Source organism: Mycobacterium timonense (assembly GCF_025821985.1).
GTDB classification, from domain to species: Bacteria; Actinomycetota; Actinomycetes; order Mycobacteriales; family Mycobacteriaceae; genus Mycobacterium; species Mycobacterium avium.
Map to the genome: position 1 here is coordinate 112,529 of NZ_JACKSY010000104.1, position 114,037 is coordinate 226,565.

At 70.5% G+C, this 114,037-nt stretch carries 105 protein-coding genes, 4 tRNA genes and 4 pseudogenes (2 of these 113 cut by a window edge); 48 read left to right on the plus strand and 65 right to left on the minus strand.

Features of this window, described 5'->3' with window-relative positions; genetic code table 11:
- The 12 genes from rplA to H7I87_RS23090 form a co-directional block, all read right to left on the minus strand.
- Window positions 1-625: the 5' portion of a 50S ribosomal protein L1 gene (gene rplA, locus H7I87_RS23035; RefSeq protein ID WP_003873568.1), read on the minus strand. Its footprint begins 83 nt before the window's first position; 625 of the gene's 708 nt are visible here — the first part of the coding sequence; the start codon lies at window positions 623-625; its stop codon lies beyond the left edge, outside the window.
- A gap of 237 nt (window positions 626-862) precedes the next feature.
- Window positions 863-1,291 carry a 50S ribosomal protein L11 gene (gene rplK / locus H7I87_RS23040; protein ID WP_003873569.1) on the minus strand — a complete coding sequence of 143 codons (429 nt, stop codon included), beginning with the start codon at window positions 1,289-1,291 and terminating at the stop codon, window positions 863-865.
- A 46-nt stretch (window positions 1,292-1,337) separates the two neighbouring features.
- Window positions 1,338-2,108: a transcription termination/antitermination protein NusG gene (nusG, locus tag H7I87_RS23045; protein WP_003873570.1), complete on the minus strand. Its 771-nt coding sequence runs from the start codon at window positions 2,106-2,108 to the stop codon at window positions 1,338-1,340.
- A gap of 42 nt (window positions 2,109-2,150) precedes the next feature.
- The gene (secE, locus tag H7I87_RS23050) at window positions 2,151-2,594 is read right to left on the minus strand and encodes a preprotein translocase subunit SecE (RefSeq protein WP_003873571.1); all 444 of its coding nucleotides are present in this window, start codon (window positions 2,592-2,594) and stop codon (window positions 2,151-2,153) included.
- A 92-nt stretch (window positions 2,595-2,686) separates the two neighbouring features.
- A tRNA-Trp gene (locus H7I87_RS23055) sits at window positions 2,687-2,759 on the minus strand.
- A 144-nt stretch (window positions 2,760-2,903) separates the two neighbouring features.
- Entirely contained in the window at window positions 2,904-3,407 is a 504-nt protein-coding gene (gene hadC / locus H7I87_RS23060) for a (3R)-hydroxyacyl-ACP dehydratase subunit HadC (protein WP_003879407.1), read from the minus strand.
- A gap of 3 nt (window positions 3,408-3,410) precedes the next feature.
- On the minus strand, window positions 3,411-3,839 hold the full coding sequence (gene hadB, locus H7I87_RS23065) for a (3R)-hydroxyacyl-ACP dehydratase subunit HadB (protein ID WP_003879406.1): 429 nt from the start codon (window positions 3,837-3,839) through the stop codon (window positions 3,411-3,413).
- Window positions 3,826-4,278 carry a (3R)-hydroxyacyl-ACP dehydratase subunit HadA gene (gene hadA / locus H7I87_RS23070; RefSeq protein ID WP_003873574.1) on the minus strand — a complete coding sequence of 151 codons (453 nt, stop codon included), beginning with the start codon at window positions 4,276-4,278 and terminating at the stop codon, window positions 3,826-3,828. Before hadA ends, hadB begins: the two co-directional genes overlap by 14 nt.
- A 75-nt stretch (window positions 4,279-4,353) precedes the next feature.
- On the minus strand, window positions 4,354-4,521 hold the full coding sequence (gene rpmG / locus H7I87_RS23075) for a 50S ribosomal protein L33 (RefSeq protein WP_003873575.1): 168 nt from the start codon (window positions 4,519-4,521) through the stop codon (window positions 4,354-4,356).
- A gap of 45 nt (window positions 4,522-4,566) precedes the next feature.
- Window positions 4,567-4,640: transfer RNA gene (locus H7I87_RS23080), tRNA-Met, on the minus strand.
- 52 nt (window positions 4,641-4,692) lie between these two features.
- Window positions 4,693-4,765 (minus strand) — tRNA-Thr (locus tag H7I87_RS23085).
- Window positions 4,766-4,849: 84 nt separating this feature from the next.
- Complete coding sequence (locus H7I87_RS23090) at window positions 4,850-5,056, minus strand: type II toxin-antitoxin system VapB family antitoxin (protein WP_003873576.1); 207 nt, start codon at window positions 5,054-5,056, stop codon at window positions 4,850-4,852.
- A 124-nt stretch (window positions 5,057-5,180) separates the two neighbouring features.
- On the opposite strand from H7I87_RS23090, the gene H7I87_RS23095 reads away from it, so the two are divergent.
- The 5 genes from H7I87_RS23095 (at window position 5,181) to H7I87_RS23115 (ending at window position 10,405) form a co-directional block, all read left to right on the plus strand.
- Complete coding sequence (locus tag H7I87_RS23095) at window positions 5,181-5,894, plus strand: MBL fold metallo-hydrolase (protein ID WP_009979155.1); 714 nt, start codon at window positions 5,181-5,183, stop codon at window positions 5,892-5,894.
- A 70-nt stretch (window positions 5,895-5,964) separates the two neighbouring features.
- Window positions 5,965-6,798, plus strand: a complete 834-nt coding sequence (locus tag H7I87_RS23100; protein ID WP_003873578.1) for a DUF8453 domain-containing protein — start codon at window positions 5,965-5,967, stop codon at window positions 6,796-6,798.
- A 16-nt stretch (window positions 6,799-6,814) separates the two neighbouring features.
- The gene (locus H7I87_RS23105; protein WP_019732798.1) at window positions 6,815-7,510 is read left to right on the plus strand and encodes a crotonase/enoyl-CoA hydratase family protein; all 696 of its coding nucleotides are present in this window, start codon (window positions 6,815-6,817) and stop codon (window positions 7,508-7,510) included.
- Window positions 7,511-7,562: 52 nt separating this feature from the next.
- On the plus strand, window positions 7,563-9,929 hold the full coding sequence (locus tag H7I87_RS23110; RefSeq protein ID WP_023862218.1) for a molybdopterin oxidoreductase family protein: 2,367 nt from the start codon (window positions 7,563-7,565) through the stop codon (window positions 9,927-9,929).
- Window positions 9,926-10,405 (plus strand): hypothetical protein, encoded by a 480-nt coding sequence (locus H7I87_RS23115; RefSeq protein ID WP_009979159.1) that lies wholly within the window; start codon window positions 9,926-9,928, stop codon window positions 10,403-10,405. The genes H7I87_RS23110 and H7I87_RS23115 overlap by 4 nt, the downstream gene beginning before the upstream one ends.
- Before the next feature lie 87 nt (window positions 10,406-10,492).
- On the opposite strand, the gene H7I87_RS23120 is transcribed toward H7I87_RS23115, so the two are convergent.
- The 4 genes from H7I87_RS23120 to H7I87_RS23135 all read right to left on the minus strand — a co-directional run bounded on the left by H7I87_RS23120 (window position 10,493) and on the right by H7I87_RS23135 (window position 13,368).
- Window positions 10,493-11,515, minus strand: a complete 1,023-nt coding sequence (locus tag H7I87_RS23120; RefSeq protein WP_019732801.1) for a patatin-like phospholipase family protein — start codon at window positions 11,513-11,515, stop codon at window positions 10,493-10,495.
- A complete protein-coding gene (gene cynS, locus H7I87_RS23125) occupies window positions 11,516-11,971 on the minus strand; it encodes a cyanase (protein WP_003879402.1) in 456 nt (151 codons plus the stop codon).
- Window positions 11,972-12,051: 80 nt separating this feature from the next.
- On the minus strand, window positions 12,052-12,801 hold the full coding sequence (locus H7I87_RS23130) for a class I SAM-dependent methyltransferase (RefSeq protein ID WP_031348248.1): 750 nt from the start codon (window positions 12,799-12,801) through the stop codon (window positions 12,052-12,054).
- Window positions 12,802-12,852: 51 nt separating this feature from the next.
- Window positions 12,853-13,368, minus strand: a complete 516-nt coding sequence (locus H7I87_RS23135) for a nitroreductase family protein (protein WP_023862216.1) — start codon at window positions 13,366-13,368, stop codon at window positions 12,853-12,855.
- Between the two features lie 262 nt (window positions 13,369-13,630).
- Between H7I87_RS23135 and H7I87_RS23140 the strand changes: the two genes are divergently transcribed.
- The 5 genes from H7I87_RS23140 to H7I87_RS23160 are packed head-to-tail and all read left to right on the plus strand — an operon-like array spanning window position 13,631 to window position 23,560.
- Window positions 13,631-14,497, plus strand: coding sequence for a cyclopropane mycolic acid synthase family methyltransferase (locus H7I87_RS23140; protein WP_003879399.1), 867 nt, complete (start codon window positions 13,631-13,633; stop codon window positions 14,495-14,497).
- Window positions 14,498-14,536: 39 nt separating this feature from the next.
- Window positions 14,537-17,827 carry an exodeoxyribonuclease V subunit gamma gene (gene recC, locus H7I87_RS23145; protein WP_023862215.1) on the plus strand — a complete coding sequence of 1,097 codons (3,291 nt, stop codon included), beginning with the start codon at window positions 14,537-14,539 and terminating at the stop codon, window positions 17,825-17,827.
- Window positions 17,827-21,129, plus strand: coding sequence for an exodeoxyribonuclease V subunit beta (gene recB / locus H7I87_RS23150; RefSeq protein WP_011726111.1), 3,303 nt, complete (start codon window positions 17,827-17,829; stop codon window positions 21,127-21,129). Before recC ends, recB begins: the two co-directional genes overlap by 1 nt.
- Window positions 21,130-21,152: 23 nt before the next feature.
- Window positions 21,153-22,850 (plus strand): exodeoxyribonuclease V subunit alpha, encoded by a 1,698-nt coding sequence (recD, locus tag H7I87_RS23155; protein ID WP_371265802.1) that lies wholly within the window; start codon window positions 21,153-21,155, stop codon window positions 22,848-22,850.
- An 8-nt stretch (window positions 22,851-22,858) separates the two neighbouring features.
- Window positions 22,859-23,560 carry a TVP38/TMEM64 family protein gene (locus H7I87_RS23160; protein ID WP_009979169.1) on the plus strand — a complete coding sequence of 234 codons (702 nt, stop codon included), beginning with the start codon at window positions 22,859-22,861 and terminating at the stop codon, window positions 23,558-23,560.
- A gap of 9 nt (window positions 23,561-23,569) precedes the next feature.
- On the opposite strand, the gene H7I87_RS23165 is transcribed toward H7I87_RS23160, so the two are convergent.
- Genes H7I87_RS23165 through H7I87_RS23205 form a run of 9 tightly spaced genes read right to left on the minus strand, consistent with a single transcriptional unit; the run spans window position 23,570 to window position 33,817 of the window.
- Complete coding sequence (locus H7I87_RS23165; protein ID WP_019732813.1) at window positions 23,570-25,108, minus strand: MCE family protein; 1,539 nt, start codon at window positions 25,106-25,108, stop codon at window positions 23,570-23,572.
- A gap of 3 nt (window positions 25,109-25,111) precedes the next feature.
- Window positions 25,112-26,251 carry a virulence factor Mce family protein gene (locus tag H7I87_RS23170; RefSeq protein ID WP_042791545.1) on the minus strand — a complete coding sequence of 380 codons (1,140 nt, stop codon included), beginning with the start codon at window positions 26,249-26,251 and terminating at the stop codon, window positions 25,112-25,114.
- A complete protein-coding gene (locus tag H7I87_RS23175; RefSeq protein WP_011726116.1) occupies window positions 26,251-27,750 on the minus strand; it encodes a virulence factor Mce family protein in 1,500 nt (499 codons plus the stop codon). Before H7I87_RS23175 ends, H7I87_RS23170 begins: the two co-directional genes overlap by 1 nt.
- On the minus strand, window positions 27,747-29,189 hold the full coding sequence (locus H7I87_RS23180) for a virulence factor Mce family protein (RefSeq protein ID WP_009979172.1): 1,443 nt from the start codon (window positions 29,187-29,189) through the stop codon (window positions 27,747-27,749). The genes H7I87_RS23175 and H7I87_RS23180 overlap by 4 nt, the downstream gene beginning before the upstream one ends.
- Complete coding sequence (locus tag H7I87_RS23185; RefSeq protein WP_011726117.1) at window positions 29,186-30,217, minus strand: MCE family protein; 1,032 nt, start codon at window positions 30,215-30,217, stop codon at window positions 29,186-29,188. The genes H7I87_RS23180 and H7I87_RS23185 overlap by 4 nt, the downstream gene beginning before the upstream one ends.
- A complete protein-coding gene (locus H7I87_RS23190) occupies window positions 30,214-31,428 on the minus strand; it encodes an MCE family protein (RefSeq protein WP_031344841.1) in 1,215 nt (404 codons plus the stop codon). Before H7I87_RS23190 ends, H7I87_RS23185 begins: the two co-directional genes overlap by 4 nt.
- Before the next feature lie 5 nt (window positions 31,429-31,433).
- Window positions 31,434-32,312 (minus strand): ABC transporter permease, encoded by an 879-nt coding sequence (locus tag H7I87_RS23195; protein ID WP_011726119.1) that lies wholly within the window; start codon window positions 32,310-32,312, stop codon window positions 31,434-31,436.
- 1 nt (window position 32,313) lies between these two features.
- Complete coding sequence (locus H7I87_RS23200; protein ID WP_003873599.1) at window positions 32,314-33,111, minus strand: MlaE family ABC transporter permease; 798 nt, start codon at window positions 33,109-33,111, stop codon at window positions 32,314-32,316.
- 19 nt (window positions 33,112-33,130) lie between these two features.
- A complete protein-coding gene (locus H7I87_RS23205; RefSeq protein ID WP_327334966.1) occupies window positions 33,131-33,817 on the minus strand; it encodes a FadR/GntR family transcriptional regulator in 687 nt (228 codons plus the stop codon).
- A gap of 122 nt (window positions 33,818-33,939) precedes the next feature.
- Between H7I87_RS23205 and H7I87_RS23210 the strand changes: the two are divergent.
- Both H7I87_RS23210 and H7I87_RS23215 read left to right on the plus strand, forming a co-directional pair.
- Window positions 33,940-34,194 (plus strand): annotated as a pseudogene (locus tag H7I87_RS23210) (type II toxin-antitoxin system ParD family antitoxin).
- A 93-nt stretch (window positions 34,195-34,287) separates the two neighbouring features.
- Window positions 34,288-34,545, plus strand: a pseudogene (locus H7I87_RS23215) (FAD-dependent oxidoreductase); the annotation flags it as partial.
- A gap of 31 nt (window positions 34,546-34,576) precedes the next feature.
- Here the strand turns inward: H7I87_RS23215 and H7I87_RS23220 are convergent.
- On the minus strand, window positions 34,577-35,524 hold the full coding sequence (locus H7I87_RS23220) for a class I SAM-dependent methyltransferase (protein WP_003873603.1): 948 nt from the start codon (window positions 35,522-35,524) through the stop codon (window positions 34,577-34,579).
- The gene (locus tag H7I87_RS23225; RefSeq protein WP_009979181.1) at window positions 35,521-36,483 is read right to left on the minus strand and encodes a class I SAM-dependent methyltransferase; all 963 of its coding nucleotides are present in this window, start codon (window positions 36,481-36,483) and stop codon (window positions 35,521-35,523) included. The genes H7I87_RS23220 and H7I87_RS23225 overlap by 4 nt, the downstream gene beginning before the upstream one ends.
- Window positions 36,484-36,652: 169 nt before the next feature.
- Here H7I87_RS23225 and H7I87_RS23230 point away from each other — a divergent pair, with 169 nt between their 5' ends.
- On the plus strand, window positions 36,653-39,028 hold the full coding sequence (locus H7I87_RS23230; protein WP_011726125.1) for a lysylphosphatidylglycerol synthetase family protein: 2,376 nt from the start codon (window positions 36,653-36,655) through the stop codon (window positions 39,026-39,028).
- A 3-nt stretch (window positions 39,029-39,031) separates the two neighbouring features.
- Here H7I87_RS23230 and H7I87_RS23235 read toward each other — a convergent pair whose 3' ends face one another.
- Window positions 39,032-41,668: a GH92 family glycosyl hydrolase gene (locus tag H7I87_RS23235; protein ID WP_023862211.1), complete on the minus strand. Its 2,637-nt coding sequence runs from the start codon at window positions 41,666-41,668 to the stop codon at window positions 39,032-39,034.
- 211 nt (window positions 41,669-41,879) lie between these two features.
- On the opposite strand from H7I87_RS23235, the gene lpqN reads away from it, so the two are divergent.
- Window positions 41,880-42,557 carry an envelope biogenesis lipoprotein LpqN gene (lpqN, locus tag H7I87_RS23240; protein ID WP_019733785.1) on the plus strand — a complete coding sequence of 226 codons (678 nt, stop codon included), beginning with the start codon at window positions 41,880-41,882 and terminating at the stop codon, window positions 42,555-42,557.
- Between the two features lie 12 nt (window positions 42,558-42,569).
- On the opposite strand, the gene H7I87_RS23245 is transcribed toward lpqN, so the two are convergent.
- The 4 genes from H7I87_RS23245 to galT form a co-directional block, all read right to left on the minus strand.
- On the minus strand, window positions 42,570-43,271 hold the full coding sequence (locus H7I87_RS23245; RefSeq protein WP_003873608.1) for a PAS and ANTAR domain-containing protein: 702 nt from the start codon (window positions 43,269-43,271) through the stop codon (window positions 42,570-42,572).
- Window positions 43,272-43,448: 177 nt separating this feature from the next.
- Entirely contained in the window at window positions 43,449-44,204 is a 756-nt protein-coding gene (locus tag H7I87_RS23250) for a Mut7-C RNAse domain-containing protein (RefSeq protein ID WP_011726129.1), read from the minus strand.
- Window positions 44,201-45,292, minus strand: a complete 1,092-nt coding sequence (locus H7I87_RS23255) for a galactokinase (RefSeq protein ID WP_009979187.1) — start codon at window positions 45,290-45,292, stop codon at window positions 44,201-44,203. The genes H7I87_RS23250 and H7I87_RS23255 overlap by 4 nt, the downstream gene beginning before the upstream one ends.
- The gene (galT, locus tag H7I87_RS23260) at window positions 45,289-46,398 is read right to left on the minus strand and encodes a galactose-1-phosphate uridylyltransferase (protein WP_009979189.1); all 1,110 of its coding nucleotides are present in this window, start codon (window positions 46,396-46,398) and stop codon (window positions 45,289-45,291) included. The genes H7I87_RS23255 and galT overlap by 4 nt, the downstream gene beginning before the upstream one ends.
- Window positions 46,399-46,498: 100 nt before the next feature.
- Here galT and H7I87_RS23265 point away from each other — a divergent pair, with 100 nt between their 5' ends.
- Window positions 46,499-48,682, plus strand: coding sequence for an FUSC family protein (locus H7I87_RS23265; RefSeq protein WP_011726130.1), 2,184 nt, complete (start codon window positions 46,499-46,501; stop codon window positions 48,680-48,682).
- Window positions 48,683-48,721: 39 nt separating this feature from the next.
- Here H7I87_RS23265 and H7I87_RS23270 read toward each other — a convergent pair whose 3' ends face one another.
- On the minus strand, window positions 48,722-49,591 hold the full coding sequence (locus tag H7I87_RS23270; protein WP_009979190.1) for an alpha/beta fold hydrolase: 870 nt from the start codon (window positions 49,589-49,591) through the stop codon (window positions 48,722-48,724).
- Window positions 49,592-49,629: 38 nt separating this feature from the next.
- On the opposite strand from H7I87_RS23270, the gene H7I87_RS23275 reads away from it, so the two are divergent.
- The 3 genes from H7I87_RS23275 (at window position 49,630) to H7I87_RS23285 (ending at window position 53,361) form a co-directional block, all read left to right on the plus strand.
- Complete coding sequence (locus H7I87_RS23275) at window positions 49,630-50,520, plus strand: NYN domain-containing protein (protein WP_009979192.1); 891 nt, start codon at window positions 49,630-49,632, stop codon at window positions 50,518-50,520.
- Window positions 50,521-50,716: 196 nt separating this feature from the next.
- Complete coding sequence (locus tag H7I87_RS23280) at window positions 50,717-51,946, plus strand: cytochrome P450 (protein ID WP_011726132.1); 1,230 nt, start codon at window positions 50,717-50,719, stop codon at window positions 51,944-51,946.
- A gap of 80 nt (window positions 51,947-52,026) precedes the next feature.
- Window positions 52,027-53,361 carry a hypothetical protein gene (locus H7I87_RS23285; RefSeq protein ID WP_023862210.1) on the plus strand — a complete coding sequence of 445 codons (1,335 nt, stop codon included), beginning with the start codon at window positions 52,027-52,029 and terminating at the stop codon, window positions 53,359-53,361.
- Window positions 53,362-53,363: 2 nt separating this feature from the next.
- Here the strand turns inward: H7I87_RS23285 and H7I87_RS23290 are convergent, their stop codons facing one another.
- Window positions 53,364-54,662: an NRAMP family divalent metal transporter gene (locus H7I87_RS23290; protein ID WP_003873617.1), complete on the minus strand. Its 1,299-nt coding sequence runs from the start codon at window positions 54,660-54,662 to the stop codon at window positions 53,364-53,366.
- Between the two features lie 340 nt (window positions 54,663-55,002).
- Between H7I87_RS23290 and H7I87_RS23295 the strand changes: the two genes are divergently transcribed.
- Entirely contained in the window at window positions 55,003-55,944 is a 942-nt protein-coding gene (locus tag H7I87_RS23295; protein ID WP_023862209.1) for an SAM-dependent methyltransferase, read from the plus strand.
- A 40-nt stretch (window positions 55,945-55,984) separates the two neighbouring features.
- A pseudogene (locus H7I87_RS23300) lies at window positions 55,985-56,207 on the plus strand (hypothetical protein); the annotation flags it as partial.
- A gap of 207 nt (window positions 56,208-56,414) precedes the next feature.
- Here H7I87_RS23300 and H7I87_RS23305 read toward each other — a convergent pair.
- A tRNA-Tyr gene (locus H7I87_RS23305) sits at window positions 56,415-56,498 on the minus strand.
- A gap of 69 nt (window positions 56,499-56,567) precedes the next feature.
- Here H7I87_RS23305 and H7I87_RS23310 point away from each other — a divergent pair.
- The 4 genes from H7I87_RS23310 (at window position 56,568) to H7I87_RS23325 (ending at window position 61,552) form a co-directional block, all read left to right on the plus strand.
- On the plus strand, window positions 56,568-57,059 hold the full coding sequence (locus H7I87_RS23310) for a YajQ family cyclic di-GMP-binding protein (RefSeq protein WP_003873619.1): 492 nt from the start codon (window positions 56,568-56,570) through the stop codon (window positions 57,057-57,059).
- A gap of 98 nt (window positions 57,060-57,157) precedes the next feature.
- Window positions 57,158-58,678, plus strand: coding sequence for a flavin-containing monooxygenase (locus tag H7I87_RS23315; RefSeq protein ID WP_003873620.1), 1,521 nt, complete (start codon window positions 57,158-57,160; stop codon window positions 58,676-58,678).
- Between the two features lie 68 nt (window positions 58,679-58,746).
- Window positions 58,747-59,772 (plus strand): NAD(P)H-dependent glycerol-3-phosphate dehydrogenase, encoded by a 1,026-nt coding sequence (locus H7I87_RS23320; RefSeq protein WP_011726136.1) that lies wholly within the window; start codon window positions 58,747-58,749, stop codon window positions 59,770-59,772.
- Between the two features lie 244 nt (window positions 59,773-60,016).
- Window positions 60,017-61,552 (plus strand): SulP family inorganic anion transporter, encoded by a 1,536-nt coding sequence (locus tag H7I87_RS23325; protein WP_003873622.1) that lies wholly within the window; start codon window positions 60,017-60,019, stop codon window positions 61,550-61,552.
- 17 nt (window positions 61,553-61,569) lie between these two features.
- Here the strand turns inward: H7I87_RS23325 and H7I87_RS23330 are convergent, their stop codons facing one another.
- The 3 genes from H7I87_RS23330 to grcC1 form a co-directional block, all read right to left on the minus strand.
- A complete protein-coding gene (locus tag H7I87_RS23330; protein ID WP_003873623.1) occupies window positions 61,570-61,830 on the minus strand; it encodes a helix-turn-helix transcriptional regulator in 261 nt (86 codons plus the stop codon).
- A 103-nt stretch (window positions 61,831-61,933) separates the two neighbouring features.
- A complete protein-coding gene (gene htpX, locus H7I87_RS23335; RefSeq protein ID WP_003879358.1) occupies window positions 61,934-62,797 on the minus strand; it encodes a zinc metalloprotease HtpX in 864 nt (287 codons plus the stop codon).
- Window positions 62,798-62,890: 93 nt separating this feature from the next.
- On the minus strand, window positions 62,891-63,898 hold the full coding sequence (grcC1, locus tag H7I87_RS23340; protein WP_009979212.1) for a nonaprenyl/(2E,6E)-farnesyl/geranylgeranyl diphosphat synthase: 1,008 nt from the start codon (window positions 63,896-63,898) through the stop codon (window positions 62,891-62,893).
- A gap of 22 nt (window positions 63,899-63,920) precedes the next feature.
- On the opposite strand from grcC1, the gene menJ reads away from it, so the two are divergent.
- Window positions 63,921-65,159 carry a menaquinone reductase MenJ gene (gene menJ, locus H7I87_RS23345; RefSeq protein WP_031348247.1) on the plus strand — a complete coding sequence of 413 codons (1,239 nt, stop codon included), beginning with the start codon at window positions 63,921-63,923 and terminating at the stop codon, window positions 65,157-65,159.
- Between the two features lie 32 nt (window positions 65,160-65,191).
- Complete coding sequence (locus tag H7I87_RS23350) at window positions 65,192-65,596, plus strand: DUF732 domain-containing protein (protein WP_003879355.1); 405 nt, start codon at window positions 65,192-65,194, stop codon at window positions 65,594-65,596.
- Window positions 65,597-65,603: 7 nt separating this feature from the next.
- Here H7I87_RS23350 and H7I87_RS23355 read toward each other — a convergent pair whose 3' ends face one another.
- Entirely contained in the window at window positions 65,604-66,296 is a 693-nt protein-coding gene (locus tag H7I87_RS23355; RefSeq protein ID WP_003879353.1) for a demethylmenaquinone methyltransferase, read from the minus strand.
- A gap of 64 nt (window positions 66,297-66,360) precedes the next feature.
- Here H7I87_RS23355 and H7I87_RS23360 point away from each other — a divergent pair.
- Window positions 66,361-66,564 (plus strand): annotated as a pseudogene (locus H7I87_RS23360) (short-chain dehydrogenase); the annotation flags it as partial.
- 16 nt (window positions 66,565-66,580) lie between these two features.
- On the opposite strand, the gene H7I87_RS23365 reads toward H7I87_RS23360, so the two are convergent.
- The 6 genes from H7I87_RS23365 to H7I87_RS23390 all read right to left on the minus strand — a co-directional run bounded on the left by H7I87_RS23365 (window position 66,581) and on the right by H7I87_RS23390 (window position 73,404).
- Complete coding sequence (locus H7I87_RS23365; protein ID WP_011726140.1) at window positions 66,581-67,735, minus strand: glycosyltransferase family 4 protein; 1,155 nt, start codon at window positions 67,733-67,735, stop codon at window positions 66,581-66,583.
- A gap of 51 nt (window positions 67,736-67,786) precedes the next feature.
- The gene (locus tag H7I87_RS23370; RefSeq protein WP_023862207.1) at window positions 67,787-68,311 is read right to left on the minus strand and encodes a DUF3592 domain-containing protein; all 525 of its coding nucleotides are present in this window, start codon (window positions 68,309-68,311) and stop codon (window positions 67,787-67,789) included.
- Complete coding sequence (gene menD, locus H7I87_RS23375; RefSeq protein WP_003879350.1) at window positions 68,308-69,945, minus strand: 2-succinyl-5-enolpyruvyl-6-hydroxy-3-cyclohexene-1-carboxylic-acid synthase; 1,638 nt, start codon at window positions 69,943-69,945, stop codon at window positions 68,308-68,310. Before menD ends, H7I87_RS23370 begins: the two co-directional genes overlap by 4 nt.
- 95 nt (window positions 69,946-70,040) lie before the next feature.
- The gene (locus H7I87_RS23380) at window positions 70,041-70,826 is read right to left on the minus strand and encodes an alpha/beta fold hydrolase (protein ID WP_009979225.1); all 786 of its coding nucleotides are present in this window, start codon (window positions 70,824-70,826) and stop codon (window positions 70,041-70,043) included.
- Window positions 70,823-71,803, minus strand: coding sequence for an o-succinylbenzoate synthase (locus H7I87_RS23385; RefSeq protein ID WP_009979226.1), 981 nt, complete (start codon window positions 71,801-71,803; stop codon window positions 70,823-70,825). The genes H7I87_RS23380 and H7I87_RS23385 overlap by 4 nt, the downstream gene beginning before the upstream one ends.
- The gene (locus H7I87_RS23390; protein ID WP_024637604.1) at window positions 71,800-73,404 is read right to left on the minus strand and encodes an amidohydrolase; all 1,605 of its coding nucleotides are present in this window, start codon (window positions 73,402-73,404) and stop codon (window positions 71,800-71,802) included. Before H7I87_RS23390 ends, H7I87_RS23385 begins: the two co-directional genes overlap by 4 nt.
- An 85-nt stretch (window positions 73,405-73,489) precedes the next feature.
- On the opposite strand from H7I87_RS23390, the gene fadD8 reads away from it, so the two are divergent.
- Window positions 73,490-75,124: a fatty-acid--CoA ligase FadD8 gene (gene fadD8 / locus H7I87_RS23395; RefSeq protein WP_370445536.1), complete on the plus strand. Its 1,635-nt coding sequence runs from the start codon at window positions 73,490-73,492 to the stop codon at window positions 75,122-75,124.
- A gap of 169 nt (window positions 75,125-75,293) precedes the next feature.
- Here fadD8 and H7I87_RS23400 read toward each other — a convergent pair whose 3' ends face one another.
- Window positions 75,294-75,833 carry a TetR/AcrR family transcriptional regulator gene (locus tag H7I87_RS23400; protein ID WP_031348246.1) on the minus strand — a complete coding sequence of 180 codons (540 nt, stop codon included), beginning with the start codon at window positions 75,831-75,833 and terminating at the stop codon, window positions 75,294-75,296.
- An 88-nt stretch (window positions 75,834-75,921) separates the two neighbouring features.
- On the opposite strand from H7I87_RS23400, the gene H7I87_RS23405 reads away from it, so the two are divergent.
- From H7I87_RS23405 to H7I87_RS23450, 10 genes are all read left to right on the plus strand, one after another.
- Entirely contained in the window at window positions 75,922-76,842 is a 921-nt protein-coding gene (locus H7I87_RS23405; RefSeq protein ID WP_011726144.1) for an aldo/keto reductase, read from the plus strand.
- Window positions 76,829-77,284 carry a nitroreductase family deazaflavin-dependent oxidoreductase gene (locus H7I87_RS23410; RefSeq protein WP_003879345.1) on the plus strand — a complete coding sequence of 152 codons (456 nt, stop codon included), beginning with the start codon at window positions 76,829-76,831 and terminating at the stop codon, window positions 77,282-77,284. Before H7I87_RS23405 ends, H7I87_RS23410 begins: the two co-directional genes overlap by 14 nt.
- Window positions 77,285-77,288: 4 nt before the next feature.
- Window positions 77,289-78,191, plus strand: a complete 903-nt coding sequence (locus H7I87_RS23415; protein ID WP_023862203.1) for a 1,4-dihydroxy-2-naphthoyl-CoA synthase — start codon at window positions 77,289-77,291, stop codon at window positions 78,189-78,191.
- Window positions 78,192-78,347: 156 nt separating this feature from the next.
- Window positions 78,348-79,244, plus strand: coding sequence for an SDR family oxidoreductase (locus H7I87_RS23420; RefSeq protein WP_023862202.1), 897 nt, complete (start codon window positions 78,348-78,350; stop codon window positions 79,242-79,244).
- A 27-nt stretch (window positions 79,245-79,271) separates the two neighbouring features.
- Window positions 79,272-79,679, plus strand: a complete 408-nt coding sequence (locus H7I87_RS23425) for a VOC family protein (protein ID WP_003873642.1) — start codon at window positions 79,272-79,274, stop codon at window positions 79,677-79,679.
- A gap of 97 nt (window positions 79,680-79,776) precedes the next feature.
- A complete protein-coding gene (locus H7I87_RS23430; protein ID WP_031348245.1) occupies window positions 79,777-81,018 on the plus strand; it encodes an inorganic phosphate transporter in 1,242 nt (413 codons plus the stop codon).
- Window positions 81,015-81,323, plus strand: a complete 309-nt coding sequence (locus H7I87_RS23435; protein WP_023862200.1) for a hypothetical protein — start codon at window positions 81,015-81,017, stop codon at window positions 81,321-81,323. The genes H7I87_RS23430 and H7I87_RS23435 overlap by 4 nt, the downstream gene beginning before the upstream one ends.
- A gap of 56 nt (window positions 81,324-81,379) precedes the next feature.
- Complete coding sequence (locus tag H7I87_RS23440) at window positions 81,380-81,682, plus strand: DUF3349 domain-containing protein (RefSeq protein WP_003873645.1); 303 nt, start codon at window positions 81,380-81,382, stop codon at window positions 81,680-81,682.
- Between the two features lie 68 nt (window positions 81,683-81,750).
- Complete coding sequence (gene menE / locus H7I87_RS23445) at window positions 81,751-82,842, plus strand: o-succinylbenzoate--CoA ligase (protein ID WP_023862199.1); 1,092 nt, start codon at window positions 81,751-81,753, stop codon at window positions 82,840-82,842.
- Window positions 82,843-82,853: 11 nt separating this feature from the next.
- Window positions 82,854-84,230, plus strand: coding sequence for a hypothetical protein (locus H7I87_RS23450; protein WP_029248618.1), 1,377 nt, complete (start codon window positions 82,854-82,856; stop codon window positions 84,228-84,230).
- Window positions 84,231-84,238: 8 nt separating this feature from the next.
- On the opposite strand, the gene H7I87_RS23455 is transcribed toward H7I87_RS23450, so the two are convergent.
- Genes H7I87_RS23455 through H7I87_RS23465 form a run of 3 tightly spaced genes read right to left on the minus strand, consistent with a single transcriptional unit; the run spans window position 84,239 to window position 87,228 of the window.
- Entirely contained in the window at window positions 84,239-84,895 is a 657-nt protein-coding gene (locus H7I87_RS23455; protein WP_023862198.1) for a TIGR04282 family arsenosugar biosynthesis glycosyltransferase, read from the minus strand.
- Window positions 84,892-85,554, minus strand: coding sequence for a glycosyltransferase family 2 protein (locus H7I87_RS23460; RefSeq protein WP_011726151.1), 663 nt, complete (start codon window positions 85,552-85,554; stop codon window positions 84,892-84,894). The genes H7I87_RS23455 and H7I87_RS23460 overlap by 4 nt, the downstream gene beginning before the upstream one ends.
- A gap of 3 nt (window positions 85,555-85,557) precedes the next feature.
- Window positions 85,558-87,228: a DUF7159 family protein gene (locus tag H7I87_RS23465; protein WP_011726152.1), complete on the minus strand. Its 1,671-nt coding sequence runs from the start codon at window positions 87,226-87,228 to the stop codon at window positions 85,558-85,560.
- Window positions 87,229-87,537: 309 nt separating this feature from the next.
- Between H7I87_RS23465 and H7I87_RS23470 the strand changes: the two genes are divergently transcribed.
- Window positions 87,538-89,265: a DUF7937 domain-containing protein gene (locus tag H7I87_RS23470; protein WP_011726154.1), complete on the plus strand. Its 1,728-nt coding sequence runs from the start codon at window positions 87,538-87,540 to the stop codon at window positions 89,263-89,265.
- A gap of 3 nt (window positions 89,266-89,268) precedes the next feature.
- On the opposite strand, the gene H7I87_RS23475 is transcribed toward H7I87_RS23470, so the two are convergent.
- Both H7I87_RS23475 and H7I87_RS23480 read right to left on the minus strand, forming a co-directional pair.
- Complete coding sequence (locus H7I87_RS23475; RefSeq protein ID WP_003873653.1) at window positions 89,269-90,297, minus strand: NAD-dependent epimerase/dehydratase family protein; 1,029 nt, start codon at window positions 90,295-90,297, stop codon at window positions 89,269-89,271.
- The gene (locus tag H7I87_RS23480; protein WP_009979257.1) at window positions 90,294-91,070 is read right to left on the minus strand and encodes an S-methyl-5'-thioadenosine phosphorylase; all 777 of its coding nucleotides are present in this window, start codon (window positions 91,068-91,070) and stop codon (window positions 90,294-90,296) included. The genes H7I87_RS23475 and H7I87_RS23480 overlap by 4 nt, the downstream gene beginning before the upstream one ends.
- Window positions 91,071-91,139: 69 nt before the next feature.
- Between H7I87_RS23480 and H7I87_RS23485 the strand changes: the two genes are divergently transcribed.
- Both H7I87_RS23485 and H7I87_RS23490 read left to right on the plus strand, forming a co-directional pair.
- Window positions 91,140-92,012: a 1,4-dihydroxy-2-naphthoate polyprenyltransferase gene (locus H7I87_RS23485; protein WP_011726157.1), complete on the plus strand. Its 873-nt coding sequence runs from the start codon at window positions 91,140-91,142 to the stop codon at window positions 92,010-92,012.
- Between the two features lie 83 nt (window positions 92,013-92,095).
- A complete protein-coding gene (locus tag H7I87_RS23490; protein ID WP_019734332.1) occupies window positions 92,096-93,103 on the plus strand; it encodes a beta-ketoacyl-ACP synthase III in 1,008 nt (335 codons plus the stop codon).
- A gap of 4 nt (window positions 93,104-93,107) precedes the next feature.
- Here H7I87_RS23490 and H7I87_RS23495 read toward each other — a convergent pair whose 3' ends face one another.
- Window positions 93,108-93,434 carry a DUF4229 domain-containing protein gene (locus H7I87_RS23495; protein ID WP_003873657.1) on the minus strand — a complete coding sequence of 109 codons (327 nt, stop codon included), beginning with the start codon at window positions 93,432-93,434 and terminating at the stop codon, window positions 93,108-93,110.
- Window positions 93,435-93,489: 55 nt separating this feature from the next.
- Between H7I87_RS23495 and H7I87_RS23500 the strand changes: the two genes are divergently transcribed.
- Entirely contained in the window at window positions 93,490-93,651 is a 162-nt protein-coding gene (locus H7I87_RS23500; RefSeq protein ID WP_003873658.1) for a hypothetical protein, read from the plus strand.
- Window positions 93,652-93,685: 34 nt separating this feature from the next.
- Here the strand turns inward: H7I87_RS23500 and H7I87_RS23505 are convergent, their stop codons facing one another.
- From H7I87_RS23505 to H7I87_RS23540, 8 genes are read right to left on the minus strand one after another with little or no spacing between them, the layout of a single operon-like run.
- On the minus strand, window positions 93,686-94,984 hold the full coding sequence (locus H7I87_RS23505; RefSeq protein WP_011726159.1) for a MinD/ParA family ATP-binding protein: 1,299 nt from the start codon (window positions 94,982-94,984) through the stop codon (window positions 93,686-93,688).
- A gap of 44 nt (window positions 94,985-95,028) precedes the next feature.
- The gene (gene ccsB / locus H7I87_RS23510; RefSeq protein ID WP_009979267.1) at window positions 95,029-96,006 is read right to left on the minus strand and encodes a c-type cytochrome biogenesis protein CcsB; all 978 of its coding nucleotides are present in this window, start codon (window positions 96,004-96,006) and stop codon (window positions 95,029-95,031) included.
- Complete coding sequence (gene resB, locus H7I87_RS23515; protein WP_009979268.1) at window positions 96,003-97,643, minus strand: cytochrome c biogenesis protein ResB; 1,641 nt, start codon at window positions 97,641-97,643, stop codon at window positions 96,003-96,005. The genes ccsB and resB overlap by 4 nt, the downstream gene beginning before the upstream one ends.
- A complete protein-coding gene (locus tag H7I87_RS23520; protein WP_003873662.1) occupies window positions 97,643-98,422 on the minus strand; it encodes a cytochrome c biogenesis CcdA family protein in 780 nt (259 codons plus the stop codon). The genes resB and H7I87_RS23520 overlap by 1 nt, the downstream gene beginning before the upstream one ends.
- Window positions 98,419-98,991: a TlpA disulfide reductase family protein gene (locus H7I87_RS23525; protein WP_003873663.1), complete on the minus strand. Its 573-nt coding sequence runs from the start codon at window positions 98,989-98,991 to the stop codon at window positions 98,419-98,421. Before H7I87_RS23525 ends, H7I87_RS23520 begins: the two co-directional genes overlap by 4 nt.
- 17 nt (window positions 98,992-99,008) lie before the next feature.
- Window positions 99,009-99,617: a histidine phosphatase family protein gene (locus H7I87_RS23530; RefSeq protein WP_003873664.1), complete on the minus strand. Its 609-nt coding sequence runs from the start codon at window positions 99,615-99,617 to the stop codon at window positions 99,009-99,011.
- A complete protein-coding gene (hemL, locus tag H7I87_RS23535; RefSeq protein ID WP_009979274.1) occupies window positions 99,617-100,954 on the minus strand; it encodes a glutamate-1-semialdehyde 2,1-aminomutase in 1,338 nt (445 codons plus the stop codon). The genes H7I87_RS23530 and hemL overlap by 1 nt, the downstream gene beginning before the upstream one ends.
- 58 nt (window positions 100,955-101,012) lie before the next feature.
- Window positions 101,013-101,357, minus strand: a complete 345-nt coding sequence (locus tag H7I87_RS23540; protein ID WP_009979275.1) for a hypothetical protein — start codon at window positions 101,355-101,357, stop codon at window positions 101,013-101,015.
- Between the two features lie 74 nt (window positions 101,358-101,431).
- On the opposite strand from H7I87_RS23540, the gene H7I87_RS23545 reads away from it, so the two are divergent.
- The 3 genes from H7I87_RS23545 to H7I87_RS23555 are packed head-to-tail and all read left to right on the plus strand — an operon-like array spanning window position 101,432 to window position 103,933.
- Window positions 101,432-101,827, plus strand: coding sequence for a nitroreductase family deazaflavin-dependent oxidoreductase (locus H7I87_RS23545; protein ID WP_003873669.1), 396 nt, complete (start codon window positions 101,432-101,434; stop codon window positions 101,825-101,827).
- Between the two features lie 7 nt (window positions 101,828-101,834).
- Window positions 101,835-103,019, plus strand: a complete 1,185-nt coding sequence (locus H7I87_RS23550) for a mandelate racemase/muconate lactonizing enzyme family protein (RefSeq protein WP_019732645.1) — start codon at window positions 101,835-101,837, stop codon at window positions 103,017-103,019.
- A complete protein-coding gene (locus H7I87_RS23555; RefSeq protein ID WP_011726161.1) occupies window positions 103,016-103,933 on the plus strand; it encodes a ketopantoate reductase family protein in 918 nt (305 codons plus the stop codon). The genes H7I87_RS23550 and H7I87_RS23555 overlap by 4 nt, the downstream gene beginning before the upstream one ends.
- A 70-nt stretch (window positions 103,934-104,003) precedes the next feature.
- On the opposite strand, the gene H7I87_RS23560 is transcribed toward H7I87_RS23555, so the two are convergent.
- Genes H7I87_RS23560 through H7I87_RS23570 form a run of 3 tightly spaced genes read right to left on the minus strand, consistent with a single transcriptional unit; the run spans window position 104,004 to window position 107,914 of the window.
- Entirely contained in the window at window positions 104,004-105,353 is a 1,350-nt protein-coding gene (locus H7I87_RS23560) for an amino acid permease (protein ID WP_011726162.1), read from the minus strand.
- A gap of 60 nt (window positions 105,354-105,413) precedes the next feature.
- Window positions 105,414-106,763: an MFS transporter gene (locus tag H7I87_RS23565; protein ID WP_011726163.1), complete on the minus strand. Its 1,350-nt coding sequence runs from the start codon at window positions 106,761-106,763 to the stop codon at window positions 105,414-105,416.
- 5 nt (window positions 106,764-106,768) lie between these two features.
- Entirely contained in the window at window positions 106,769-107,914 is a 1,146-nt protein-coding gene (locus H7I87_RS23570; RefSeq protein ID WP_011726164.1) for an LLM class flavin-dependent oxidoreductase, read from the minus strand.
- Between the two features lie 471 nt (window positions 107,915-108,385).
- Here H7I87_RS23570 and H7I87_RS23575 point away from each other — a divergent pair, with 471 nt between their 5' ends.
- Together H7I87_RS23575 and H7I87_RS23580 are read left to right on the plus strand one after the other, a co-directional pair.
- Window positions 108,386-109,249, plus strand: a complete 864-nt coding sequence (locus tag H7I87_RS23575) for an alpha/beta hydrolase (RefSeq protein ID WP_269195201.1) — start codon at window positions 108,386-108,388, stop codon at window positions 109,247-109,249.
- 51 nt (window positions 109,250-109,300) lie between these two features.
- Window positions 109,301-111,421, plus strand: coding sequence for an acyltransferase family protein (locus tag H7I87_RS23580; RefSeq protein WP_019732687.1), 2,121 nt, complete (start codon window positions 109,301-109,303; stop codon window positions 111,419-111,421).
- 190 nt (window positions 111,422-111,611) lie between these two features.
- Here H7I87_RS23580 and H7I87_RS23585 read toward each other — a convergent pair whose 3' ends face one another.
- Both H7I87_RS23585 and H7I87_RS23590 read right to left on the minus strand, forming a co-directional pair.
- The gene (locus tag H7I87_RS23585; RefSeq protein WP_003873686.1) at window positions 111,612-112,301 is read right to left on the minus strand and encodes an Rv0518 family GDSL lipase; all 690 of its coding nucleotides are present in this window, start codon (window positions 112,299-112,301) and stop codon (window positions 111,612-111,614) included.
- Between the two features lie 90 nt (window positions 112,302-112,391).
- Entirely contained in the window at window positions 112,392-113,630 is a 1,239-nt protein-coding gene (locus tag H7I87_RS23590) for an acyltransferase family protein (protein WP_009979286.1), read from the minus strand.
- A gap of 365 nt (window positions 113,631-113,995) precedes the next feature.
- On the opposite strand from H7I87_RS23590, the gene H7I87_RS23595 reads away from it, so the two are divergent.
- Window positions 113,996-114,037, plus strand: partial view of an STAS domain-containing protein gene (locus H7I87_RS23595; RefSeq protein WP_009979287.1) — the start only. Its footprint extends 399 nt past the window's final position; 42 of the gene's 441 nt are visible here — the first part of the coding sequence; the start codon lies at window positions 113,996-113,998; the stop codon falls past the right edge of the window.

Here is a 114,037-nt window from a genome sequence, read left to right on the forward strand (position 1 = left end):
GGTACCGGCCCTTGGACGCCGACGGCTTGAGCCGCAGCACTTCGTCCAGCGCGGCACCGTAGTTCTCCGCGAGGGCCTTCTCGTCGAACGACGCCTTGCCGATGACGAAGTGCAGGTTGGCCTGCTTGTCCACCCGGAAGTTGATCTTGCCGCCCTTGATGTCGGCGACGGCCTTGGCGACGTCGGGGGTGACGGTGCCGGTCTTGGGGTTGGGCATCAGGCCGCGCGGGCCGAGCACCCGGGCGATGCGGCCCACCTTGGCCATCTGGTCGGGCGTGGCGATGGCCGCGTCGAAGTCCAGGAAGCCGCCTTGGATCTTTTCGATCAGGTCGTCGCTGCCGACGATGTCGGCGCCGGCGGCCTGCGCCTGCTCGGCCTTCTCGCCGACGGCGAACACCGCGACCCGGGCGGTCTTGCCGGTGCCGTGCGGCAGGTTGACCGTGCCGCGCACCATCTGGTCCGCCTTGCGCGGGTCGACGCCGAGCCGGATCGCCACCTCGACGGTCGCGTCCTGCTTGGTCGACGACGTCTCCTTGGCCAGCTTGGCCGCCTGCAACGGGGTGTAGAGGTTGTCGCGGTCCACCTTCTCGGCGGCCGCGCGATATGCCTTGCTGCGCTTGCTCATTGACTCATCCAATCTGGTGTTGGGTCGTGGTTGGCGGGCCGAAGCTGGCCCTCCCACGGTGTTGTTTCTCGTCGAATAAGCCCTTCGCACTCCTACGCTGGGCCTCGTTCCTCGGCCCGCTCCGTCGTGCTCAGGTTTATTCGACGAGGGGTCCTACTCGACGGTATCTTTGCGTCGATTCGTCCTTCGCACTCCTACGCTGGGCCTCGTTCCTCGCCCCGCTCCGTCATGCTCGGACTACTCGACGGTGATACCCATCGACCGGGCGGTGCCGGCGATGATCTTGGCCGCGGCGTCGATGTCGTTGGCGTTCAGGTCGGCCTTCTTGGTCTCGGCGATCTCCTTGACCTGGTCCCAGCTGACCTTGGCGACCTTGTTCTTGTGCGGCTCGGCCGAGCCCTTACCCACACCGGCGGCCTTGAGCAACAGCTTGGCCGCGGGCGGGGTCTTGAGCGCGAACGTGAAGCTGCGGTCCTCGTAGACGGTGATCTCGACGGGGATGACCTGGCCGCGCTGGTTTTCGGTGGCGGCGTTGTAGGCCTTGCAGAACTCCATGATGTTGACGCCGTGCTGACCGAGCGCGGGCCCGACCGGCGGCGCCGGGTTGGCCTGCCCCGCCTGGATCTGGAGCTTGATCAGCCCGACGACTTTCTTCTTCGGGGCCATGAGATGTTGTTGTCCTTCCTGGTTTGTGCCCGGCGCCGGCGCCGGTTCAGAGCTTGGAGACTTGGCTGAAGGTCAGTTCCACCGGCGTTTCGCGGCCGAAGATGGACACCAGCACCTTGAGCTTCTGCTGCTCGCCGTTGACCTCGCTGATGGTGGCCGGCAGGGTGGCGAACGGTCCGTCCATCACCGTCACCGACTCGCCCACCTCGTAGTCGACCTCGATGGCCGGACGCTCCAGGCCGCCCGCCTCGGCGGCGGCCGCGGTGCTGGCCGCACCCTTGGCGACCTTCTTCGTCGCGCCGCGCGGCAGCAGGAACTTCACCACGTCGTCGAGCGACAGCGCCGACGGGCGCGACGTCGCGCCGACGAACCCGGTGACCCCGGGCGTGTTGCGCACCGCGGCCCACGAGTCGTCGGTCAGATCCATCCGCACCAGGATGTAGCCGGGCAGCACCTTGCGGTTGACCTGCTTGCGCTGGCCGTTCTTGATCTCGGTGACCTCTTCAGTGGGCACCTCGACCTGGAAGATGTAGTCCCCGACGTCGAGGTTCTGCACCCGCGTTTCCAGGTTGGCTTTGACCTTGTTCTCGTATCCCGCGTAGGAGTGGATGACGTACCAGTCGCCGGGCTTGCTGCGCAGTTCGGCCTTGAGCGCGGCGGCCGGGTCAACCTCTTCCGCCGGTTCGCCCTGCGTCTCGGCCGACTCGGCGGCGTCCTCGGTGGTCTCGGCGGCCTCGTCGGCGGCCTCGGTGGCCTCGTCGGTCTCCCTCAGGTCGACCGCGTCACCCGCGGACGGGTCACCGTCGAAGGTAGTCACGGGTTGAGTCCTCTCTGTCACTTTCAAAGCGGCGTCACTCGCTCAGCCGAACACCAGCAGCACCAGCTTGGTCAGGCCGAAATCCGCCAGGCCGACCAGCGCCACCATGAAGGCCAGGAAGGCCAGCACGACGGAGGTGTAGGTGAGCATCTGCTTGCGGTTGGGCCAGATGACCTTCCGCATCTCTGCAACGACCTGCTTGAGGTAGTTGTAGACGAACACAAACGGGTTCGCCCGGGTGTCCGCGGATTTCTTCGGCTTCGCGGCCTTCTTGCGCTTGGCTTTCTCGGCTTTCTCCGGCGCGGAGACCTCGGCCTCGTCCGACGGCTCCGCGTCGGCGTCCCCCGCCGCCCGCTGCCGTGACCGCTTGCCGGTAGGGCGCTGCGGCCGCGTCACCACCGCGGTCCGGCCACCGCCGGCGCGGTCGTCCGTCGTGTCAGCGCCGTCGCTTGCGGCGTCGTTGGCAACGTCGCCTTCGTCGCTCACCGCATGCTCCTTTGTTTGCTAGTACCCCAAGAGCCGTCCCATCAGTGGCGGCATGTCTTCCAGTGTCCACCATGACACGGATCCCTGTTCAGCAGGGGCGACAGGACTTGAACCTGCAACCTGCGGTTTTGGAGACCGCTGCTCTGCCAGTTGAGCTACGCCCCTTCGCGGTTGGCAGGCCAACCTGCGCTTACCTACCGGGGCTTACATGACACGCGCGCCTCCCGATTGCTCGACTCACGGAAAGCGCGCTGATGCTGGGAAAACCCCGAGGCCCGAGTGTACATCGGAGCGGGAGTCAGATACCAATTACGCCGTTCTGACGACCTGGCCGGACTCGGAGTCCCAGCGCAGCTTCGCCGACTGGTCGCCGTTGAACTGACTCATCAGCGTGGTGTAGGCCTCCAGCACCAGCTCACCGTCGTCGTTGGTGCAGATGTTCTTGGTGACCACGATGTCGGCGCCGAACCGCTCGTCCACCGACACGATGTCCATCCGCGCCCACAGCTTGTCGCCGGCCTTGATCGGCTTGGAGAACACGAACCGCTGGTCGACCTGCACGATCACCAGCGTCTCCATGCCGATGTCGACGTGCCGGAAGAAATCCAGCTGGACCAGCTTGGCGAAAATGGTCGCGAAGGTCAGCGGCGCGATGATCGCGTCGTGGCCGAGTTCGGCGGCGGCGTCCTCGGAGAAGTGGGCCGGGTGGCGGTTCTTGACGGACAGGGCGAACTGACGCAGCTGTTCGCGCCCCACAACGAAGTAGTCGGGATAGCGCCAGATCATTCCCCGGATGTCTGTTTTGAGCGCCATGGCCTACGCAAGGATCGCGGACGCGATGGCCCTACCGAAGATCTTCTTGCCGCCCGTGGTGGCCGTCAGCGCGATGGTGACCGACTTGGTCTCCGGGTCCGCCGACTTCACCCGGCCGTTGAACACCAGCTCGGCGCCCTTGCCGTCGTTGGGCACCGGCACCACGGCGGTGAACCGCACGTTGTATTCGGTGACCGCGCCCGGGTCGCCGATCCACGCGGTGACGTAGCCCCCGCCGATGCCCATGGTCAGCATGCCGTGCGCGATCGCGGTGTCCAGGCCGACGACCTTGGCCATCTCGTCGTCCCAGTGGATCGGGTTCAGGTCGCCGGACACCCCCGCGTAATTCACCAGATCCTGACGGGTCAGCGGGTAGACCTTCTCCGGAAGCAGGTCACCCACCTTCACGGAGCTGAACTCACGCAGTGGCATCAGTAAATCCCTCTTCTCCATCCTCGCCGGCACGGCCCGCCAGGGTCGTGTAGGTCTCTTGCACGACGTCACCGGCCTCGTTGGTGATGACATTCTTGGTGACGATGATCTGGGTGCCGTGCGACACCCGCACCGAGTCCACGTAGACGTCGCAGTAGAGCTTGTCGCCCGCCACCAGCGGGGCGTAGAACTTCAACACCTGGTCCACCTGGACGATCTGGGCGTCCTTCACCGCGATGTTGGCGTGCTTGAAAAACGACGACTGCGCCATGTAGCCGAAGACGCAGACAAACGTGAGCGGGGCCAGCAGGCCCTTGTAGCCGAGCTCGGAGGCCGCCTTCTCCTCGAAGTACCACGCGTCGTCGTTCTGCACGGCGACCGCGTACTCGCGGATCTTCTCCCGCTCCACCTCGTAATGGTCGGGGTAGCGGTAGTGCATCCCGACGAGGTTTGTGGTTAACGGCACGGTTCTTAAACTACCTAGTCAATCGGAGTGAACGCGCGCGGCCGGCCGCTAGCGTGTCTCCCGATGCGCCTGGTGCTTACCGCAGTTGGGGCAGTACTTCTTCAGCTCCAGTCGGTCCGGGTCGTTCCGGCGGTTTTTCTTGGTGATGTAGTTGCGGTGCTTGCACACCTCGCACGCCAAGGTGATTTTCGGCCGTACGTCGGTACTGGAAGCCATGACGGTTCTGCCTCGATTCGTGAAAAAATCCGTGCTGTTGGGTTGTAGCGATGGCCGGACTCGAACCGGCGACCTAACGATTATGAGTCGTTCGCTCTAACCGACTGAGCTACATCGCCTCTGGCCACCCCTTTTGGGGTCGGGGCCGCCACGCCTGCTCGGCGTCCGCCGAGCCCCCTAACGGAATCGAACCGTTGACCTTTTCCTTACCATGGAAACGCTCTACCGACTGAGCTAAGGGGGCCGTACACCCGAAGCGACCAGTCGCGCGGGCCTAGAAGAGGGTACAGCCTGGTTCGCAGCGGCACCAAACCACGCCGGATGCCGATCAGCCGCTTTCGGCGTTCCGCCGAGGCTGCCAGGCGCTGAGGTCGCTGAACTCGTCGTACTCGTCTTCGGATGCGACGGAATCGCCCTCGTGCAGCAGGGTCCGCAACGCGAGATTGACGGCCTCGCGGGCGTCGGCGAGATGGAAGCGGCGGATCGCCTCATCGACCAATTCGAGGTCGACCTCGATTTCAACCTTCTTCCTCATGCGACAACAATACCCACTGACCACCCGCCGAAGCCGTTGCTGGCAGGCCGTGTGCGGCAAAGTCCGGCCGGCCGAATCCGCAAGGGGTGGCGGGCCACCCGCGGCCGCGTCATAGTCTGGTCAGGTGTCCGACGACCGGCTGTACTTTCGCCAACTGCTCTCCGGTCGCGACTTCGCCGCCGGCGACATGTTCGCGACGCAGATGCGCAACTTCGCCTACCTGATCGGTGACCGGCAGACCGGGGACTGCGTGGTGGTCGACCCCGCCTACGCCGCCTCCGACCTGCTCGACACGCTCGAGGCCGACGGCATGCACCTGTCCGGCGTGCTGGTGACCCATCACCACCCCGACCACGTGGGCGGCTCGATGATGGGGTTCACGCTGGCGGGCCTGGCCGAACTGCTGGAGCGGGCGCCGGTGCCGGTGCACGTCAATAGCCATGAGGCGCTGTGGGTTTCGCGGGTCACCGGGATCAGCGCAAGCGACCTGACCGCCCACGAGAACCACGACAAGGTCAGCGTCGGCGACATCGAGATCGAGTTGCTGCACACCCCCGGTCACACGCCGGGCAGCCAGTGCTTCCTGCTGGACGGCCGGCTGGTCGCCGGGGACACGCTGTTCCTGGAGGGCTGCGGGCGCACCGACTTTCCCGGCGGCGACTCCGACGAGATGTACCGCAGCCTGCAGCGGCTGGCGAAGCTTCCCGGGGACCCGACGGTGTTTCCCGGGCACTGGTACTCGGCCGAGCCGAGCGCCTCGCTGTCGGAGGTGAAGCGGTCCAACTACGTCTACCGGGCCTCCGACCTTGACCAATGGCGGATGCTGATGGGCGGCTGAGCCGTCCGGTGATCGCTCGATCGTGATCACCCCGCGGCCGGCCCTGTGATATAAGCGGAGGGTGGATTCCATGGGTTGGATCCAGGACAGCTGGCATGGGGTCACGCACGTCGGGTCCAGCACCTGGATCGCGTGGGCAGCATGGGCGGCGATCGCGCTCGCCGTCATCACGCTGATCTTCACCAACAGCCAGATCGCCCGCAATCGCCGGGCGGCCGCCGAGCAGACCCGCCCGCACGTCGCGATGTTCATGGAGCCGCACCCGGCCGACTGGCACGTCATCGAACTGGTGGTCCGCAACTTCGGCCAGACCGCTGCCTACGACATCGAATTCTCCTTCGACAATCCGCCCACCGTGGCCGAATACGAGAGCGCCACCGACGGCTACGCCGACGTCGTCGAACTGCGGCTGCCCCGCCAGCTGCCGGTGCTGGCGCCCGGCCAGGAGTGGCGCACGGTGTGGGACTCCGCGCTGGACCGCGCCGAGATCGGCAGCGGCATCGAATCCCGCTTCACCGGCACGGTCACCTACTACGACCGGCCCGCGCCGGCCGGCGGCCGGCGGTTCTGGCAGCGGGAACGCACGCCGCTGCACACCGACGTCGTGCTGGACTGGGACGCCCTGCCGCCCGTGCAGCGCATCGAGTTGATGACCACCCACGACCTGGCCAAGCGGGAGAAGGAGAAGCTGGAGCTGCTGCGCGGGCTGCTCACCTACTTCCACTACGCCAGCAAGGAAACCCGTCCCGAGGTGTTCCGCAGCGAGATCGAACGGATCAACGCCGCGGTCCGGGAAACCCAAGACAGGTGGCGCAGCCGCCAACTCGACGAACCCACCGATGTCAGCCTGCGCTGGAGCAACGCCGAAGACGACCTGGGCAAGCACCACAGCCAGCCGGCGTGACGGCAAGGAGCAACTCATGAGCGGCCCGGTCCACTACAGCACCAAGGGCCCCGTCGCCGTCATCAGGATGGACGACGGCAAGGTCAACGCGCTGGGCCCGACCATGCAGCAGGCCCTGGGCGAGGCCATCGACCGGGCCGAGGCGGACAACGCCGGGGCGCTGGTGATCACCGGCAACGAGCGGGTGTTCAGCGGCGGCTTCGACCTGAAGATCCTCACGTCCGGCGAGGTGCAGCCCGCGGTCGACATGCTGCGCGGCGGGTTCGAGCTGGCCTATCGCCTGCTGTCGTATCCCAAGCCGGTGGTGATGGCCTGCACCGGGCACGCCATCGCGATGGGTGCGTTCCTGTTGTCGTCGGGCGATCACCGGGTGGCCGCGCACGCCTACAACATCCAGGCCAACGAGGTCGCGATCGGCATGGTCATCCCGTATGCCGCGATGGAGATCATGAAGCTGCGGCTCACGCCATCGGCCTACCAGCAGGCCAGCGGGCTGGCCAAAACGTTCTTCGGCGAAACCGCTTTGGCCGCAGGCTTTGTCGACGAGATCGTGCTGCCCGAGGTGGTGGTTGACCGCGCCGAGGAGGCCGCCGCCGAATTCGCCGAGCTGAACCAGCGCGCCCACGCCGCCACCAAGTTGCGGGCCCGCGCCGACGCGCTGGCGGCCATCCGCGCCGGGATCGACGGCATCGAAGCCGAATTCGGTCTGTAGGCCCGGAGCGTATTTCGGCGTTTCGGCCGCAACGACCGGGGAAGTCACCGGTGTGGCAACAGATCGCATCGCGAACCCGTGGGGGACGCGCACACCCTATGCGCCCGGCACCCGATGGCCGGAACGCGTCGACACCTATCTGGCCGACGGGGTCACCGCCGAGTCGGTGGACCGCTGGGTGCAATCGGCGGCGGTATTGCATTCCAACGGCGACGGTTTGGACATCGCCGTCAAGGACGGACGGATCGTGGGGGTGCGCGGGCGCGCCGTCGACCGGGTCAACCACGGCCGGCTCGATCCCAAGGATCTGTTCGGCTGGCAGGCCAACGCCTCCGCCGACCGGCTCACCACGCCGCTGCTCCGGGTGCGCGGCGCGTTGCGGCCGTGCGACTGGGACACCGCGATGGAGCGGATCGTCGCGCGCAGCCGCGAACTGCTGGACCGCCACGGCCCCAGCTCGATCGGCTTCTACACCTCCGGGCAGTTGTTCGCCGAGGAGTACTACACCCAGGCGGCCATCGCGCACGGGGCGATCGGCACCAACCACGTCGACGGCAACACCCGGCTGTGCACCGCGACGGCCGCCGAGGCGTTGAAGGAATCGTTCGGCTGCGACGGCCAGCCCGGGTCCTACACCGACGTGGACCACGCCGACGTCATCGCGCTGTTCGGGCACAACGTCGCCGAGACGCAGACCGTGCTGTGGGCGCGGATGCTGGACCGGCTGGCCGGCAGCGACCCGCCGGCCATCGTCTGCGTCGACCCCCGGCTGACGCCGGTCGCCCGGCACGCCACCGTGCACCTGGCGCCGCTGCCGGGCACCAACGTGGCGCTGATGAACGGCCTGCTGCACGAGATCATCGGCAACGGCTGGATCGATCGGGACTACATCGACGCGCACAGCGTGGGTTTCGACGAATTACAATGCAGGGTAAGCGAATTCACGCCCGAGTGGGTGGCCGAGATCTGCGGTGTGGCCGCCACGGACCTTCGGCGGGCCGCCCGGCTGATCGGCACCGCGCAGCGGCTACTGTCCACCGTGCTGCAGGGTTTCTACCAGTCGCACCAGGCCACCGCGGCGGCCGTGCAGGTCAACAACATTCACCTGGTGCGCGGCATGCTGGGCAGGCCCGGCTGCGGGGTGCTGCAGATGAACGGACAGCCGACCGCGGAGAATACCCGCGAGTGCGGCGCCGACGGCGACCTGGCCGGTTTCCGCAACTGGTCCAACGACTCCCACGTCGCCGAGTTGGCGGACCTGTGGAACCTCGAGCCGCTGCAGATCCCGCACTACGGTCCGCCCACGCACGCCATGCAGATGTTCCGCTTCGCCGAGGAGGGGACGCTGCGCATGCTGTGGGTGACCGCCACCAACCCCGCGGTGTCGCTGCCGGAGTTGCCGCGCATCCGCGACATCCTGTCGCAGCAGCGGCTGTTCCTCGTCGTCCAGGACATCTTCTTGACCGAGACCGCCGCGCTGGCCGACGTGGTGTTGCCGGCCGCGGCGTGGGCGGAGAAGACGGGCACCTTCACCAACGCCGACCGCACGGTGCACCTGTCCGAAAAGGCCGTGGAGCCACCGGGTTCCGCGCGTTCGGACTTGGAGATCTTCCTGGACTTCGCGCGCCGGATGGATTTCCGCGACAAGGACGGCCGTCCGTTTCCGCCGTGGACCGATCCGGAGTCGGCGTTCGAGGCGTGGAAGAAATGCAGCGCGGGCCGGCCGTGCGACTACACCGGCTTGAGCTACGCGAAGCTGCGGGGCGGCAGCGGCATCCAATGGCCGTGCAACACAGATCATCCCGACGGTACCGAGCGGCTGTATGAGGATGGGAGATTTCCGGCCGCGCCCGACTACTGCGAGGCGTACGGCAAGGACCTGATCACGGGCGCCCCGCTGCAGCCCGACGAGTACCGCTCGCTGAACCCGTCCGGCAAGGCCATCATCAAGGCGGCGCAATACCTGCCCCCGCACGAGCGGCCCGGCCCGGATTACCCGTTCGCGCTGATCACCGGCCGCACCGTCTACCACTTTCACACCCGCACGAAAACGGCTCGGGCCCAACAGCTTCAGGATGCCGCGCCCGAGGTGTGGGTGGAGGTCTCCGAACGCGACGCGCGCCGCCTGGGCATCGAGGCCGGCGATCTGGTGCACGTGAGCACTCCGCGCGGCCGAATCACCTGCGCCGCGCGCGTCGGCGGCATCCGCGACGGGGTGCTGTTCGTGCCCTTCCACTACGGCTACTGGGACCGGGATGGCGGGGATCATCAACGGGCCGGCAACGAACTCACGGTGACCGACTGGGACCCGGCGTCCAAGCAGCCGAGCTTCAAAACGGCCGCCGCCCGGCTCGACATGGCCCCGACCCACACGGCGGCGCCGGTGAGCGAGGCCGTCGCGGCCGGGAGCCCGTCATGAAACTGAGGCTGGCGATCCGCGAACTGCACCGCTCCGAACGCAAGCTGGCCCACCAACTGACCGTGATGGCCGCCCGGCACCACAGCGACCAGGACATCTGCCACCTGGCCCGCGACCTGGCCGGCTGGTCGCACCGGCACCTCGGCGAGCTCGCGCGGCACGGCCGCCACTACGGTCTGCGGCTGTCCGCCGATCCGCACACCGCTGCGCGCACCGGTGTCGTGCAGCAGCGGATCAGCGGTCTGCTGCGGCACCGGCCGGAACCCGGGCTGGTGCTGCTGGCCGACCTGCGCCGGATCCACCGGCTGGCCGCCGGCGTGTCGCTGGACTGGGAGCTGCTGGCCCAAGGTGCGCAGGCGGCCAAAGATGCCGAGCTGCTGGGCCTGGCGTCGCGCTGTCACCCCGAGACGCTGCGCCAGATGCGTTGGGCCAACGCGATGCTCAAGGAGCTTTCGCCGCAGGTGTTGATGAACTGAGAGGCGAACGCGGTGGCCGCTGCTCGCCGCCACCGCGTTGCTCGCCTCCTCGCCGCCAGTGTGGCACGTGCGCGCCGGGCCGTCACTTCACCCGCGCCCGCCCGGATACCGGAACCGGTCCAGGTAGGCCTGCCAATCCCAGGTCGACAGGAACGCCTGGGCGGCCGCGTAGCCGCTGTCGTACAGCTCCTCCAGGCGAGACCGGGGGACGTCGAAGTCGAGCACGCCGACGTTCGTCGATTCCACCGCGATGGCGCGGGCCGCGACCCACGGCTGGCTGAGATGGGTCTGGTCGTGGCCGGCCAGCATGGTGATCAGCAGGCTTTCCAACAGCGCCGTCTGCGGCAAGAAGCGCAGCGGTTTCAGGGCCGGCATCACCGCACCGATGCCCTCGGTGGGGCTTGGCATGACCGTGATCCCGAAGGTGGGCCAGCGCGGCGCCCGGCCGTCGGGACGGTCGAAGGTGTCGATCGGGAAATTCGACAACACCCCGCCGTCGACCAGGGTGCAGGCGGTCCCGTCGGCTCTGGCCAGCTTGACCGGCCGGTAGAAGAACGGGATGGCCATCGAGGCGCGCACCGCGTCGGCCACCGGCTGCTCGTCGGGGTCCAAGCCGTAGAGCCGCCGGTAGTCCCACGGCAGCCGCACCAGCTGGGCCGCGGTGACGTCGGCCACGGTGACCACCAGCCGGCGGCGGCGCTCGTCGGGCAGATCGTCGCCGTCGAAGACAAGGTCGCCGAAGGTGCTGACCCCGAAGTTCTTCAGCTCGCTGCGAATCCAGTCGTGCGCGACGTCGCCGCGGTACATGCTGGTGTCCCGCGCCAGCCCCCACGCCGCACCCAGATAGGGCACCGGCCCGGCGTCGCGCCATTTGTGCAGCGGGACGGAGAAGGCGAGTTCCTTGACCTGCGCGCCGGTCAGCTCGCCGGCGTGGCAGCCGGCCGCCAGGATCGCCGCCACCACCGAGCCGGCCGAGACCCCGGAGACCCTTTTGATCGAATAGCCGGCATCCATCAGCGCCACGATGGCACCCACCAGACCGATGAACTTGACGCCGCCGCCGGAGAGCACCAGGTCCACCGGCTTCGCCGGCTCCGTCTTGGGCGTCACCTACTGCTCCGATGAAACCCATTGGTAGGGAAGGAATTTCCCGTCGAAGGTGACCACCACCCGGTCTCCGGACGGGTGTGGTTTCTTCTGCAGATCGACACTGAAGTTGATCGCGCTCATGATGCCGTCGCCGAACTGCTCGGCGATCACCTCTTTGAGGGCGCCGCCGTAGACCTGCAGGGCTTCGTAGAAGCGGTAGATGGTGGGGTCGGTCGGCACGGCGGTGGGCAGGCCGCCGCGCATCGGCGGCGCCGCCAGCACCGGCACCGCCGACTCGTCGAGGCCCAGCTTGTCGACGAGGATCCGGCCCAGCTCGGCCGGTATCGGGTGCTGTCCGAGCAGCGCCGAGGTGGTCCACAGCAGCGGGCGGCCGATGGCGTCGGCCAGCTCCTGCCAGGTCAGCCCCTTGGCCAGCCGCGCGACGACGATCTGTTCGGTGAGTTGGTTTCTCGTCATGCGTCCCAGCATGCACGCCGCGTCGGGGGGTAGCCATCATCCGTTCCATGGCCGAGCCGGTTGACCCGCTGCTGTTCTGACTATTCGGGTTTCGTGGCGGTGACGATCCGCGTCGAAAACCAGGGGCCGCCGTACCACATCCGCCAGCCGAGGTTGCGCCGCCGCACGTTGCGCCAGCCCAGCTCACGCAGCCGGGCGGCGTGCTGACGCGTCTCCCACAGATCCGCGATGGCCAGCCGGCCACCCGGCCGCAGCACCCGCACCGCTTCGTCGAGCGCCTGGCGCCGGCCGGCGCGCGTCGGAATGTTGTGGATCGCGAGGTTGCTCACCACCACGTCGACGCTCTCGTCGGCCAGGGGCAGCGCGGTCATGTCGGCGGTGTGCAGCTCGACGCGGTCGGCGACGCCCTCGGCCGCCGCGTTGGCCAGCGTGGCCTGCTCGGAGTTGTCCGTCTGGTCCGCCTGCCACAGGTCGACGCCGATCGCCCGGCCCCGCGGCAACCGCTTGGCCGCGGCCAGCAACACCGCACCCCGACCGCAGCCCAGATCGAGCAGGGTTTCGTCGCCGGCGAGCCGCAGATCGCTCAGAATCCGGTCCCACACAACGAATTTCCCGGCCCGCGTCGCGTAGATGTACAACGCGGTGTTGGCCGCGATGCCGGCGCTCGACAGCGCGGCCAGCGCGGCCCTGCGCCGCTTGCCGCGCGCCCAGCTGATCCCGGCCCACACCGCCAGGCCGGCGGCCTGGGCGCCGATGCCTATCGCCTGCGCGCGTGCCGAGACCGTGTGAAAGGACCCGTCGACTCCGTATTCGCCCCGGTGGTCATGCACGCCTATCAGCTTACGACTCGACAAGGCGCCGAACGTTTTTCGGCTGCGCGCTCACCAACGGCCGCGGTGCACGACCTCGGTGAACGGCCGGCGGTTCGGCTTGCGGATCGGGGTGAGCGGGCGATCGGCGGGATAGCCCACCCCGAGTAGGAACGCCACCAGATGACCGTCGGGCACGCCGAGGATGGCGCGCGCCTTGTCCTGATCCCCCACCGACGAATGCCCGGTCCCGATGCCCAGGTCTGTGGCCGCAATCATCATCGCCATGGTGGCCTGGCCGACGTCGTAGTTGTCGGTGACCAGCCGGCGCTCGTCGGGCGGCTCGGGCACCACGATCGCGATCGCCGCCGGCGCCCCGGCGATGTGGCCGGCGCCCCGCCACACCGTGGACAGCTCCTGCAGCTGGGTCCGGTCGGTGACGATGACGAAGTCCCACGGCTGCCGGTTCTTCGCCGACGGCGCGCGCCAGCCGGCCTCCACGATGCGGTCCAGATCCTCCTCGGCAATCGCCCGCGGCTGGTACTCCCGCACATTGCGTCGCGCACAGATCGCGTCCCAAGCTTCCATGAAGCGTCCTTCCAGTGACTGTTCTCCCTGCTCAACCCGCGTAGGATGGCGTGAATTCCCGGATGGCGATGGCGCGGTCGCCCGCCGTCCGGCGCGACAAACGTGGGTAGACGGGTGCGGGCGCAGCCAAACACCCTGGCCCACAAATCAACACTCATCGCCCGGTTAGACGATGTGGAACCGGGGAAGCCGAGGTGAACCGACTCACCGGCCCGTTCGTGACAACCCCAATGGCCCCGAGTCAGAAAGGCGAGTAGCCGCCGTGGCAGAGAATCTGACACCGCACTTCGAAGAGGTACAGGCCCACTACGACTTGTCCGACGACTTCTTCCGGCTGTTCCTCGACCCCACCATGACCTACAGCTGCGCCTATTGGGATCGCAACCGCGACATCTCGCTGGAGGAGGCGCAGCTACGCAAGATCGACCTGTCACTGGGCAAGCTGGGGCTGCGGCCCGGGATGACGCTGCTCGACGTGGGCTGCGGCTGGGGCGCCACCATGCGCCGCGCCGTCGAGAACTACGACGTCAACGTCATCGGCCTGACCCTGTCCCGGCACCAGGCCGCCCACGTGCAGCAGCTGCTCGACGCGATGGACACCCCGCGCAGCAGGCGGGTGCTGCTGCACGGCTGGGAGGAGTTCGACGAGCCGGTCGACCGAATCGTCTCCATCGGCGCGTTCGAGCATTTCGGCTACGACCGCTACGACGACTTCTTCGCGACCGCCTACCGGGTACTGCCCGACGACGGGGTGATGCTGCTGCACACCATCACCATGCTGACCCCGGAGCAGATCGTGGAGCGCGGCCTGCCGCTCACCGAGGAGCAGACCAGCTTCAACGAATTCATCGCCACCGAGATCTTCCCCGGCGGGCAGCTGCCGGCCATCGAGGTCGTGGAGTTCCACTCCTCGAAGATGGGGTTCACCCTCAAACGCCGGCAGTCCCTGCAGCTGCACTACGCCCGCACGCTCGACCACTGGGCCGATGCGTTGCGCGCGCACCACAGCGAGGCCGTCGCGATCCAGTCCGAAGAGGTCTACCAGCGCTACATGAGGTATCTGACCGGCTGCGCCGACGCGTTCCGGGCCGGCTACATCGACGTCAACCAGTTCACGCTGGCCAAGTAACCCCCGCCCGTCGGTGCCCGGGTTTATCGTGACAGCGCAATGCCGCTTCACCTGCACCGTGCCGAGCGCACCGATCTGCTGGCCGACGGTCTCGGCGCGCTGTTGGCCAATCCACCGGCCGACCCGTTCGCCCTCGAGCTCGTCGTGGTGCCCGCGCGTGGGGTGGAGCGCTGGCTGAGTCAACGGCTGTCGCATGTGCTGGGCCGCGCCCGCGACGGGGACGGGGTCTGCGCCGGCGTGCAATTCCGCAGTCCCGGCTCGCTGATCGCCGAGATCACCGGCACGGCCGAGGACGATCCCTGGTCGCCGGACGCTCTGGCCTGGCCGCTGCTGGAGGCGATCGACTGTTCGCTGGACGAGCCGTGGTGCCGCACGCTGGCGACGCACCTGGGCCACTTCCACAGCGGCGCCGAGGCCGAGCCGCGCCGCACCCGCCGCTACGAGGCGGCGCGCCGGCTGGCCGGGCTGTTCGCCGGCTACGCCCGGCAACGGCCGCGGCTGCTGGTCGACTGGCTCGACGGCGACCCGGGCGATCTGGACGAGGACCTGCGCTGGCAACCGCCGCTGTGGCGGGCGCTGGTGGCCCGGGTGGCCGCCGATCCACCGCACGTTCGGCACGCCGAAACCATCGCCCGGCTGCGGCGGGCGCCCAGCGACCTGCCGCAGCGGCTGTCGCTGTTCGGGCACACCCGGTTGGCGTGCACCGACGTGGAGCTCCTGGACGCGCTGGCCACCCACCACGACCTGCACCTGTGGCTGCCGCACCCGAGCGACCGGTTGTGGCGCGCGCTGGCCGGCACGAACGGCGTGATCCCCCGGCGCGACGACACCAGCCACCGCGCCGTCGCCCACCCGCTGCTGGCCACGCTGGGACGGGATCTGCGCGAACTGCAGCGCGGCCTGCCGGCGGATCCGCGGACCGACGAGTACCTCGCCGGCGACGCCCGCCCCGACACGCTGCTGGGCTGGCTGCAGTCCGACATCGCCGCCAATGCCATTCGCCCGGTTGGCCGCTCGCTGGCCGCCGGGGACCGCTCGGTGCAGATCCACAACTGCCACGGGCCGGCCCGCCAGGTCGACGTGCTGCGCGAGGTGCTGCTGGGCCTGCTCGCCGACGACCCGACGCTGCAGCCGCGCGACATCCTGGTGATGTGCCCCGACATCGAAAGCTACGCGCCGCTGATCATGGCCGACTTCGGCCTCGGCGACGTGGTGCACGGCGCGCACCCCGCCCACCAGCTGCGGGTGCGGCTGGCGGACCGTTCCCTGATCCAGACCAACCCGCTGCTTGGGGTGGCCGCGCAGCTGCTGGCCCTGGCCGGCGGCCGGGTGCGGGCCAGCGAGGTGCTCAACCTGGCCCAGACGCCGGCGGTGCGCGCCCGGTTCGGCTTCACCGACGACGATCTGGAGGCCATCACCGGATGGGTCCGCCAGGCCAACATCCGCTGGGGGCTGGACCGGCAGCATCGGCGGCCCTACCACGTCGATTTCGTGCACAACACCTGGCGTTTCGGCATCGACCGGATACTGGCCGGCGTCGCGATGTCCGACGACTCGAACGCATGGATCGACGCGACGCTGCCGCTCGACGACGTCAGCAGCAATCGTGTCCAATTGGCCGGCCAGCTCGCGGAATTCGTCGCCCGGCTGCAGCACGTCCTGGACTCGCTCACCGGTGCCCGGCCGCTGACCGAATGGCTCACCGCCGTCGCCGACGGCATCGCCCTGCTGACCCGGGTGCGCGATGCCGACGAATGGCAGAGCGGTCAGCTGCAGCGCGAGTTCGCCGCGGTGTCCGCGCAGGCCGGATCCCGCGCCGACACCGTGCTGCGGCTGCCCGACGTCCGCGCGCTGCTGACCCGGCACCTGTCCGGACGCCCGACCCGCGCGAATTTCCGCACCGGCACGCTGACGGTGTGCACCATGGTGCCGATGCGTTCGGTACCGCACCGGGTGGTGTGCCTGGTCGGTCTGGACGACGGGCTGTTCCCGCGGCTCGGTGTCGTCGACGGTGACGACGCACTGTCGCGCTGCCCGATGACCGGGGAGCGCGACATCCGTTCCGAGGACCGGCAATTGCTGCTCGACGCGATCGGCGCGGCCACCGAGAAGCTGGTGATCACCTACACCGGCGCCAACGAGTATTCGGGTCAGCCGCGCCCGCCGGCGGTGCCGCTGGCCGAACTGCTGGACACCCTCGACATAACCACCGCCGAGCCGGTGCGCGACCGCATCGTCGTGCGACATCCGTTGCAGCCGTTCGACATTCGCAACGTCATCCCCGACGAGCTGGTGCCCGGGGTGCCGTTCAGTTTCGACCCCACCGTGCTGCGCGCGGCGCGCGCGGCCACCGGCGAACACTGCGAGCCACCGAAGTTCATCTCCGCGCCGCTGCCGCCCCCGCCGCCCGCTGACGTAATCCTGGCCGATTTGGTCGGCTTCTTCAAAGACCCGGTGCAGGGGTTCTTCCGGGCCCTGCAGTTCACGCTGCCCCACGACGTCGACGGAGTGCAGGACGCGATGCCGGTGGACATCGACGCCCTGCAGGAGTGGACGGTCGGCGATCGGATGCTGCGCGACATGCTGCGCGGGATGACCCCGGAGGACGCGCGGCAGGCCGAGTGGCGCCGCGGCACCCTGCCGCCGGGACAGCTGGGCTGGCGCAGGGTGACCGAGATCCGCGACCAGGCAGCCCGATTGGCGCGGGAGGCGCACCAGCACCGGGCCGAGCAGCCGGGCGGCGCCCACGACGTCGACATCGATCTGGGCCGCGGGCGCCGGCTCACCGGCACGGTGACCCCGGTCTACGGCAACCGCCTGGTCGCGGTGACCTATTCGCGGCTGGACGGCAGGCATCTGCTCGAGTCGTGGATTCCGTTGCTGGCGTTGGCCGCTCACGATCGCGGCCGCGACTGGTCGGCGGTGTGCATCGGGCGGATGCGCCGGGGCACCGGCATCCGGGTGCAGCGGCTCGGGTCGCCGGACGACGATCCCGTCGAGCTGCTGCACGAGCTGGTGAGCATTTACGACGCCGGGCGGCGCGAGCCGATTCCGTTGCCGCTCAAGACCTCCTACGCGTGGGCGGCCGCCCGCTACGGCGGCGACGACCCGGTGGCCGAGGCCCGCTACCGGTGGAAGTCCAGCGACCGCTACCCAGGGGAGGACCAGGCGCCGGCGCATGTGCGGGCCTGGGGACGCGGTGCGCCGCTGGACGACCTGATGCAGCCGGTACGCCCGGGCGAGGAGTGCGACGGCGAGGACAACCGGCTCGGCGCCTACGCGGCCCGGCTGTGGCTGCCGATGTTGCGGGCCGAGCGGACGACGGCGTGATGGAACGCTTCGACCTGTTGGGCGCATTGCCGGCCGCGCGCTCCACCACGGTGCTCGAGGCCAGCGCGGGCACCGGAAAGACGTTCGCGTTGGCCGGGCTGGTGACCCGCTATCTCGCCGACGGCGCCGCGACCCTGGACCAGATGTTGCTGATCACCTTCGGCCGGGCCGCCAGCCAGGAGCTGCGGGAACGGGTGCGCTGTCAAATCGTCGACGCGGTAGCCGCTTTCGCCGACCCGTCGCGGGCGGGCGACAACGAGCTGGTGGCCTACCTGTTGGACGGCACCGAGGACCGGCTCGCCGCGCGGCGGCAACGCCTGCGCGACGGGCTGGCCGGCTTCGACGCGGCGACGATCGCCACCACGCATCAGTTCTGCCAGCTGGTGTTGCGCTCGCTCGGGGTGGCCGGCGACACCGCCGCCGGGGTGACCTTGCTGGACAGCCTCGACGAGCTGGTGGCCGAGATCGTCGATGACCTGTATCTGGCGCATTTCGGGCAGGACCACGACGACCCGGTGCTGCACTATCGGGAGGCGCTGCGGTTGGCCCGCGACGTGGTCAACAACCCGTCAGCGCAGCTGCGGCCGCTGCACCCCGAGCCCGGTTCGCGAGCGGCGGTCAGCCTGCGCTTCGCCAATGACGTTCTGGCCGAACTGGATACGCGCAAACGCCGGCTCGGCGTGCTGGGCTACGACGATCTGCTGACCCGGCTGGCCGACGCGCTGGCCACCGAGCACTCCCCCGCCCGGCTGCGCATGCACCAGCGTTGGCCGATCGTGATGGTCGACGAGTTCCAGGACACCGACCCGGTGCAGTGGCAGGTGATCGACCGCGCGTTCAGCGGCCGTTCGACGCTGATTCTCATCGGCGACCCCAAGCAGGCGATCTACGCGTTTCGCGGCGGTGACATCGTCACCTACCTGCGGGCGGCCGAGACCGCGGGGCAGAAAAAGACGCTGGACACCAACTGGCGCAGCGATTCCGCGCTGCTGCAGCGGCTGCAGGTGGTGCTGCGCGGCGCGCAGCTCGGTGACCCCGCGATCGTGGTGAACGACGTCGCGGCGCACCACCGGGGTCACCGGCTGTCCGGGGCACCGCGCAACGACCCGTTCCGGCTGCGGGTGGTGTCACGAAACACGTTGGGACGTCGCGGTATTGCCAATCTTCCCATCGACGAGCTGCGACAGCACATCGGCGCCGATCTCGCCGCCGACATCCGTGCGCTGCTGGCCGCCGGCGCCACCTTCGACGGGAAACCGGTGCGGGCGGGCGACATCGCGGTCATCGTGGAACGGCACCGGGACGCCCAGGCCTGTTTCACCGCGCTGTGCGACGCCGGCGTTCCCGCCGTCTACACCGGCAACTCCGACGTGTTCACCTCGCAGGCGGCCGAGGATTGGCTGTGCCTGCTGGAGGCGTTCGATCAGCCGCACCGGCCCGGCGTGGTGCGCGCGGCGGCGGCGACGATGTTCTTCGGCGAGACCGCCGAGACGTTGGCGGCCGGCGGTGACGCGCTGACCGACCGGATCGCCCAGACCTTGCGGGAGTGGGCCGGTCACGCCCGCGAACGCGGCGTCGCCGCCATCTTCGAGGCCGCCCAGCTGCTGGGGATGGGCAATCGGGTGCTCGGCTGGCAGGGCGGGGCGCGGCACATGACGGACCTGGCGCATCTCACCCAGCTGCTTGGCGAGGTGGCCCATTGCGAACACCACAACCTGCCCGCGCTGCGCGACTGGCTGCGCCGGCAGCGCGACGAGCGAAGCGGCGCGCCGGAACGCAACCGCCGGTTGGACAGCGACGCCGCCGCCGTCCAGATCATGACCGTCTTCGTCAGCAAGGGGCTGCAGTACCCGATCGTGTACCTGCCGTTCGCCTTCCACCGCAACACCACCGACAGCGACGTGGTGCTGTTCCACGACGAGGACGGCACCCGCTGCCTGCACGTCGGCGGCAAGGACAGCCCCGACTTCAAAACCGTTGAGCGGCTTGGCCGTAAGGAGGATGCCAGCGACGACAGCCGGCTGACGTACGTCGCGTTGACCCGAGCGCAGGCCCAGGTGGTGGCGTGGTGGTCACCGGCCTACCACGAGCCCAACGGCGGCCTGTCCCGGCTGCTGCGGGGCCGCCGGCCCGGCGAGCCGGTGGTGCCGGACCGCTGCGAGCCGGCGAAGATCTCCGACGAGGATGCCCTGGCTCGGCTGCGCGAGTGGGAGGCGGCCGGCGGCCCGGTCATCGAGGAGGCGGTGCCGGCGCCGGCGCCGCCGCTGCCCGGTGTGCCGGTGCCGGCACGGCTGGAGAACCGCCACTTCCACCGCGGCATCGACACCGGTTGGCGGCGCACCTCCTATTCCGGCCTGATCCGGCAGGCCCAGCCCAGCGGGGTGGGCAGCGAACCCGAGGCCGCCGGGCTCGACGACGAGGTCGGCGACATTCTTCTGGCCCCGGCGACATCCGTCGGCGATGTTGCCTCGCCGATGGCGGACCTTCCGGCGGGCGCCACCTTCGGCACCCTGGTGCACGCCGTGCTGCAGACGGCCGACCCGTTCGCCCCCGACCTGGCCGCCGAGCTGACCGCCCGGATCCGGGAGCACTCGGTGTGGTGGCCGGTGGCCGCGACCCCCGAAGACATGGCCGCGGCGATGGTGCCGATGCACGACACACCGCTGGGCCCGCTGGCCGGCGGCCTGACGCTGCGCCGGATCGGGTTGTCGGATCGCCTGTGCGAGCTGGACTTCGAGCTGCCGCTGGCTGGCGGCGATCGGCGCTCGGCCCCGCCGGAGGTTCGGCTGGCCGATCTGGCGCCGCTGTTGCGCGCGCATCTGCCGGCCGACGATGTGCTGGCCTGCTACGCCGACCGGCTGACGGACCGCTCCCTCGGCGCGGAGTCGCTGCGCGGATACCTGACCGGCTCGATCGACGCCGTGCTGCGGATCCCGGACGGGGCCGGGCACCGCTACCTGGTGGTGGACTACAAGACCAACCGGCTCGGTGATGCGCAGCACCCGCTGACCGCCGCCGATTACGACCGGCCCCGGATGGTGGAGGCGATGTTGCACTCGGATTATCCGCTGCAGGCGCTGCTGTACAGCGCTGTGCTGCACCGGTTCCTGCGCTGGCGGCTGGCCGGCTACGATCCGGACCGCCATCTCGGCGGCATCCTCTATTTGTTCGTGCGGGGCATGTGCGGCCCCGACACGCCGGTGCGCGACGGTCACCCGTCGGGCGTCTTCGATTGGCGACCGCCGTCGTCGTTGATCGCGGCGCTGTCCGACCTGCTGGATGCCCAGGGGGTGGCGGTGTGACGGCGGACGTGTTGCCGGAGCGGGTGTTTGACGCCGGGCCGCTGCGCCCGTTCGCCGACGCCGGCATCTTCGAAGCAGCGGATATCCATGTGGCGCAACGGCTTACCGCGCTCACCGGCGAGTCCGACGATCGGGTGGCGCTGGCCGTCGCCCTGCTGGTGCGCGCGCTGCGGGGCGGTTCGGTGTGCGTCGATCTGCGGGCGGTGCCGGCACAGGTCGGCGCGGCGGACCTGCCCTGGCCCGCCGCCGGCGACTGGCTGGCCGCGGTGCGGGCCAGCCCGCTGCTCGGGCCGCCGCCGGTGCTGCGGTTCTTCGGCGATCTGCTCTACTTCGACCGGTACTGGCTGGAGGAAGAGCAGGTGTGCACCGATCTGCTGGCCCTGTCGGCGCCGGCGGGCGATGTCGAATCCTCTTGCTACGAAAGGCTTTTCCCGCCCGGCTACGAAGAACAGCGGGCGGCCGCCCGGATCGCGGTGTCCCAGGCGCTCACCGTGCTGACCGGCGGGCCGGGCACCGGCAAGACCACCACGGTCGCGCGGCTGCTCGCCCTGCTGGTCGAGCAGGCCGAGCGCGCCGGTGAGCCGCGGCCGAGGATCGCGCTGGCCGCCCCGACCGGCAAGGCGGCCGCGCGGCTGGCTGAGGCGGTGGCCGCCGAGATCGAGCACCTCGACCCGGCCGACCGGGCGCGGCTGGCCGGGCTGACCGGCACCACGCTGCACCGGCTGCTGGGGCCGCGCCCCGATACGTCGGTGCGGTTCAAGCACAATCGCGGCAACCGGCTGCCGCACGACATCATCGTGGTCGACGAGACGTCGATGGTGTCGTTGACCATGATGGCCCGGCTGGCCGAAGCCGTCCGGCCGGACACCCGGCTGATCCTGGTCGGCGATCCCGACCAGTTGGCCTCGGTGGAGGCGGGCGCCGTGCTGGCCGATCTGGTCGACGGGCTGGCCGGCCGCGCCGGGGTGCGGGTCGCCGCGCTGGCCACCCCGCACCGGTTCGGCAGCGCGATCGGCGCGCTGGCCGCGGCGATCCGGGCCGGCGACGCCGACCGGGTGGTGGAGTTGTTGGCGGCCGGCGGTGAGCACATCGAGTGGGTGGATTCCGAACGCCCGGCCGACCGGCTGCGCGAGGTGCTGGTGTCGCACGCGCTGCGGTTGCGCTCGGCGGCGCTGCTGGGCGCGGCTCAGGCCGCGCTGGCCACGCTGGACGAGCACCGGCTGCTGTGTGCGCACCGCGACGGGCCGCACGGGGCGGTGCGGTGGAACACGTTGGTGCACAACTGGATTGCCGAAGAAACCGGTCAGCCGGCCTGGTCGCAATGGTATGCCGGGCGTCCGCTGCTGGTGACGGCGAACGACTACGGGCTGCGTCTGTACAACGGCGACACCGGCGTGACGGTGGCCGGTGCGGACGGGCTGCGGGCCGTCATCGCCGGTGCGGCCGGCCCGCTGGACTTCGCCACCAGCCGGCTCGGCGAGGTGGAGACGATGCACGCCATGACCATCCACAAGAGTCAGGGCAGCCAGGCCGACGAGGTGACGGTGCTGATACCGCCGGAGGATTCGCGGCTGCTGACCCGGGAACTGTTCTACACGGCGGTGACCCGGGCCAAGAGCAGGGTGCGGGTGGTGGGGCCCGAGGCGTCGGTGCGGGCCGCGATCGAGCGCCGGGCGATCCGGGCCACCGGATTGCGGCAGCGGCTGCGGGCGGTCGGGTGACGGCCGGTATGGACGACCAGGACGCTTCCGACGCCCCGGCATCGCGGCGGGCTCACATCCTGCGCCTCGCCGTGTTCGCCGGCTTTCTGGCCGTGGTGTTCTATCTGGTGGCGGTGGCGCGGGTGATCGACGTCGGCGAGATCCGGGCCGTGGTGTCGGCCACCGGCCCGGCCGCGCCGCTGACCTACGTGGTGGCCTCGGCGCTCGCCGGCGCGTTGTTCGTGCCGGGCTCGATACTGGCCGCCGGCAGTGGGCTGCTGTTCGGTCCGCTGCTGGGCGTCTTCGTGACGCTGGGCGCGACGGTGGGCACCGCGACCGCCGCGAGTTTCGTCGGCCGGCGGGCCGGCCGCGACAGCGCCCGGGCGCTGCTGGGCCCGGCGCGGGCCGATCGCGTCGACGCCCTGATCGGGCGCGGCGGCCTGTGGGCGGTCGTCGGGCAGCGCTTCGTCCCCGGCATCTCGGATGCGCTGGCCTCCTACGCCTTCGGGGCGTTCGGAGTTCCGTTGTGGCAGATGGCCGTTGGCGCGTTCATCGGTTCGGCCCCGCGCGCCTTTGCCTACACCGCGCTGGGTGCCTCGATCGGGAATCGGTCCTCGCTGCTGGCTTATGCCGCGGTCGCGGTGTGGTGCGTGAGCGCGATCGTCGGCGCGTTCGCCGCGCATCGCGGCTACCGACAGTGGCGCGACCGACCCAGGGACGAGGGCGCCTGACCGGCGTTGTCAGCGGGCCTGTCCCAGCATCGTCTTCCACCCCTCGTCGCCGATGGTCGCCGAATTGGCCACCGAATACACCACCCCGTCGGGGCCCACCACCGTGCCGCTGCGCACGTCGTAGAGCGCGCTGGGGGTGTACGTGCACGGGTTGGGCTGCTGCCCGTTGCACACCACGGTGCCCGATCCCGGCCGCTGCAGCGGGTCGCTGATCGGCGGTGGGGTGCCCGGCAGCCGGTCGGCGGGCAGCGGATTGAGGCCGTTGTCGACCGAGGGTGCGGGGATCACCAGGCCCGGCTTCACCGGTTGGTCGCACCGCGCGCCCGGCGCCGGACAGGTCAGTATCTGGTCGGGGTCGCCGTACCAGGGGTTGGTGCCCTGCGGCACATAGGGCTCGGTGCTGCGGCACTCCCGCGGTGTGGCCGCCCGCTTGCCCGGCACGTCCACGCACGGGTAATTGCGGGCTCCCCGAACGACATTGGTGGCGTCCATCGGGATCTTGCAGTAGGTGCCGGCCGGCAGCGGCGCCGTGCTGGTGTCCGCCGGGGCGCGCCACTGCGATGCCGGCAGGAAACCGGTCAGGCAAGGCGGCGGCTGGTTGAGCGAGATGGCGCCGACGCCCAGTGCGGCCTGGCCCGGCGATTGCGCGGTCACCGACTGGGCGATCGCGCCGGACTGCGGCAGGAACACCAACGCCTGCTCGACGCCGTTGTGATAGCGCTTGAGCATGTCGATCACGACCTCGAGATTGGCCAGCGTCTGCGGCAGCGACTCCCGCACACCGCCGAACGTGGCCCGCACCTGCTCGGCCGTCGGCGCCGCGTTGGCCAGGATGCTGCGCAGCGCCGGGTCCTGCCGCGCGGTCTGGGCGGCCAACGTGTTCAGGTTGGCGGCCCAACGCCCAAGCGTGTCAGCGGAATCGGCCTGGCTGTCGATGATCGGTGCCGAGCGCTCGACGATGTCGTCGACGTCGTCGATGCTGCCCCGGAAATCGTGGGCGATCGCCTGGGTGGCATCCACCAGGCGCCGCAGCGACGGCCCCAGGCCACCGACCGCCTGCGAGGTTTCGTAGAGCAGCGAGGCGATCTTGTCCCGCGGCAGCACCGCCAGTCCGCGGTTGGCGGCGTCCAGCGCGGGACCGATCTGGCTGGGCACCGTGCTTTTGTGGATGGTCTGCCCGTCGACCAGATACGGTTCGCGCCCGGCGGTCGAGACCAGGTCGACGTACTGCTCGCCCACCGCCGAGACCGAATGCACGTGGGCGGCGGCATCGGCCGGGATCCGGTAGCCGTCCTCGATGCTCATCGTCGCCCGCGCGCCACGCTCGGTCGGCTCGACGCCGGTGACCTTGCCGATGGTGATTCCCCGGTAGGTGACGTTGGCGGTCCGGTACAGGCCGCCGGATTGCGGCAATTCGGCGTACAGGGTGTAGCGGCCGATACCGGCCAGGCTCGGGATCCGCAGGTAGTACCAGCCGAGGACGACCACCGCGGCCACCGCCACCGCCGTCAACAGCACCAGCTGGGTTTTGATCATGCGGGGCAACATCTTTCATTCGCCCCTTTCCACCAGCGGTCCGCCCGGGGCGTCGTTCGGGTTGGGCGTGTAGCGGACGTCGGGGATCATCGTGGCGGGGTCGCGCCCCCAGGACTGCTCGAGCGCGCGCAGCGCGCCGGACAGGCCGGTGCCGGTGAGCATGGTGTTGTCGATGGTGGACAGCGTCAGGTCGAGGGCGGCCGAGACGTTGACGTAGTCGCCGCGGATCACCTGGGCGACGTCGTCGATGTTGAACGGGGCCGTCAGCCCCAGCTTCAACGCGCCGGCCACGAACGGGGCGGCCGGGACGAGCTGGCGCAACGGCCGTTGCAGCGACAGCAGGCTACGGTAGAGATTGGCCCGGGTGTCGGTGAGCGCCCGGTCGGCCGCGTCGCTGAATCGGCCCAGTGATTCGGTGGCGTCGGCGAAAAGTTCGCGGGTGTCGGCGAAATGCCGGATCAGCGGCGGCAGCTCGGTCAGCACCCGATCCAGGGTGTCCCTGCGGTTGGCGAACACGGTCAGCAGTTCGTTGCTCGAATCGATCGCCCGGGTCAGATCGTCGCGTTGTCGGCTCAGCTCGGTGACGAAAGTGTCCAGCCGGCCGAGGAATTCGCGGATCTGCCCGGCATGCCCGTCGAGGATGTTGAGCACCTCGGTCTGGATGGCGTCGAGGTTGGCGATGCCGCCGCCGTTGAGGATCACCGCGACGCTGGCCAGCGTCCGTTCGACGGTGGGATAGGCCGACGAGTTCTGCAGCAGGATGGTGTCGCCGCTCTTCAACCGTTGCACGGACGGGTTTTTCGGCGCGGCCAGCTCGACGTGCTGGGTGCCCAGCAGGCTGGTCTGGCCGATCTTCGCGGTGGCGTTGGCTGGTAGCCGCACGCCCGGATCGAGGTCCAACCTCAGCGTGGCGACCCAATCCTTGAGGGTGATGGCGCGTACCGTGCCGACCCACACGTCGGCCACCCGGACCCGGCTGTTGGTGTTGAGCGCCAACGTGTCGGGCATCTGCACGTAGATCGTCATGTGGTCGCCGCCGGTGCCGCGGCCGACCGGCAGCGGCACGTCGGCGATGCCCCGCCAGGTGCACGACGTCAACATCGCCGCCAGCGCGACCACCAGCGCGCGCCGCCCCGCGACGGCGACCCGGCGCATCACCGGCCCGGCCCCGGCGGTGTGGGCCGCGAAAACCACGGCGGTGACGGCGGATTCGACTCGTCGTAGGCGTTCGGCGGTCCGGCGGCGGTGACCCCCGGCGGCGGCGGCGCGGCGTCCGGGCCACCCATGAGCTCGGCCAGCGATTCGGGGGTGAGCATGCCGGCGGTGAACGGCTGGACGTCGATGCCCTGCATTCCCGGCGCGACCACCCAGCCCGGCTCGTGGTTGCCGTGGGAGAACGGGGTGTCGCGGGCGAAGATGCCCGGGACGGTGGTGTCCTTGTATCCGGGCGGCGGGCGCAGTCGCTCCTCGGAGTAAGCCACCTCCTTGGGCAGGGTGGCCGCCGAGTTGAACGGGTTCAGGCCGGCCGGTGGGTAATTGAACTTGATGGCGTCGAGAACCGGGGCCAGATACTGTGCGCACAGTTCGGCCGAGTCCTGGTAGCCCAGCCGGCTGCCGGCCTGAATGGCGCTGCACAGGAAGTGGATCGGGTTGGCGAAGTTGGGGAACACGAACAGGCCGACCAGCGAACTGTGCGCCGGCTGGTAGAGGTTGTTGAAGTTGCCGGCGAAGGTGGGCAGCACGTGCAGCGCGGTTTCCAGGCCGTCGCGCGGCTCGGGTTGCAGGATCGTGGTGGTCACGTCGGCGAGGTTGCCGACGTCGTGGGTCAGTGCGGATCCGTTGTCGTTCACGAACTTTCGGGCCGCGTCCAGCACCTGGTCGAGATGGGCGATGGTGTCGCTCACCTGGTGGTCGGATTGGGTGAACCAGTCGGTGAACTGGGCCAGGTTGTTGTTGAGCGCGACGAACTGTTGCTTGTGCTGGTACAGCGCGGTGACGAACCGGGCCAGGCTCTTGGTGATGGCGACGAAATCGCCGCGGCCCTCGTTGAGCGCGGTCAGCGCCTGCGACAGGCTGTTCAGGGTCTCGTTGACCTGTTTGCCCTTGCCGGACAGATTGTCGGCGGCCGATTCGATGATGTCACCGAACGGCCCCGCCGGCTGCTGGGGGGTGGGGCCGAGCTGGCGCAGGATGGCGTTGATGGAGTCCCGCAGCTGGTCCCACTCGACGGGCACCCGGGTGCGCTCGATCGGGATGACCGCGCCGTCGCGCAGCACCGGCCCGCCGGTGTAGGGCGGCGACAGCTGGATGGTGCGCGAGGCCACCAGGCTGGGGTTGAGGATCGACGCGGTCGCGTTCGCCGGGACACGGTATTTGTTGTTGTAGTGCAACGTGACTCGCATCTTGTCGCCGGCCGGCTCGATCTTGTCGATCGAACCCACCCGCACGCCCATGATCTGCACCCGGTCGCCGGGATACAGCGCCAGCGTCTCGGAGAAGTAGGCCACGACCGTGGTCGTGGTGAGCTTGCGGTACAGCTGGACGCCGGCGACGGCCGCGATGAAGACGAAGACCGCCGCCAGCGCCGCGATCACCAGCACCCGGGCGGACACCTTGGGCAGCCGCAGGTTTCGGATGTCGAAGATGGTGCTCATCGGGTGCTCCCCCCTGTCGCGTCGGGCGGGTTCTCGGTGCGCGCCCCCGGCGGGGCGTGCGCCGGCAGCGGCACCGGGGTGCCGGGGACGTCGGGCGGGGCCTCACCCGGGCGTCCCGCGCTCGGCACCCCGGGCGATGGCGGCGGCCCGTCCGGCGCCGGCGGCGACGTCTCGACATCCAGCGGGGCCGGGAAGCCGTCGGGGACCGGGCCGAACGGCCCCTGACCGGAAAGCGCGCACGGCAACGGGTTTCCCGGCCGCGGCGGGCTGTCGGCGGCCGGCGTGTACGAACACGGCGACCCGGGTGGGACGGCCGGCCCGGGATGGGCCGGGGTGCCCTCGGCCACCGGCGGGGCCGGCGGTGGCGCGCCGTTGGGCAACCGGGTGCCGTTGGGGTCGGGCCAGCGGAACGCCGGCAGCCCGGCGCTGCGCCAGAAGTTCTCCGGGTCGATGCCGCGTTTCTTGAACGCCGCGTCGACCCACGGCTGAAGTACTTGGTAGGGAAGCAGATTCGCCACGATCGCCTTGAAGAACGGGCCGGAGGCGACGGCTTCGGTCAGGGATGCGGTGTACCTGCTGACCAGGACGAGCACATCGGAGAGTTCCTTCTTGCGCTTGACCAGCTCGTCGCTGACGGTGCCCAGCTGCCGCAGCACCTGGTGCGCATCGGGGTTTTCCTTGATGAATCCCGACACCTGGGTGGACACCGCGGACACGTTGCTCAGCAGGGCGCTCAGCGCCTGGCTGCGCTGCCGGAACGCGGCGAGCAGGGTGTTGGCGTTGACCAGCAGGGCGTCGACCTGCCCGCTGCGGTCGCCGAGCACGCGCGTGATCTTGTCGGCGTTGGTCAGCAGTTGCTTGATCTGTTCGTCCCGGTTGCCGATGGTGCCGGAGAATCTGGCCACCCCGTCGAGGGCGGCCTTCAGGTGCGGCGCGGTCTGATCGAAGGTCTCCGACAACACGTTCAACGACCGCTTGACGACGTCAATGTTCCAGTCCGTGGCCGCCTTGGTGACGTCGACGAACGCGTCGTAGATCTGGTAGGGCGTGGTGGTCTGCCCGGACGGGATTATCCCGTTGGGCGGCAACGGATCCGCGCCGCGCGGCTGGATGGCCATGTTCTTGCGTCCCAGGAAGGTGTCGGTGCGGATCGCCGCCCGGCTCTGCGCGCCGATCGTCTTGCCGGGCATCGAGAAGCCGACCAGCACCCGGTCGCCGCGGATCACCAGCGAACTCACCAATCCCACGTTCACCCCGGCGATCTGCACCTTGTCGCCGACGTTGATACCGCCGGCGTCGGTGAATTGCGCGTAGTAGGTCGGCGTGGCGAACAGCATCGGCACGCTGGTAAAGCTTTGTCCCACACCGACAACCAGCACCGTCACCAGCGCGCCCATCAGGCCGACCCGGGTGCGGTTGAACTCGGTCAGCGTCCTCATTGCGGCGTGCACCTCCCGGTCGGCTGTCCGAAAAGCTTGATGGTGCGCACCGGACCGCCGGGCTGTAATCCGTTGACTTTGATCGAGATGTCACACAGGTAGAAGTTGTAGAAGTCGCCGTAGATGCCGCCGGCGCGGCCGATGACGCGGAACGCGCCCGGCAGTTTCTCCAGCACGTTGTCGGCGGTGGGCAGGTCGTTGATGAGCGCTTGCTGGATGCCCTCGAGGTGTCCGAGGGTGCCGTGCAGCGACGGCCGGTCCTCGCCGAGCAGCCCGGCCACGGTTGCGGCCGCGTCGCTGATGTGTGCCGCGGCCGCGGCCAGCGGGTCGGCCCGGTTCTTCAATCCGGTGATCAGCAGTTCCAACTTGTCGACCGTTCGGTCGAACTCCTTCTCGTGCTTGACGGTGGTGGCCAGCACGGTGTTCAGGTTGTTGATCACCTCGCCGATCGCCTTGTCGCGGTCGGCCAGCGCGGCGGTCAGCGCCGCGGTCTGGTCGAGGATGTCGGTGATGGTGGCGCCCTGTCCCTGGAACACGGTGATGATGGACTGGGCGATGCTGTTGACCTTGTTCGGGTCCAAAGCCTGGAACAGCGGCCGGAATCCGCCGATCAGCGCGTCGAGATCCAACGCCGGCTGAGTGTGCTCGACCGGGATGCGGCCGCCCGGGGGCAGCCGGCGGCCGCTGGTGCCGCGCTTGAGTTCCAGATAGCGGTCGCCGATCAGGTTGAGGTAGCGGATCGACGCGGTGGTGCCCTGGTCCAGTGCCAGTGAGCGGTCCACGTTGAACTCCACCAACACCCGGCTGTCCTTGCCGGAAAGCGTCACGGCGGCGACCTTGCCCACCTCCACCCCGGAGGCGCGCACGAACTGCCCGGCCCGTAACCCGCCGGCGTCGGTGAACACCGCGGAGTAGCCGGTGGTCCGATCGAATCGGACCTGGCCGAACACGACGATGATCATCACTGTGAACATCGCCAGCACGGACCAGAAGACGACGAGTTTGACTGCGGTACCGGTGATTCTCATGGGTTGATCGTGTTCTCCCCGTACTGGCGGCCCCAGACGAATTCGGTGGCCAGCGGCTGACCGATCTCGAGGTGGTTGTAAGGAGCCAGGCTGGCGCCGGTGTCCATCACTAGATACGGCGCGGGCCACAGGTCCCGGGTGATCTTCTGCCAGCAGCCGGGCCGCCCGCCCGGGCCGCCGTGCGCGTTCACCCGCGGCAGGTTGTCCGGGTACACATAGGGATTCGGCGCGCCGACGATCGATCCGGCCGCCGCCAGCGAATAGCCGTTGCCGCCGGCCGCTTTGGCGACCTCAGGGGCGGCGTCGTGGAAATTGCGGATCATGCAGAACAGTTCGGGGCTGTAGGTGTCGAGCAGCTCGGCGGTGGGCACCAGGTCCGCGGCCCCGCGCGCCAGGTACGGTCCGCCGCGGGCGAAGATGTCCTCGCCCTCATGGCCCACGCCGACGGCCGCCAGCAGCGCGGCGTCCAGGTCGCCCTGTTGCCGGGTCAGCGTCCGCGCGGTGGTCACCGCGTTGGACAGGAAGTCCAACAGGTCGGGTGCGGCCTTGGTGTACGCGCCGGCCAGGTCGGCCAGGCGGCGCACGTCGTAGCGGATCTGCGGCATTCGCGGATTCAGCTGCGCCAGAATCTGATTGCCGTTGACGATGGATTCGCCGAACTTGCCGCCCAGCCCGTCCAGCGCCTGCGCCAGCGCGGACAGCGTCGCGTTGAGCTCGATCGGGCTCACCTTCTCCGCGATCGAGGTGACCGTCTCGAACAGGGTGTTGAATTCGGTGGTCACCGACCGCGCGTCGATCACGTCGCGGGGCGAGATCCGCTGCCGCGACGGGTTTTCCGGGGCGCTCAACGACACGTACTTGTTGCCGAACAGCGTGGCCGCCTCGATGGTGGCCACCACGTTCGCCGGAATCAGATTTACATAGCGCGGATCCACATCCAGCACCAGTTTGGCCGCGGGGGCGCCGTCGCGCTCGATCTCCGAGATGTCGGCCACCCGGCCGATCGCGACGCCGTTGTAGGTGACCTTGGATCCCGTCTCCATCACCAGGCCGGCCCGGGTGGCGACCATGGTGAGCTTGGTCTTGGGGGTGAAGTCCCCGCGAAATTGCAGGTATACCAAGGCCAGAACCAGCGCACAGACCAGCAGCAGGAGCACCCCCTCGACGTACACCCAGGCGCGTCGGCCCCGCTGCGGCACCGGTGTCGCCATCGCGCTCACACCGTCAGGTTGAAGTTCGGGTCGACACCGTAGAGCGCCAACTGGGCGAGCAGGACCACCACCACCACAGAGACCAGGGAGAACCGCATCGATCGGCCCACCGCGTGCCCGACGCCGACCGGGCCGCCGCTGGCGGTGTAGCCGTAGTAGCAGTGGGTGATCATCACCACCACCGCGATGATGACGACCTCGAACACCGACCAGCCCACGTCCTCGGGGCGCAGGAAGGTGCGGAAGTAGTGCTCGTAGGTGCCGTTCGACTGGCCGTAGAACACCGTCGTGACGACCTGTCCGGACGTGAAGGCCATGTCCAGGGCCAGCGCGTACAGCGGCACGATCACCGCCAGCCCGCCCAGGATCCGGGTGGACACCAGGAACGAAATCGATTTGATGCCCATGACTTCCAGCGCGTCGATCTCCTCGCTGATCCGCATGGCGCCGAGCTGGGCGGTGGCGCCGGCGCCGACCGTGGCGGCCAGCGTGACCCCGGCGACGATCGGTGCGGCGATGCGGGTGTTGGCCAGCGCGGCGAAGAACCCGGTGAACGCCTCGACGCCGATGTTGCCCAGCGACGCGAAACCCTGGATGGCGATCAGCGAGCCGCCGGACAGGGTGACGAAGCCGATGATCGCCACGGTGCCGCCGACCACGGCCATCGCCCCGGTGCCCATGCCGATCTCGGCGACCAGGCGCAGTGTCTCGCGCCGGTAGTGGCGCAACGCCCAGCCGATCTGGCCGATGCTGATCCGGGCGAAGCGCGCGAAAATGCCTATCTGCCAAAGCCTTCGGACGGTTCCGCCGCCGTAGCGGTCGAGGTTGGCCGCGGTTCGCGGGTAGCGGGCCCGCAGGGCGCCGGGCGCGGAGATGGCCGCCATGTCAGCGGCCCGTCCCGAACCGCACGCCGATGGTGGTCAGCACCACGTTGACGGCGAACAGCGCGATCACACACAACACCAGCGTCTCGTTGACGGCGGTGCCCACCCCCTTGGGACCGCCCTTGGTGGTCAGCCCGCGATAGCAGCCGACCAGGCCGGCGATGGTCCCGAAGGTGGCCGACTTCACCACCGAGATCACCACCTCGGGCAGGCCGGTGATCAGGGTGAGGGTGCCGACGTAGGCGCCCGCCGAAATGTGTTGGATGAAAACGCCGAACACGAATCCGCCGACCAGGCCGATGGTGATCACCGCACCGTTGAGCAGGGTGGCGACGATGGTCGCGGCGACCACCCGGGGCACCACCAATCGGTGGATCGGGTCGATGCCCAGCACCTCCAGCGCGTCGATCTCCTCGCGGATGGTGCGCGCTCCCAGGTCGGCGCAGATGGCCGTGGAGCCGGCGCCGGCGATCACCAGCACCGTGGTCAGCGGGCCCAACTGCGTCACCGCGCCCAACGCCGCACCGGCGCCGGAGATGTCGGCGGCGCCGAACTCGGCCAGCAGGATGTTGAGGGTGAAGATGATCAGCACGGTGAGCGGGATCGCGACGGCGAGGGTGGGCAGCAGCGAGACGCTGGTGATGAACCAGCCCTGCTCGATGGTCTCCCGCCACTGGAAGGGCCGCCGGAACAACGCCTTGCCGGTCAGCACGCACGTCCTGAAGAAGCCGCCGACCGCGTCGATCCCGGGCTGAATCTGGCCCCGCAGGTAGTTCGCGATCACGGCTTGGCTGCTCATCGCCGCTCCAGCGCGCCGATCATGGTGGCGTTGGCGAGTTCGAGGACCTCGCGGGCGCCGCGGCCCGCCTCGTCCGCATCGCCGGCGCAGATCGCCTGGGCCAGTGCACGATACGCGTCGGTGCGGTTGATCTCGCGGGAATCGCGGCGGCCAGCACACCCAGAGCTCGCTCGTAGGCCGCGCGGAAAGGGTTGTACATCAGCCGGAATACGATCGAGCCGGAGCTGTCGACCATGTGATCCCAGAACTCGAGAGTGCCGCGATGCCACTCGACCGCGCTGCGCGAGGCCTCCAGCCGGCGCAGCGAATCGTCGAGCAGCGCAGCCAGTTCCGGGCCGTGCTGTTCGGCGGCCAGTTCCGCGACCTTCGGACCGATCCGCAGCCGCGTCTCCAGAATGCTGCGGAACACCCCCGCGTCGAGTTCGCCGTCGCGAAACACCAACTGCGGCAACAGGTCAAGACCGGCGTGCCGCCGGAAGTCGCGCACCGTCGTGACGCCGCCGTGGCGCACCTCGACGAGGCTGGCCGCCGACAGCCGCTTGAGCGCCTCGCGGACGGCGGGGCGCGACACCCCGAAGACCTCCGCCAGCCGGCGCTCGCTGGGCAACGCCGAACCCGCTGGCAGCTCACCGCTGAGCACGTCGGTGGCGATCTGGTCGAAAACCGCTTCGGGCACCGATCGGCGAATCACCGGCTGCAGCGCCATGCGGCCAGTGTGGCGGGCCGACGGCCAGTCAGGTGGTCAGACCACCGGCGTGTCGCGCATCTTTCCGCGACTCACCCAACCCGCCGGCAAGCGCGCGATACCAATTATTGGCATGGTGAGCGTTGTGGGGTAAAAACACGTCTTTCAGCCTCGACGAGCACTACAGCGCCTTTCGAGAGCGAGGTCGCCTCGGGACGCTACCGGTCGGCCAGTGACGTCGTGCGCTCCGCGCTACGGCTGCTCGAGGATCGCGAAACCCAGCTACGGGGGCGCTGCGCGAAGCTCTCGAAGCCGGCGAACGCAGCGGCACCTCGACGCCGTTCGACTTCGACACGTTCCTCGACCGTAAGCGGACCGAAGCTTCGGACGGCCGTTGAGCAGCCGATACCTTCTCTCGCCGCCGGGTAACATCCTCTTCTACCGGGTGACTGCTTTCTGTGCCGGCATCGTGCGGCGTTAGGTTCGACACCATGGCGCAACGGATCCTGGTGATCGGAGCCGGCATTGCGGGCCTGGCGACGGCGGTGGCGATGCAGCGGCGCGGATACGCAGTCACCGTCGTCAAGGAGCGCACCGACACGTCCTCGGGCGCCGGGATCAGCATCTGGCCCAACGCGCTGGCCGCGTTGGACCGCATCGGCGTCGGCCAGGCTGTCCGCGATGCCGGCGGCCGCATCACGGCGGGCGCGTTGCGTTGGCGAGACGGCTCGTGGCTGCGTCGGCCGGCTTTCACCCTGCCGAAAGGCTAGGCCTTCTGGTCTACCGCCGCTGCGCGGCGACGAACAGGTTCCCCGGCACGAAGTCGCGGACCTCGGCCGGCGCCGGCCGCCCGTAGCCGGCCATCAGCTCGTCCGACGGCGTCACGCGCACGTCCCAGCCGTGCCGGCCGAACCACTCACCGACGTCCTCGCGTTCCTCGAAGTACCACAGCTCGTCGGTTCTGGGCACCGCCCGATCCGGATCGATCCGTGCCATCAGGGCCTGGATCCGGTCCATCCGTTCCCGGCGCTTGGCGCGGGCCTGCGGGTCGAGGAACTTGGGCCCCAACGCCTCCACCGCGACCCGGCTGCCGGCGACGGTGAGGCCCTGAATGCGGTCGAACAGCAAGTCCTGGGCGGCAGCCGGCAGATACGGCATCAGCCCCTCGGCCGACCACACGCTGGGCGCCGACGCGTCAAACCCGGCCTGCCGCAACGCTTCCGGCCAGTCGTGGCGCAGATCCACCGGCACGGCGACCCGGTTGCAGGCGGGCTGCGCCCCGTGTTCGGCCAGGGTGGACTCCTTGAATTCGAGCACCCGGGGCTGGTCGAGCTCGTAGACCGTGGTCCCGGCCGGCCAGGGCAGCCGCCAGGACCGCGCGTCCAGCCCGGCCGCCAGGATCACCGCCTGACGGATGCCCGCACCGGTTGCCTCCAGGAAGAACGAGTCGAAAAACGCTGTGCGCGAAGCCATATAACCGACCATGGCCTGCTGCTGCAGCGGTATGGTCGGTTCGGCCTCGATCAGCTCGGGCGGCAGCTGCGGCGCGGAGTGCCAGTTCCACACGCCGTCGCCGGCGGCGTCCAGGAAGACCTGTGCGAACGGATCTTTGATCAAAGGGTTTTCGCTGCGGGTCTCCGCGGCGCGGGCCGAGGCCACCCCCAGCGCGGTCGCCCCCACGCTTTCGGTGATCTCCCAGCTGTCGTCGTCGCTCCGGGCTGTGCTCATCGGTCGGGTCGGGTCCTTTCCGTGCGTTGCGCCGCCACGAACCGCGTCTGCGGTGTGGCGTCTTCGATGTCGTGCGGTGGTCTGCGGTCGTAGCGGGCCATCAGTTCGGGCGCCGGGGTGACCGTCACGTCCCAGCCGTGCCGGCCCAGCCAGTCGCCCACGTCCTCGCGTTCCTCGAAGTACCAGAGGTCTTGCACGTCGGGGATGTCGCGGTCGGGCTCCAGGTCGGCCATCAGGTCGCGCACCCGCTGCATGGTCTGGCGCTGCCGCTCGCGGGCGGCCTCGTCGAGGAAGTCGGGGCCGGGCGCCTCCACCGCGATCCGGCTGCCCGGCGCGGCGAGGGTCTGCACCCGCTCGAACAACAGCTGCTGGGCGGCCGCCGGCAGGAACGGCAACAGGCCCTCGGCCGACCACGCGCTGGGCGCGTGCGCATCGAATCCGGCCTGGCGCAAGGCGGCCGGCCAGTCGTGGCGCAGGTCCACCGGGACGCTGACCAGGTGGCAGGTCGGCCGGGCCCCGTGCTCGGCGAGCGTCGTCGCCTTGAACTCCAGCACCCGCGGCTGGTCCAGTTCGTAGACCGTCGTGCCGTCTTCGAACGGCAGCCGCCACGCCCGGGAGTCCAGGCCCGCCGCCAGGATCACCACCTGACGGACGCCCGCGCGGGTCGCCGCGAGGAAGAAGTTGTCGAAGAACGCCGTCCGCGCGGCCATGTAGTCGACCATGCCCTGCATCCGCGGCTTGAGGTCGGGTTCGGCCTCGGCGATCTGGGCGGGCAGGTTGGGCGCGGCGAACCAGTTCCACATGCCGTCGCCGGCGGCGTCCAGGAACACCCGCGCGAACGGGTCGCTGATCAGCGGGTTCTCGCTCTCGGTCTCGGCGGCGCGGGCGGCGGCCACCCCGAGCGCGGTCGCCCCCACGCTCTCGGTGATCTCCCAGCTGTCGTCGTCGGTCCTGGGCACGTGCGCCTCCTCCCCACTTCGCTAGCTCGGCTACCTATACGACCCTACGCGCGCTGCATGAGTGGGAGCTGTCAACCAAGCGGGGATTGAGTTAACTTGTCGGCGGGCCGATCAGCGGCCGTGAGCGCGGTATCGGCGATGCCGGGCGAATCCGGAGGATCGTTGATAGATGCGAGTTGACGGGCGCGACATCATCGTCTCCGGCAGCTTGCTGCAGCCGCTGACCCGGCGGACCAACGACATCCTGCGGCTGGGGATGGCGCTGATCTTCCTGGCGGTGGTGATCACGGGTTCGGTGATCACCCGCCCGCAGTGGATCGCGCTGGAGAAATCGGTCTCCCAGATCGTCGGTGTCCTCTCGCCCACCCAATCCGATGTCGTCTACCTGGTGTACGGGTTGGCGATCGTGGCCTTGCCGTTCATGATCCTGATCGGTCTGATCGCGGCCGGGCAGTGGAAGCTGTTGGGCGCCTACGCCGCCGCGGGGCTGAGCGCCATCGTGTTGTTGTCGATCAGCGGCACCGGATTGGCCGCGCCGCGATGGCATTTCGACGTCCTCGACCGGCTCACCACGCTGCCGGCGCAATTGCTCGACGACCCGCGCTGGATCGGGATGCTGGCGGCGGTGCTGACGGTGTCGGGACCGTGGCTGCCGGCGCGCTGGCGGCACTGGTGGTGGGCGCTGCTGCTGGCGTTCGTGCCGATCCACCTTGTGGTCAGCGCGATCGTCCCGGCGCGCTCGCTGGTCGGTTTGGCGGTCGGCTGGGTGGTCGGGGCGCTGGTGGTGCTCGTCGTGGGCACGCCGGCGCTCGAGGTTCCGCTGGACGCCGCGGTGCGGGCGTTGGCCAAGGCCGGCTTCGAGGTTTGCCGGCTCACCGTGGTCCGGCCGGCCGGCCGCGGCCCGCTCATTCTGTCCGCCGACGGCCAGGACGCCGACCACACGGCCCTGATCGAGTTGTACGGCCCGCACCAACGCAGCGGCGGGGCGCTGCGCCAGCTGTGGGGCAAGCTCAAGCTGCGCGACGCCGAGACCGCGCCGCTGCTGACCTCGATGCGCCGCGCGGTGGAGCACCGCGCGCTGATGGCCATCGCGATCGGCGAGGCCGGCCTGGCCAACACCGCGACGGTGGCCGTCGCCACCCTGGACCGGGGCTGGATGCTGTACTCGCACAAGCCTCCTCGCGGCACGCCCATCGACCGATGCGCGAAAACCACACCGGTGCAACGGCTCTGGGAAGCGCTGCGGGTGCTCAACGACCACCAGATCGCCCACGGGGACCTGCGCGCCCACCACATCACCGTCGACGACGGGGCCGTGTTGTTCGGCGGCTTCGGCAGCGCCGAGTACGGGGCCACCGAGGCGCAGCTGCAATCCGACATCGCGCAGCTGTTGGTGACGACGTCGGCGCACTACGACCCGAAGTCCGCGGTGGGCGCCGCCATCGACGTCTTCGGCGCGGACACCATTTTGTCGGCGTCCCGGCGGCTCACCAAAGTCGCTGTGCCCAAATCGGTTCGGCGTACGGTGCCGGACTCGGGGGCCGTCATCTCGGGCGCCCGCGCCGAGGTGAAGCGGCAAACGGGGGCCGACCAGATCAAACCGCAGACCATCACCCGGTTCACCCGCAGCCAGATCATTCAGCTGGTGCTGTTCGGGGCGTTGGTCTACGTCGCGTATCCGTTCATCAGCACGGCGCCGACGTTCTTCTCCCAGCTGCGCACCGCGGACTGGTGGTGGGCGCTGCTGGGCTTGCTGGTGTCGGCGCTGACCTATGTCGGCGCGGCTGCGGCGCTATGGGCCTGCACCGACGGCATGGTGAACTTCTGGATGCTGTCAATCGCGCAGGTGGCCAACACCTTTGCCGCGACCACCACGCCGGCCGGTGTCGGCGGGCTGGCGTTGTCTACCCGCTTCCTGCAAAAGAGCGGCCTGTCGGCGATGCGGGCGACTGCGGCGGTCGCGCTGCAGCAGTCGGTGCAGGTGATCGCGCATCTGGCGCTGCTGGTGCTGTTCAGCGCGGCGGCCGGCGCATCGATGAATCTGTCGCATTTCGTGCCCAGCGCAACCATGCTGTATCTGATCGCGGGTGTGGCGCTGGGCATCGTCGGCACCTTCCTGTTCGTGCCCACACTGCGCAGGTGGCTGGCCACCGAGGTGCGCCCGAAGCTGGACGAGGTGGTGAGCGACCTGGCCAAGCTCGCCCGCGAACCGCGGCGGCTGGCGCTGATCCTGTTGGGTTGCGCGGGAACGACTCTCGGTGCGGCGCTGGCGTTGTGGGCCAGCATTCAGGCCTTCGGCGGCGACACCACGTTCGTCGCCGTCACCGTGGTGACGATGGTCGGCGGGACGCTGGCCTCGGCGGCGCCGACGCCCGGCGGTGTCGGGGCGGTCGAAGCGGCGCTGATCGGTGGGCTGGCCGCGTTCGGGGTGCCGGCGGCCATCGGGGTGCCGGCCGTGCTGCTGTATCGGATGCTGACCTGCTGGCTGCCGGTGTTCGTCGGCTGGCCGGTGATGCGCTGGCTGACCAAGCACGAGATGGTCTGAGGGTCAACGACTCTCCGGTTCGGCCTGGGTGTCCACCAGAACCGTTGTGGTGCGGGTGCTTTGGCCGACGGTGGTGGTCAAGGACACCAGGTAGTAGTCCTGGGGCACCGTCGGTGCCACGGTGATCGGGACGGACACCGACGCCGCCCCGTCGGCGTCGAATTGGCCGGACGTGGGCGTCACGGCGACGCCGGCGTCGGAGGCGGCGCCGGAGACGGTGTATCCACCGGCGCCGTCGATCATGCGTTGCGCGTCCAGGGTCACGCTGCCGCGGTGCCCGGGCGCGATGCTGACGACGGGTTGCGGCACGTTGACCGCCACCGCCGAACTCCCCGCCCCGAACGACGGCGGCGCATCAGATTCGGCCGTGCCCCAATGCTTGTCGGGGTAGGCCGCGAGCGAGAACGCCAGCGTGCCGCCGGTGCGGATGATCGACTCGGGCAGCCAGGTGTGCCCGGTGGGCCGGCCGTCGACCTTCAGGCCGCTGATGTAGGCCGGGTGGTGCGGCCCGGACGCGCCGGGGGCGGCGATCCGGATGGATTTGCCTGCGGGCAGCGCGATTTCGATGCGGTCGAACAGCGGCGCGGCCACCGTCAGGATGGGGGTTCCCGGGGTGGCCGGGTACAGTCCCAGCGCCGCCCACACGTACCAGCCGGCCAGCGCGCCCAGGTCGTCGTTGCCCGGTTCACCGTCGGCGGTCGGACCGAACAGCCCGCGCACCCGGTCGACGGTGTGTTGGGTCTTCCACGGTTGGCCGATGTAGTTGTACAGCCACGGCACACCGAAACTGGGCTCGTTGCCGGCCCACAGGTACGGCTGGTTGGGACCGACGTTGAGTTTCTTGGTGAACCGGTCGAGCCGGTCGGCCACCGCGGCGCGCCCGCCCAGCGCGGTCACCAGGCCCGCGATGTTGTGCGGCACCGACCACACGTACTGCTCGGCGTTGCCCTCGTCGTACCCGACCTGGCCGAAGTTGTCCGGGGACACCACGACCGCGGGCCCGGGGCGGAAGAATCCGCTCCAGCTGCGCGGCACCACCGAACGGGTGCTGGGATTGAACAGGTTCTGCCAGTACTGCGCCCGGTTCGCGAATTCGGCGGCGGTGGCGGCGTCGCCGAGCGAGTCGGCGAACCGGGAGATGGCGAAGTCGTCGATCGACCATTCGAGGGTGATCGACGCGTCCGCGATCCAGCCGTTGCGGCCGAATTCCAGGGTGAACGGCGCGTAGCCCAGCCGCAGGTAGGTGGCGATGCCGCGCCGTTCCACGTAACCGGCCAGGCCCACCCCGCCCTTGGTCGCCCCGTCCACCATGTAACGCAGCGCCGCGGCGGTGTCGAAGTCGTTGGCGCCGAACATGTTCAGGTTCACGATGAGCGGGACCACGCTGTCGCCGCTCATCTCGCCGGTGGCGGCGTTGGCGAACGCCCAGCGCGGCAGCGCGCCGCTCTGCTGGGCGTCGGTGACCAGCGATTGGGCCATGTCGGCGGCCCGGTCCGGGAACAGCAACGCCTGCAACGCCGCCAGGCAGCGGTAGGTGTCCCAGTCGGAGAAGTTGGCGTACTGGACGTGACCGTCGGCCACCCGGTGGATGCCGCCGTCGAACCCGACGTAGCGCCCGTCGGCGTCGTTGAACATGTTGGGGTGCAACAGGGTTCGGTACAGGGCGGTGTAGAAGGTGGTCAGGTCGTCGCTGTTGCGGCCGGCCACCGTCACCCGGGACAGCGCGGCGTTCCATTGCCGGGCCGCGGCGGCGCGGACGTCGTCGAAGCCGGCGTTGCCCTCGGCCGCCAGGTTGGCTCGGGCCCCCTCGATGCCGACGTAGGAGATCGCGGTGCGCACCTCGAGCACCGAGCCGGCCGGGAACTCGACATACCCGCCGCTGTACGGCGCGTTCGCGCTGCGGGCCCCGGGGTAGACGGTGCTGCCGTCCCAGGACCCGTACGAGATGAACGGCCGGCTGAACTTCATCGCGAAGTACACGGTGTAGGCGTTGGGCTTGTCGCAGAAGCCGCCGCTGGTGGCCCAGCCGGTGATGGTGGTGTTGTCCTCGCCGAGCTGGATGGTGGCGCGGGAGTTGCCGGCCAGCGACGAGCCGGAACGCACCTGCAGCAGGGCGGGCCGTCCGTCGCCCGGGTAGCTGAACCGTCCGACGCCGGTGTGCGCGGTGGCGGTGAGTTCGGCGGTCACCCCGGCGCCGGGGAGTCGCACCGTGTAATAGCCGGGCACCCCGCGCTCGGTGTCGTCGTGGGCGATGCGTTCGGTGGCGTTCCAGGGCTGCACGCCGAGCCCGCCGGTGACCGGCAGCATTGAGATGTCGCCGAACGCAGCGCATCCCACCGAGGCGTGCGTCATGCTGAACCCGGTCGCCCGCGGGTTGTCGTAGTTGTAGCCGGCGTAATTGCCGGCGGTGTCCGGCGAGTACTGCACCATCCCGAACGGCACGGTGGCGCCGGGGAAGTTGTTGATCTCCCCCACCGTCTCGCCGCCGGTGCCGGTGCCGATGAGCGTCACGACGTGGTCGACGGGATTGGCCACGAACAGCGGCGGTCCGTCGTAGCCCCGGGGCGGCGCCGGCGCGATCACCGTCATCACCACGGCCAGGGTCGCGACCAGCGCAATCGGGGCCGTTCGCGACCGCATACCTGTCTAATACTGGATCGCCGGTGGTTGGCGGTGTATTGCCGTGGCGTTTTCGGCCACTAATTGGAATAACGATCGCCGGCCAGCCCGCGCGGCCGGGCGCCAGCAAAAAGTCCAAAAGATACCGGCAAACTTTCAAAGCATTTCCGCTACTGTTGCGGCAGCCCGGTCGGCCGCAGGTACCGACCCCAATTGTCGGGAGATTGGATTAATGAAACACTTGACTCTAGCAACGATTTCCGTAGCGCTGAGTTTAGCGCTGGTGGGCTGCGGCCACGATCACAAATCCGGTAACAAAACGTCGTCGTCGACGTCGACCTCGACCTCCACGTCGACGGCGACGTCCTCGAAATCCAGCACCGCACCGGCGGCGCAAGCCAAATACACCATCGCCGACTACGTGAAGGACAACCACATCTCCGAGACCCCGGTCCACCACGGCGATCCCGGCCCGAACGTCGACCTGCCGGTGCCCGCCGGCTGGCAGCTCAACCAGAACTCCGGCACCTCCTACGGCGGCATCGTGCAGAGCCAGCCCGCCGACCCGTCCGACCCGCCCACCGTGTCGGCGCTGTTCTCCAAGCTGACCGGCGACGTCGACCCGGCGAAGATCATCCAGTACGCCCCGGGCGAGGTGCAGAACCTGCCCGGGTACTCCGGCAGCGGTGACGGCTCGGCGTCCACGCTGGGCGGTTACCAGGCCTGGCAGTTGGGCGGCACCTACCAGCGCGGCGGCAAGACCCGCGTCATCGCGCAGAAGACGGTGGTGATCCCCAGCCAGGGCGCGGTCTACGTGCTGCAGCTCAACGCCGACGGGCTGGAGAGCGACCAGGGCCCGTTGATGGACGCCACCCACATCATCGACGAGCAGACCACCATCACGGGCTGACGGCGGCGGCGTTCAGCCGGAGCCGGCCTCGCCGGCGCCGGGCGGGCGCAGGTGGGCGGTGCGCAGTCGCTGGTCGAACCGCGAGCGCGCGGTGATGACCTCCTTGCCCAGCGCGGTGAAGTCTTCGGCGATGCGTTGCGCCAGGACCGACAGCTTGATGTTGCCGTGCTGGGACAGCGATTTGAGCATGTTGAACGCCGCGTCCTCGTCGATGCCGTAGACCAGCATCAGCATTCCCTTGGTGCGGTCGATGACGCCGCGCCGCCCGGCGATCTCGGAGACCTTGGCGCTGATCGAGTCCTCGCGGTTGCGGGTGGCGGCCGGGGTGACCTCGATGTAGAAGCCGTGGGTGCCGACGAGCTCGCCGCTGTCGTCGAAGAGCTGGTCGCCCACCACGACGACGTGGTGGATGATGCCGGCGGTGTCCACGATGCGGTGCCGGGTGCTGAACGCCTGCCGGCGCCGGATCATGTCGTTGATGCCGTCGATCACCTGCGGGCGATCGGCCGGATGCTTATGCGACAGCACCAGTTCGGTGGTGGGGGTGACGGTGCCGGGTTGGTAGCCGTGCATCCGCTGCACCTGGTCGGACCACACCCAGCGTTCGCCCTCGAAGTAGAAGCGGAACCAGCCCACCCGCTGCGGGGTGGCGCCGGCCAGGCCCCGCTCCAGCGCCGCGGCCTGCCCGTCTAGATTCCAAGCCACGGCGGACATTTCGGGTCGAGAGCGGCGGCGCACAGCGGTAGCGATCCGGCGCGGATCGCCACTGGCGGCCCCGGAGAACTGGCACGGCGCGTGCAGGAGTCAACTGCCCCCATGGCGGTCAGGTTACATTTTCTGACCAGCGGTCACCGCCAAAACGGTGAAATTGCCGGGCGATTAAGTTTCACGCTACAGCTGCCGTCGCAGTCTTTCCACCAGGGCGAGCAGCTTCGCGTGGTGTGACCCTGGCCAGTAGATGCGGCCGCATCGGGTGCAGCGGCTGAAGTCGTCGTAGTACCGCCGGGTCAGCGGCGGCAGCTGGTCGCTCACCTCGTCCTTGGCGACCGCGGTCAGGGTCCCGTTGCAGCGCACGCAGCGCGACAGCGGCGCCAGCCGCCCGGTCAGGTCGAGCCGGCGGATTACGCCCAGCGCCTGCTCCTCGGGGTCGTCGGGGCGCACGAACAGTCCGTGGGTGACCGCGCGGCGCTTCAGCAGGCCGCGGTCGCGGGTCAGCAGGATGCGGTGCTGCTCGGCGCTGATCGCGGCCAGGGTCTGGTCGTCGGCGTCGTTCGACCACCACACGTCGAACCCGAACAGCCGCAACAGCCAGGCCAGCCGGCCCAGGTTGACGTCGATGACGAACCGGGGATCGCGCAACGGCACCGGCCGCAGCCGGGCGGTGGGCCCGATGTCGAGCGCCTCGAACATCGGGTAGGCGGCGATGCGGTCGCCGGCCCGGGGGCGGTGGTCGAACCCGTGGACGGAGCCGTTCACCACGATGAGGTCGACCTCGGTGTGCGGAATTCCCATCGCCTCCAACACATCCTTGACGGTCTGGTGCGCCCGGAACGGGCGGCGCACCGCGGCGCCGCGCGACTCGGCGGGCAGAAAGTCGTTGAGTTCGGCGTAGGCCCGAACCTCCACGTAGCCGGCCGGCTCGCTCACCGGCACGGGCCCGCGCCCGCGGCGGCGCGGGTACGGGTGACGACGGGTTGGGCGAAGCCGGCCTGCGTCGCGGCCCGCCGCACCGCCTGCCCGATCGCCTCGGCGCGCTGCACCGGCGCCAGGGCGATCACGCAGCCGCCGAACCCGCCGCCGGTCATCCGTGCCCCCAGCGCGCCGGCGCGCAGCGCGGTGTCGGCGATCAAGTCGATGCGTTCGGTGGTGATGCCGAAGTCGTCGCGCATGGACGCATGCGAGGCGGTGAAGATCCGCCCCGCCTCGGTATAGTCCGAATTGTTCAGCGCCGCAACGCAATCGATGACCCGCCCGTTCTCGGTGAGCACGTGGCGGGCGCGGCGGGCGTCGACGGGGTCGCGGACCGCGGCCAGGTCGGTGCAGCCGCGGTCGGCGGCCGCCCGCAGCGAGGACGCGGACAGGTCGGCGGCCGCCCGCTCGCAGGACAGCCGCCGGGCCGCGTAGTCGCCGCCGGCGTGGGTGTGGCGCTCCCGGGAGTCGATCAGCAACAGGGCGACCCCGGCGGCGTCAGGGTCGAAGGCCACCGGGGTGACGGCCAGGTCGGCGAAGTCGATCAGCACCGCGGCGGCAGGGCGGCCGTACAGCGCGGCCAGCTGGTCGAGCAAACCCGTTGGGGCGCCGACGTATTCGTTTTCGGCGCGCTGGGCCAGCCGGGCCTGTTCGGTGGCGTCGATGCGAATCCCGGCGGCCGACGAGATCGCGCCCAGCACGGCGCATTCCAGCGCCGCCGAGGACGACAGGCCCGAACCCATCGGCACGTCGCTGGTGATCGACATCGCCCCGCCGGGCACCGGGTGGCCGGCGGTGCGCAGCGCCCACATCACCCCGGCCGGATAGGCCGCCCAGCCGGTGACGTCGCCGGGGCCGGTGTCGATCGGGATCCGCACCGGCGCGTCCGCGCGGTCGCTGACCACCGTGATGGCATCGTCGTCGGCGGGCGTGAAGCTGGCCACGGTGCGCTGGGGCAGGGCGATCGGCAGCGCGAAACCCAGGTTGTAGTCGGTGTGTTCGCCGATCAGGTTGATCCGGCCGGGCGCGGCGTAGCGGACGGTCATCGCAGCTCCCGCAGCCGCTGGGCCACGCTTTCCGGGGTGACGTCGCTGATGAAGGCGTCCATCGCCGATTCGGAGGCGGCGAGGAATTTGAGCTTGGTCGCGCTGCGCCGGATGGACATCAGTTCGACGTGGAAGTAGCCGTGGGCCTGAGCACCGGTGCCGGTGTATTGGTGCAGCGCCGAAATGTAGGGCAGCGGTGCGTCATACATCCGGTCGAAGCGGCGCAGCACGTCCAGATAGACGGCCACGAACCCGTCCACCTCGTCGTCGCGCAGTGCGGTCAGGTTGGGCACGAACCTGTTCGGGTAGATGTGCACCTCCACCGGCCACCGCGCCGCGAACGGCACGAACGCGGTGAACAGGTCGTCGCGGGCGATGATTCGGCTGCCGTCGGCGACCTCGCGGGCCAGCAGGTCACCGAAGAGGTTGCCGCCGTGGCGTTTTCGATGGTCGTCCGCCTGGCCCAGCATGGCGGCTGTGCGCGGGGTCAGGTAGGGGTAGCCGTAGATCTGGCCGTGCGGATGGGTCAGGGTCACCCCGATCTCCTCCCCGCGGTTCTCGAAGCAGAACACCTGCTCAATGCCCGGGGTGGCCATCAGCTCGGCGGTGCGATGCCGCCAGGCCTGCACCACCAGCCGGGCGTGCGCGGGTGGCAGCCCCGCGAACGACCCCGTGTGGTCGGCCGAGAAGCAGACCACCTCGCAGCGGCCGTGCGCGGGCGCGGACACGAACCCGTCGGCGCCGGCGGCCGGCAGCCCCGGTGCCGCACCGGACAGGCTGGGAAAGCGGTTCTCGAACACCACGACGTCGTAGTCGGCGGCGGGCACCTCGCTGGTCAGCCCGGTCGGCCCGGGGCAGAGCGGGCACGCGTCGGGCGGCGGCTTGTAGGTGCGGTCCTGGCGCAGCGCGGCGATGATCACCCACTGCCCGGTGGACCGGTCGAACCGCAGCTGCGACTGTCCGCCCGGCGCAACGGTTTCGGCGGTTCGGGGCGGCAGGGGGCGGCGGTCTTCGACCGGCGAAGCGCGGTGCCCGGGCAGCGAGAAGAACAGCAGGTCGCGACCGTCAGCCAGCTTCGCCCGCGTCGGCCCCATGATGTCGAACACTAGCTTGGTCGCCGCCGCGCGGTTCGGGTAACCATGGGGGGTACGCGCAAGAGAGGCGGTCATCGGAATAACGGATCTCTACGAACGCGCCCGCAACTGGGTGATCGGCTCCGATCCCGGCTTGCTGCGGCTGCGCATGGCGACTCGGACCACGGCCGCGCTCGGGCTGTCACTGCTGGCGCTGTGGCTGCTGACCAGGGCGACGGGACAGCCGTTGACCGTCGCGTTGCTGGGTGTGGTGATCACCATGGTCGCGTCGCGCTCGGTCAACGAGCCCGATCCGCGCCAGCAGCGGATCACCATGGCGCTGTTGCCGGTTCCGGCCGCGGTGGCCATCACGGCCGCTGCGGTGCTGGCGCCGCACCCGGTGGCCGGCGACGTGGTGTTCGTGCTGATCGTGTTCGCGGCGGCCTACATTCGCCGCTTCGGCGCGCGGGGCCGCGCGCTGGGCATGGTCGCGTTCATGTCCTACTTCTTCACGCTGTATCTGCGTGCCCGGGTCTCGGAGCTGCCCTGGATGATCGGGGCGGTCGCGGTGGGCACGGTGTGCACGTATGTGATGACCAGCCATGTGCTGCCCGACCGGCCGGAGCGGGTGCTGCGGGCCACCATCCGGGCGCTGCGGGCCCGCATGGCGATCGTGATCGACACCACCGCCGAGGCGGTGCGCACCGGCCGGCTGGACGAGCGGCGGCGCCGGCGCATGCGGGCCCGCACCGTCCGGCTCAACGAGACCGCCCTGATGGTGCAGAGCCAGATCGAGGACAGGGCCGACCCGGGCACGCTGTGGCCCGGAGTCACCGCCGAACAGCTGGCCCCCTGGCTGTTGGACGCCGAGCTGGCCATCGAGTGGGTGGCGACGGCCGGGCGGCGGGCCGCGGCCCTGGGCGCCGAGTTACCCGAGGCCGTGCGCGCCGAATTGGTCTCGGCGCTAACCCAATTGGGCCGCGCGATCCGGTTGCCCGAACCGGGTGGCCTGCGCGACGCCGCCAGCCGAGCGCGCCGGCTGCTGGACGCGGCCACCGACGACCGGCCCGCCGGCACCGAGGTGCGCCGGCTGGCCCTGGCGATCATCAACGCCGCGACGGCGACCGCCGACGTGCGGGCCATCGTCGACGGGGCTGCCGGCGCCGCGGTGCCCGACGTCGCCGGCAGCGAGCGCCCGCCGGCGGCCGCCGGCGTCGCGGCCGAGGAGCCCGCCGAGCAAGAAGAAGAACAACCGGCGGGTCTGCGGCCCACCACCCGTCAGGCCATCCAGGTGTCGGTGGCGGCGTCGCTGGCCATCATCACCGGCGAGCTGGTGTCGCCGGCCCGCTGGTATTGGGCCGTGATCGCCGCGTTCGTCATCTTCGCCGGCACCAACTCGTGGGGCGAAACCCTGACCAAGGGCTGGCAGCGGCTGCTCGGCACGATGCTCGGCGTGCCCGCCGGCGTGCTGGTGGCCACACTGCTGACCGGACACGAGGCGGCCGCGCTGGCCGGCATCTTCGTGTGCCTGTTCTGTGCCTTCTATTTCATGACGGTGACCTACAGCCTGATGACCTTCTGGATCACCACCATGCTGGCGCTGCTGTACGGGCTGCTCGGCCAGTTCTCGTTCGGGGTGCTGATGCTTCGCATCGAAGAGACCGCGCTCGGCGCGGTAATCGGTGCGACGGTGGCCGTCGTGGTGCTGCCGACCAACACCCGGACCGCGATCCGCGCCGACACCCGGGCCTTTCTGACCAGCCTGTCCGCGCTGATCGAGGCCTGCGCGGCGGCCATGTCCGGCGGCGCGGCCAGCCCGTCCGAGCAGGCACGTCAGCTGGACCGCGACCTGCAGCAGTTCCGGGTGACCGCCAAGCCGCTGCTGGCCGGTGTCGCCGGGCTCGCGGGCCGCCGCGGCATCCGCCGCGCGCTGCGGATCTTCACCGCCTGCGACCGGTACGGCCGGGCGCTGGCGCGCAGCAGCGAGCAGTACCGCGGCTCGCCCGGGCCCGGCCCCCAACTGGCGCAAGCCTTTTCGGCGGCCGCGGCCCAGACGCGGCGCAACCTCGACGCGTTACTGGAGGCGATCGACAGTGGCCACCCGCCGACGTTGGTGTCGGCGGCCGACGAACTCGACGCCGCGGAAACCGCGGCCCGCCAGCACGACAGCGACGGTGACGGCGAGACACGGCCCGACGTCCGGCGATTCCTGACCGCCGTGCACGCCCTGCGCCAGATCGAGCGGGCCGTCATCAGCACGGCCACCAATCTCGGTGGCCGCGAAGACGTCAGGACGGCCACCGCCGCGCCGCGCTGACCGGACGCGGCCACGTTTGCTACCGGCGGCACCGGCGGGTTAGCCGGGCTGCGGGCTCGTCGCATCGCGGCGCTCACCGGTGGCGATGAAGTCCTCGATCAGCTCCACCACCCGCATGGGCGCCTCGACCTGCGCGAAGTGCCCGACGTCGGGCAGCACCTCGAGCCGGGCGTCGGTGCGCGCCTCGTGCGCGGCGTAGGCGTGGTCGACGGGAATGATGCCGTCGCGCTCCCCCCAGATCGCCATGACCGGTAGCTCCTCGCGCAACCGCAGCCGGTTGAGCGCGCTGACCGCCTGCCCGCGGTAATCGACCACCGATCGCAGCGTCTTCAGGAACGATTGGCGGGTTTCGCCGTCCGACAACGACGAGTAGGCGTTCCACAACTCCGCCCCGCGCGGCGACTGGATGCCGGCGCCGCGCAGCCAGGACCGCAGCTTGTTGCCGACGGACAGCACGGGCGTCGGCGCGATGACCGGCAACACCAGCTCCGCGCCGGGTGCGGAGAGCAGCCGCAGCACCCATCCGACGTCCGGGCCCAGGCCGCCGCTGCTGATCAGGATCAACCGCTGGGCGTAATCGGGGTGCTGGTACACGAACTGCATGGCCACCCCGCCGCCGAGCGAATGGCCGACCACGGTGGCCCGGCTGACGCCGAGTTCGTCGAGGAAGTCACGAAGCCAGACCGCGAAGGCACCCAGCGAGTAGTCGGTGCGCGGTTTCGCCGACTCGCCGTGCCCGAGCAGGTCGGGGGCGATGACTCGGAACTTCTTGGCCAGCGGCGGTATCACCGACCGCCAGGTCTCCGAGCTGCCGGCCATGCCGTGGATGAGCAGCAGCACCTCGCCCTCCCCCTGGTCGCGGAAGGCGACGCGGTCGCCGTGCAGTTCGAGAAACTTCAGCTCGCTCATGTGGCTCGGATACCCACCCGACGCCGTCTATCTCGGCAATGATCGAAGGCATGTCCGAACCGGTTGCCCCCCGCGTGGCCGTCTACCTCGACTTCGACAACATCGTGATCTCCCGCTACGACCAGATTCACGGCCGGAACTCGTTCCAGCGGGACAAGGCCAAGGGGCTCGAGCAGTTCACCGAGCGGCTCGAGCAGGCGACGGTCGACGTCGGCGCGATCCTGGATTTCGCGTCGTCGTTCGGCACACTGGTGCTCACCCGCGCCTATGCCGACTGGTCGGCCGAGATCAACGCCGGGTATCGCGGGCAGTTGGTGGCCCGCGCGGTCGACCTGGTGCAGCTGTTCCCGGCCGCCGCCTACGGCAAGAACGGCGCCGACATCCGGTTGGCCGTCGACGCGGTGGAGGACATGTTCCGGCTGCCCGACCTGACGCATGTGGTGATCGTCGCCGGTGACTCCGACTACATTCCGTTGGCCCAGCGCTGCAAGCGGCTGGGCCGGTACGTGGTCGGCATCGGGGTGGCCGGCGCGTCGAGCCGGGCGCTGGCGGCGGCGTGCGACGAGTTCGTCATCTACGACGCGCTGCCCGGGGTAACGGCGCTGGACCGCACCCCCGCGCCGGCCGAAACGGTGCCCGCCAAACCGCGCACCCGGCGCGGCAAGGCAGCCCAACCCGAGGAGCCCGACCCGCAGGCCGCGGCCACCGCGCTGCTGACCCGCGCGCTGCAGATCGGTTTGGAGAAGGACGACGTCGACTGGCTGCACAACTCGGCCGTCAAGGCCCAGATGAAGCGGATGGATCCGTCGTTCAGCGAAAAGTCTTTGGGTTTCCGCTCGTTCAGCGATTTCCTGCGGTCGCGCTCCGACGTCGTCGAGCTGGACGAGACGTCGACGACGCGGATGGTGCGGCTGCGCCCGCACGAGTGAATTCGCCGCCCCGATCGCCCCGTCCCGACTCCGGCCCGTCCCAGCCCATCCCGGCCCAATCCCGGCCATGCATTTTTCGTTTGGTGTATGGCGTTTCGTGCCTGCGGCGCCGCCGGTCGTTGACACTCCCCCGACCTGGCCATACATTGACTGAAAGTCGTCCGCAGCGTGCTGCGGGGTCGATGAGGAGACCGCGATGACCGTCGGTGCCGCTCCGCCAAGCGTTTTCGACTCCGACCTGCCGACGCTGCACTATCACTCCGACGAGACACCGGCGCAGGTCTATCCGCGGCTGCGCGAGGCGCAGCGGCGGGCCGCCGTGGCGATCGGGCCGCACGGCCCGGAGGTGCTCTCCTATCACCTGGTCCGGTCCGTGCTGCGGGATCCGCGGTTCCAGATTCCGCCGGGCATCAATTTGCTGGCCCAGGGCATCGACTCGGGCCCGCTGTGGGACAAGGTCGCCAACAGCCTGCTGTGCCTGGAGGGCGACGCGCACCATCGACTGCGCAGCCTGTGCTCCAAGGCGTTCACCCCGCGCACGGTCGCCCGCCTGCACGACACCATGGCCGCGGTGATGAACGAGTTGGTCGACCGGGTGGCCGCGGCGGGTCGCTGCGACGTCGTCACCGACATCGCCCGCCCCTACCCCGTGCCGATCATCTGCGCGCTGCTCGGCGCGCCGCGCGAGGACTGGCGGCGGTTCTCGTCGTGGGCCGACGACGTGTTCAAGGCGTTCAGCTTCACCGTCGACCTGCGCGAGGTCGAGCCGGTCGTGATGCGCGCGTGGCGCGAGCTCGACGACTACGTCGACGAGATGGTGGCGCGGCGCCGGCACAGCCTGACCGACGACCTGCTCTCCGACCTGATCCGCGCCGGGGACGAGGGCGACCGCCTCGACGCCGCCGAGTTGCGCATGCTGGCGGGCGGCCTGCTGCTGGCGGGCACGGACACCACCCGCAACCAGGTGGCCGCCTCGGTGCAGGTGCTCTGCGAGCACCCCCACCAGTGGGAGCTGCTGCGGCAGCGCCCGGAGCTGGCGATGCGCGCCGTCGAGGAAACCATGCGGCATTCGCCGATCGCGTGCGGGACGCTGCGCCTGGTCGTCGAGGACGCCGAGCTCGACGGCCACCTGTTCCCCGCCGGCACCGCCGTGCTGGTGAATACCTTTGCGGCCAACCGTGATCCGGCGGTCTACGACGACCCCGACCGGGTCGACATCACCCGCGAGGCGGCACCGCCCATCCTGACCTTCGGCGGCGGCGTGCATTACTGTTTGGGCGCCAACCTGGCCCGGCGGGAGATCGCCGAGGCGCTCAACGTGCTGGCCAACCGGCTGCGCAACCCGCGGCTGGCCGGGCCGGCGCCCTGGAAGCCGATGGTGAGCCTGAGCGGGCCGACGAGCCTGCCCATCGAGTTCGACCGATAGTCGCCGCGGGGCGCACGAGTCGCGCAACGGGCCGGGGCGGCCGTACGCTCCTGTGGTTACGAACTCACTGGGGGATTTTCATGCGCGCAGCCCGGTGGCCCACGGCGCGACGCCGACCGGCCGCGAGCCGAGGCGCCGCGCTGGCGGCGCTGGGGTGCCTGGCCCTGGCGTCGTGTTCGGACACCGTGCCCGCGCCGCCGCTCACCGCGACCACCTCGACGTCGAAGTCCACGTCCAAAGCCGGGCCCGATTCGGCCGCCGCACCCCCGATGACGGGCCCGCTGGAAAAGGACTGGAAAAGCTACGGCGGTACCGCGTATTTCGGTTGCCCGCAACGGTTTTCGTTTAGCAAGTCCGCGCTGCAGGACATCCGGCCGAAGGTGTTCGACCCGAAGACCGGACAGTACCTGGCGCCCGGTGTCCCGTCCGTTCCGGCCGGCGAGACGGTGACCGGCGCGATCTGCGCGCTGACGGGCACGGCAGAGCAGCTGCGGGTGGTGTACGTCGTGACCACCGCCGCCAAAACCACCGGCTACGTTTTCGACCTGACGAGCGGCCAGCCGCTGGTCACCAAGGACCTGCAGGCACCGGCCCCCGATCAGCGGCTGGCCGCGCCGAAGGACTGGTCCCTGGCCTCGACCGCCTCGGGCGTGGCGTGGCTGAACGCCGTCACCGACGGCCACGCCGCCGCGGCGCCACCGCGGACCGTGGTGCTGTCGGGTCAGGACCTGTCGACGCTGTGGAGCGATCCAGAGCCCGCCCGAGTCTGGCCGGACGTGCTGGCGTTCACCCGCAGCAGCGATCCCGCCCAGACTCCGGGCGTCCGGCTGCGCCGGCCCGGCGGGGAAGAGATCTACCAGGACAACGACGTCGTGTCCGTCGACGCCGAATTGACCGACGGCTCAAGCAAATTGGTACAGCTCACCCGTCGGGATCCGGCCAACCCCGCCGAGGTGTCGACGATGTTCTATGACCTCGACGCCAAGTCGGTCATCAAAATCGGTGACTCCGACCGGATTTCGGGAGGCGGGCTGACCGCGGCGCTCTCGGACGGGAAACTGTTCGTCGACGGCCACAACCGCGACAATTCCCAATTCGGGTTCGGGGTGTGGAACCTGCGCGGCCAGCAGTGGGACTTTCTGAAGAACCGCGACGACGCCCGGAAGCTGTCGCTTGCCAAGGTGGCGTTCTTCGAAGACCACCTCTACCTCACCGGCAGCGGCGGAACGTTCTCCGTCATCGACCTGCCCGCGGGAGATCCCGTCGCATCCAACTGGGCCCTGCGCCCGTTCCAGCGGATCTCCGGATGGACACTGGTGTGCCGCGGCGAGACCGCACCGGGCGCCAACGGGGAGTGCAAGGAGATCGTCATGGTGCAAGACCGCGACGGCCACTACCCCGGGCCGTGGTTCTGACCTCAGGCCCAGCCGAGCGCCTGCGGCACCATGTACAGGCCGAAGCCAATGGTCACCAGGCACAGCGCGCGGGTGACATGCTTGTGCAGGCCACGCATGCGCCACTGCTCGGGCAGCGCCCGGGCTTCCAGCGCCAGCAGCAGGCCCAGCACGATGGGCAGCAGCAACGCGTTCATGATCTCGACGTCGACCGCCAGGTTGACCAGGTCGACGCTGGCCAGCACCAGCACCGCGCCCACGATGTGGGCCAGCGAATAGGTGAGGTAGAACTTCGCGGTGGCGCGGTTGGGCCGCTGGTTGAGCGTGTGCTTCCAGCCGAACACCTCCGCGAGTCCCCACGCACCGGCCAGCGACGCCACGATCGCGGCCACCAGCGCCGCACCCAGCATGCCCAGGCCGAACAGCACCGTGCCGCCGACGTGGCCCAGGTAGGGCGTCAGCGACTGGGCGATCTGGCCCACGGTCTCCAGCGGGGCACCGTCGCCGTGCCGGCCGATGGTGGAGGCCATGGTGATCACCACCGCGATCATGATCAGCTGGGTCAGCACCGCACCGAACGCGGTGTCGTAGCGGGCCTGCCGAATCGTGCTCTCCGACAGGTGTTTATCGACCACCGCGCCCTGCTGGTAGAAGATCATCCACGGCATGATCACCGCGCCCACGTTGGCCGCGATCAGCAGCAGATACGACGAGTCGCCCAACGGCATCGACGTCAGGCCATGCGCCAGCGCACCCGGGTCGGGCCGGGCCATCACCATGGCCACCAAGAAGGCCAGTTCGGCCGCGCCGACGGCCAGGCCGATCCGCTCGACGCGCCGGTAGCTGCCGGTGAGCGCCAGCGCCAGCAGCGCGATGGTCGCGACCGGGATGCTCACCCAGCGTGAGACACCGAAGAGTTCGCCCACCCCGGCGACGCCGGCGAACTCGGTCAGCAGCGCCCCGATCGCCGAGGCGAACAGGGTGAACGCCGACAGCCACGCCCAGCCGCGGCCGAACCGCTCCCGGATCAGCGAGCCGTGGCCGCGCCCGGTGACGATGCCCAACCGCACCGTCATCTCCTGCACGACGTAGAGCACCGGCATCAGGATCAGCTGCGGCAGCACCATCCGGTAACCCCACTGGGCGCCGGACTGGGAGGCGGTGATCAGCGAGCCGGCGTCGGTGTCGGCCAGCATCACGACCAGGCCGGGACCCCATACCGACAACAGCCCCCACCGCAGCCAGCGGCCACGGGTCCGCAATGACACCGACGGCCGATCCGCGACGGCGTCGGCCACCGGCTGCGTGGTTGTCTCGGTCACCGTTGCCACTTCCTCCCAGGACTGCGGCCGCGCGCCGCGATCCGCCCCGTGGATGATAGCCAAGGTTTACCTAACCGACGGAGCTTTCCCGGGAAGCGCCGGCACGGCGGAGGAGTCGGGCCCCATTTCGTGTCGCGGGGCAGCCGGCAACCGGTGTAGCCGGAGATCACCAGGTTTCCCGCGCTCTTCGGGTTTGGAGGTCACGCAACGAATACGGTGACGCCGGCCCCGTCCATCACAAGGCCGATTCGGGATTGCGGCCCGATACCTTGGGCTCTGCGCGGGTGCATCAGGACCACAACGGGTTGCACCGCATCCAGGCGACTTTCGGAGGTTGACGATGACGGTACCCAACGACGACACCTGGGGTCCGGCCACCAGCGTGGGAACGACGGCCACGATGGCGGCGGCGGCAAGGGCCATCGCCACCCGGGATGGGATCATCAACGATCCATTCGCCGAGCCGTTGGTGCGGGCGGTCGGTGTGAATTTTTTGACCCGTTGGGCTATCGGTGAGCTGGTCGCCTCGGATGTCGACGTCGAAGGCAGCCCATGGGGCTTGGCGCAGATGCCTGCATCGATTGCGGCCCGCACCCGGTACTTCGACGAGTTCTATGCCGATGCCGCAGCGGCGGGCATCCGCCAAGCCGTCATCCTCGCCTCGGGGCTGGACACCCGCGCCTATCGACTGGACTGGCCCGCAGGGATGACGGTTTTCGAGATCGACCAACCGGCCGTCATCGAGTTCAAAACCACGACACTGGCCAGGCTGGGAGCCGAGCCAAAAGCCGACTTGCGCACGGTCGCGGTCGACCTGCGCGACGATTGGTCGACGGCACTCGCGACGGCGGGTTTGGACAGCAGTAAACCCACGGCGTGGATCGCCGAAGGTCTGTTCGGCTACCTGGCACCCGAGGCCCAAGATGGGCTGCTCGATGCCGTCACCGCGCTGAGCACGCCAGGCAGCCGACTCGGGAGTGAGGCTGTGCCGAATACCGCCGACATGGACCCCCACGCAGCGCGCGAACGGATGCGCGCGGCGACGGCCAAGTGGCGCGACCACGGCTTCGAACTCGACGTCGACGTGATCTCATTTGCGGGTGAGCGCCACGACGTCGGCACGTACCTGCAGGCGCTCGGCTGGACGACGGTCGCAACGCCGATGGCCGAGCTGCTAGCCGACCACGGGTTGCCGGCGATCGCGCGTGCCGACGATGATCGACAGACGATGAATGGCGTCACCTACTACACGTCGACGCTGGGCACAGGCCGGCAGCGTTAGCGGCGCTCCCGTTCACAGGATTTGACAATTGCTCCTTGTAGCTCTCAACCAGCTGCATGCCACCCGCGACAGCTATTCGAGCACACTCCGTCATGCGCAGACCAATCTGGCCAACGACGGGTACGACCCCACATCGACCTTCGGTGCAGACGCCCATGAAGCCGAAACACCCGACCAGGCAAGACAAGACGTCACCGATGCCCTGGCGGGTGACAAGGGGGCCGCCTCCCGCGTCAACGGCGTCCTGAACTCGATCACCCGACCTCCAACGAGGCGAATATCCCCGCACCGACTTCCCCACGCTGCCGCCTTCTCCGGGGTGGCCGGCCACGAGCGCGGCATCGTGACGATCCGCCGACCCTGATGGGTGGGACGCCGTAGCCAGCGCTGTCGAGGCCGCCGCCAGAACTTCTGCGGACGGTCAGCGCCTCACGGCTCCGCGGCGCGGCCAGAAATACGCTCTGACCCTGTGGTGGCAGGTACAGGATTCGAACCTGTGAAGCTTTCGCGACGGATTTACAGTCCGCTCCCATTGGCCGCTCGGGCAACCTGCCGCCAGACAGGTTACAACGAGCGAGTAGACAAAGCACAAACGCCTGTCACTCGATGAAAGGACGGAATGCATGGCGGACTCATCGTTCGACATCGTCAGCAAAGTGGACCGCCAGGAGGTCGACAACGCGCTCAACCAGGCCGCCAAGGAGCTGGCCACCCGCTTCGACTTCCGCGGCACCGACACCACCATCGCCTGGAAGGGCGACGAGGCTATCGAGCTGACGTCGTCCACCGAGGAACGCGTCAAGGCGGCCGTCGACGTCTTCAAGGAGAAGCTGATCCGCCGCGACATCTCCATGAAGGCCTTCGACGCCGGCGAACCCCAGGCCTCCGGCAAGACCTATAAGGTCAACGGCACCCTCAAGCAGGGCATCAGCAGCGAGAGCGCAAAGAAGATCACCAAGCTGATCCGCGACGAGGGCCCCAAGGGCGTCAAAACCCAGATCCAGGGCGACGAGATCCGGGTGAGCAGCAAAAAGCGCGACGACCTGCAGGCCGTCATCGCGATGCTCAAGCAGGCCGACCTGGACGTGGCGCTGCAGTTCGTCAACTACCGGTGATTCCCGGCGCACGAACGTGAGCGCGGCCGTTCACTAGCCCAACCAACCGGTGGGTCTCTACCCTGGTGACCAGTCCCACAATTCGAGCGAGGTTCGCGATGACCGTGACTCCCCAGGAAGCCGCCGACCACGGCGCGGCCGAGGCCGACTATTTCGACGTCCTGATCGTCGGCGCCGGGATCTCCGGCATCGACGCGGCCTACCGGATCACCGAGCGCAATCCGCAGCTGAGCTACGCGATCCTGGAGCGGCGCGCGCGGATCGGCGGGACGTGGGACCTGTTCCGCTACCCCGGTGTGCGCTCGGACAGCAGCATCTTCACGCTGTCCTTCCCGTTCGAGCCGTGGACCCGCAAAGAGGGCGTGGCCGACGGGGTGCACATCCGCGAGTACCTCACCGCCACCGCGCACAAGTACGGCATCGACCGCCACATCCGGTTCAACAGCTACGTGCGCTCGGCGGACTGGGACTCGACCAGCGACACCTGGACCGTCACCGTCGAAGACGGGGCGCGGGACGGCGAACGCAAGCTCTACCGCGCTCGCTTCCTGTTCTTCGGCAGCGGCTACTACAACTACGACGAGGGCTACACCCCCGACTTCCCGGGCATCGAGGAGTTCACCGGCACCGTGGTGCACCCCCAGCACTGGCCCGAGGACCTCGACTACACGGGCAAGAAGGTGGTGGTGATCGGCAGCGGGGCGACCGCGGTCACGCTGCTGCCGTCGTTGAGCGACCGCGCCGCCAAGGTGACCATGCTGCAACGCTCGCCCACCTACCTGATCTCGGCGTCCAAGTACGGCAAGGTCGCCGCGGTGGCGCGAAAAGTGTTGCCCCGCAAGCCCGCTCACCTCGTTATCCGGATGTACAGCGCGCTGACCGAGGCGGTGTTCTTCGCGCTGTCCCGCAAGGCGCCGCGGTTGGTGCGCTGGCTGCTGCGCCGCAAGGCGATCAACAGCCTGCCCCCCGGCTACGCCGTCGACATTCACTTCAAGCCGCGCTACAACCCGTGGGACCAGCGGATGTGCCTGATCCCCGACGCCGACCTGTACAACGCCATCACCGCCGGGCGCGCCGACGTGGTCACCGACCACATCGACCACTTCGACGCCACCGGCATCGCGCTGCGGTCCGGTGCCCACCTGGACGCCGACATCATCATCACCGCCACCGGCCTGCAATTGCAGGCCCTCGGCGGGGCCACGATCAGCCTGGACGGCAACGAGATCAAGACCAACGACCGGTTCGTCTACAAGGCGCACATGCTCGAAGACGTGCCCAACCTGTTCTGGTGTGTGGGCTACACCAACGCGTCGTGGACGCTGCGGGCCGACATCACCGCCCGGGCGACGGCAAAACTGTTGGAGCACATGACGACTCACGGCTACACGCACGCCTACCCACATCGCGGCAACGAGCCGATGACCGAGAAGCCGTCGTGGGACATCAACGCCGGGTATGTGCTGCGCTCGGTGCACGCGCTGCCGAAGTCGGGCACCAAGCGGCCGTGGAACGTTCGGCAGAACTACCTCGCCGACGCCATCGACTACCGCTTCGACCGCATCGAAGAGGCGATGGTGTTCGGCCGGGCCGCCGACCGGGCTGCGCTGGCCGGCTGATCGGCGGGCGCCGGGGCGAGTTGGTGAATTCCTTCTAAAACTCAGATGTCGGCAATACGCTGATCGCCATGGCAGCTCAGATGCGTGAACCCAAAGTCGTTGTGCTCGGAGGCGGCTCCTGGGGCACCACCGTGGCGTCGATCTGTGCGCGCCGCGGGCCGACGCTGCAGTGGGTGCGCTCGCGGGAGACCGCCGACGACATCAACGAGAACCACCGCAACAGCCGCTATCTGGGCAACGACGTGGTGCTGAGCGACACGCTGCGCGCCACCACCGATTTCTGCGAGGCGGCCAACACCGCCGACGTGGTGGTGATGGGGGTCCCCTCGCACGGCTTTCGCGGCGTACTCACCGAACTGGCGCGGGAATTGCGGCCGTGGGTGCCGGTGGTGTCCTTGGTCAAAGGGCTCGAGCAGGGCACCAACATGCGGATGTCGCAGATCGTCGAGGAGGTGCTGCCCGGTCATCCGGCGGGCATCCTGGCCGGGCCGAACATCGCGCGCGAGGTGGCCGAGGGCTACGCCGCCGCGGCGGTGCTGGCGATGCCCGACCAGCATCTGGCGACCCGGCTGTCCGGGCTGTTCCGCACCCGGCGGTTCCGCGTCTACACCACCGACGACGTCGTCGGGGCGGAGATGGCCGGGGCGCTGAAGAACGTGTTCGCCATCGCCGTGGGCATGGGGTATTCGCTGGGCATCGGCGAGAACACCCGCGCGCTGGTGATCGCCCGCGCGCTGCGCGAGATGACCAAGCTGGGGGTGGCGATGGGCGGCAGCCCCGACACCTTCCCGGGACTGGCCGGACTCGGCGACCTCATCGTCACCTGCACCAGCCAGCGCAGCCGCAACCGGCACGTCGGCGAACAACTGGGCGCCGGCAAACCGATCGACGAGATCATCGCGTCGATGAACCAGGTCGCCGAGGGCGTCAAAGCGGCCAGCGTGATCATGGAGTTCGCCAACGAGTTCGGCCTGACCATGCCGATCGCCCGCGAAGTCGATGCGGTGATCAACCACGGCTCGACGGTCGAGCAGGCCTATCGGGGGCTGATCGCCGAGGTTCCCGGCCACGAGGTGCACGGCTCCGGCTTCTGACCTGGGCGTCGCGCGCTGGCCGAATTCAAATCTTTGCGTTCTCTATGGGCCGGTCACGTCGGCTTGACCGGTGTTTGCCAGCAAAATACCGTCAGTCCAGGTAGCCAGTGGTTCTCCGGTGCGCTCCCGCGGGTCATCCGGCTGTAATCCGCTGCACGCCAACCCGTTACGACGACGTAACTGGCCGCAAGACGGGGCGCATATCGGAACATCCCCCGCAAACTCCTAACGAGGGACGGGACCGATGCAAGACATTCAACGGGCGGACGATGCCCTGCCCACCGCGTCGCGCGCCGAGCGGTTGCGCGGCGTCATCCGGCACGACCTGCCCTCCTCGCTGGTGGTGTTCCTGGTGGCGCTGCCGCTGTCGCTGGGCATCGCGATCGCGTCCAACGCCCCGGTGCTGGCCGGTCTGATCGCGGCCATCGTCGGCGGAATCGTCGTCGGCGCCCTGGGCGGATCGCCGCTGCAAGTCAGCGGCCCGGCGGCCGGGCTGACCGTCGTGGTCGCCGGTCTGGTCTCCGACTTCGGTTGGGGCGTCACCTGTTTCATCACCGTCGCGGCCGGAGCCGTGCAGGTTCTGTTGGGGCTCAGCCGGGTGGCGCGCGCCGCCCTGGCGATCTCGCCGGTGGTGGTGCACGCCATGCTGGCCGGCATCGGGATCACCATCGCCCTGCAGCAGACGCACGTGCTGCTGGGCGGGAAATCCAAGAGCACGGCCTGGCACAACCTGATCGGCCTGCCGGGGCAGATCATCGGCGCGCACCGGCCCGGGGTGCTGCTGGGCGTGCTGGTGATCGTCATCCTGGTCGCCTGGCGCTGGGTTCCCGCCAAGGTGCGCCGCGTTCCCGGCCCGCTGGTCGCCATCGTGGCGGTGACGGTGATCTCGGTGGTCTTTCCCTTTCACGTGCGCCGGATCGACCTCGACGGGTCGCCGCTGGATGCGCTGCAGCTGCCCGACCTGCCGCACGGCAACTGGAGCGGTGTCGCCGTCGGGGTGATCACCGTCGCGCTGATCGCCAGCGTCGAGAGCCTGCTGTCCGCGGTGTCGGTCGACCGGATGCACAACGGGCCGCGCACCGACTTCAACCGCGAATTGGTGGGACAGGGCGCGGCCAACATGATCTCCGGCGCCGTCGGCGGGCTGCCGGTCACCGGGGTCATCGTGCGCAGCTCGACCAACGTCAACGCGGGCGCCCGATCCCGCGCCTCGGCGATCATGCACGGCGTGTGGATCCTGCTGTTCACCATTCCGTTCGCCGGGCTGGTCGACGAGATCCCCACGGCCGCCCTGGCCGGGCTGCTCATCGTCATCGGCATCCAGCTGCTCAAGCCGGCGCACATCGAAACCGCAATGAAGCACGGCGATCTCGCGGTGTACGTGGTGACGGCCGTCAGCGTCATCTTCCTCAACCTGCTGCACGGGGTGATGATCGGGCTGGCGCTGGCCATCGCGCTGACCGGCTGGCGGGTGATCCGGGCCAAGATCGAGGCCGCCCAGCTCGACGGCGAGTGGCGGGTGACGATCGAGGGCGCGGCGTGCACCTTCCTGGCGCTGCCGAGGCTGACCCGGGTGCTGGCGTCGGTGCCGCGGGGCGCGACGGTGACGGTGGCCATCGCGGTGCACTACCTCGATCACGCCGCCCACCAAGCGATCACCGATTGGCAGCGCCAGCAGGAGGCGACGGGCGGCACGGTGCGCATCGAGGGCGCCGTGGTGGCGACGGGCCGCCGCGACGAACCGCAGGTGGAAGCCGAAATGCCCGGCGCTGCAGCGTAATTGGCCCGGCCCGTCGATCAGTCGACGTCGATCCTGATGTGCAATCGCTTGCCGCACACCTGCGCCAGCCGTTGCAGCATATCGACCCGCGGCACCTCGGTCCCGCTCTCCCACGCGGCGACGCTCGCCCGGGGAACACCCAGCGCCTGCGCCAGCGCGGCCTGGTTCATGCCCGCGCCGGCGCGTGTCTCGAAGATCAGGTCGGGCAGATCCAGCGCCAGCCCGGCCTCGTGAATGTCCAGTGAGTCAGAGTCCGGCATCGCCATCACCGCTTCCATCAACGGCCAGCTCGAGGACCGCATACATCCCCGATGCTACTGCCGTGGTGGCGGCGGGCGCAGCGATTGCCCGCGCATGACCGGCGGGCACGCGCGGCCGACGTCAGCGCCCCGCCATGGATTCCAGGCGGCGGATCCGGTCCTCGATCGGCGGGTGCGTGGAGAACAGCGAGCCGATCCGTTCACCGGCCCGGAACGGGTTGGCGATCATCAGGTGCGCCTGGCTGGCCAGCTGCGGCTCGGGCGGCAGCGGCGCCGCCTGCACCCCGCCGGAGATCTTGCGCAGCGCCGACGCCAGGGCCAACGGGTCGCCGGTCAGCACCGCGCCCGACTCGTCGGCCTGGTATTCGCGCGACCGGGACACCGCCAGCCGCACCACGGTGGCCGCGATCGGGCCCAGCAGCGAAACCAGCAGCAGCGCAAAGGGATTCTCGCCGTCGCGGTCGTTGCCGCCGAACATGCCGGCGAACATGGCCATGTTGGCCAGCGCGGTGATCACCGACGCCATCGCGCCGGCGATGCACGAGATCAGGATGTCGCGGTTGTAGACGTGGGACAGCTCGTGTCCCAGCACGGCGCGCAGCTCACGCTCGTTGAGGATGCCCAGGATGCCGGTGGTGCAGCAGACCGCGGCGTTGCGCGGGTTGCGGCCGGTGGCAAACGCGTTGGGCGCGTTGGTGTCGCTGATGTAGAGCCGGGGCATCGGCTGGTGCGCGGCGGTGGCCAGCTCGCGCACGATCCGGTACATCGCCGGCGCCTGCAGCTCGGAGACCGGCTGCGCGTGCATGGCGCGCAGCGCCAGCTTGTCGCTGTTGTAGTAGGTGTAGACGTTCATGCCGATGGCGAACAGCACCGCGAAGAACATCGCGGTCCTGCCGAACAACGACCCCACGAACACGATCAACGCGGACATGCCGACCAACAGGGCGAACGTCTTGAACCTGTTGGCATGCGGATGCCAGGTCATCGCTGTCCTCCTCGCAGTGCACGGGCACACACGCGCTCTTGCTGACTTGCGCTAATTGAACGCTCGAGACGGCCCGGTTGGTTCCGCGACGCGCTAGCCGTGCCGGCTGATGGTGAAGTCGACCAGTGTTTGCAGCGCGCGCCGGCCCGGGACGTCGGGCAGCTGGTCCAGCTCCCGATGCGCCTGCGCCGCGTACTCGCGCAGCGACTGCTTGGCCTTGGCCATGCCCGGCGACGCCCGCAGCAGCGTCAACGCCTCGGCCACCACCTCGTCGTCGTCGATCGGCCCGACCAGCAACTCGCGCAGCCGCGCCGCGTCCGGCCCGGGTTCGCGCAGCGCGTAGACCATCGGCAGGGTGTGCACGCCTTCGCGCACGTCGGTGCCGGGCAGCTTGCCGGATTCGTGCGAGTCGCTGTCGATGTCGATGATGTCGTCGGAGATCTGGAACGCGGTGCCCACGATGCCGCCCAGCCGGCTCAGCCGCTCGACCTGATCGGCGTCGGCCCCGGAGAACATGGCCCCGAACCGGCCCGCCGCGGCGATCAGGCACGCCGTCTTCTCGTACACCACCTTCAGGTAGTGCTCGATCGGATCCGATCCCTCCTTGCGGCCGCGGGTCTCGCGCATCTGCCCGGTCACCAGCTGGGCGAACGTCTCGGCGATCAGCTGCACCGCCTCCGGGCCCAGCCGCGACACCAGCCGCGACGCCGTGGCGAACAGATAGTCCCCGGCCAGGATCGCGACGTTGTTGCCCCAGCGCACGTTGGCGGTGGGGGTGCCGCGGCGCACCTCCGCCTCGTCCATCACGTCGTCGTGGTAGAGCGTGGCCAGGTGCACCAGCTCGATGACGGCGCCGGCGATGGTCACCTCGGCGGCGTCGGGGTCGGGGCCGATCTGCGCGGACAGCACGGTGAACAGCGGGCGGAACCGCTTGCCGCCGGCCTTGAACAGATGGGTCAGCAACTCGGTCATGATGTCGTCGGCGCTGCGCAGCTCGGTGTCCATGAGCTGCTCGATGCGCCCGACGCCGTCGCGCACGGTCGCCGCGAAAGCCGGGTCACCGAAATCCACGCCCGCCACCACCGTCGCCGGAGTATTCACCCGACCAAACATACTGGTGTGCATGACGACGGCAGCGACCCGAGCCGATCTGGTGGTGGTGGGCGCCGGGCCCGCTGGATCCGCCGCGGCGGCGTGGGCCGCGCGCGCGGGGCATGACGTGCTGGTCGTCGATGCGGCGCGCTTTCCCCGCGACAAGGCCTGCGGCGACGGGCTGACCCCGCGTGCCGTCGCCGAGTGCGAACGCCTGGGCCTGGGCGGCTGGCTGGACAGCCGCATCCGGCACCGGGGGCTGCGGATGAGCGGGTTCGGCGCCCAGGTGCAGGTCGACTGGCCCGGCCCGTCGTTCCCGTCCACCGGCAGCGCGGTGGCCCGCACGGAGTTGGACGACCGGATCCGCAGGGTCGCCGAGGATTCCGGGGCGCGGATGTTGCTGGGAACCAAAGCCGTTGGTGTGCAGCGTGACTCGTCGGCCGCGGTGACGTCGCTGATGTTGGCCGACGGCACCGGGGTGCAATGCCGTCAGCTGATCGTGGCCGACGGGGCGCGTTCGTCGCTGGGCCGCACGCTGGGCCGGCGCTGGCATCAGGAGACGGTGTACGGCGTGGCCGCCCGCGGCTACCTGAGCACCCCGCGCGCCGACGACCCGTGGCTGACGTCGCACCTGGAACTGCGCGGACCCGACGGCGCCCGGGACAAGGTGCTGCCCGGCTACGGCTGGATCTTCCCGCTCGGCAACGGCGAGGTGAACATCGGCGTCGGGGCGCTGTCGACGTCGAGGCGACCGGCCGAGCTGGCGCTGCGGCCGCTGATCGACCACTACACGGACCTGCGCCGCGACGAGTGGGGCTTCGTCGGCAGACCCCGGGCGGTCGCTTCGGCGCTGCTGCCGATGGGCGGCGCGGTGTCCGGGGTGGCCGGGCCCAACTGGATGCTGATCGGCGACGCGGCGGCCTGTGTGAACCCGCTCAACGGCGAGGGCATCGACTACGGGATGGAGACGGGACGGCTGGCCGCGGGCCTGCTGGGGTGCCCGGACCTGTCGCAGGAGTGGCCGGCGCTGCTGCGGGAGCACTACGCGCGCGGCTTCTCGGTGGCGCGCCGGCTGGCGTTGCTGCTGACCTACCAGCGGTTCCTGCCCGCGACGGGGCCGGTCGCGATGCGTTCCACGACGCTGATGAGGATCGCGGTGCGGGTGATGGCCAACCTGGTCACCGACGACGACGCGGACTGGGTGGCGCGGGCGTGGCGGGGCGCCGGGCGGCTGTCGCGGCTGATCGATCGGCGGGCACCGTTCAGCTGAACGACCCTGTCCAGGCGTGTATAGTCCGGCTAATGAAGGGAACGATGCTGGCTACTATCGGTGCCGCCGCCGTTGCTGCTTTCGCGCTGGCCGCGCCCGCGCAGCTGTCCGCGCCCGCGCAGGCGGATCCCCCGCCGACGGCGCCCTACCCGACGCCGCGGACACCGTCGCCGCCGAGCGACTACGACGCGCCGTTCAAGAACACCGTCAACGGCTTCGGCATCTACCAGCCGCAGGACCAGTTGGCGTGGCTGGGCAAGATCACCTGCGACCGGCTGGACCACGGCGTCGACCACGACGCCCACCAGTCCGCGACCTTCATCCAGCGCAACCTGCCGCGCGGCACCTCCGAGGGCCAGTCGCTGCAGTTCCTCGGCGCGGCGGTGGACCACTACTGCCCCGAGCACATCGACGTCGTCCAGGCGGCCGGCCGGTAAGCACCGCTCAGCGCGGCGGCCGGTGGGCGGCGTGTAGCGCGACGATGCCGCCGGTCAGATTGCGCCAGCGCACCCCCGCCCAGCCGGCGCCGGCGATCTGGTCGGCCAGCGCCGCCTGATCCGGCCAGGCTCGGATCGACTCGGCGAGGTACACGTAGGCGTCGGGGTTGCTGGACACCGCCCGCGCCACCCGCGGCAGCGCCCGCATCAGGTACTCCTTGTAGACGGTGGCGAACAGCGCGTTGCTGGGGGTGGAGAACTCGCACACCACCAGCCGCCCGCCCGGCCGGGTGACCCGGGCCATCTCGCGCAGCGCGGCCTGCGTGTCGACCACGTTGCGCAGCCCGAAACTGATTGTGACGGCGTCGAATACGTCGTCGGCGAACGGCAGCCTGGTGGCGTCACCGGCGACCTTGGGCACCCGGCGGGCGGCACCGGCCGCCAGCATGCCGACCGAGAAGTCGGCGGCCACGCACCACGCCCCGGATTTGTTCAGCTCGACGGTGGACACCGCGGTGCCCGCGGCCAGGTCGAGCACCTTCTGGCCGGGTCCAATGCCCAGCGCCGACCGGGTGGCCTTGCGCCAGTACCGGTCCTGACCCAGCGACAGCACGGTGTTGGTCAGGTCGTACCGGCGGGCCACGCCGTCGAACATCGACGCGACGTCCCGGGGATTCTTGTCCAACTCCGCGCGGCTCACCCGCTTGACGCTACCCGGTGCGGGAATGCCGCGGCGACGCCAGCGTTGCACCTCTGCGTGGCTAGAGATCGCGCCGTTCGGTGTGCATGTCACGCTGATCGAGCCGGGGGTGTCCGCGGCCGCGCTGATGAAGGTGGTCGACGCCGAAAAGCCGCCGCTGCGAGTCTTTTTCGGCTCCTCCCCGCTGGAGACGGCCAAGGCCGACTACGAAAGCCGGCTGCGCACCTGGGAGGAATGGCAGCCGGTCGCCGAGCTGGCGCAGGGCTGACCGGCGCCGGACCGGCTCATTCGCCTTGCGCGTAGCGCCCGGCGCGGACCTGGCGCCGGACGAACGGCGACAGCACCGCCTCGTAGTGGCCGAGTAGCTCGTCGCAGATGACCGGCCAGCTGCGGCCGAGCACGCTGCGCCGGGCGGCCGGCGCGTAGCGGTGGCGTTCGCCGATCAGATGGGCGACGGCGGCCGGCAGCTTGGTCTCGAATTCGTCGACGGCCAACAGCAGACCCGTGCGCCACGGGGTGACGAGGTCACGTGGGCCGCCGGCGTCGGGGGCGATCACCGGCAACCCCGACGCCAGCGCTTCTTGCACGACCTGACAAAACGTCTCGTGCTCGCCGGGGTGCACGAAGACGTCCATGCTGGCGTACGCCGCGGCGAGCTCGTCGCCGTACAGCGCGCCCGTGAAAACCGCTGTGGGCATTGCCGATTGCAGCTTGGCGCGGTCGACGCCGTCGCCCACGACGACGAGCTGAACCGCGTCGCTCGCGGCCAGCCCGGCCAGGCGCTCGACGTGCTTTTCCGGCGCCAGCCGGCCGACGAAGCCGACGATCGGCTTGCCCTGCGGCGACCACCGCCGGCGCAGCGCCTCGCTGCGCGCGGACGGCGCGAACCGCAGCACGTCGACACCGCGCGCCCACCGGTGAACCCGCGGAAAGCGGTGCGCGACAAGGGATTCCATCGTCACGGTGGACGGCGCCAGGGTGCGGTCGGCCAGCGTGTGCAGATGGCGGAACCACGCCCACGCGGCCCGCGCCGTCATCGGAATGCCATAGGAGGCCGCGAAACCCGGAACGTCGGTCTGATACACCGCGACCGTGGGCACCCCCAGCCAGCGCGCGGCCCGCAGCCCGCCGTAGCCGAGCAGCGCCGGCGAGGCCAGATGCACCACGTGCGGGTCGAATCCGCGCAGCACGCTCACCAACCGCGGTGTGGGCACCCCCAGCGGCAGCGTGGTCACCTTCGGGAACATCCGCGACGGGACCCGGTGGACGCGGATGCCGTCGTGGATGCGTTCGGCCCGGGGCTGCCCGGGCGGGGTGTCGGGTGCGATGACGAGGGCCTCGTGACCGGTCCGGCGCAGGTGCTCGAGCACCCGGATCACCGAGTTGCTGACCCCGTTGACTTCCGGCAGGAAGGATTCCGCGACGATGGCAACGCGCACACCATCACGGTGTCAGCGCCGCTTGTCGGAAAGGTTGCCTGCGGGCATACGTCATGCGAAATCTGCAGGTCCGGCACCTTTGCCGCGCCGGTCCAGCCATTTGTCCGCCAGGGCCAGCAGCACCAGCAGCACCGCCGCGCCCAGCCAGCCCACCACCGCGATGGACCCGGCCGGGATGATCGCCAGCCCGGCGTTGCGGTGCTGCACCCGAACCAGGTTGGGATCGTTCTTGTTGTATTCGACGTAGATCCGCATCCCGGTGGCCAGATGCGACGGGTAGAGCACGCCGAGTTCGGGGCGATAGGTGACCCGCTCGGGGGTGACGAACTCGATGGTGGACCGGCGCGGCCCGGCACTGAGCACCTCGGCCTGCGCCACCCCCATGTTGTGGGTGATGGCCAGATCGTTGCGCCACGCCCCGGCGACCAGCAGCACCGACTGCAGCGTGACCAGGCCGGTGACGATCAGCACCGCAATCCTGGCCCAGCGCAACGCGATCCGACCCCGGGTTGTCTCCGGCGGGTCGCTGCGTCCGTGAATCAGGATGTGCAGCAATGCTTTTGGGGATATCGTCACAGCGCCGCCTTGATGGCGGCGTGCAGTTGCCGCAGCGACGAGCGGTCGGCCTTGACCTCCAGCACCCGCATCCCGGGCCCGGGTTCGTCGAGGGCGGCAGCCAATTCGCCGACCTCGATCTGGGCGCTCTCGACGTGATACGCCCGGCACAGCGCCCCCACGTCGACGTCGTGCGGGGTGCCGAAGACCCGCGACGACACGTCGGAGAACCGCGGGTCACCCTGCTCGAGCAGCTCGAAGATGCCGCCGCCGTTGTCGTTGGACACCACGATCGTCAGCCGGCGCGGGGTGGGCTCGGTCGGCCCGATCAGCAGCCCGGAGCTGTCGTGCACGAACGTCAGGTCGCCGATCAGCGCGACGGTGCGCCCGTCGTGCGCCGCCTCGTGGGCCAGGGCCGCGCCGATCGCCGTCGACACCGTGCCGTCGATGCCGGCCACCCCGCGGTTGGAGCGCACCCGGATGTGGTGGCTGTCCAGCCCGACCAACGCCGCGTCGCGGACCGGGTTGGACGCCCCGAGCACCAGCTGGTCGCCGGGCCGCAGCGCGTCGGCCACCGCGGCCGCCACGTGCAGGCCGGTGGTCAGCGGGTGCGCCGCCAGCTGGCCGCGCACGGCGGCCACGGCGTGCCGGTTGGCCTGTTCGCAGCGGTGCAGCCAGGCCGGGCTCGGCGCCCCGGTGGTGACCGCCCGGGTCCCGGTGGCCTGCGAGTTGCCCGACACGTCGGGCCAGCGCGGACCGGTGGTCAGCGCGTACACCGGCACCTGCGGGTCGGCCAGCAGCGCCGACACCGGCCGGTGCAGGGTGGGCCGGCCCAGCATGATCACCTGCTTGGGGCGCAGCAACCGCAGCGCCAGCGGGTGCAGCGGGTTGTCCGGGGCGGGTGCCGTCGGCTCGGCCACGGTCGGCAGCTGGGCAAGGTTGGGGTGCGTCCCGGCGCCGTGGCCGGCAATGACGACGGTGTCCGGTGACAGATCGATGTCCAGCGGCTGGTCGAAGCTGACCGGCGGGGTATAGGTCCACGGCCGGCCGCCCGGGCGGCCGGCCGGGGTCGGGGCGCCGTGCGGCTCGGGATCGGGCACCAGCGGCTCGCGCAGCGGGATGTCGAATTGCACCGGGCCGGCGTTGGCGGTACGGGATCCGGTCGCCGCCGCCAGCACCCGGCAAGTGGCCGAGCGCCAGGTGGCGTTGAGCGCGTCCAGCCGCTCGGGGGCGTCCTCGGCCAGGCCCAGGCTGATGGCGGCCCGGACCTGGGTGCCGAAGTAGCCCAGCTGCTCCATGGTCTGGTTGGCGCCGGTGCCCAGCAGTTCGTAGGGCCGGTTGGCGCTCAGCACGATCAGCGGCACCCGGGCGTAGTTGGCCTCCACCACGGCCGGGCCCAGGTTGGCCACCGCGGTGCCCGAGGTCATCGCGACGCACACCGGAGCGCCGGCCGCGATGGCCAGGCCGATGGCCAGATAGCCGGCGGTGCGCTCGTCGATGCGCACGTGCAGCCGGATCCGGCCGGCGCGGTCGGCGTCGGCCAGCGCGAAGGCCAGCGGGGCGTTGCGGGAACCGGGGCACAGCACCACATCGCGGACACCGCCGCGGATCAGCTCGTCGACGACGACGCGGGCCTGGGTCGTCGAGGGGTTCACCCATACAGCGTGTCACAGCCGGTCGATGAGGCGTCCAACGTGGAGTTGCTGCGGCCCGCTGGCGCGATCTCGCCGCACAAGTCGACGTTGGGCGCCTAGTGCTGCTCGCCGAAGAACTTGAGCATGGCCGCGTTGACGGCGTCGGGCCGCTCGAAGAAGCCGAGGTGACCGGTGTCGGGGATCTGCACGTAGCGGCCGTTGGGCAGCGCGTCGGCGACCTCGCGGCCCAGGTACGGCGGGGTGAGCACGTCGTCGGAGAAGCCGATCACCAGCACCGGTGTCGCGATGCTGCGGTAGGCGGACAACCGGTTGGTGTAGGGGGCGACGTCGAGCTGGGCCCGCATGCCCGGCGTGGACTTGACCGGCCAGGTGGAAAACATCGCGATCCAGTCGGCGACGGCGGTGTCGTCGTTGAGCGTCTTGCGGGAAAAGTTTTCCAGCAGACGGATTTTCGCCTCGTACGACGCCGGCAGTGCGACGCCGCCGTCGGCCAGCTCGGCCTCGGCGTCGCGGAAGAACTGCCGGGCCCGGTCCATCCGACCGCGGGTGCCCATCAGCACCGCGGCGCTGACCAGCTCGGGCCGGGCCAGCATGAGCTCCTGGGCGATGAAGGCGCCCATCGACATCCCGACGATGCGCGCCGGGGCCGCATTCAGCCCCTCGATCAGCGCCGCGGTGTCGGCGACCATGGTTTCCGTCGTGAATCCCTGCGCGTTCTCGGTGGCGCCGATGCCGCGGTTGTCGAAGGTGATGACGCGGTATCCGGCGGCCAGGAAGGCCGGGACCTGATAGGGGTGCCAGGTCCGTCCGGCGCCGCCGTGGCCGGCGATAAAGACCACGGGCTCACCGGAGCCGCGGTCGTCGTAAGCCAGGTTGATCACCCGGACGACGGTACAAGCAGCCCGTGGCAGGCCGTGACCCGGTCGATCCACCACTGCCGCCGCTGCGGGGGCGCGGCCAGGGCCCGCAACCGGGCCGGGTCGGGGGTGACCGGCCCGACCGGCAGGGCGCCGTCGACGGGCGCGGCGACGTCGGCCACGTCCTCGACGAACAGCCCGCCGGTGCCCAGCCCGCACGCGTGACCCAACACCGGCAGCGCCGCCGCGGCGGTCAGCCCGGCCGCGATGCCGACGGCCGAATCCAGCGCGCTGGAGATCACGACCGGGATGTCGATGCGGGCGGCGATCTCCAGCAGGGCCGAAATCCCGCCCAGCGGAGCGACTTTGAGCACCGCGATGTCGGCGGCCCGGGCGCGGACCACGGCCAGCGGGTCGTCCGCCTTGCGGATGCTCTCGTCGGCGGCGATCGGCACGTCGGGCATGTCCGGCCGGCGGCGCAACTCGGCGAGTTCGCCGACCGTCGCGCACGGCTGCTCCAGGTACTCCAGCGGGCCGTCGGCGCTCAGCGCTCGAGCGGCGCGGGCGGCCTCGTCCACGCTCCAGCCGCCGTTGGCGTCCACCCGCACGGTGGGCACCAAATCGCGCACCGCATTCACCCGGGCGACGTCGTCGGCCAGGGTTTGGCCGGGCTCGGCGACCTTGACCTTGGCGGTGCGGGCGCCGGGAAAACGGGCGAGCACGTCGGGCACCGCGGCGGCGGGGACGGCGGGCACGGTGGCGTTGATCGGGATCCGGTCGCGGCGCACCGGCGGCGCCGGCCGGTAGGCGGACTCGACGGCCGACGCCAGCCAGTGCGCGGCCTCGGGCGGCCCGTATTCGACGAACGCCCCGAACTCGCCCCAGCCGGCGGGGCCGTCGATCAGCGCGACCTCGCGGGTGGTGATGCCGCGGAATCGCACCCGCATCGGCAGCGCGACCACGTGCAGCCGGTCCAGCAGGTCCTGCAGCGGCGGAATCACTGTGGGTACACCCGGCGGCCGGCCAGATACGTCGCCCGCACCTGCAGGTCGGCGATCCGCTCGGGCGGCACCGCGCGCGGGTCGGCGGACAGCACCACCAGGTCGGCGTACTTGCCGACCTCGAGCGAGCCGATCACGTCGTCGGCGAACAGCTGCCAGGCCGCGTCGAGGGTCTGCGCCCGGATCGCCTGCTCGACCGTCAGCCGCTCCTCGGGCGCCAGCACCCGCCCACTGGGCGCCTTCCGGGTGGCGGCGACGCTGATGTTGCGCAGCGGCTCCTCCGGGGTGACCGGCGGGTCGTTGTGCAGCGAGATGCGCATGCCGGTGGCCACCGCGGAACCCGCTGGCATCCAACGGGATCCGCGTTCCTCGCCGAACAGGCCGTCGACGAGGACGTCGCCCCAGTAGTGGATCTGGTCGACGAAGATGCTGCAGGTGACGCCGAGGTCGGCGGCCCTTTGGAGTTGATCGGGCCGGATGGCGCCGACGTGCTCGAGCCGCAGCCGGTGGTCGTCGCGTGGATGGCGTTTGAGGGCCTCCTCGTAGACGTCGAGGATGGTGTCGACGCCGGCGTCGCCCTGCACGTGGCAGGCCAGCTGCCAGCCCAGCGGGAAGTAGGCGCCGACGATCTCGCGCAACTGCTCTGTCGTGTAGTTGGCGCAGCCGCAGGAGCCGGGGGTGACGCCGATGGTGCGGGTGGCCTCGGTGTCCAGGTAGGGGAACGACAGCGCGATGTTGCCGATCCAGGGCGAGCCGTCCACCCAGATCTTGATGCCGACCTGGCGCAGCATGTCGTCGCCCTCGCCCGGGGTGGCGTCGGTGCGCAGCTGCGGGTTGGAGATCTCGTAGCTGCGCAGCCGCACCGTCAGCTGCCCGCGCAGTTGTTCGACCATCGGCCGAAACCGCGGGTCGAACGCCATCTCCGAACAGGTGGTCAGCCCGGCCCGGTTCAGCCGGGCGCACTCGGCGTGCAGCATCCGCGGGTAGCCGGCGGTGTCGATGGCGCCGTCGAGTAGCGGAAACACCGCGCCGGTCTCCTCGGCGGTGCCGTCGAGTTCGCCGTCCGCGTCGCGGCCGTAGCGGGCGCCCTTGGGGTCTGGGGTGTCGCGGTTCAGGCCGTGCCGCTGGGCGGCTCGGGAGTTGAAGAATGCCTTGTGCCCGGAGTTGTGGATGATCACCAGCGGGCCGTCGGGCGCGATGTCGTCGAGCCAGGCCAGCGTCGGTTGCGGAAGTCCCTGCTGCAGCAGCGGATCCCAGCCGTTGAGGTAGGCACCGGCTTCGCCCCGCTTGCCGACCTCACTCTTGACGGCGGCGACGACGTCGTCCGCGTTGGCCAGGGTGACCGGGCGGATGTCCACGATGCGGTCCGACAGCGCGACCGCCTCCATCAGCGGATGCCCGTGCGCCTCAACGAATCCCGGCATCACGCAGCCGTCCCCGATGTCGACGGTTTGGGTGTGCGGGCCGACGTGCGCCGCGATTTCGGCGCGGGTTCCCACGGCGACGATGCGGCCGTCGGCGACGGCCAGCGCCTCGGCGGTGGGCCGCGCCTCGTCGACGGTCAGTACGGTTCCGGTGAGGACTAGATCTGCCTGCCCCATGTGCACGGATGCTATCGGTCCGAGGGTGCGGCTGACCGGAATTGCAACACGTTCTAGTCTGGCCCCATGAGTCGCGCCGGCGACGATGCAGAGCCAAGCGATGAGGAGGAGCCACGCCATGGGTGACGAGCTGCTGCGCCATCCCATTCATTCCGGACACCTGACCGTCGGTGCGCTCAAGCGCAACAAGGACAAGCCGGTGCTGCATCTCGGCGACACCACGCTGACGGGGGGTCAGCTCGCCGAGCGGATCAGCCAGTACATCCAGGCGTTCGAGGCGCTCGGCGCGGGCACCGGCGCCACCGTCGGGTTGCTGTCGCTGAACCGGCCCGAGGTGCTGATGATCATCGGCGCCGGCCAGACCCAGGGGTATCGGCGCGTGGCGCTGCACCCGCTGGGCTCGCTCGACGACCACGCCTACGTGCTGGACGACGCCGGCGTGACGTCGCTGATCATCGACCCGACCCCGGCGTTCGTCGAGCGGGCGCTGGGCCTGCTGGAGAAGGTGCCCGGCCTCAAGCAGATCCTCACCATCGGCCCGGTGCCCGAGGCGTTGAGCGGTTCCGCGGTGGACCTGGTGGCCGAGGCCGCCAAGTATGCGCCGAAACCGTTGGTGGCGGCCGATCTTCCGCCCGATCACATCGGCGGGATGGCCTACACCGGCGGCACCACCGGCAAGCCCAAGGGTGTGCTGGGCACCGCGCAGTCGATCACCACGATGACCACGATCCAGCTCGCCGAATGGGAGTGGCCGGAGAACCCGCGCTTTTTGATGTGCACCCCGCTGTCGCATGCTGGGGCCGCGTTCTTCGTGCCGACCATCATCAAGGGCGGCGAGCTGGTGGTGCTGACCAAGTTCGACCCGGCCGAGGTGTTGCGGGTGATCGAGGAGCAGAAGATCACCGCGACCATGCTGGTGCCGTCGATGATCTACGCGCTGATGGACCACCCCGATTCGCACACCCGCGACCTGTCCTCGCTGGAGACGGTCTACTACGGCGCCTCGGCGATGAACCCGGTGCGGCTGGCCGAGGCCATCCGCCGCTTCGGGCCGATCTTCGCCCAGTACTACGGGCAGTCCGAGGCGCCGATGGTGATCTCGTACTTGGCCAAAAAAGACCACGACGAGAAGCGGCTCACCTCCTGCGGGCGGCCCACGCTGTTCGCCCGCACCGCGCTGCTGGACGCCGACGGCAACCCGGTGCCGCAGGGCGAAGTCGGCGAGATCTGCGTGTCCGGGCCGCTTTTGAGCGGCGGATACTGGAACCTGCCGGAGGAGACGGCCAAGACGTTCAAGGACGGCTGGCTGCACACCGGCGACATGGCCCGCGAGGACGAGGACGGCTTCTGGTTCATCGTCGACCGGGTCAAGGACATGATCGTCACCGGCGGCTTCAACGTGTTCCCGCGCGAGGTGGAGGACGTGGTCGCCGAGCACCCGGCCGTCGCGCAGGTCTGCGTGATCGGAACGCCGGACGAGAAGTGGGGCGAGGCCGTCACCGCCGTGATCGTGCTGCGGCCCGACCATCCCTCCGACGAGGAGTCGGTGGCGAAGGTGACGGCCGAGATCCAGGCGGCGGTCAAGGAGCGCAAGGGTTCGGTGCAATCGCCCAAGCAGGTGATCGTCGTCGACTCCGTGCCGGTGACCGCGCTGGGCAAGCCCGACAAGAAGGCCGTGCGCGCGCGGTTCTGGGAGGGCGCCGGCCGCGCCGTCGGCTAGGTGAGCGTGTGGCGTGTGGGCTCGCCCGGGCCCTACCGCCGAGCGTGAAGTTAACTTCACGCTCGCGTGCGAACGTGAAACTAGCTTCACGTTCGGCGAGTGAGGCCGAGGCGAGTGACGCCGCGGGCGGGTGAGGCCGAGGCGGGTGAGGACGCCCGGCGAGTGGAAGTCAGCGCGTGACCCCGGCGACCAGCAGGTCGAGCATGCGTCCGGTCTGCTCCGGTGAACCGCTGACCAGAAGGATGCCGATCAGGCTGGACACCACGTCGTCGGCCTGCACGTCGGCGCGCAGGCTGGCATCGTCGACGCCGGCGCGCAACAGCGTCTCGACGGCGCCGACGATGCTGTCGCGGGTCTGGCTCGGTACCAGAGCGCCGGACTCGAAGATCGCCTGCAGGGATTCGGCCATGCCGCGCTTGGTGGCGACGAAGTTCGCATAGCGGTCCATCCAGCGCCGCAGCGCGGTCTTGGGGGGATGACGTTGGAGCAGCTGCGCGGCGGCCGCGGCCACCTCGGCGAGCTCGGCGCGGTATACGGCCTCGACGAGAGCCTCCCGATTGGGGAAATGGCGGTAGAGCGTGCCGATGCCCACCCCCGCGTCGCGGGCGATCGATTCGAGCGAGACCGATGCGCCGTGTGCCGTGAACGCCGCGGTGGCCGCCTCCAGCAGCCGCTGGCGATTGCGGCGCGCGTCCGACCTTCCAACCAAAGCGGAGGCTCCTCCGTTTCTGCTAGGCTGCGAATGCGGAGGGCCCTCCGCTTTCTCCAGTGTCTCACCGCATCCTTCAGGAGCCGCCATGACAGACAAACCACGCCCCGGCGGTATCGGCGATCTCGGCGGCCTGCCCGTCGCGCGCGTCGGCTACGGCGCCATGCAGCTGTTCGACACGTCGCCCGACGAGGCGGCCGCGGTGCTGCGCCGCGCCGTCGAACTCGGCGTCAACCACATCGACACGGCGTCGTTCTACGGCCCCGGCGAGGTGAACCGGCGCATCCGCGCCGCGCTGGCCCCCTACCCCGACGACCTCGTCATCGTCAGCAAGGTCGGCGCCCGTTACACGGGCGAGCAGCCGATTCCGCTGGCCTCCGCGCAACGACCCGCCGAGCTGCGCGCCGCCGTCGAGGACGACCTGAGCCAGCTCGGCCTCGACCGCATCCCGGTGGTCAATCTGCGGCGGATGGACCTCGGCCCCAGCGCGGCCACCGGCGGCGACCAGGACGTCGACCTCGACGACCAGCTCGCCGAGATGATCGCCCTGCGCGACGAGGGCAAGATCGGCGGCATCGGGATCAGCAGTGTGCCGCTCGAGGTGCTGCGGCGCGCCCTGCCCGCCGGCATCGTATGCGTGCAGAACGCCTACAGCCTGCTGGACCGCTCCCAGGAGGCGATGGTCGACGTCTGCGCGGCCGAGGGGATCGCGTGGGTTCCGTATTTCCCGCTGGGGTCGGCGTTCCCGGGTCTGCCGAAGGTCACCGACAACGCCGTCGTGGTGGACATCGCGGGCGAACTCGGGGCCACACCGGCACAAGTCGGGTTGGCCTGGATCCTGGCGCGCGCCCCCCACACGTTGCTGATCCCGGGCACTCGATCGATCACCCATCTCGAGGAGAACATGGGCGCGTCCGGCGTCACGCTGAGCGCCGAGGCGATCGCCCGGCTCGACGCCGTCGGCTCGGCGGCGGGCCATGACTACGCTGTCACGGGTGGGCACCAGTGAACACGTCCGGCCACCCTGGTGGCTGAAGCCGGCCAACAAGCTCTTCATCAGACTGTCGCGGCTGGGACTGAGTTTCGGCGGCGAGAGCCCGGTCGTGTTGACCGTGCCGGGCCGCAAATCCGGTGCGGCGCGGTCGACCCCGGTGACGCCGCTGACCCTCGACGGCCGCCGCTACGTCGTGGCCGGCTTTCCCGGCGCCGACTGGGTGGCCAACGCCCGCGCCGCCAAACAGGCGACCATCGCGCGCGGCCGCCACGTCGAGCGGGTGCGGATGACCGAGCTGTCGGCGGCTGAGGCGCGGCCGGTCCTGCGCGCCTTCCCCACCGAGGTGCCCACCGGCGTCGGTTTCATGAAGCGGGCGGGACTGGTCACCGACGGGCGGCCCGAGGAGTTCGAGGCGCTGGCCGGCCGCTGCGCGGTGTTCCGGCTGGACCCCGCGTAATCCGATGAGCGACAACCCTTTTGATGCCGGCCAGTGGCAACCCGTGGCCGGCTTCGACGACCTGACCGACATCACCTATCACCGGCACGTCGACGACGCCACCGTGCGGGTGGCGTTCGACCGGCCCGAGGTGCGCAACGCGTTCCGGCCGCACACCGTCGACGAGCTCTACCGGGTGCTCGACCACGCCCGGATGTCCCCCGACGTCGGGGTGGTGCTGCTGACCGGCAACGGCCCCTCGCCCAAGGACGGCGGCTGGGCGTTCTGCTCCGGCGGCGATCAGCGCATCCGCGGGCGCAGCGGATACCAGTACGCCTCCGGCGAGACGGCCGACACCGTCGACCCGGCGCGGGCCGGCCGGCTGCACATCCTCGAGGTGCAGCGGCTGATCCGGTTCATGCCCAAGGTGGTGATCTGTCTGGTCAACGGGTGGGCGGCCGGCGGCGGGCACAGCCTGCACGTGGTCTGCGACCTCACCCTGGCCAGCCGCGAGCACGCCCGCTTCAAGCAGACCGATGCCGACGTCGGCAGCTTCGACGGCGGCTACGGCAGCGCCTATCTGGCCCGCCAGGTAGGGCAGAAGTTCGCCCGCGAGATCTTCTTCCTGGGCCGCGAATACACCGCCGAGCAGATGCACCGCATGGGTGCGGTCAACGCCGTCGTCGAGCACGCCGAGCTGGAAAGGGCGGGCATCGAGTGGGCGCGCGAGATCAACGCGAAATCGCCTCAGGCGCAACGCATGCTGAAGTTCGCGTTCAACCTGCTCGACGACGGCCTGGTGGGCCAGCAGCTGTTCGCCGGCGAGGCCACCCGGCTGGCCTACATGACCGACGAGGCCGTCGAGGGCCGCGACGCCTTCCTGGAAAAGCGGCCGCCGGACTACAGCCGGTTCCCGCGCTACTTCTGAGGCGCCGCGCTGGCACCGCGCTGGGGCCGCCGCGCCCGCGCGCCGCGCAGGAGGCCCGAGCGTCACGCTGGCGTGACGCTCGGCGGCGCGCGTCACGCTGGCGTGACGCTCGGCGCCGTACGGGCCTCACGGCGGCGCCGCCTAGACTCGCGTCCCGTGAGCAAGAGTCCGCTTCGCCGGTTCGCCGACCAGTTGGTGCTGGCCACCATGCGACCGCCCATGGCCCCGCAGGTGCTGGTCAACCGGCCGCTGATCAAGCCGGTCGAGCTGGCCGGCAAGCGCGTGCTGCTCACCGGCGCCTCGTCGGGGATCGGCGAGGCGGCGGCCGAACAGTTCGCCCGCGAGGGCGCCCGGGTGGTCGTCGTCGCCCGCCGCAAGGACCTGCTGGACGCCCTGGCCGAGCGCATCACCCGGGCCGGCGGCGAGGCCATCGCGATGCCCTGCGACATCTCCGACCTGGACGCCGCCGACGCGCTGGTGGCCGACGTGCAACAGCAGCTCGGCGGCGTCGACATCCTGATCAACAACGCCGGCCGGTCCATCCGCCGCCCGCTGGCCGAGTCGCTGGAACGCTGGCACGACGTCGAGCGGACCATGGTGCTCAACTACTACGCGCCGTTGCGGCTGATCCGCGGCATCGCCCCGGGCATGATCGAGCGCGGCGACGGCCACATCATCAACGTCTCGACGTGGGGGGTGCTCTCGGAGGCCTCGCCGCTGTTCGCGGTCTACAACGCTTCCAAGGCCGCGCTGTCCACCGTCAGCCGGGTCGTCGAAACCGAGTGGGGCGACAAGGGGGTGCACTCCAGCACGCTGTACTACCCGCTGGTGGCCACCCCGATGATCGCGCCGACCAAGGCCTACCAGGGGGTGCCGGCGCTGACGCCGGAGGAGGCGGGCCGGTGGATGATCACCGCCGCGCGCACCCGGCCGGTGCGCATCGCCCCGCGGATGGCGATCGCCGCCAAGGCGCTGGACACCTTCGGCCCGCGCTGGGTCAACGCCGTCATGCAGCGCCAGACCGTCCAGCCCAACCGCGAAGCCGGGGCCTGATTCGGCGCGTGTGATAGACACGAGGCTATGGAGATCCTGGCCAGCCGGATGCTGCTCCGGCCGGCGGACTATCAGCAGTCGTTGACGTTCTACCGCGACCGGATCGGCCTGGCGATAGCCCGCGAATACAGCGGCGGCACAGTCTTTTTCGCGGGGCAGTCGCTGCTGGAACTGGCCGGTTACGGCGCCCCGGACCACTCCGGCGGCCCGTTTCCCGGCGCGCTGTGGCTGCAGGTCCGCGACCTCGAGGCCACCCAGGCCGAGCTGCGCGGGCGCGGGGTGGCCATCGCCCGCGAGGCCCGCCAGGAGCCGTGGGGCCTGCACGAGATGCACGTCGTCGACCCGGACGGCATCACGCTCATCTTCATCCAGATCCCCGCAGATCACCCGCTGCGCCGCGACACCCGAGGTGAACGGCAAGCGAAGCCCGGTTAACTGAGAGGTAACATCTGGCGACGACTCAAGGTACACCCGCGTTTCGGGTCATGCCGCATTCGACAATGGATTGCCCCTACCACCAGAATCAGGCGCTGTGAACATCCAATTGTTCCTCTTGATCATTGTCGTAATCACGGCATTGGCTTTCGATTTCACCAACGGCTTCCATGACACGGGCAACGCGATGGCCACCTCGATCGCCAGCGGTGCGCTCAAGCCCAAGACCGCGGTCGCGCTCTCGGCGGTGCTGAATCTGGTGGGCGCCTTCATGTCCACCGCCGTCGCCGCCACCATCGCCAAGGGCCTGATCGACTCCAACATCGTCACGCTGGAGCTGGTGTTCGCCGGCCTGGTCGGCGGCGTGGTCTGGAACCTGTTGACCTGGCTGCTGGGTATCCCGTCGAGCTCGTCGCACGCACTGATCGGCGGCATCGTCGGCGCCACCATCGCCGCCGTCGGCGCGCACGGGGTGATCTGGAAGGGCGTGATCTCCAAGGCCATCATCCCCGCCATCGTCTCGGCGATCCTGGCCATCCTGGTCGGCGCGGTCGCCACCTGGCTGGTCTACCGGATCACCCGAGGCGTCCCGAAGAAACGCACCGAGGCCGGTTTCCGGCGCGGCCAGATCGGCTCGGCGTCGCTGGTGTCGCTGGCGCACGGCACCAACGACGCGCAGAAGACGATGGGCATCATCTTCCTGGCGCTGATCTCCTACGGCTCGGTCAGCAAGACCGCGAACATGCCGCCGCTGTGGGTGATCGTCAGCTGCGCGCTGGCCATGGCGACCGGCACCTACCTGGGCGGCTGGCGGATCATCCGCACCCTGGGCAAGGGTCTGGTGGAGATCCAGTCGCCGCAGGGCATGGCGGCCGAGTCGTCGTCGGCCGCGGTGATCCTGCTGTCCGCCCACTTCGGCTACGCGCTGTCCACCACCCAGGTCTGCACGGGTTCGGTGCTGGGCAGCGGGCTGGGCAAGCCCGGCGGCGAGGTCCGCTGGGGCGTGGCCGGCCGGATGGGGGTGGCCTGGCTGGTCACCCTGCCGCTGGCCGGGCTGGTCGGCGCCGTCACCTACTGGATCGTGCACCTGATCGGCGGCTACCCGGGCGCGATCATCGGCTTCGCGTTGCTGGTCGCGGTGTCGGCCACCATCTACCTGCGCTCGCGCAAGGTGAAGGTGGACCACCACAACGTCAACGCCGAGTGGAAGGGCGACCTGACCACCGGGCTGGAAGGCGCCGACGACCACTCCCCGCCCCCGGATGCCGGGCCCTCGTTCGGCGGGCCGGGCGACCGGTACCAGTCCGACGACCCGACGCTCAAGGCGAGCGCGTCATGAGCCACATCGGCGACTGGTTCAACTACCAGGCCAGCCTGAAGATCCTGTTGTTCGCCATGCTGGCCGGCGCGGCGCTGCCGGGGTTGTTCGCCCTGGGCATCCGGCTGCAGTCGGCCGGGGCCGGTGACATCACCCTGGACGGCGCCGACAGCAGGCCCGCGCGGCGCAACCCGCTGCTGACCGGGCTGGCGTGGGCGATCTACGCGCTGGTCATCGCGGTGATCACGCTGGCTTTGCTCTACATCGCCCGGGACTTCATCGCCCACCACACCGGCTACCCGTTCCTCGGAGCCAAAGCCAAGTAGCATCGATAGGTGCCCACCGAGTTGCTAAGCCACACACCGGGGGGTGTTGTCAGAGCGTGAACGGATTTCTCAGTTCGATCGTCTCCTGGCTCCGCGCGGGATATCCAGAGGGCGTGCCGCCGACCGACACCTTCCCGGTGCTCGCGTTGCTGGCGCGCCGGCTGTCCGGCGACGAGGTCAAAGACGTTGCCAGCGAGCTGATCCGGCGCGGAGAGTTCGACGACGTCGACATCGGCGTGCTGATCACCCAGATCACCGACGAGCTGCCCACCCCCGACGACGTCGAGCGGGTCCGGGTGCGGTTGGCCGCCCAGGGCTGGCCGTTCGACGACGCCGACCAGGCCGGGGACCCGGCATAGCCGCACTGCGCGCGCTGCACGTCCCGCCCGGCGCGGCGGTCCCGACGCTGCTGCCGGCCCTGCGGCGGGTGCTGGACGGGCGCGATCCCGCCCTGGTGGTGCTCGGCCCGCCCGGCGACCGCGAGTCCGCGACGCTGCGGGCGGGGCTGCGGGTCGGCGAACCCGTCGACGACGACGTGGCCCTGGTGGCGGCGACGTCGGGCACCACCGGTGCTCCCAAGGGTGCGATGCTGACCGCCGCCGCGCTGAGGGCGAGCGCGACGGCCACGCACGAGCGTCTGGGCGGGCCGGGCAGCTGGCTGCTGGCCCTGCCGGCACACCACATCGCCGGGGTGCAGGTGCTGGTGCGCAGCCTGCTGGCCGGCTCGACGCCCGTCGAACTCGACGTCTCCCGAGGCTTCGATGTCGCCCAATTGCCCGCTGCGACAAGGGCATTGGGCACCGGCCGCCGGTACGCGTCGCTGGTGGCCGTGCAGCTGGCCAAGGCGCTGGGTGACCCGGCGGCCACGGCCGCGCTGGCCGAACTGGACGCCGTGCTGCTGGGCGGCGGGCCCGCGCCGCGGCCGGTGCTGCAGGCGGCCGCCGCCGCGGGCATCACGGTGGTGCGCAGCTACGGGATGAGCGAGACCGCCGGCGGGTGCGTGTACGACGGCGTCCCGCTGGACGGGGTGCGGGTGCAGGTGAGCGACGGGCGCATCGCGCTGGGCGGCGCGACGTTGGCCAAGGGCTACCGCAATCCGGTCGATCCCGATCCGTTCGCCGAGCCCGGCTGGTTCCTCACCGACGATCTGGGCGCCGTCGACGACGACGGCGTGCTCACCGTGTTCGGCCGCGTCGACGACGCGATCAGCACCGGCGGGCTGACCGTGCTGCCGCAACCCGTCGAGGCGGCGCTGTGCACGCATCCCGCGGTGGCCGACTGCGCGGTGTTCGGGCTGCCCGACGACCGGCTGGGGCAGCGGGTGGTCGCCGCGATCGTGCTGCGCGACGGCCGCGCGGCGCCGAGCCCGGACGCGCTGCGCGCCCACCTGAGCCGCACCCTGGACGCCACCGCCGCGCCGCGCGAGGTGCACGTTGTCGCCGCGCTGCCGCGCCGGGGCATCGGCAAGGTGGACCGGGCGGCGTTGGTGCGCCGATTCGCCGGGGGCGGCGAACAATAGGCTGTTGCTCCGTGAGAATCGCTCGGCGGGACGCGGTGGCGGCCGCGGTCGGGGCGGCGTTGGTGGCGGCGGCGTTCCTGCTGCCGCGGCTGAACCTCGGGGTGCGGCCGCGGCTGGACGTCGGCCCGGAGCGATTCGCCACCCACGCCGGGGCCGCGCCGATCTTCGGTGAGTGGCTGATCCACGCCGGCTGGGGAACCGGCCCGGCCGTCGCCCTCGCGGCCGCCGTCGTGGCCTGGGGACCCGTTCTGGCACAACGGCTTTCGTGGCGGGCGTTGACGCTGGGCAGCTGGGCCGTCGCGGCCGGGTGGGCGTTCGCGCTGGCGATGATCGACGGCTGGCAGCGCGGCTTCGCCGGCCGGCTGACCACCCGGGACGAATACCTGTGGGAGGTGCCGCGCGTCACCGACATCGCGGCCGCGGTGCGCACGTTTTCCAGCCGGATCGTCGACTACCAGCCGCACTCGTGGACCACGCACGTGTCCGGGCATCCGCCGGGCGCGCTGCTGACCTTCGTCTGGCTGGACCGGTTGGGGCTGCACGGCGGCGGCTGGGCCGGGTTGCTGTGCCTGCTGGCCGGATCCAGCGCGGCCGCCGCGGTGCTGATCGGGGTGCGGGCGCTGGCCGACGAGCCGACCGCGCGGCGGGCCGCCCCGTTCGTCGCGCTGGCGCCCACCGCCATCTGGGTGGCGGTCTCGGCCGACGGGTACTTCGCCGGGGTGGCGGCGTGGGGCATCGCGCTGCTGGCCGTGGCGGTGCACCGTCCGGTGCGGTTCCCGGCGCTGACCGCCGCCGGCGCCGGGCTGCTGCTGGGCTGGGGGGTGTTCTGCAACTACGGCCTGATGCTGATGGGATTGCCGGCAGCGGCGGTGCTGGCCGCGGCCCCCCGGCCGCCTCGCGACGGCTGGACGCAGTGGCGTGCGGTGCTGCGGGCGCTGGGCCCCGCGGCGCTGGCCGCGATCGCGGTGGCGGTTGCCTTCGCCGTCGCCGGGTTCTACTGGTTCGACGGCTATACCCTTGTGCAGCAACGCTATTGGCAGGGCATCGCCAAAGACCGGCCGTTCCAGTACTGGAGCTGGGCCAACCTGGCCTGCGTGGTGTGCGCGATCGGTTTGGGCGGCGTCGCGGGGGTCGGCCGGGTGTTCGACCGGGCCGCGATCCGCCGGCGCAGCGGTTTCCCGTTGCTGCTGCTGGCGGTGCTGGCCGCCGCCGCCTGCGCGGACCTGAGCATGCTCAGCAAGGCCGAGGTGGAACGCATCTGGCTGCCGTTCACCATCTGGCTCACCGCGGCCGCCGCGCTGCTGCCGGTGCGGACGCATCGAATCTGGTTGGCGCTCAACGCCGTCGGCGCCCTGGCGGTCAACACGATCATCCTCACGCACTGGTAGCGCCGTGCTTACAGGCCGGCCGCCCGGGTGGCCCGGGCGAACCGGCTGGCGGGCGGGCACGCGTCGCGCACCACCGCGACATCGCCGACGACGTCGACGTCGGCCAGCGTCTGCACCGTGGCGACCTCGATTCCGTTGTCGCGCAACGCTTTCAGGGTCAGATCCCCGGTGTCGGCGGCCGACATCGGCACGGCGCGCAGGCAGTCGGCCAGCGCCGGCGCGGCCACGCCGAACACCCACCAGCCGCCGTCGCGGGCCAGGCCCAGCACGGCCGGCGCGTCCAGCAGTCGACGCGCACAACCGGCCAACAGCTCGGCGGTCACCTGCGGGGTGTCCATCCCGATCTGCAGCACCGGCAACCCGTCCGCGGCGTCGGCGTGCGCGTTGGCCAGCCGGGCACCGAAGTCGTTGCCGCGCTGGGCGATCACCGTGAACGACGCCAGCCGCGCCCTGATCTCGGCGCCGCGCGCGGCGCCGTCCAGGTCGCCGGTCAGCGCCACCACCCGGGCCGCCACCGGCGCGGCGGCCACGGCGTCCAGCGTGTCCAGCAGGGCGGCGGCGGCGATCTCGGCGGCGGCCCGCTCCCCCACCGCCGCCGCGAGCCGCGTCTTGGCCCGGCCCGGCTCGGGGGCCTTGGCCACCACCAGCAGGGTCACCGGGATCACGAAATCACCTTCCAGAAGTCGAGGATCGCGGTGATGCTGCCCCGCAGCGAACCGCTGACCTTCGACTTGCCGCCGGTGCGGGGGCCGTAGCGGACGTCGAGTTCGACCACGCGCCAGCCGGCGGCCGCGGCGCGCACCAGCAGTTCCAGCGGGTATCCCGAACGCCGGTCGGCCACGCCGAGCCCCAGCAGCGCGTCGCGGCGGGCCACCCGCATGGGCGCGATGTCGTGCACCGGCAGCCCGTGCCGGGTGCGCAGCCGCCAGCTCATCACCACGGTGCCCACCCGGGCCACCCACGGCCAGCGCAGCCCGCGCACCGGCCGGCGCCGGCCGGTGACCAGGTCGGCGCCCGCCTCCAAGGCGGCGACCAGCCGGGGCAGGTCGGCGCCGTCCATCGAGCCGTCGGCGTCGAGGACGGCCACGATGGGCGTCGTCGCCGCCAGCACGCCCGCGTGCACGGCCGCCCCGTATCCGGCCCGGGTCTCGGTGACCACTTGGGCGCCGTGCCGCCGCGCGACGCCGGCGGTGTCGTCGGTGCTGTTGTTGTCGACCACCAATGCCCGGTAGCCGGGCGGGATGGTGGCCAGCACCCCCGGCAGCGACTCCTCTTCGTTGAGGCAGGGCAGGACCACCGTGACCCGACCGTCGGCGCCGGGCACGGGTCAGAACCCGCGGTGGGTGTGGGGCTCCTGCGGGAACAGCGGCTGCGAATGCGTGGGCGGCACGGTCTGCTGGGTGTGCGTCGGCAGCGGCGCCTCGGTGGTCGCCCGGGTGCTCGGCGGCTGGTACGTCGTGGTGGGTGGTTCGTGCGTGGTGGTGGGCGGCTGGTAGGTCGTGGTCGGCGGCTGGTAGGTGGTGGTCGGAGGTTGGTAGGTAGTCGTCGGGGGCTGGTAGGTCGTCGTCGGGGGCTGGTAGGTAGTCGTCGGCGGCTCGTACGTGGTGGTCGGCGGTGTGTAGGGCGTCGTCGGGTTGTAGGGCGGGGTGTACGGCGGGTTGTAGGGCGGGTTCCATCCCGGGATCGGAACGGGGATCGGGATGGGAACGGGCACAAGGGGATTCGGGTTGGGCGCCCAACCGGGGTTGGGATTGGGGACGACGCCGGGGTTGCTCGGCGCCTCGGGCGCGGGGTTGGCCGGCGCGGGAACCGCCGGCTGCGGAACCGGGGCGTTGCTCGGGGCCTGGACGACGCCGCCCTGGAACCCGGCATTGGGCGCGTCGGCCGGGGGCGGCGGCAGCGGCGCCTGTTGCTGGCTGGGCAGGATCGGCATGAACTTGCCCGGGGTGCCGTTCTGCACCCCCACCACCGGCTGCCGGCTGGCGGTGGGCTCGACGGCGACGGCGATCGCGGTGGCCAGCGACGCCAACCCGATGACGGCGAAGGCGATGACGGCGTTGCCGATCACCAACGACCGCCGCGACAGCTTGGCCGGGGCGGCCTCTTCGGCGTCGTCATAGTCGGCGTCGTAGTCGTCGAATTCCGGGGCGTACTCGTCCATTTCGCCCGGATAGATGCCGGCGTCGTCGGCCATCGAGTAGGCCAGCTGCTGGTCCTGCGGTTCGGCGAGCTCCGGTGCCGGCACCACCGTCGTCTCGTCGCCGGTCAGCCCCGCGGCCGGCGCCATCGCCGTCGCGTCCCCGGTCACCCCGACCGCGGGCGCCATCGCCGTCGCGTCCCCGGCGGCAAGGGCGGGCGCGGCGGCGATCGCCGCGCCCCGGGCGAGCGCGAAGGTGGGATCGTCGGCGACCTGCACCCGCATGGTCGACGCGTCGCGCAGCTGTTCGGCGACCCGGTCCAGGTCGGGCGAGGCGCCCACCAGATACACCTCCCCGGGCGCGTCCGGGTTGGCGCTCAGGTTCGCCATCATCGTCTGCAGCGCGGCGGTCACATCGCCGCCCACGGCCCCGCCCAGCGGCTGGCGGGCCAGCAGGGTCGGCGGCGCGTCCGGGTCGCCGGCGGCCGGGCTCACCATCGACAGGGTGCCCGTCGCGTCGTCCATCACCAGCGCGGCGCCGGGCTGGCCGGCCGCACGCATCAGCGCGGCCACCGCCTGCGACTCGGAGAGCACCGCGACGTTGTGCACCCCGGAATCCTCCAGCGCCCTGCGCAATTGGTCGGCCCGCGGGTGATCGGTCCAGCACAGCCGGGTGCCGACCAGCCGGTGGTTCTCGCCGGCCAGCAGCCGATTGGTGCCGACCACCGTCTCGGTGAGGGTCTCGATGGGGTTGTCGGCCAGGTCGACGACGGACTGGTCGATCACGTCGGTGCCCCGCGAGCCGACCAGCGCCAAGCGGGCGACGGGGCCGGTGACCGCAACCCCCAAAACCACGTCCATCCCGGTTCTCCTTCACCCCGGCGACCCCGCAACCAGCATGTCCCGGCAGCACTACACTTGCGATACCGTTGGCAGTATCAGTCATTCGGCCGTCAAGCTTCGCCTACTAGCGCAGCGTAACCAGCTTTTCGAAGGACCGGACGGTCGCCGCGGAATCACCTCCGCTGCGCTGCCGGTCGCCCGCCACTGCCAGGGCACCCGAACGGAGAATATGTTCGCAAGCGAGCAGTGCACGGGGTTCGGCCGGGTACTTTCGGACCGAACACCCGAAACCGCGCCGACAGCAGTCGTCCTTGAATTCCGGGGGGCATGGTGAGCCAGAGCAGCGACGACACCCCGACCGGCCCCATCGCCGGCCAGCCCCGGCAACCGGCGGCGCCCCGCATCATCCGGTCGCACGCCACCGGCGCCACGCCGCCGCCCGGCCCGGCGACCACCGGCCGGCGCGTCGCCGCCGACCTGACCGCGGTGGCGCTGCTGCTCGCCGCGGTGTTGCTGCCCTGGAACCTCTACTTCGGCGTCGGCATCCCGGACAGCAACCCGATCGTGTTCGCGGTCCTGGTCGCGGTGACGGCGCTGGCGCTGGCCGCGCTCGCGGTGGCCGGTTCCTGGCGGGCGGGCGGCGCCCGGTTCGACCCGGCCCGGGCGGCTCGGCTTCGGTTGGCGCTCAACGTTCCCTACCTGCTTTTGGTGCTCGCCTTCGTCGGGTTCGACGCCGTCCAGACGGTCCGTTTCGGCGGCACGGTCGACGTGCCGGGCGGGGTGGGGCCGGGCGCCTGGGTGGGCATCGCCGGCGCGCTGCTGAGCGCCCAGGCGGTGCCGGCCGGCACGGCGGCCGCGCCGGTGCCGGGCACCCCCGCCGGCGACGAGGCCACCGGTTGGCATCGGGCCGCGCGGATCATCGGCGCGCTGTCGATGCTCGCGGCGGTGCTCAGCTTCGGTTTCAACCTGTACTGGCGGGTGCGCTACGCGCTGCAGAGTTCCGGCGGCGCAGCGCAATTCGGCAAGGAGAACATCGCGGTCATCGCGACCGCGGTGGTGTACGGCGTGGTGGCGCTGGTCGCGGTGCTGGTCGCCTCCCGGTGGCTGCTGCGCTCCGACCGGGCGAGCCGGCTGACGACGATCGCGCTGGGCACGTCCACGCTGGCCGCCGGCATCCTGGTGTGGCTGTTGCCCGCCGGGCGGGACCTCGACGCCTTCCACGGCATCGCGCAGAACACCTCGACGGCCGGGGTGGGCTTCGAGGGCTACCTGGCCTGGGCCGCCGGCGCGGCGCTGTTCGCCCCCCGTACCCTGTTCGAACGCCGAACCCCTTCGCACACCGAGGAATCCGCGTGGCGGGCCACGGCCCGCAACGGCCTGCTGCTGATCGCGGTGTGGGCGTTGGGGTCGATGGCGATGCGGATCACCGACCTGGCCGTCGCGGTGACGCTGAACTATCCGTTCTCCCGGTACGACAGCCTGGTGCTGGCCGCCTTCGACCTGGTGACCGCGGTGCTGGCGATCTGGCTGCGCCGCCAGCTGGCCAACCTGGCCGCGCGACTGGTCACCTCGCTGTGCGGGCTGGTCGCCGCGCTCGCCGTCGCCCGCGTGGTGGTCGGCGTGCAGCTGGCGCCGCGGTTCGCCGATACCCCCAATTCGCCTGTGCACCACCCGGTTTACGGCAACAACCTGGCCCAGCAGATCACCAGCGTGTTCGACGTGACGCTGTGCGGGCTGGCCCTGGGCATTCTGGTGGCCGCCGTAGTGGCCGGGCAGCTGGGCCGTCGGCGCCGGGCCCGTCGCGCCGCCCGCCGGCGCGCGGCGCAGGCGAATGCGGCGGCGCCGACGACGCGTATCCCGGTGAGCCAGGGCGCCGCGCCGTCGGCCGCGGCGACCACCCGGATCGCCACCGGCGGCCCCGGCGCGGACCACGAGCCGCCCACCACCGAGATCCCCCCGCTCGCCGGGTCGCCCCGGATCTTCCGCGGCGACGACTCCGGGACGCGGCAGATCCCGGTGCCCAAGCCCCAGATCTACCGGCCGCCGCAGCAGTAGCCGTCACCGCAGCGGCGCGAACGCGAATTCGCGCAGCCCGTCGCCGGGTTGGACGGCGGCGCGAAACCCCAGCAGCCGCGCGGCCCGCGACGGGTCGGCGACGATGTGGCGGACGTCGCCGCTGCGGTACTGGCCGGTGACCACCGGCGCGACCGCGCCGCCGCGGGCGTCGCACAGCGCGGTCGCCACCTGCAAGATCGAAATGGGTTGCCCCGAGCAGACATTCACTGCGGTGAAGCCGTCGCGGCAAGCCAGCGCCGCGAGGTTGGCGGCGGCCACGTCGTCGACGTGGACGAAGTCGCGCATCTGCCCGCCGTCCTCGAAAACCCTTGGCGGCTCACCCTTTTCCAGCGCCGAGCGGAAGATCGCCGCCACCCCGGAGTACGGGGTGTCGCGCGGCATGCCGGGGCCGTACACGTTGTGGTAGCGCAGCGCCACCACCGACCCGCCGGTGGCCTCCGACCAGGCCAGCGCGTAATGCTCCTGGGCGGTCTTGCTGGCGGCGTACAGGCTGCGTGGCCGCAGGCAGGCGTCCTCGTCGACCAGCTGCCAGCGCAGCTCCTCACCGCCGATCGGGCACCGGTGCTCGAAGACCCCGGCGTCCAGGTCCGCACGCCGCCGCGGCAGCGGGTGCACCGGCCCGTGCCGCTCGCAGCGGTAACCGCCCTGCCCGTACACGACCATCGACGAGGCCAGCACCAGCCGGCGCACCCCGGCGGCGAACATCTGGGCCAGCAGCACCGTGGTGGCCAGGTCGTTGTGGCCGCCGTAGGCCGGGGCGTCGGCGGCGTCGACCCCCGCCCCCACCATCGCCGCCTGGTGGCACACCACGTCCACCCCGGCCAGCAGCGGGGCCAGCGCGTCGGCGTCGCGCACGTCGACGCGGTGACACCCGTTGGGCGGCAACGGGTTCGGCCCGTGCGCGGCGGCCAGTAACGCGTCGACGGCGACGACGTCGTGGCCCGCCGCCCGCAGCGCGGCGGCCACCCGCGAGCCGATGAACCCGGCCGCCCCCGTCACCAGCACCCTCATGGCAGCTCGATCGGCAGGCTCACCCCGGCGTGCGGTGAGCACTGCGTACAGCTGCGCTCGGCGGCGACCCGGCCGATGGCGTCGCGCACCAGCTTCTTGAACGGCTCGATGTTCTTCTCGAACTCGGCGAACACCTCAACCGCCTTCACTCCCTCACCGGCGCTCACACCGGCGTCCAGATCCGTGACCAAAGCGATTGCCGCATAGCACATTTCCAGTTCCCGGGCGAGCACCGCCTCCGGGTAGCCGGTCATGTTCACCAGCGAGAACCCGGCCGAGGCGAACCACCGGCTCTCGGCGCGGGTGGAAAACCGCGGCCCCTGGATCACCACCATGGTGCCGCCATCGACCACCCCCGGCAGCCCGGTCACCGCCTCGCGCAGCGCCGGGCAGTACGGGTCGGCGAAGTCGACGTGCACGGCCCCGGAGTCGAAATAGGTGTCGGCGCGCCCGCGGGTGCGGTCGACCAGCTGGTCGGGCACCACGACGGCGCCCGGGCCGAGCTCGGGCACCAGGCTGCCGACCGCGCACGGCGCCAGCACCCGGCGCACACCGAGTTTGCGCAGCGCCCACAGGTTGGCCCGGTACGGCACGGTGTGCGCGGAGAATTCGTGCCGGGCGCCGTGCCGGGGCAGGAAGGCCACCCGGTGCCCGCCGACGGCGCCGACGGTGACCGGGGCGCTGGGCGGCCCGTACGGGGTATCGACGGTGACGTCGTCGGCGTCGGATCCGAAGAAGATGTAGAAGCCGCTGCCGCCGATGACTCCGAGCATCCGACCATTGTGGTGCATGAGCGCGGGCTGATCGCAGGGCCCGGCCGCGCATCCTGGCAGGATGTCGGTGTGGCCAATCTCGGGCAGTGGATCTCCGGTGCGCGGCCGCGCACGTTGCCCAACGCGCTGGCGCCGGTGGTCGCCGGCACCGGCGCGGCGGCGTGGCTGCACGCCGCGGTGTGGTGGAAGGCGCTGCTGGCGTTGGTCGTCGCGGTCGCGATGACGGTCGGCGTCAACTACGCCAACGACTACTCCGACGGCATCCGCGGCACCGACGACGACCGGGCCGGCCCGGTGCGGCTGGTCGGCTCGCGGCTGGCGGCGCCGCGCGCGGTGCTGGGCGCCGCGATCGCCAGCCTGGCCGTCGGGGCGCTCGCCGGGCTGGCCCTGGCGCTGTCCAGCGCGCCGTGGCTGATCGCGGTGGGGGCGGCGTGCATCGCCGGGGCGTGGCTGTACACCGGCGGGTCGAAACCCTACGGCTACACCGGTTTTGGCGAGGTCGCGGTGTTCGTGTTCTTCGGCCTGGTCGCCGTGCTGGGCACCGAGTACACCCAGGCGCTGCGGGTGGACTGGGTGGGCCTGGTGCTGGCGGTGGCGGTCGGGGCGCTGTCGTCGTCGGTGCTGGTGGCCAACAACCTGCGCGACATTCCCACCGACGCCCGGTCGGGCAAGATCACCCTGGCGGTGCGGCTGGGCGACGCCCGCACCCGGGTGCTGTACCAGGCGCTGCTTTCCGCCGCCGTCGCGTTGACCCTGGTGCTCGTGGCGGCCACGCCGTGGTGCGCCGCGGGATTGGTGGCCACGCCGCTGGCGCTGCGCGCGGCGACCCCGGTGCGGTCGGGGCGCGGCGGCGCCGAGCTGATCCCGGTGCTGCGCGACACCGGCCTGGCGATGGTGGTGTGGGCGGTCGCGGTGGCGGCGGCGTTGACGTGGGGTACCTGACAGTGCGAGCAGACGCAAAGGCGCCCGCGCACCGCGCTTTTGGGGTACTTTTGCGTCTGCTCGGGGGATAGCGAAGGACCGCAATGAAGCAGATTTCCGCGACCAGCGGGCCCACCAACATCGGCTTGCTCAGCGTCGGGTCGTACCGGCCGCAGCGCGTGGTGACCAACGACGAGCTGTGCCAGAACATCGACTCCTCCGATGAGTGGATCTATTCGCGCACCGGCATCAAGACACGCCGATTCGCCGCGCGCGACGAGTCCACGGCCTCGATGGCGACCGAGGCCGGACGTGAGGCGATCGCCAAGGCCGGCCTGGAGGCGTCCGACATCGACTGCGTCGTGGTGGCCACCAGCACCCATTTCCTGCAGACCCCGGCGTGCGGCCCGGCGGTCGCGGCAGCGCTGGGCGCCACCGGCGTGCCCGCCTTCGACATCTCGGCCGGCTGCGCCGGCTTCGGCTACGCGCTGGGGGTGGCGGCCGACATGGTGCGCGGCGGCACGGCCGGCAAGGTGCTGGTGCTGGGGTCGGAGAAGCTGTCGCCCACGGTCGACATGACCGACCGCAGTAACTGCTTCATCTTCGCCGACGGCGCCGCGGGCGTGGTGGTGGGCGAGACGCCCACCCAGGGGATCGGGCCGACGGTGTGGGGCAGCGACGGCACCCAGGCCACCGCGATTCGCCAGGACATCGACTGGATGGACTACCTGGACCGGCCCACCGGGCCGCGCCCGTTCCTGCGGCTGGAGGGCAGCGCGGTATTCCGTTGGGCCGCATTCGAGATGGGCAAGGTCGGCCAGCAGGCGATGGACGCGGCGGGGGTGCGGCCCGACGAGATCGACGTGTTCCTGCCGCACCAGGCCAACAGCCGGATCAACGAGATCCTGGCCAAGAGCCTCGAGCTGCGGCCGGACGCGGTGATCGCCAACGACATCGAGCACACCGGCAACACCTCGGCGGCGTCGATACCGCTGGCCATGGCCGAGGTGCTGGCGACCGGGGCGGCCAAGGCCGGCGACCTGGCGCTGCTGATCGGCTACGGCGCGGGGTTGAGCTACGCCGCGCAGGTGGTGCGGCTGCCGCCGGGCTGAGCCGTCACCGTTCGGGGGGCACGTCCCCGTGCAGCCGGGCCTGCAACAACTCGCGCTCCCGGCGCCGCCGTTCGCCGGCGACGGCCAGCGCGGCGGTCGCGCGCCGGCGCAGCGGCCCGAACACCCAGATGCCCAGCGGCATGGCGATGACCAGCGCGAACAGCGCGGCCACCACGACGGGGAACTCGGTGATGCCGGCCAGCCGCGCGACGCCGTAGATCACGCCGGTGAGCACGACCGCCAGCAGCAGCCGCGCCGCCGCGTAGGCCAGGACCGGGACGACGGCGCCGCCCGGGCCCGGGGTGGATCCGTCGCTACCTTGTTGTGACACAGCCAAAGCCTACGGCGCGGGTATATTCGCGATGGAGGTCCCGAGGAGGTTTTGCGTGGTCTACCTGCTGCTCGTCCTGATTTTGGGGACGCTGATCTACGTCGGCTGGCGTGCGGCGCGGTCGCAGGCCGCCCGGCCCAAGACCCGCGTCATCGGGCCCGACGACGATCCGGATTTCCTGCGGCGGTTGGGCCACGGCGACAACAATCCCTTTTAGACCTTGTAGGACTATTTAGGCCCCGCTGCACCGGTTAACCGAGCACGCCCGGGTTGCGCTGCGCGCCGGGGAATCCGTCGGCGACGATGGCGGCCAGCTCGGTGAGCGCCTCGCGGGTGCCGCGGCGCAGCCGGTCCAGGTCGATCTCGGCGCCCTCCTCCAGATGCGGGTCGAAGGGCACCAGCTGGACCGCCCGGCAGCGCCGGGAGAAGTGGTCGATCACCTTGTTCATGTCGACCTTGCCCGGCCGCGGCCGCACCCCGTTGATCACCGCGATCGAATTGCGGACCAGGTCCTCGTGCCCGTGCGCGTCCAGCCAGTCCAGGGTGGCCGACGCGCTGCGCGCGCCGTCGATGGACGCCGAGCTGACCACCACCAGGGCATCGGCCTTGTCCAGCACCGACTTCATCACCGAGTGCAGCAGTCCGGGACCGCAGTCGGTGAGCACCAGGCCGTAGAAGCGCTCCAGGATGTCCAGGATCCGCACGTAGTCGTCGGCGCTGAACGCCTCCGAGACCGCGGGATCGGTCTCCGAGGCGAGCACCTCCAGCCCGCTGGGGCCCTTGGAGGTGTAGCGGCGCACGTCGCTGTAGCGCTCGATGGTTCCGGCGTCGTGCAGCAGTTGGCGCACCGTCGCCGCCGTCTCCAGCGGGATCTTCTGGCTCAGCGTGCCGCGGTCGGGGTTGGCGTCCACCGCCACCACCCGGTCCCCGCGGATGGAGGCGAAGGTGGCGCCCAGCGTCGCCGCGATGGTGGTCTTGCCGACCCCACCCTTGAGCGACAGGAAGGCCACCCGGTAGGAACCCCGCAGCGGCCGGTTCACCTGGGCGACCAGGTTGTTGTACCGGGCGGCGCGGGGGCTTTCGCCCAGGTTGATCAGCCCGCCGGACAGCTTGTAGAGCAGCAGCCGCCAGCCCTCGGACGGCGGCGGTTGCACCGGGCGCAGCAGCATCCCGGTGGACAGCTCCGGGTACGGCGTGTGGGGCAGGTGCTCCTGACGCGGCGGCGGGCCCTGGATCTGGGTGGGCGGGGCGTCCGGGCCGGCGTAGTAGGCGCCGTACGCCGTCGGGTCGACGCGCGGGATGCCGGTGACCGGGGTGGAGTCCCACGGCGGCATGCCGCCGGGCCGCGGCGCGGTGGGTGGCGCCGGCTCCCGCTCGGGGACCCGGCGTTCGGTGCGGAACCCGGCGAACGCCTTGGTCGGGGCGTCGCCGCCGGGCTCCGGCTGCGGTTCGGCGGCGTCCTTCTTGTCGTCGCCCGCTGCGGCGGCTGGGGGGATTTGCGTTGTCTGTTCTTCGGGCGCCCCCACGCCCGCCGTCGGATGCTCGGACACGGCACTCCCCCTCGTTGTGCGCTAGTTACCTCGGTTATCCAATGTCAACCCACGCCCGCATAGGAATGCAGACCCACGGTGACCAGGTTAACGAAGAACAAATTGAAGACCATGGCCACGAACCCCGCGACGTTGATCCAGGCGGCCTTGCGGTCCCGCCATCCGGCCGTCGACCTGGCATGCAGGTAGGCGGCGTAGATCACCCAGGCGACGAAGGACACCGTCTCCTTGGGGTCCCAGCCCCAGTACCGGCCCCAGGCTTCTTCGGCCCAGATGGCGCCGAAGATGACGCCGAAGCCGAACACAGGGAACGCGAAGATGGTGGTCCGGTAGGCGATGCGATCCAGGGTCTGCGCGTCCGGGAACCGCCGCACCAGCCGGGCCGGCGCGCTGTCGTTGCCGGGGTCGCCCAGCGGCGAGGTGCGCAGCAGGAACAGGATGCTGGCGATGCCGGCGACCAGGAACACCCCGGAGCCCAGGCTGACCACCGACACGTGGATGGGCAGCCAGTAGGACTGCAGCGCGGGCATCACCGGCGCGGCGTTGGTGTAGAGCCAGCGCCCGGACACCGTGAGCAGGATCAGCACGGGCAGCAGCAGGAACACCCACAGCGGGCGGTACTGCGGGCGGCGCAGCACGATCGCCCCGGCGACCAACCCGCACAGGCAGGTCAGGTTGATGAACTCGTACATGTTGCCCCACGGCACCCGCAGGGTGGCCAGGCCGCGCAGCACCAGGCAGGCCAGCAGCAGGCCGGTGCCCAGGTACACCACGGCCAGGCCGGCGCGGCCGGCGCGCTCGTCGACGGGCCGGCGGGGCACCTCGTCCACCACCCCGGGTGTCGCCGAGTCGGCGCTGACCGCCCCGGCCAGCACCCGGGCCCGCGCATCGGCGCGGCGTCCGCCGGCGTAGGCGAGCTCGAAGGCCAGCAGCAGCAGCGCGATCACCAGCGCCACCACCGCCGACGTGAACGCCCAGTCGGAGTAGCGCGCCAGCTCGATGTTGACGTGCACGGTATTCATTTGACGTCCACCTCGGTACTCCTTTGGGACGCTCGGGACGCGGGCTCGGCCAGTCCGTCCAGCAGCCGCTGCGACAGCCGCTCGAACTCGTCCCCCCAACCGGAGTTGTCGGTGCGCGCCAGGCCGCCCAGTTCGACGTTCACCGTACCGGGCGCGCCGCCGGCGTCCGGTGTCAGACGGACCCACACCCGGCGGCGGCGCACCAGCAGCGACACCAGCAGGCCGGCCATCATCGTGACGGCGAACACCAGCACCCAGGTCTGGCCCGGGTCGTGGGAGACCTGCAGGTTGACGAACGGCACGGCGCCGTCGAAGCGGATCACGGTGCCCGCCGCGGGCCCCTGGTCGATGCGGACTGCCTGCCCGGCGCGCAGGTTGACCCGCTTCTCCTTGGTCAGCCGATGTTGCTCGATCAGCCGGGGATCCAGGGTGAACAGCGACTGCGGGCGACCGGTGTCCAGCCCGGTGTCGCCGCGGTAGATGTCGACGGCCACCGCCGGGGCGTTGAGCGCCGGGAACCGCGACGACAGCAGCGTGCCGTCCAGCTGCTCGGTGGGCGCCAGCAGGCCCTGGATGGCGATCTCGTGCTGGCGGCGCTCCGCGGCGGTGGGATAGCTGCCCGCGGGCGGGTCGATGCGCACCACCCCCGACGACAGCAGGGTTTGCGGGTTGTCGGGGCGCCACTGCACGGTCGCGGTGCGGATCTGCCCGTCCGGGAAGGTGACGCTGAAGGTGGGCGCGTAGCCGTGGCCCTGCAGGTAGACCCGGTCGCCGCCGAGCCGCAGCGGGTGGTTGACCTGCAGCCGGTAGTGCCGCCAGGTGTTGGCGACCAGGTCGGCGCCGGACTGGTAGTCGATGTTCGCGGCGAACGAGACGGCCTGGCCGGATGGCAGGTAGTGGGCGTCGAAGTCGTCGACCCGGATGCACAGCGGGTGCAGCGAGGTGCCGTCGACGGTGTTGCCGGCCCGGAACGAGTCGAACGCGGCCGGCGAGGCCGAGCAGAAGCCGGGGCCGCCGTCGGCGATGACGATGACGTTGCCCTCGTAGCCGAACAGCTTGCCGACGGCCACGGCGACCAGCAGGCCCAGCAGCGAGAAGTGGAACACGAGGTTGCCGAATTCGCGCAGGTAGCCCTTCTCGGCGGAGACCTCCACGGCGTCGGGGCCGGCGCCGTCGTGGTGGCGGATGGCGGTGCGCCAGCCGCGCAGCCGGCCGACAAGGGTGTTGGCCAGGGTGTTCAGGTCTTCGGCGTCGGCGGCGATGCGGTGGCCGGCGTACTTGGGCAGCCGGGCCAGGTTGCGCGGGGCGGCCACCGGGGTGGCGCGCAGGCTGCGGACGTGCTCGATCATCCGCGGGGTGAGGCAGCCGACCAGCGACACGAACAGCAGCACGTAGATGGCGGTGAACCAGAAGCTGGAGAACACGTTGAACGCCTGCAGCCGGTCCAGCCAGGGCCCGATCACCGGGTGGGCCTTCAGGTAGTCGTCGACCTTGCCGGCGTTGAGATTGCGCTGCGGCAGCAGGGCGCCGGGGATGGCGCCCAGCGCGAGCAGGAACAGCAGCACCAGCGCGGTGCCCATCGAGGTCAGCGCCCGCCAGGTGTTGCGGGCCGTGGCGCGAAGGGTGGCGAGCGCCATCAAATCGGCAGCCTCACGTCGGACACGAACGCGTCGCGCAGCCAGGAGACGAAGTCGTTCCACAGCCCGGTGACCAGCAGGGCGCCGACTGTGATCAGCAGCACGCCGCCGAAGATCTGGATGGCCCGGGTGTGCCGGCGCAGCCAGCCCAGGCCGGCTACCGCGCCCGCCGAGCCGAAGGCCAGCAGCACGAACGGGATGCCCAGGCCCAGGCAGTAGGCGATCACCAGCACGATGCCGCGCGCCACGCTGGCGCCGTCGGTGGCCGAGGCGACGGTGATCACGCCGGCCAGCGTCGGCCCCAGGCACGGCGTCCAGCCCAGCGCGAACACCGCGCCCAGCAGCGGCGCCCCGGCGACGGTGGTCAGCTGCCGCGGGCTGAACCGGGCCTGCCGCTGCAGGGCCGGGATCAGGCCGACGAACACCAGCCCCATCACGATGGTCAGCACGCCGCCGGCCCGCTGCAGCAGCAGCTGGTTGGTGATCAGCGTGGTCGTCATGCCCAGCACGGCCACGGTGCCCAGCACGAACACCGCGGTGAACCCGGCGACGAACAGCGCGGCCGAGCCGGCCACCCGCCAGCGGGCGCCCGGCGGGGCCTGCACCGCGCCGGCCTGCGGCTGCTCTTCCACCCCGACCAGGGCCGCCAGGTAGGACAGGTAGCCGGGCACCAACGGCACCACGCACGGGGAGGCGAACGACACCAAGCCCGCCAGCAGGCACACGCCGAGGGCCGCCAGCAGCGGGCCGGCGGCGGCGATCTGGGTCAGCCCGGTCACTGCTGGGCCACCCGCTGCACCACCGGCTGCAGGTCGGTTGCCAGCAGTTCGCGCAGAAAGACCGCCGCGACCCGGTGCTGGCGATCCAGCACCAGCGTGGACGGGATCACCGTGGTGGGGTACTTGCCGCCGAACGCGATCAGGGTGCGCATCGCCGGGTCGTAGATGGACGGGAACGTGACGTGACGGTCGTTGACGAAGTCCAGCGCCGCCTGCCGGTTGTTGTCCCGGACGTCGATGCCCAGGAAGGACGCGCCGGCGCCGCGGGTGGCGTCATACACCTGCTGCAGCTGGCTGACCTCGGACCGGCACGGTCCGCACCACTGCCCCCAGATGTTGATGACGACCACCCGGCCGGCGAAGATCGGGTCGTCCAGCGACAGCGTGTGCGCGGGGTCGGCCAGGTCCGGGCCGGACAGCGGGCCGGGGCGGCCGCGGCTGGACGGCGGGTCGTAGTAGATGTCGGTCTTGCCGCCGGGCGAGACGAATTCGAAGGTGCCGCCCTGGGCGACGGCATCGTGACCGGACGAGCAGCCGGTCAGCAACCCGGCCAGCACCGCCCCGGCCATCGCCAGCACCCGCGCGCTCAAGGCGCCGCCGGCTCCGAGTACTCGACGTCGACCAGCCGGTCGCCGTCGTAGACCAGGGTGGTGATCGAGCACAGCCCGCATTCCCGCTTGCGCGGGTCGTGCCACAGCCGCCGGCCGGTCAGGTGCAGCCGCAGCGTCCACACCGGCAGCTGGTGGCTGACGCACACCACCTCGTGGCCGGTGCCGCGGGCGCGGGCCTTGTCCACCGCCGTCTCCATCCGGGCCGCGATCTCGGTGTAGGGCTCACCCCAGGACGGCCGGAACGGGTTGCGCAGCTGCCACCACACCCTCGGGTCGCGCCAGGCGCCGTCGCCGGGGCTGATGCGCCGGCCCTCGAAGAAGTTGGCCGATTCGATCAGGTCCGGGTCGGTGTCCACGGCCAGGCCGTGCCGCGCGGCGATGGGCGCGGCGGTCTCCTGGGCCCGTTGCAGGGGTGAGGCGATCACCGCGACGATGTCGCGCGGCGCCAGCGCCTCGGCCACCGCGGCCGCCTGCGCCCGGCCCGCCTCGGACAGGTGAAACCCGGGCAGCCGCCCGTACAGCACGCCGTCGGGGTTGTGCACCTCGCCGTGCCGCACCACGTGCACCCGGGTCTGCTCGCCCATCAGGAATTCCCCTCGTCGGCGCCCGCGGCGGCGCGGGCCGCGGCGGGCAGGGCCGCCGCGATCCGGTCGAAGGCGTCGTCGTCCAGCGCGGTGGAGACGAACCACGTCTCGAAGGCGCTGCACGGCGGGTAGACGCCGGCGTCCAGCAGCGCGTGGAAGAACGGCGGATAGCGCCAGGTCTGGGTGGCCCGCGCGGAGGCGAAGTCGGTCACCGGGGTGTCGGTGAAGAACACGCTGAGCATGTTCCCGGCCCGCGGAATCTGGTGCGGCACACCGGCATTGGTCAACGCGTCGGACAGCAGCCGGGCCAGCCGATCGGCGTTGGCGTCCAGCGCGGCGTAGGCGGCGGCATCCGCGTGGCGCAGCGTGGCCAGCCCGGCGGCCACCGCGACCGGGTTTCCCGACAGGGTGCCGGCCTGATACACCGGGCCCAGCGGCGCCAGCCGTTCCATCACCTCGGCCCGGCCGCCGAACGCGGCCGCCGGCAGGCCGCCGCTCATCACCTTGCCGAAGGTGAACAGGTCGGCGTCCACCGGATCGATTCCGTACCAACCACTTCGGCTGACCCGGAAGCCCGTCATCACCTCGTCGACGATCAGCAGCGCGCCGTGCTCGGCGGTGAGCGCGCGCAGCGCCGCGTTGAAGCCGGGCGCCGGCGGCACCACCCCCATGTTGCCGGGGCTGGCCTCGGTGATCACCGCCGCGATCTGGTCGCCGAACTCCGCGAACGCCTGCCGCACGGCGTCGATGTCGTTGTAGGGCAACACGATCGTGTCGGCGGCCGTCGCGCCGGTGACGCCCGGCGAGGACGGCAGCCCCAGGGTGGCCACCCCGGAGCCGGCGTCGGCGAGCAGCGCGTCCACGTGGCCGTGGTAGCAGCCGGAGAACTTGACGATCTTGGCGCGCCCGGTGAAGCCGCGGGCCAACCGCACCGCGCTCATGGTGGCCTCGGTGCCGGAGTTGACCAGCCGGATCCGCTCGACCGGCGCCACCCGGGCGATCATCTCGGCGGCCAGCTCGCTCTCCGCCGGGGTGGGCGCCCCGAAGGACAGCCCGGACGCGGCGGCCTTGGCGACGGCCTCGACGACGGCCGGGTGCGCGTGCCCCAGGATCATCGGCCCCCATGAGCACACCAGGTCCACGTAGTGGTTGCCGTCGGCGTCGGTCAGCCGGCAGCCGCGCGCGGCGGTGATGAACGGCGGCGTCCCGCCCACCGCGGTGAACGCCCGCACGGGTGAGTTCACCCCGCCGGGGATGACGGCGCAGGCGTCGTCGAACAACCGCGCCGAGGCAGCCTGGGCCCTGGCGTGCGCGGTCGCCTGATCACTGCTTCCCATGACGACCAGTGTCCCAGCCTTCGCCACCCCTCCAACTACAGGGTGTAGCAGAAGGGTGCTAGTCGGCGTCGTAGGAGTTGGCTTGCTGGGCCGCCATGAAGTTGCGCCGGGCGGCCTCGCGTTCCCGGTCCGCGGCCCGTTGGTGCGCGGCGACGTCGCCGAGGCCCTCGGCGACGGCCCTGTCCTCGACCTCGGCGACCCGCTCGTGGGCGATGGCCGCCTGATAGTGGCGGTGCTCGTCGCGGCGGTGCGCATCCAGGTCACGCTGACGGGACGTCTCGGCGCGCTCGGCGGCGCACTGCACGTCGGCCGCGGTGATGACCTTCCCGGCGGCCAGGTCCCGGCCCCGGCGCGACAGCTCCGAGCCGCGACGGCCCGCCGCGATTCCCGGTGTGTCGCCCATCACCTGACCTTAGTCGCTGCGGCGGGGAAAAGATCGGGTTGATGTCGCCCGGCGCCTGCGAGTTGGATGGCGGTATGCAACTCCCACAAGGGCTTGCCCGGTTCAACCGTCACGTCACCAACCCGATTCAGCGGATGTGGGCCGGTTGGCTCCCGCCGTTCGGCATCGTAGAGCACGTGGGACGGCGTTCGGGCAAGCCGTACCGCACCCCCGTCAACCTGTTCAGCGCCGACGTCGACGGCAAGCCCGGGGTGGCCATCCTGCTGACCTACGGCCCGGACCGGGACTGGCTGAAGAACCTGACCGCGGCGGGCGGCGGCCGGATTCGCAGCCGGGGCAAGACGTTCGGCGTCGCCGATCCGCGCGTGGTCAGCAAGGCCGAGGCGGCGTCGCACCTGCGGCCCGGGGTGCGCGGCGTGTTCGCCCGGCTGCCGTTCGAGCAGGCGGTGTTGCTCACCCGGACGCCCTGAACCCCCGTTGGTGCGGATCACCGGGATCGTCGAGCGGGCGGTTCGTCTCGACGCGCCCGGCCGCGGCGGGCCGGCCAATGCGGTGGTCGACTTCTCCGGCCACACGGTCTCGCTGGTGGCGGTGCTCACCGACGCGGTGCGGCGCGGGCGGCCGGTGGCGGGCGTGGCGTTCGACTCGATCGGGCGGTTCGCCCAGAGCGGAATCCTGCGCGACCGGCTGATCCCGCGGGTGCTGGCCGCCGCCCCCGACGCGCTGCTGGACGGCTCCGGGTTCCTCGACCCGGCCGCGGTGGCGGCGTGCGCGCTCACCGACGAGAAACCCGGCGGCCACGGCGACCGGGCGGCGGCGGTGGCCGCGCTGGAGCTGGCGTGCTGGGATTTGAACGCCAAGCTGCGCGACGAACCCGCCTGCGTGACCATCGCCCGGCACGCCGGGCGGCAGCCCGCGCCGGCGGTGCCGGTGTACGCCGCCGGCGGCTACTACCGCCCGGCGGGCGGCGTTGATGCGTTGCGCCGGGAGATGGGCGAGTATCTCGAGCTGGGCTATCGGGCGGTCAAGATGAAGATCGGCGGCGCCGCGCTGGGCGAGGACCTGGCCCGGGTCGAGGCCGTCATCGACGTCGTCGGCGACGCCGGACGGGTCGCGGTCGACGCGAACGGCAGGTTCGGCCGGGCCGAGGCCATCCGGTGGGCGGGCGCGCTGGCCGGCTACGGCCTGCGCTGGTTCGAGGAGCCGGGCGACCCGCTGGATTACGCGCTGCACCGCGCGGTGACGGACTGCTATGACGGCCCGGTGGCCACCGGCGAGAACCTGTTTTCGGTGCCCGACGTGACCAACCTGGTCCGCTACGGCGGCATGCGGCCGGATCACGATGTGTTCCAGATGGATCCGGGCCTGAGCTACGGGTTGTCCGAGTACCTGCGGATGCTCGACGTGCTGGCGGATCATGGTTTCGACCGCGGCTGCGCGTTCCCGCACGGCGGGCATCTGATCAACCTGCACGTCGCGGCCGGGCTGGGGCTGGGTGGCTGCGAGGCCTACCCGGGGGTGTTCGCGCCGTTCGGCGGCTATCCGGACGGCTGCGTCGTCTCGTCGGGCATGATCGCGCCGCCGGACGCCGCCGGGTTCGGGTTGGAGCAGAAACCCGGCCTGGCCGAACTGATCGCCGAGCTGACGGGAGAACGCCGATGAAGATCGCGGTAATCGGTTGCGGTGCAATGGGTTCGATCTACGCTGCGAAGCTGGCCGCCGCGGGCGAGCAGGTGCTGGCGGTCGACCGGCACCGGCCCAGTGTGGAGCGGATCAACCGGGACGGGCTGCGCGTCACCGGCCCCGGCTGCGACCAGGTGGTGCCGCTGCGGGCCAGCACCGGCGCGGTCGACGAGACGATGGACCTGGTGGTGCTGGCGGTCAAGGCGGCCGACGTGGAAGCCGCTGCGCGCCAAGCACTTCCGATGCTGGGGCCGGATACCGCGGTGCTGACCATCCAGAACGGCCTGGGGTCGGCGGAGACCGTCGCCGGCGTCGTCGGTGCACAGCGGGTCGCGGTCGGGATCGCCAGCGGGTTCGGCGCGTCCCGGGTGGCGCCGGGCCATGTCCACCACAACGCCATGCGGGCGATGCGCTTCGGCCCCTACTCGTCGCTGCCGCACGCGAGGGTGGAATCGATCGCCCGGACCTGGGCGCACGCCGGGTTCGACGCGGCCGCGGTCACCGACATCGCCGCGATGCAGTGGGAGAAGCTGATCTGCAACGTCGCCTACAGCGCGCCGTGCGCGCTGACCGGCATGACGGTCGGCCAGGTGATGGACGACGCCGAGATGGGTCCGGTCAGCCGGGCGGCGGCCACCGAGGCGTGGTCGGTGGCGCGCGCGTCCGGTGTCGCGATCGCCGTCGCCGACGCGGTCGAGCATGTCCGCGCGTTCGGGGCGCAGATGCCCGACGCGAAACCCTCGGCGCTGCTGGATCACGAGGCCCGCCGGGTCAGCGAGATCGACGTCATCAACGGCGCGGTGCCGCGGCAGGGCGCGCGGGTCGGCGTCGACGCGCCGGTGAATGCGACCCTGACGGCCGTGGTCAAGTCCATCGAACGGCGGTGGCGCTGACCGGGCTCCGCTAGAACGGGCCGGCGCGGGTATACGGCACCGGGCCGGCGCGCACACCGGCTGAGCGCGGTCACCGCGCGGCGACCCGGCCGCGCGAGCGCGCCACGAAGTACAGCGCCACCACCACCGCCCAGGACAACAGGCTGAGCCACAACTGGCTGCGCGCCGTGGCGTCGAAGGCCATCTGCACCAGCACCGCGGTGATGCCGGCCAGGGTGAGAACCGATAGCACCGGGAAGAACCACATCTTCACGCTCAGCCGCTCGGCCGGCGTCCGGCGGCGAAGGACGATCTGCGACAACGCAATCAACCAGTACACGAACAGGATGATGGCGCCCGAGGAGTTGAGCAGGAACAGGAACACGGTGTTGGGTGCGACCCGGGCCATGACGACGCACAGGAAGCCGACCGCCGAGGAGCACAGGATGGCGATGTGGGGAACGCCGCGCCCGCTCAGCCGCACCAACCGGGCGGGTGCCTCGCCCCGCTCGGCGAGGACGAACAACATGCGTGACGCGGTGTACAGCCCGGAGTTCAGGCAGGACAACACCGCGGTGAGCACGACCGCGTTCATCACCTGATCGGCTCCCGCCAGGCCCAGGTGTTTGAGCGCGGCCACATACGGCGAGGCGCCGAGTTCCACCGAGTCCCACGGCAGGATCGCCACGAGCAGAAACACCGAGCCGACGAAGAAGATCCCGATCCGGGTGACGACCGATCTGGTCGCCTTCTGCACCGCCCGCCGCGGGTCGCGGCTTTCCGCGGCGGCGACGGTGACGATCTCGGCGCCGACCATGGAGAAGATCACCACCACGATGGCGGCGAACACCGCGCCCACCCCGCGGGGAAAGAACCCGCCGTGCGACACCAGGTTGGTCAGGCCGTCGTGATGCCCCGGCACCAATCCGATGACATAGGCCGCGCCCACCACCAGGAAGATGACGATGGTGGCGACTTTGATTCCGGCGAACCAGAATTCGAACTCGCCGAACGACGACACCGAGAACAGGTTGGTCGCGGTCATCAACAGCATCAGGCCCAGCGACAGCACCCACAGCGGGGCGTGGAACCAGTAGTTGAGCACCTTGCCGCCGGCGACCGCCTCGAAGCCGACCACGATCACCCAGAAGTACCAATACAGCCAGGCGACCGAGAATCCGGCCCAGCGGCCCAGCGCCGCGGCCGCGTAGTCGGCGAACGATCCGGTGGACGGGTTCGCGGCCGCCATCTCGCCGAGCATCCGCATCACCAGCACGATGAGCAGGCCGCACAGGGCGTAGGTGAGGAACGCGGCCGGCCCGGTGTCCTTGATCACCACGCCGGACCCGACGAACAAGCCGGCGCCGATCACCCCGCCCAGAGCGATCATGCTCAGTTGCCGCTGCGACAGCCCTTGGCGCAGTTGCGAAGTGCCCGCCATGAGCATCAACCACAGCACATCGGGATCGGCAGCGCCAGCCGAGGGCCGCGCTTGGCGCGGCTAGAGGTACAGATCGCGATCGCGGATCAGCGCGGTCGCCAGCACGCTGATGACCGCGGTGGCCACCAGGTAGCCGCACGCCAGCCACGGCGCGCCGCCCAGCGCGGCGATCAGCGCGGTCAGGATCATCGGGGTGACCCCGGAGGCGTACACGCCGGAGAACTGGTAGACGAACGACAGCCCGGTGTAGCGGGTGTTGGTCGGGTACAGCGCGGAATACAGGGTGCCCTGGGCACCGTAGAACAGCGCGTGCACGACGCCGAACACGATGACCATCGCCAGCCCGAACCACAGCAGCTTCTTGGTGCCGAACAACGCGAAGGCCGGAAACGCGGCCAGGCCGTAGCAGGCGATGCCGGCCAGGTACACCCGGCGGGCACCGAATCGGTCGGTCAGGACGCCGGACACCGGCAGCAGCACTGCCATCAGCAATGCGGCGATGGTCACCGCGATCAGCACCGAGACCCGGTTGAGTCCCAGCGCCCCGGTGGCGTAGCTGATGGCGAACACGCCCCAGGTGTTGAACGCCGAGCCCTCGGCCCACCGGGACAGCAGCCCCAGCACCGTGTTGCGCCGGGAACGCCTCTCGCGCAGGATGTCCCGGATCGGCACGGTGGACGCGGCCTGCAGGTCCTGCAGTTCCCGGAACGCCGGTGTCTCTTCCACCCGCAACCGCACCACGATGCCGATCGCCACCAGCAGCACGCTCAACAGGAACCCGATGCGCCAGCCGTAGGACAGGAACCGGGCCGGGCCCAGCACGATCTGCAGGAAAGCGAATATGCCTGTGCCCAAAGCCAATCCGAGTGCCAGCCCAACCTGCGGCACCGCCCCGTAGCGGCCGCGCCGGTCGCCCGGGCTGTGTTCGACGGCCAGCAGCACCGCCCCGCCCCACTCGCCGCCGAGCGCGAACCCCTGCAGCACCCGCAACACCAGCAGCAGCACCGGCGCCCAGGCCCCGATCTGCGCGGCCGTCGGCAACACCCCGATCAGCGCGGTCGCGCCGCCCATGATGAGCATGGTCAGCGCCAGGCTGCGCTTGCGGCCGATCCGATCGCCGATGTGGCCGAACACCAGGCCCCCGATGGGCCGCATGACGAATCCGACGGCAAACGTCGCGAACGCCAATAGCGTTCCCACCAAAGAACTTTCGTTCGGGAAGAACACCTTGTTGAAGACCAGCCCGGCCGCCGTGGCGTACAGGAAGAAGTCGTACCACTCGACGGTGGTGCCCAGCAGGCTGGCGGCCACCACGATGCGCAGCCGGCGGCGCTGCTGCTCGGCGGATTCGTCGAGCGGATGGCCGTCGGCGAGCCCGGCGGGCGCCGGCGCGGGCAAGGTGGCTGCCATGGCCGTCAGTGCGCCGATGCCACCGCGAACGGCGTCGTCGCCGCCGGACGCGACCGACGATTGGGGTGCCGCCACAACCCCATCCGCTCCAGCAGCGGCAGCACGCCCTCGCCGAACCAGTAGGCCTCTTCCAGATGCGGATACCCCGACAGGATGAAGTGGGTGATGCCCAGTTTGGCGTATTCGGCCAGCCGCTCGGCGACCTCGGCGTGCGAACCGACCAGGGCGGTGCCCGCTCCCCCGCGCACCAGGCCGACCCCGGCCCACAGATTCGGGCCGACAAGCAGTTTGCCGCTGTCGCCGCCGTGCAGCTCCCGCATCCGGCGCTGGCCCTCGGACTCGCTGCGCGCCAGGCTGGCCTGCACCCGCTCGATGTCGGCCGGGTCGATCGCCGACAGCAGCCGGTCGGCCTCGGCCCACGCCGCGGCCGAGGTGTCGCGGCTGATCACGTGAATCCGCAAGCCGTACTGCAGGATTCGCCCGGCGTCGACGGCCAGCCCGCGGACCCAGTCCAGCTTCTTGGCGACCGCGGTCAGCGGTTCGCCCCAGGTGAGGTAGACGTCGGAGTGCTTGGCGGCGACCGGCCCGGCCGACGCCGAGGAGCCGCCGAAGAACACCGCGGGTATCGGGTCGGGTGGGTTGTTCAGTTGCGCGCCCTCGACCCGGATGTGTTCTCCCGCAAAGGTGACCGGCTGTGGCGAGGTCCACAGTTGCCGCACCACGTGCAGGAATTCGGCGGTGCGCGCGTACCGCGCCTCCTTGTCCAGGAAGTCGCCGTAGGCGCGCTGCTCGTGCGGTTCGCCGCCGGTGACCACGTTGAGCAGCAGCCGTCCCTGCGAGTGCCGCTGGAAGGTGCCGGCCATCTGCGCGGCCAGCGTCGGGCTCAACAGCCCGGGACGGAACGCGACCAGAAACTTCAGCGTCTCGGTCGATTCGACCAGCATCGCCGTCGTCAACCACGCGTCCTCACACCACAATCCCGTCGGCGTGAGGACGGCCTCGAAGCCGTTGTCCTCCGCGGCCGAGCAGATCTGGTGCAGGTACCGCAGCGTGGCCGGCCGGTCACCGGACATCGGCGTGCCGTGCCCGCCCGCGACCAGGTTCCGCGAATCGCCGTAGGTCGGCAGAAACCAGTGAAACGCCAGACTCAATTCACAATCCTCTTCGTTGCGCGTTCGCCCCCCGTGCACAGGGGTTCCATCCTGGTCGCGGTGCCGCCGGCGGGCCAGGGTTGAAACCTTCGAGATTGCATCCCCACGCGCCGCCGCGATCAGCGCCGGCATCGGGGCGCGCCAGCGGCGGCGACGACGGCCGGGGCCCCGGTGCGGCGGCGGGACCGGAGGCGGCCGCCGCCGCGCCAGAAGTCAAGCGCGACTGCGCGTTTTGCCGCGCGGCACGCGGTGGGCGCGCCGGAACATGCGGACCCGCGCAAAGTGACGGCGGCCACCGCGCGGGGCGCTAGGATGACTACGGCCGACCGCGCAAATCGAGCGTCGCTCGCGGCCCGCGGCGCGGCGAATGATCACCGGTTCGTGACCGCAAGGTCACGCCAGATCACACAATGCTTGCAATACGGCGTGGCTCGGCGGGTTATGCCCGCCGGGCGCGGCATTATTGCGATCATGCCTGACCTCACACGCCGGGCGGTGCTCCGGATGGGCGCCGGTGCCAGCCTCGGCGCCGCCGGCGTGTTCGCGCTCAGCGCCCTGCTGGATCCGGGCACCGCGCGCGCCGCCACCCTGCCGCAGGCCCCGGCGCCGTTCGAGCCGCCGACGGCGGGCAAGACGCTGCCGACCCGGCTCACCGGATCGTTCGTGTCGGCGGCCCGCGGCGGCATCAAGACCAACTACGTGATCGCCATCCCGCCCGGGCAGACCGGGATGCTGCGTCCGGTGATCGCGCTGCACGGCGTGGACGGCGACGCCAACCAGATGCTCGACATGGGCGTGCCCGACGGGCTGGCCCAGCTGGTCAAGGCCGGCAAGCCGCCGTTCGCGGTGGTGGGTGTCGACGGCGGCAACACCTATTGGCACAAAAGGACTTCCGGCGAGGACTCGGGTGCGATGGTGCTCGACGAGCTGCTGCCGATGCTGTCCACCATGGGCTTCGACACCTCCCGGGTCGGGTTCATGGGGTGGTCGATGGGCGGCTACGGGGCGCTTCGCCTGGGCGCCAAGCTGGGCCCGTCGCGCACCGCCGGCATCTGCGCGATCAGCCCGGCGCTGTACACCTCGTACGCCACCAGTGCGCCCGGGGCGTTCGACAGCTACGAGGACTTCGTGCAGAACAGCGTGTTGGGCCTGCCCGCGCTGAATTCGATTCCGCTGCGGGTGGATTGCGGCAACTTCGACCGCTTCTATTTCGCCACAAAGCAATTCGTCTACCAGTTGAAGACACCACCGGCGGGCAGCTTCTCCCTCGGCGGACACGATATCGCCTTCTGGCGCAGTCAACTCCCCGCCGAACTGGCCTGGATGGCGACCTAGCCCACGCAGATGACACCCCGGCCGGAATCGCTCGCCAGCAGCCCACAGCCCGTGGAGCGGCGGGGCTCCCGAAGGGGATTCCGGCCCGACATCGAGGGACTGCGCGCCGTCGCGGTGATCGCCGTGGTGCTCTACCACGCCGGCATTCCCGGGATCGGCGGCGGCTACATCGGCGTGGACGTCTTCTTCGTCATCTCCGGCTTCCTCATCACCGGCCTGCTCTTCCGGGAAGCGTCCACCACCAATACCGTTGCGCTGGGCCGCTTTTACGGTGCGCGGGCCCGCCGCCTGCTGCCGGCCGCGGCCATCGTCGGCACCGTCACCGCCATCGGCGCGGCCGCGGTGCTGCCGCCGCTGCAGGCCCGCAGTGTGTTCCTGGACGGCGTCGCCAGCGCCCTGTACGTCGGCAACTACCGGTTCGCGCTGCGCGGCACCGACTACCTGACCGCCGACGCGCCGTCGCCCTTCCAGCACTACTGGTCGCTGGGGGTGGAGGAGCAGTTCTATCTGGTGTGGCCGCTGCTCATCATCGCCGTCACGGCGTCGGTGCGGCGTGTCCGGCCGCTGCGGTCGACGCCGCGCCCGGTGCCGTACGCGGTGGTGCTGGCGCTGATCGGGGCGGCGTCGTTGGTCGCGGGCGTGCTGTGGACTCGCACCTCGCCGTCGTGGGCGTTCTTCTCGCTGCCCACCCGGGCCTGGGAGCTGGCGGCCGGCGGCCTGGTGGCCCTGTCGATCCAGCAGTGGCGCCGGCTGTCGCTGCGAACGGCGTCGATCGCCGGCTGGGGCGGTCTGGCGTTGATCCTGCTGACCTGCACCCAGCTCAACGCCCATACCCCGTATCCCGGCACCGAGGCGCTGCTGCCGGTGCTGGGCACCGCGCTGATCATCGGTGGCGGCGCCGTCACCGGCGGGCTCGGGCCGGGCCGGCTGCTGTGCCGCCCGGCGATGCGCGCGATCGGCCGGATCTCCTATTCCTGGTACCTGTGGCACTGGCCGGTGCTGTTGCTGATGCCCGCGCTGCTCGGCGAGCCCGCGGGGCTGCCGGCCCGGCTGAGCGCGACGGCGGTGTCGGCCGGATTGGCCGTGCTCACCCTGCATCTGGTGGAGAATCCCGGCCGCTTCGCCGCCGCGCTGCGCCGCTCGGCGAAAGTCAGCCTGGTGGTCGCGGGCGGCGCGAGCGCCGCCACCGCGTGCGCATGCCTGGTGCTGCTCAACGTGATACCGGCCCCGGTGGGGCACGGCGTGGCCGCTCCCCGCGCGAACATCATCGCGACACCCCCGTCCAACGTCCCCGCCGTCAGCGCGCAGGAGGCCGCGGTTCGTCAGGCCTTCGCGCAGGCCCGGGTCATCCTCGCCGCCGCCGCCGGCGTGCGGGCCGTCCCGTCGAACCTGGACCCGCCGCTGGCCCAGGCACCCGCCGACAAGGCCGCGGTGTTCGTCAACGGCTGCGTGCGGTCCTGGCGCGACGTCGGCCAGAGCGAGTGCGCGACCGGCGACACCGCCTCACCGACCACCGTGGCCCTGATCGGCGACTCGCACGCCGCCATGTGGAATCCGGCCTTCGAGCAGCTGGCCGAGCAACGGCACTGGCGGCTGGAAACCCTGGCGAAGGTGACCTGCCCACTGGCCGAGCTGCACATCGTCAGCCCGTATCTGGGCCGCGAGTACACCGAATGCGAGCAGTGGCGTGCCCAGATCATGGCCCGGATGAACGCCGAACACCCGCGGCTGGTCGTGCTGGACATGAGCCGGCGCTACGGCGCCGACTTCGGTTTCACCTCCTACGACCCGGCCTGGATCGACACCCTGGGCCGCACCGTGGCGCAGCTGCGCGGCACCGGCGCGACCGTGCTGGTGCTGGGGCCCGCGCCCGACCCGCATTCGTCGGCACCGGTCTGCCTGTCCGCTCATCTCGACGATGTAACCGCTTGTGCGCCAACCAGATCCGCGGCGATCGACGGCGACGGCGTCGCCGCCGAGCAGGCGGCGACGCTGGGCAACGGCGGTCACTACGCCGATTTGTCCGATTTGTTCTGCACGCCCGACCGGTGCCCGCTGATCGTCGGCAACACCCTGGTGTTCCGCGACGACAACCATGTGACGACCGAGTATGCGCGGCTGCTGGCGCCGGTGCTGGGCGCGCTGGCCGACCGCGCCCTGGCGGACGGGTGAGCGCGATGAACCGCTCGGCGCCGTCGAACGTCAGATCAGTGAAGGGTTATTGGAGGTTGTAGGACATGTCTCCGCTGCTGCTGGTCTGTGTGGCCGTCGCCGCACCCTTCGCCGGAATCGGCCTGCTGCAGCTGCAGGCCCGGCTGGAACGCTGGGACTACGAGCGGCACGCCGACGACTGACGCCCCGGTCAGGTCGACAGCTGGGTGCGGATCAGCGGTGCGATCTTGTCCGCCATGTATTGGTGCCCCGCGTCATTCGGGTGCACCCCGTCCGCGCCGATCAGGTCGGGCCGGCCGACGAACCAGTGTTCGGCGATCGGGTCGATGAACGTCGCCCCGGCCGCCCCGGCCGCGCCGCCGAGGATGTCGCGGATCAGGTACATCGACGGCGGCACGTCGGCGGTCGGCCACGGCGGTCCGATCACCAGCAGGCGCGCGGCCGGCGCCAGCCGGCGGGCCAGATCCAAAGCGGCGTGCGTCTTTTCGATCAGCAGCCCGGGATCGACCCCCTGGTCGTTGCGGGAGCCGAAGAACACCACCAGCGCGTCATCGGACTGCACCGCGCGGGCGGTCAGATCCTCGAAGATGCTGCCGTGGTCGCCGGTCACGGCGTAACCGGCCCTGCCCTCGGCCGCCACGTCGGCCGACACCCGTGACCCGCGCGCGCTGAGCACCTGCCACGCGCGCGACGGCCACGACCTGGCGCCCAGGCCGCCCTCGTTGGTCCCGGTGGTGTACGAATCCCCAATCACTGCCACATGATTCAGCCGGAAGTCCAGCGTCAGCGTCTCGTACGTGCGCAGCTGCGCCGGGTATGCCACAAGGCCCACGCCCAGCAGAAGACTCACCCCGATGAGAAAGGTGGCCAGACGACTCACTCCTACCTCCACTGTCAACGGCATGGTCGGGCGCCGCCGCGTTCTCACCGAATACTGCCAGTAGGTCGCGGCCGGCCGCTAAGGCAGCCATCACACCGCGCGGGCCGAAATCGCTTCCAGCGGACGGTCGATCGGATGCAGCTTGGTGTTGGCCGGTTCGCCGGGGTCGCTTCTCGCGCTGACGGCTCGCACGTCGACCATCTTGCGCATCCACCGGCGGGCGGGCTCTTCCACGCCGTGATACAAGACGACCGCGCCGGCCAGGGCGATCGCGAGCAGGCCGATGACGTTCCATTTCCACGGGTTGTCCTGGGTCACCAGCTCGAACTGCTCGACCGCCCATCCCCACGAGGTGTGCACCAGCTCGTGCACCATGTACAGGCAGAACGAGATCTTGCCGCCGTAGACCATCGCCCGGGCCGACAACACACGCGGCAGGCTGCCCAGGCCGACGGCCAGCGAGATGACCAGCGGGACGAACAACACGTCGACGACGCCGCCGCTGTCGTTCTCGACCACACCCGATATCGGGTGTGCGCCAAACCAATACAGCACGCCCACCATGGCGGCCAGCAGCAGCAGCGAGATGTAGCCCGCGATCCGGCGGCCCTGGTCGGTCAGCCGCAACCTGCGCACCGCCGCGCACGCCAGCGCGCCGGCGGTGAACTGCGTGACGATGCGCGGCAACCAGCTCCACGGCGTGTAGAAGTGGCCGCTGGCCAGCAGCATCACCACCGGCGGCAGCGACGCCGCGAACGCCAGCACCATCAGGCTGCGCGCCCGGGTCGCCTGCTTCATCCGCAGCAGCACCAGCACCATACCGGCGAACAGCACGTAGGCCAGCCATTCGGCGCTGATCGACCAGGCCGGGCCGTCCCAGCTGGAATCGTCGAAGAACGGCACAAACCACAACTGCACCAACAGGATCTGGCGCACGTAGCTGATCGCGGTCAGCGACGCGGCGTCCGGCGACGGCACGTGCCCGACGTGCAGCGTGAAGATCACCCACAGCGCGGCCAGGTGCAACGTGACCAGGTACACCGGCCACACCCGCGCCAGCCGCAGCCACAGGAAATGCAGCGTGGCCCGCGTCGAGAAGGACCGGCCCATCCGGTCGAGATAGTTGTACGTCAGCACGAATCCGCTGAGGATGAAGAACAGGTCGACGCCCTGGGCGCCGCAATTGAGCACCGGTGCCAGCGCGTCGCGCAGATCGGGTGAGGCATCGCCGAGCATGGGCCGGAAGTGAAACAGCACCACCCACAGCGCGGCGACGATACGGAGTCCCGTCAGGGCTTTGATCTCGCCCCTGATCTCTCCGCCCCGCACGTTGCTCTTTCCCGTCTGGATCCTGCTGTTGCGTTCTCGTGCCGCCCGGCTGAGCGGGCGCGGCGGCCGTCTCACCAGCCCCCGACCGGCAACCGGCAGCCATGGCAGCCTAGCAGCGCAATCGCCCCGATGGGTGGACGGTTGTGGTGTGCCACACCGCGTTCACCCGGGCCTTTGGCCGGGCGGCGTTTGCTCGGGTTTCGCTGGGCCGGGGCCGTCGCGGCGGCCTCAGCGGCTTCTTAGCAAAGAGTTAGACGCGGCTACCGGTCTCCTTAGGCTTGCGGCCTAGCGTTTGAGGCAGCTTCGGTGGGTGTGGAGGCGCCCTTCGAAGGCAGCGCGAGCGCCACGGCGAGTGAGGGGTCCTCATGACGATCGCAGGTACCGAGACGCGCCACGACAACTGCGTG

Coding starts and splice junctions, on each gene's coding strand:
- rplK (WP_003873569.1), bottom strand. CDS start 1,291: ATGGCCCCGAAGAAGAAAGTCGTCGGGCTGATCAAGCTCCAGATCCAG.
- hadC (WP_003879407.1), bottom strand. CDS start 3,407: ATGGCGCTCAAAACAGACATCCGGGGAATGATCTGGCGCTATCCCGAC.
- hadB (WP_003879406.1), bottom strand. CDS start 3,839: ATGCCACTGCGTGAGTTCAGCTCCGTGAAGGTGGGTGACCTGCTTCCG.
- hadA (WP_003873574.1), bottom strand. CDS start 4,278: ATGCACTACCGCTACCCCGACCATTACGAGGTGGAGCGGGAGAAGATC.
- rpmG (WP_003873575.1), bottom strand. CDS start 4,521: ATGGCTTCCAGTACCGACGTACGGCCGAAAATCACCTTGGCGTGCGAG.
- H7I87_RS23090 (WP_003873576.1), bottom strand. CDS start 5,056: ATGAGGAAGAAGGTTGAAATCGAGGTCGACCTCGAATTGGTCGATGAG.
- H7I87_RS23100 (WP_003873578.1), top strand. CDS start 5,965: ATGGGTTGGATCCAGGACAGCTGGCATGGGGTCACGCACGTCGGGTCC.
- H7I87_RS23105 (WP_019732798.1), top strand. CDS start 6,815: ATGAGCGGCCCGGTCCACTACAGCACCAAGGGCCCCGTCGCCGTCATC.
- H7I87_RS23115 (WP_009979159.1), top strand. CDS start 9,926: ATGAAACTGAGGCTGGCGATCCGCGAACTGCACCGCTCCGAACGCAAG.
- cynS (WP_003879402.1), bottom strand. CDS start 11,971: ATGACGAGAAACCAACTCACCGAACAGATCGTCGTCGCGCGGCTGGCC.
- H7I87_RS23135 (WP_023862216.1), bottom strand. CDS start 13,368: ATGGAAGCTTGGGACGCGATCTGTGCGCGACGCAATGTGCGGGAGTAC.
- recC (WP_023862215.1), top strand. CDS start 14,537: ATGCCGCTTCACCTGCACCGTGCCGAGCGCACCGATCTGCTGGCCGAC.
- recB (WP_011726111.1), top strand. CDS start 17,827: ATGGAACGCTTCGACCTGTTGGGCGCATTGCCGGCCGCGCGCTCCACC.
- H7I87_RS23160 (WP_009979169.1), top strand. CDS start 22,859: ATGGACGACCAGGACGCTTCCGACGCCCCGGCATCGCGGCGGGCTCAC.
- H7I87_RS23165 (WP_019732813.1), bottom strand. CDS start 25,108: ATGTTGCCCCGCATGATCAAAACCCAGCTGGTGCTGTTGACGGCGGTG.
- H7I87_RS23170 (WP_042791545.1), bottom strand. CDS start 26,251: ATGCGCCGGGTCGCCGTCGCGGGGCGGCGCGCGCTGGTGGTCGCGCTG.
- H7I87_RS23175 (WP_011726116.1), bottom strand. CDS start 27,750: ATGAGCACCATCTTCGACATCCGAAACCTGCGGCTGCCCAAGGTGTCC.
- H7I87_RS23180 (WP_009979172.1), bottom strand. CDS start 29,189: ATGAGGACGCTGACCGAGTTCAACCGCACCCGGGTCGGCCTGATGGGC.
- H7I87_RS23185 (WP_011726117.1), bottom strand. CDS start 30,217: ATGAGAATCACCGGTACCGCAGTCAAACTCGTCGTCTTCTGGTCCGTG.
- H7I87_RS23190 (WP_031344841.1), bottom strand. CDS start 31,428: ATGGCGACACCGGTGCCGCAGCGGGGCCGACGCGCCTGGGTGTACGTC.
- H7I87_RS23195 (WP_011726119.1), bottom strand. CDS start 32,312: ATGGCGGCCATCTCCGCGCCCGGCGCCCTGCGGGCCCGCTACCCGCGA.
- H7I87_RS23200 (WP_003873599.1), bottom strand. CDS start 33,111: ATGAGCAGCCAAGCCGTGATCGCGAACTACCTGCGGGGCCAGATTCAG.
- H7I87_RS23205 (WP_327334966.1), bottom strand. CDS start 33,817: ATGGCGCTGCAGCCGGTGATTCGCCGATCGGTGCCCGAAGCGGTTTTC.
- H7I87_RS23220 (WP_003873603.1), bottom strand. CDS start 35,524: ATGAGCACAGCCCGGAGCGACGACGACAGCTGGGAGATCACCGAAAGC.
- H7I87_RS23230 (WP_011726125.1), top strand. CDS start 36,653: ATGCGAGTTGACGGGCGCGACATCATCGTCTCCGGCAGCTTGCTGCAG.
- H7I87_RS23235 (WP_023862211.1), bottom strand. CDS start 41,668: ATGCGGTCGCGAACGGCCCCGATTGCGCTGGTCGCGACCCTGGCCGTG.
- lpqN (WP_019733785.1), top strand. CDS start 41,880: ATGAAACACTTGACTCTAGCAACGATTTCCGTAGCGCTGAGTTTAGCG.
- H7I87_RS23245 (WP_003873608.1), bottom strand. CDS start 43,271: ATGTCCGCCGTGGCTTGGAATCTAGACGGGCAGGCCGCGGCGCTGGAG.
- H7I87_RS23255 (WP_009979187.1), bottom strand. CDS start 45,292: ATGACCGTCCGCTACGCCGCGCCCGGCCGGATCAACCTGATCGGCGAA.
- H7I87_RS23270 (WP_009979190.1), bottom strand. CDS start 49,591: ATGAGCGAGCTGAAGTTTCTCGAACTGCACGGCGACCGCGTCGCCTTC.
- H7I87_RS23275 (WP_009979192.1), top strand. CDS start 49,630: ATGATCGAAGGCATGTCCGAACCGGTTGCCCCCCGCGTGGCCGTCTAC.
- H7I87_RS23280 (WP_011726132.1), top strand. CDS start 50,717: ATGACCGTCGGTGCCGCTCCGCCAAGCGTTTTCGACTCCGACCTGCCG.
- H7I87_RS23285 (WP_023862210.1), top strand. CDS start 52,027: ATGCGCGCAGCCCGGTGGCCCACGGCGCGACGCCGACCGGCCGCGAGC.
- H7I87_RS23295 (WP_023862209.1), top strand. CDS start 55,003: ATGACGGTACCCAACGACGACACCTGGGGTCCGGCCACCAGCGTGGGA.
- H7I87_RS23310 (WP_003873619.1), top strand. CDS start 56,568: ATGGCGGACTCATCGTTCGACATCGTCAGCAAAGTGGACCGCCAGGAG.
- H7I87_RS23315 (WP_003873620.1), top strand. CDS start 57,158: ATGACCGTGACTCCCCAGGAAGCCGCCGACCACGGCGCGGCCGAGGCC.
- H7I87_RS23320 (WP_011726136.1), top strand. CDS start 58,747: ATGGCAGCTCAGATGCGTGAACCCAAAGTCGTTGTGCTCGGAGGCGGC.
- H7I87_RS23325 (WP_003873622.1), top strand. CDS start 60,017: ATGCAAGACATTCAACGGGCGGACGATGCCCTGCCCACCGCGTCGCGC.
- H7I87_RS23330 (WP_003873623.1), bottom strand. CDS start 61,830: ATGGAAGCGGTGATGGCGATGCCGGACTCTGACTCACTGGACATTCAC.
- htpX (WP_003879358.1), bottom strand. CDS start 62,797: ATGACCTGGCATCCGCATGCCAACAGGTTCAAGACGTTCGCCCTGTTG.
- menJ (WP_031348247.1), top strand. CDS start 63,921: ATGACGACGGCAGCGACCCGAGCCGATCTGGTGGTGGTGGGCGCCGGG.
- H7I87_RS23350 (WP_003879355.1), top strand. CDS start 65,192: ATGAAGGGAACGATGCTGGCTACTATCGGTGCCGCCGCCGTTGCTGCT.
- H7I87_RS23390 (WP_024637604.1), bottom strand. CDS start 73,404: ATGGGGCAGGCAGATCTAGTCCTCACCGGAACCGTACTGACCGTCGAC.
- fadD8 (WP_370445536.1), top strand. CDS start 73,490: ATGCAGAGCCAAGCGATGAGGAGGAGCCACGCCATGGGTGACGAGCTG.
- H7I87_RS23405 (WP_011726144.1), top strand. CDS start 75,922: ATGACAGACAAACCACGCCCCGGCGGTATCGGCGATCTCGGCGGCCTG.
- H7I87_RS23415 (WP_023862203.1), top strand. CDS start 77,289: ATGAGCGACAACCCTTTTGATGCCGGCCAGTGGCAACCCGTGGCCGGC.
- H7I87_RS23425 (WP_003873642.1), top strand. CDS start 79,272: ATGGAGATCCTGGCCAGCCGGATGCTGCTCCGGCCGGCGGACTATCAG.
- H7I87_RS23435 (WP_023862200.1), top strand. CDS start 81,015: ATGAGCCACATCGGCGACTGGTTCAACTACCAGGCCAGCCTGAAGATC.
- H7I87_RS23465 (WP_011726152.1), bottom strand. CDS start 87,228: ATGGACGTGGTTTTGGGGGTTGCGGTCACCGGCCCCGTCGCCCGCTTG.
- H7I87_RS23470 (WP_011726154.1), top strand. CDS start 87,538: ATGGTGAGCCAGAGCAGCGACGACACCCCGACCGGCCCCATCGCCGGC.
- H7I87_RS23475 (WP_003873653.1), bottom strand. CDS start 90,297: ATGAGGGTGCTGGTGACGGGGGCGGCCGGGTTCATCGGCTCGCGGGTG.
- H7I87_RS23480 (WP_009979257.1), bottom strand. CDS start 91,070: ATGCTCGGAGTCATCGGCGGCAGCGGCTTCTACATCTTCTTCGGATCC.
- H7I87_RS23490 (WP_019734332.1), top strand. CDS start 92,096: ATGAAGCAGATTTCCGCGACCAGCGGGCCCACCAACATCGGCTTGCTC.
- ccsB (WP_009979267.1), bottom strand. CDS start 96,006: ATGAATACCGTGCACGTCAACATCGAGCTGGCGCGCTACTCCGACTGG.
- resB (WP_009979268.1), bottom strand. CDS start 97,643: ATGGCGCTCGCCACCCTTCGCGCCACGGCCCGCAACACCTGGCGGGCG.
- H7I87_RS23525 (WP_003873663.1), bottom strand. CDS start 98,991: ATGGCCGGGGCGGTGCTGGCCGGGTTGCTGACCGGCTGCTCGTCCGGT.
- H7I87_RS23530 (WP_003873664.1), bottom strand. CDS start 99,617: ATGGGCGAGCAGACCCGGGTGCACGTGGTGCGGCACGGCGAGGTGCAC.
- hemL (WP_009979274.1), bottom strand. CDS start 100,954: ATGGGAAGCAGTGATCAGGCGACCGCGCACGCCAGGGCCCAGGCTGCC.
- H7I87_RS23540 (WP_009979275.1), bottom strand. CDS start 101,357: ATGGGCGACACACCGGGAATCGCGGCGGGCCGTCGCGGCTCGGAGCTG.
- H7I87_RS23545 (WP_003873669.1), top strand. CDS start 101,432: ATGCAACTCCCACAAGGGCTTGCCCGGTTCAACCGTCACGTCACCAAC.
- H7I87_RS23555 (WP_011726161.1), top strand. CDS start 103,016: ATGAAGATCGCGGTAATCGGTTGCGGTGCAATGGGTTCGATCTACGCT.
- H7I87_RS23560 (WP_011726162.1), bottom strand. CDS start 105,353: ATGGCGGGCACTTCGCAACTGCGCCAAGGGCTGTCGCAGCGGCAACTG.
- H7I87_RS23565 (WP_011726163.1), bottom strand. CDS start 106,763: ATGGCAGCCACCTTGCCCGCGCCGGCGCCCGCCGGGCTCGCCGACGGC.
- H7I87_RS23575 (WP_269195201.1), top strand. CDS start 108,386: ATGCCTGACCTCACACGCCGGGCGGTGCTCCGGATGGGCGCCGGTGCC.